This is a genomic window from Accumulibacter sp., assembly GCF_023806635.1.
Taxonomy (GTDB): Bacteria; Pseudomonadota; Gammaproteobacteria; order Burkholderiales; family Rhodocyclaceae; genus Accumulibacter.
The window spans coordinates 1-111669 of the sequence record NZ_JAMTDQ010000044.1 but is presented as its reverse complement, the minus strand read 5'-3'; the positions used below and the strand labels follow the sequence as shown (position 1 = coordinate 111669).

Sequence of the window (111669 nt, the reverse complement as noted above, 5' to 3'; positions counted from 1 at the left end):
TGGCCCACATGCGCAGCGCCTGGAGCACGCTTTCCTCACAGGCATCAATGCGCAGCAAGAGGAGGAACTCGAAGGGTCGATTGCACGGCAACCAGTCGACCGTCGCAGCGCTGTCGGTGACGATCATCTTGCCCAGCACCGATCCATCCTTGGGCGAAGTTTTCCCGGCGACCGCCGCAGCCTCGACTCGCACGCTGACCTGGCTGGCGGTGAGACTGCCTTGATCGCCGAGTCCACCCCAGAGCGCACGTTCGGACGCAAACAGCTTGCTGCTGTCGGGCCTGCCCTCGGCAGTCAAATGCTCCGGGCGATGGCGGTTGAGCAAGCGCCACCAGTACCGCAGTTGTCCCCGGATCGCCGTCGCGCGGATCGGCATGTCGCGATCGACTTCGCCGGGGATGACGCCGCCGCCGTACATCGGCGTCACCAGCCGGCAGGTGTAGCGGCGCCAGGCTTCGCCGTTGTCACGTATTCGGTGCTCGATATCGGCCTGCAACTGCTCCGGGTCCAGATTCGGCGCCGCCTGTTTCGTCTTCATGAACATCCTCCGATCGTCTGTGCGGCCGTCGCTGCCGCATGCGTGGTCATTGCCTTGCCTCGACTTCGTAGGCACCGAAGCCGAACGCCGTCTTGCCGCCGATGTGCACCTGCTGCCCGGCGACCAGCCACGGCAGCGTCTGCGTCATTTCGCCGGTGAAGCGCAGCTCGCCCTGCAGCCCGCCGAAGCGCATCTGCTGCCGCGTCCGCGCCGAGCGCCGGTCGAGCTGCTGCCAGCGGATATCCTCCGCGAGCCGCGTGACCTGGCGTGCCTCGTCGAGCAGTGCGGCGCGGTCGCTCTTGGCGAGCGGCGGCGGGCAGCCGATGACGTGCGCCAGCTGGTCGAGGCGGCCGAACAGCCGGTGCAGGAGCTGGCCGTAATCGGGTGCGTGCCGCAGCAGTTCGCCGCCCTCCTTGAGGTGCAGCGGCGTCAGCAGGCGGACGGCGATCTGCCGCGGCGCCTGGCCGGCCGGCAGCCAGTCGGCGAAGTCGGTCAGCGGCGGCGGCTGCAGCAGGCCGTCGGCGGCGCTGAAGTAGGGCGCTTCGCCGTCGGGCAGCAGGACGCTCGCGCTCTCGAGCTGGAAGCGCCCGGCGGGGTCGATGCCGGCTTCGCCGAGCAGGGCGATCGCCTGCGTGCAGGCGAGCAGGTGCCCGGTGGCTTCGCCGAAGAGACTGAGCCGCAGCGTCAGCAGGTCGCCGGGCGGGAAGCGTTCGCCGGCCGGCGGGCACAGCGCGTAGAGGCGGGTATCGCCCTGGCCGCCGTAGAGCAGCCGGAACGATGCCGGGAAATGCCGTTCGAGCATCCTGCCGAGGCCGCCGTGCCAGAGGCTGCCGGCGAATCCGGGGAAGGCGAGGCCGGCCGAGCGCAGCGTCAGGCGCAGCGGCGCGATCGGCAAGGGGGTCGGGCGCTGGTTCATGAGATCGATCCGGTGCCCGGCGGGAAGAGGGCCCGGCGCAGTTCCTGCAGGCGGCTACGCAGGCGATCTTCGTCGGCAAGCGTTCGTTGGCTCTCGGCGGTGTGCGGCCGGACACCATGCGCGAGGGAGTTGCGCAGGTCGACGAGCTGGCGCAGTTGGGGAGTCGTCTTGCTCGCCGCCTTGTAGGCGTGCTTGCGGTTGCCGAAGCCGTCGGAATCAGCGAGCCCCTGCTGTTTGCAGGCGCGGGTGATGAAGGCTTCGTAGAGGAAGGTGGCGGCGCGCAGGTAGTCGCGCCGCTCGAGGTAGGCGGCGGCGAGCGAGAGTTCCCAGTCTTCACGCTGCGCGCCGCGAAACCAACCGATGCGCTTCTGCAGCGTTTCGCCGAAGAGGGCGCCGAGCCGGCCGCGATGCGCCTCGACCGCTCGAAAGACGCCGCTCAGCGTCTTCTGCGCCGATACCGGATTGCTCGTCCGCTCGAAGTACGCCGCTTGCGCGAGCCGTTCGGCAGTGCCCGCCGCCATGCCGTCGTCCGCGAGCAGCGGCGCGAAGACGCCATAGTCGCCGTCCTTGTCGTAGGTGGCGAGCGCGTCGACCCAGTTGAGCATCGTCAGCAACCCGCGCAGGCGCAGGACCGGCGTTTCGTCGGCGTTGTTGCGCATGTCGTAGGCACCGTAATAGAGTTCCTCGATCTCGACGCCGGCGACGCGCTCGAGGTAGCGCGCGGCGACCAGCGCCAGCATCGGCAGGTGGCGGAAGCCGTGCGTCAGGTCGAGGCACAGCCGTTCGCCGCGGCGAACGACGGCGGCGAGGTCGTGCAGGATGTGCACCTGTTCGGCGGTGTCGCGGGCGTAGCGAATCAGCAGACAGACGACGGGAATGCCGAGTTGCTCGGCGAGGCGCTGCCGCGGCAGGTCGAGCAGATCGTGCGTGACGTCCTCGCGCTCGGTGGCCTCCATCAGGCGGAGGATCTCCTCGTCGTCGTTGCCCTGGCGCTCGAAGAAGGCGTCCCACATGCTGCCGGAGGTGCCGACGAGGATCAGCCGCTGCGGCTTGAGGTGTTCGGCGAGGGCGAGGCCGAACCACGCGACGCTGCGCGCGAAGTCGGCGCTGAAGCGGTAGGTGGTCTGCTGGTAGCCGGTCCGCCGGGCGTCGAGGCGGCCTTTGCCGAGGAAGCTGATGAGGGTGGTCATGGGCGTTCTCCGGTGGTTGCTTCAGTCTTCGGCGCGGGCGGCGGCGTCGATATCGCCGTACCCCACCGCCGACGGCGGCAAGGCGAGGCAGTAGCGGCGTGGCCGCTTGCCGCCGTCGCTGATCAGGTATGGCGTCGCGGCGGCGCCGAGCTGCCGCTCGATGAGGCGCCGCAGTTTGCTGAGATGTCCCGAGAAGTAGTCGCCGTCCATTCCCTTTTTCAACACCGCCTCGGTCTTCTCGTGGTCGCGGAACGGGCCGTCGATCCAGTGCAGCTCGACGCGATAGCGCTTCCTCCATTCGGGGTCCGGGACGTCCTTCGGCGGCGCCGGCAGCGGTGGCTCGCCGCGCAGCGCGCGGCGAGCGAAGACGCTGAGCAACGCGAGTTCTGCGGGCGGCAGCGCGAAGACCTTGCCGGCGGCGCGGATGCGGCGCCCGGCGAGGTCGATCGTCAGTTGTGGCGGTGCCAGCGCCAGGCGCGCGGCGGCGACCGCCTCGCTGTAGCTGGCGCGGCCGGTCAGCAGCGCTTCCGGCAGCCCGTGGCGCAGGCTGACGATCGGCAGGTCGGCGAGGGTGATCTGCGCGCTGGCGGCGTCGGCGAGGCGGCCGCCGGCGAGTTCGATGACCTGGCTGGCCGGCGTCGGGTAGTAGAAGGCGCTGCTCGACTCGAAGGGCGCGGCAACGAGGACGTGTGACAGCCTGTCCTGCGGCCGGCCGTAGAGCGACAGCGCGTAGCCGAGGAAGAAGCCCATCGTCTTGCGGCCGCCGGCGATCGAGACGTGCAGCGCGCAGTCGGGATCGGCGGTGAAGTCGCGCACGAGTTCGGTGATGCCGTCGGCGGCGCAGCGGTTGTCGTCGGGCGAGCGGATGTCTTCGAGCGGATCGCCGGCGGCGTCCGTCAGGACGTGGATCTCCTCGGCCGCGAAGTCGATCGGCGGCAGCGCGTAGTCGCGGCAGAGGCGGTGGAACCAGCCCGGCTCGTCGGAGAGCAGCGCCAGGCGCGCCTTCTCGGCGCCGCTGCGGGTGGTGATGAGGTGGATTTCGCTCGGGACGAAGGCGCTGGCGCCCTGCGCGGGGGCGACGGCGAGCGCATACAGGGTCTCGGTGACGATCTGCGGCGACAGGCCGGTGACGGCGAGGAGGGTTCTTCGCGGGTAGGTGCTGGGGTGTTCGCGGGCGTAGGGCATGTTCGGCGGAGCGGCGACGGGGTGAACCGCATTGTCGCCGTTTTCGCTCGTCAGTAGGGTCTTTGGCAAGCTTGCGATGTCTGCCCTGCAGCCCATCAGCGCGCGCCGTTGCGTGCCGCTGCGCGCGGCGATCGAGCGGCCCGATTCGCCTCCTCCCCGTGGCGATGACGGCGCCGCCTCCCGGCGGCTGCGCTGGACGCCTAGCCGGCACCCGCGTCGGCGCGGAAAGTGCCTGTAGCGCTGCCGCTCCGCTTGCGCGAGACCGCGCTGCCCAGCCGGCAGCCCCGGGCCGACGAGAATGCCGAGTTCGGTCAGCAGGCTGCGCTGGTCGGCGCAATGGCCGTGCCCGAGCCCGAGGACGCTCGTAGTGACCGCCGTCGCGTCGATGGTAGCGAGGCCGTCGGTGGTGAAGCGCGTGCCGTCGATGGCACCGACGCGCTCTGCCCGGTGCAACTGTGCGGAGAAGAACCGCACCCGGTCGGGTTGCGAAGCATGGGGGGGAAGCCGCGGACGTGTGCGCCGAGAGTAGCACGCGTTCTGCCCGGCGCCGGTTGACTGCGGGCGATCAGCGCGCCGACGAAGGCATGGGCCGGCCTTCCCTCGAGCAGGTCGAGCAGCTCGTCGAGAAGCAGCGCGACAGCGTCGGCATCGGGAGCGGCGGCAAGGCGCCCGGCGATCGCCGCCAGCGGCGCCTGCAACGCCGCAGCGGAATCGCCGAGGCGGATGTGCACGCAGTCGCGGTTGCCGACCACTACGTCGAGCAACGCCAGTTGCTGCAGGTCGTCAGCCATGTCTCGTTCCCTTCCGCAAGCGATGAACGCCGCCCAGAACCACGGCGCCGCGTACGGACGGTGGTTTACAACATCAGCATCTTGAATTTACAATCGACCTCCCGTTGGTTTACGACCCAGACGATGGCGAAGCCCTCAAGATTCGAAGATCTGCTCTGGACCGTCACCACGGACGTTGCCGAGCACCCGCGCGACCTCACCCGGCACTACGCCGATCGCCTGGGCGTATCGCGCGTCGCCGCAAACAAGTACATCCAGCGTCTTGAGCGCGAGGGGTGGATCGCTCGCAGCGGGCCCTCGACTCATCCTGTCTTCAGCCCCGGTTACAAGCGAAAAGTCGCGCGGAAATACCTGCTCTCGGGTCTCGAGGAGCATGTTGTCTGGGAGAAGGATTTCCGACCCCACTTCAGCCTGGCCCGAAACATCCAGAGCATCGCGAGCCACGGGTTCACTGAAATGGTCAACAACGCCATTGATCACTCGGCCGGGAAGTCGGTCTTCATCGGCACCAGCCAGGATGAAAGCACGCTTCGAGTGGTCATTTCCGACGACGGCGTCGGAATCTTTGCCAGGATCACCGCAGCACTGGGTCTGCCCGACATGAGACAGGCGCTCTTCGAGCTGGCGAAGGGGAAGCTGACGACGGATCCAGGCAAACACACCGGCGAAGGGGTCTTCTTCACCTCGCGCATGTTTGACTCATTCGAGATCCGTGCGAATGGTCTGCAGTTCAATCACGATGCAAGCTCGCGTCACGACTGGCTGCACGAGGCGCCGGGCGTCTTCGCGAACGGCACGGCGGTCTTCATGCGGATTGCACTCGACTCCAGTCGAACCACCGCGGAAGTCTATGCTCAATTCACCGCTGCTCCTGAAGATTACGACTTCTCGAAGACGATCGTTCCAATGAGGCTTGCGAAATTCGGTGACGAACAGCTGGTGTCACGTTCTCAAGCCAAGCGACTGATCGCCAGGTTTGACCGGTTCCGGACGGTGATTCTTGACTTCTCGGATGTCCAGGAGATTGGGCAGGCTTTCGCCGACGAACTGTTCAGGGTCTATGGGGACAGCCATCGAGGAGTTGAGTTGCTGCCCCAGAACATGACGGAACAAGTCGAGAGGATGTGGCTTCGTGCTGTTGCGCCGCGGAGCAGCTAGCGACGAAATCCAGCGAACCAGGATGGATCGTGCGAAGCCCTTATACGTGCGTGGCCAAGTCGGCCGCGTGCAGGAACTGGGGCTGATCGAGCGTGCCGACGACGGATCGGTCCCGGTTCCCTGCGAGGCGGTCGAAATCGTGCTCCCGCTGGCCCGGGTGGCGTGAGCGTCAGCCGACGCAGCGATTCACGGCGTCCCCAGGAAGAGGTAGAGGTTGTGGAAGCCGCTGCCCGAGCTGGAATAGCCATAGCCCAGGAAGGCTGGTCCGAGCGGCGTCTCGCCACCGAGGTAGAGCGCCGTCGAGTTGATCCATCCCTTGAGCTGGGTCTCGGTGTAGGGCGCGCCGATGCGCGCGGCTTCGAGCAGCAGGCCGGCGCGCAGGTCGCCGCGCAGGCCGAGCGGCAGGCGGCCGATGATGCGCTCGGCGCGCAGGTTGCCGTAGCGCATGTCGTCGCCCTTGAGCTGGCCGACGCCGAAGGCGGTCATGTTGAACATGCCGCCAAGCGAGCCGGCGTCGTAGATCGGCAGTTGCCCGACGGGTGATCCCTGGTAGGTGGCGCGGCCGCTGAGGACCCAGTCACCGATGCTGTGATAGACGCCGGCGCGGGCGTCGAGGCGGCTGTAGCCCTCGGCCGGCGCGTCGAAGTAGCGGGCAGCGGAGAACCAGCCGGCGGTCGGGAAGTAGAGGCGGTCGGTCTGGTCGAGGTCGATCTGGCCGAACCAGCCGCCGTAGATCTTCGATTCCTCGGGCAGGAAAGGCGAACCGATGTTGCGCTTCGGGTCCCAGAGGTTGTGCTCCCAGCCGGCCTGCACCTGCCCGATGGTGCCGAGGTTGATGCCGCCGGCCACCTTGGCGGTGCCGCGCAGGACGCGGTACTGGGCGATCTTCTGGTTGTCCTGGTAGAGGGTGCTGAGCTGGCTGCCGTAGCGCAGGGTGGTCTCGAAGAAGTAGCGCTGCGCCGGGTCGAGCGGCTGGTAGTAGTCGAAACTGAGGTAGTTCGCCGAGCCGATCTCGGCGCCGAAGACGAGTTCGCCACCGAGCGGGTTGATCAGCGTCCGGTGGTAGGCGGCGCGCAGCGTGTAGGTCGAGTCGCTCTGGAAGTTGGTGTCGAGGTTGACGCCGAAACGCAGGTAGTCGGGGCCCCAGCCCTTTTCCTGCGGCGTCACGCGCAGGATGTTGCGATCGCGCAGCGTGGTGATCAGCGAGTAATCGACGTGCTCGTAATGGCCGTCGCCGTAGGCCTTGTTGAGCGAATCGTTGAGCTTTTCGGTGTCGAGGATCTCGCCCGGACCGAGGCGCAGGTGCTTCTCGATCATCACCGGATTCACCCGCTTCAGGCCGGCGATCTCGATGTCGTCGACGCGCGGCAGCGGGCCGCGTGCGACGCGCTTCTGCGCGACCCAGGCGGCGTACGCGGCTTCGCCGACCGACAGCCGGCGGAGTTGTTCGGCGACGGCTTCGGCGGCGGCGACGCCGCGATCGGCGGTCTCCGAGGTGCGCTTGAAGTCGCCGGCGCTGATCCCCGCGAGGTCGGGCTCGATGCGGATGTCGGTGGCTTGCAGTGTCGCCAGCGAGCGGACGACGTTCTGCTCGGTGAGGATGTTGACCATCTGCGCGGTGACGCTCAACAGGCTGCCGATCTCGTCGGCCTTGAGCAGCGGCGAGCCGACGTTGACGGCGATGACGACGTCGGCCTGGCAGCGCTCGCGCGCCTCGCCGATCGGCACGTTGTCGACCAGGCCGCCATCGACCAGCTTCTGGCCGTCGACATCGACCGGCGACATCAGGCCGGGAACCGACATGCTGGCGCGCATCGCCGACGACAGCGAGCCGTTGCGGAAGACGACGCGCTTGCCGTGGACGATGTCGGTGGCGACGATCGACAGCGGCAGCGCGAGGTCTTCGATGCGCCGCAGCCCGCGGTCGTCGCCGACGAGCTGATTGAAGAAGAGCTTGATCTTCTGGCCGGTGACGATGCCGGTCTGGTAGCGCAGCCCCTCTTCGCCGACACCGGTCTCCGACGCCGGCAGGTAGCGCTTGTCCCTCACCTTGTTGCGGAAGCTGCGGTCGGCGAACTGCGGCGCATCCTGGAAGAGGTCGTCCCAGTCGGCCTTCGCCAGCTCGTTGCGCATCTCTGAAGGCGCCATGCCGCTGGCGTAGACGCCGGCGACGAGCGCGCCCATGCTGGTGCCGGCGACGCAGTCGACGGGTACGCGCAGCTTCTCGATGACCTCGAGGACGCCGATGTGCGCCGCGCCGCGGGCGCCGCCGCCGCCGAGGACGAGGCCGACGCGCGGTCGCGTCGGCTGTTCGCCGGCGGCGGCGAGCTGGCTCAGGGCGAGCAGGACGATGAGGATCAGGCGTTGCATGGCGACGCTCCTGTGGTCAGCTGGATGGGTGGTGCGGCGGCAGCGGGCGGTGATCCGCGGCAGCGGCAGGCGGCGGTCCGCGGAAACGTGAGGCACCGCCGCCGGAGGCTCGGCGCGCGCGGGCTCAGTGGCCGGGTTGCGAGCTGAGTATGGTCAACGCGGCGCGCGCGTGTTCGACGGCGTCGCGGCCGAGGCTGGTCAGGTAGCCGCCGTCGACCTGCGTCAGCAGCCCCTTGGCGTGCAGCCGGCGGGTGGCGGCGATGATCGCCGGATCGGCGGTGCTGTGGATCTTGATTCCCTGCTGGGTGCTGTCGAGGTCGAAATGGACCAGGGTGTTGAGTTCGGCGACGAGTTCGGGCGTGAAGGGCATGGCGGATCCTGGGGCGGCAAGAGGACGGGTGCGGCGTGTCGCCGCAATTCTAGCGCGCCTGCAGCCGCTCTTCGCGCTTCAGGAACTGCACGAGAGCATCGAGCAGCCGGCGCGGTGGCGCGCCCAGTCGGGGCGCTTGGCGCTGCAGGCGGCGTGCCCGGGCTGTTCGTCGTAGGGCCGGCGGAGGACTTCGAGGAGTTCACCGATCAGCGTCGGGTCGCCTTCTTCGGCGCGGTCGATCGCCTGCTGCGCGAGGTAGTTGCGCAGGACGAAGCGCGGGTTGGCGGCGTTCATCCGCGCCGCGCGCACTGCGGCGGGCAGCGCGTCGAGCTGCAGCCGGGCGGCGTACCGCTGCAGCCAGCGATCGAGGCGGCCGGCATGGCGTTGCCGCAGGTCGGCGCGATAGAAGGCGTCGGCGAGGACTGCGGCCTGCGGCTGCGCGGGATCGATGTCCGCCAGGGCGCGGAAGAACACGCTCATGTCGATTTCGGCCCGATGCATCAGGTCGAACAGATCCTCGAGCAGTTCGGCATCGTCGTGCCGCCATTCGCGCAAGCCGAGCTTGGCGGCGTAGGCGCTGCAGAATTCACCGGCGTAGGTCTCGTCGTAGCGTTCGATGCCGGCCGCCAGATCGTCGGCTCGCGGCAGCAGCGGTGCCAGCGCGTCGGCGAGGCGCTCAAGGTTCCAGCGCGCGATCGCCGGCTGGCGGGCGAAGCAGTAGCGCCGGCTGGAGGCGTCGGTGGTGTTCGGCGTCCAGCCGGGGTCGAAGTTGTCGACCCAGCCGTAGGGGCCGTAGTCGATCGTCAGGCCGAGGATCGACATGTTGTCGGTGTTCATCACGCCGTGCACGAAGCCGACGCGCATCCAGTGCGCGAGCAGGCGTCCTGTGCGCTCGCAAACCTCGGTGAACCAGCGGACGAGTTCGGCCGGCTTGTCGCTGGCGAAGCCGGCGAAATCGCGGTCGATGGTGAAGGCGACGAGTTGCCGCAGGAGCGCCACATCGTTGCGCGCCGCCGGCAGTTCGAAGTGGCCGAAGCGGGTGAACGACGGGGCGACGCGACAGACGATGGCGCCCGGCTCGGCGACCGGATGGCCATCGTAGAACATGTCGCGGATGACGCTCTCGCCGGTCGCGACGAGGCTCAGGGCGCGCGTCGTCGGCACGCCGAGATGGTGCATCGCCTCGCTGCAGAGGAATTCGCGGATCGACGAGCGCAGCACGGCGCGGCCGTCGGCGCGGCGGGCGTACGGCGTCGGCCCGGCGCCCTTCAGTTGCAGCTCGAAGCGCTCGCCGCGGCGATTGATCAGCTCGCCGATGAGGATCGCGCGGCCGTCGCCGAGCTGTCCGGCCCACTGGCCGAACTGATGCCCGCCGTAACAGCTGGCATAGGCGGCCATGCCGGGCAGCAGGTGGTTGCCGGAGAGGGCGGCGAGCAGCTCGGGCGAGGCCATCGCCGCTTCGTCGAGGTCGAGCGCCGCCGCCACCTCGCGCGAATGGGCGAGCAGCCGCGGCGCCGCGACCGGCGTCGGCGCGACCGGCGACCACAGCGCGGCGAAGACCTGCCGCGGCAACGGATCGTTCACTGCGTCGCCGGGCAGTTCGCGCAGGAAGCGGTTGTCGAAGTTCAGCATCGCTTGTGCGGCTGCGGCGCGCCTGCCGGTGGCTGCCGGCAGGCGCGCAACGGCGTTCAGCCGCGGCGGACGAGGTCGAGGACCTGTGCCGTGTCGAGGCTGCGTGCGCGCGCCTGGATCTCGGGCAGGTAACGCGTCTGCAGGCCCTTGGCCTCGCCGAGGACACGCTCGAAGCTGTCGCGCAGCGTCTGCGTCGAGAGGCTGCGACCACCGGCGTAGTAGCGCCTGGCGACGTGCCCGAGGGCGTAGGTGCTGGCGAAGCTCATTCCCGAACTGACCGCCTGTTTGCCGATGCTGCCGAGCAGCTTGCCGCCGGCCTTGCCGAGCAGGCCGCCGAGCAGCTTGCGGCCGGCCTGCTCGAGATACTGCGAGGTCAGGCCGACACCGAGGGTGGCGAGGAAATCCTTGATGTGGCCGCGATCGAGTTCGAAGCCGTAGGACTTGCCGATGCGATAGACGAGTTTCATCTGCAGCGGGATGATCGCCATCGTGGACAGCGATTCGGGCAGCAGTTCGAGGGCGCCGTTGAGGATCGAGGCGTTGAGGATGGCCTTGTCCATCTCCTCCTCGCTCATCGTCGAGGCGTAGCCGGCAGCAGCGGCCGCCGCCGGTGCCGCAGCGGCAGGCGGCGGCTCGCCGGCGCTGTGGCCCCACGCCACCGGCAGCGCGGCAATCTCTTCCGCCTGCTGCGAGTACGCCGCCGACTGCTGCGCGTCGAGCGCCAGCGCGGCGCGCAGGTCGGCAAGGAACTGCTTTTCGGGCGGCGACTGGACGCCGTCGGCGTCACAGACGCAGACCGCCATCTCGAAGGCGAGCTGGCGCGCTTCGGGGCTCGTCAGCATGGCGACCGCCGCCGGCAGCGAGACCCGCTTGAGCAGCACGTCCTGGTAGAGCGCTGCGAGGTTGATCGATCCTTCGCCGGCGAGCGCATCGGCGATTCGCTTCAGTTCGGCGCGTTCGGACTCATCCTTGCGGCCATCGGCAAAGGCAGCCATCAGGCTGAGGGTGAGGATGGCGCTCTGTTCCTGCTCGTTCATTCGTTGCATCTCCTGTCAATCGGACGGAATTGGGCCCGGCTGCGGGCGGGAAGTTCCTGCGGCCACCGCATCGCGTGCGGCGCGATCGATGCGGCGTTCGGGTTGCTCGAGCGGCGCCGGCCACTGACGCGGCGCGCCGGCTTCGGTTCGCCATCGAGCGCGTCGGGAACTTGCCCGCGCTCGACCCCGGGATGGTTGCCGGCAAGCCACGACATCCCTACGTGGTGCGCGACGAATCGCGGCCGCCTGTCTGCGCCCGAGGCGGAACGCCGAAGGAGAGCCAGGCCAGGACGAGCAACAGGAAGACGATCTGCGGACTGTCATTCGGACTGTTCAGTGCGCCGACCGCAAGCGCTCCGGCCCACGACGCAAGCAGCGCGCCGGCGAACAGTTCGCCGCGCCAGACGCGCCGGGCTATCGCCAGCAGCGAGCCAGCGACGAGTAGGGCGAGACTCAGCAGACCGAACCAGCCCTGCTCGAAGAAGGTGTGCAGCCACAGATTCTCCACGTGCCAGGGCCAGTAATCGTCCACGGTCAGCCACCAGCGCTCGTTCACGCGCTCGAAGTCACCGTTGCGAAGCAGGTTTCGACCGCCGTCGGTGCGCAGATCGAGATTGTCGACGTCGACGACGCCGCCGCCATTGTGCAGTGACAGCTTGACGGGAGCACGCAGCCACAGCGCACGCTCGGAAATCTTCCCGGAGTTGAAGGTCACGCTGAATCGCTGCCAGCCCGCGACCGCGGCATCCGGGCGCAGGAGCGGCGTGACGCAGCGTTGGGACTGGATCAGGCGCTTCTCGCAGATCGACACGAAGGCACGCGCTTCGGCGACCGGCTGCTTGCTGCGGGCGTCGAAAGAGAGCCGGTAGTCGGTCTGCGGCTCAAGGGCGATCGTCTGATCCAGATAGATCCCGCTGCCGTCGCCCAGGCGGACGAAGGTATTGCCGTTCTCGCTTTCGAAGCGGTAGGTCCCCGGCCTGTCGCCATGGGTGCTGCGCCAGTAAAAGGTTAGCGGGAAGCGACCGAGGCCCATGCCGAAGAGGCGGCTCGGCCAGTCGCCGTCGATCATCGCCAGGCTGTTGTGCCAATAGGCGAAGCGAACCCCGGTGTCGGTCTGCGCGTGACTCAGCCGGGACTGCAGGAAAGAGCCCGTGACAACCGGTATCGCTGCCATCAGCGCAACGACGGCGAACGACAGGCCGATGCCGAGGTGCACCGGGCGACCGCCCGGGCGGCGATAGACGTGCCAGGCGAAGGTGAGGACGATGAGCACGACCGTCAGAGCCAGTGCCGCAAGACCGGCTCGTGAGTAGGTCACCAGGACGCCGTAGACCGCTCCGCCAAAGAGCAGCAGACCGGCCAGGCGGAGAAGCGGGTGCTGCCACCTGGCAATCGCATAGGCGAGGAAGGGCAGTGCGAGAACGAGGTAACACTCGAGGACCGAGCCGCCGACATGCAGCACCGAGAAAGGTCCGCTGACCCGGTATTGCTGGTCGAAATCGAGCAGCCCGACGAACGCGCTGCGCTCCCAGGCGATATCGGCGATGGTCCAGGCCATGCCGGCAACCATGCCGAGGGCGAACAGGCGACGCACATCGACTGTCAACGGGACCGAACGGGCGACGAGGAACGGCAGCGTCAGCCCCCAGAGGGCCCCTTTGGCGACGCGCAACGCGTTGTAGTGACTGTAGTAGCTGGCGAAGGCGTTGGCGTCCAGAGCCTGTAGCGGCAGCAGGCCGACGACCAGACTGCTCACCCAGGAGAGGGCGAAGGCGCCCGCTGCCAGGGCGAAGGGCAGATCGAAGGGAAGCGGCGAGCGGCGGCTGCGCGGCAGCAGGAGGACTGCTGCCCAGACGACCAGCAGCAGCAGGTCGAACTCGCTGAGCATCAGCCAGCCGGTCTGCGCGGCGAAGTCGAGCATCGGCACAGCCGCGGCGACGATCACCACGAGTGCCGGCGGATGGCGCCAGACGAGGAAACCGCAGGCGGCGAGCATGAGCCCGAGAAGGGCCGGCTGCAGGGGATGGGACAGGACGCCCCACGCCGCTGCCGCAATGAGCGCCGTGGCCGTGATCCAGGCGGCGGCCGACGGCCTGCGCTGCCCGCTGCGCGTGTCGTCCGCGGCTGCTGCCGCCGCCAGGCCCGATTCCTGCCCGTCACGCCGCGTCGCCGGTTGCCGGTGGCGGCGAGCGAGCCGTTCGTCGTCGCTCGTGGGCAGACGCGGCGCTGTCGGCCCGTCGGCATCGCTTCGCGGCGGCTCGCTGGCTGCGGCCAGGCGTGCCAGCAGGCGGACGCAGACCCAGGCGGACAGGGTCGCCAGCAGCACGTTCGTCGGGTCGGGGTGCGCCGGTCCATTGAACAGCTTTCCCACCTCGATGATCGACGCGGCCAGCGCGGCAACGATGCCGGCGATCCGGGGAGTGAGGTGCGCCACCCAGGCAAGGACACCGATCGGGGCGTAAATGAACGCGACCGACACCAGACTGGTCAGGGCGGCCATCTCGGTGGTGTAGTAGTGGTAGTAGAAGGGCAGGAAGTTGACGTCGGCGAAGCGGCGGGCGGCCTGATCGATCCCTCCCCACGGCCTGTTCAGCCAGCCGTGGACACCGATCAGGGCCAGTGCGTAGAGTCCACACAGCGCGGGCAGGAAACGCCTCAGCAACAGGGCGACGTCGGACAGACGCCAGGGCGAGCGGGACAGCAGGGCGCCCGCCGTGACTCCCGCAGCCCGGGTCAGCACCGATATCCCCTGGCTCACCGACGAATAGATGAACAGCTGTCCCAGCTCGATCAGCAGCCCGATTGCAAGTCCGCTGGCAAGACCCCCGAGCAGCAGCCGTCTGACCGGTGCGGGCGACAGCCAGCGGCCGAGCAGCAAGCCGAGCGGTACGGCCGCCAGCACTTCGACAGCCAGCGTCAGGACGCCCAGCAGGGGGCCGCGCTGGTTGTTCTCCGCCTTGAACCAGGCCGTGCTGCCCGAGGCAAGTTTCGCCTGCAGTTCGGCCGTGGAGACGACAAAATCGTAGGGAAAGCCGCAATACGCCAGATAGGCAAGGGCATAGGCGATCAGCAGGCCCGGCAGCAACCCGGCCCGCCGCTGCGCCAGTGAATCGGCCAGTTGGCGCAAGTGCCGCGCATGGGAATAAGCCAGGAGCGCGCCGATCATGCTGCCGACGGACTCGGCAAGGACGTCGTTGATCGACACGGTACGCGGCGGAAAGAACAGCTGGAGGAACTCGACGCCGACGGCGACGAGGAGACTGAAGGCGAGCGCACCAGCCACGGGAAGGATGCGCCGCCGGGAATGTCTTCCTGCTCCGAGCACCGTTGCCGTCAGGAAGGCGAGCGGCAGGTAGAGGACGCCGTTGGCCACCCAGTCGGCGCGTTGATCGATTCCGAGGTTGAGCATCCGAATGTGCCCAAACTCGGCCAGCGCATCACTCAGCGGCCGCGGGTGGAAGCCGAGCGGGACGAGGCTGCCGTAGACGACGAAAGCGGTATAGACGAGCCAGGCCAGCCACAGGCGGGAGGAACCTTGGGCAGCTGGCGCCCGGGGGGCATCGACCGACATGCTGACTGCTCCTGGCGGGTGGAAAGGGAAGCCAGTCCGACAACGACGGGCGTTGTCGCCCGCCCCGTACGCCCGGCCGCTCACGTCCCGGATCAGCGACGTCGCCGCGGAGCTGGCCCTGGACGCGTGTCCGGCAGCGCGGCCCCGGGACACCACTGGCCGGGGTGCCCAGCCGTGCGGCTGCGCCCGCCAGCCGCAGCGGTGCGGCAAGGTACAGGCGGATTCACCGCCATGTGCCTCGAGGTGGCCTCCAGCCACAGCAGCGTCGCCAGGCAGACCCGGCGCACGGCGCCGGAACACGCGCCCGGACGACGCAGGTCGTCCAGCAGTGCGCCCAGGGTACTCCGCCACCGCTGCCCGCTGTGCCCGCCGGCGCCTGGTGCAGGTCAGGTTGCCTTCTGCCCGGCCATCGACCGGCCCTGCGAACGCGGCGGCTATGCTACCGGACGCACGCTCATCCCGCAACGGCGAACGGCCGCGCGGGCCGCGCGCCTCGTGCCCCAGGGCGCCGCCCGACTCGTCGCGCAAGCCCGCTGTCGAGAAATCCCACCAGCTTGGTCCTCGGCTGGAGAGGTCGCGGCCGACCCGCCGGGTCCAGCGATCCGGCCGGTGTGCTCCTGTCTGTCCCTCCGGTCTGCAGCGGTCGCCAGCGCGTCACCCCGGCTGTGCCGCCGGCAGCCTGACGACGACCCGCAGACCGCCGCCGGCTGCATCCTCGAGGCTCAGCTCGCCGCCACAGCCGGCGGCGATGCGGCGGACGATCGCCAGTCCGAGGCCGCAACTGCCGGCGGTGGCGCGCGCCGGTTCGAGCTGCGCAAAGGGTTCGAGCGCGCGCTGCCGGTCGCCGTCGGCGATTCCCGGTCCGTGGTCGCGCACGCTGAGCAGCGCGGCGCCGTCGGCGGCCACCACCAGTCGCACCTCGACCGGCGGTGCGCCGTGCTGCAGCGCGTTGTCGACGAGGTTGTCGAACAGGCGCCGCAGATTGCCGCTGCCGATCGCGACGCGACAGCCCTCGGCGGACTCGTCGATCGTCAGCGCCAGCGGCCGCCCGAGTTCCTGCTGCCGGCCGGTCTCCTCGCGCAGCAGCGCCGCCAGACAGACGGCGGGTGTGGCTTCCTCGCCGCCCTCGCTGCGCAGGAAGGCGAGGCACTGGCCGACGATGCGCTCCATGTCGTCGACGTCGCGCTCGAGCCCGGCACGCTCGCCGTCGCTGGCGAGCAGCTCGAGCCGCAGGCGCAGGCGGGTGAGCGGCGCGCGCAGGTCGTGCGTCAGGCCGGCGATCATCTCGCGCCGTTCGGCGGCGGCGGCGGCAAGCTGGCCGAGCATGGCATTGTGCCGCTCGGCGAGCTGTCGCACTTCGCGCGGACCCTGTGGGGTCACCGTGCGCGCGCTGCCGTCGCCGGTGGCGGTGACCGCCTCGCCAAGCCGCGCCAGTGGGCCGACGATGCTGCGGACGAAGAGTCCGGCGATCAGCAGGACGGCGACGAGGGTCGCCGCCAGGAACGGCCAGAGCTCGGTCGGCAGCGCCTGCGGTTCGAGACGCGGCGGCGGCAGGACCAGCCACCAGCGCTCGCCGGCGGCGGTGAATCCGACCCACAGGCCGCTGCGTTGCCCGGGTCCGGCGTGGCGCAGCAGGACCGGTTCGGCGAGACGCTGTTCGAGCGCGTCGGCGAGGCGGCGGGCGAACGGGAAGCGCGGGCGATGCGGCGGGACACCCGCGCCATCGGCGCGCAACTGCAGTTCGCCGGCGTCGGCAGCGCCGAGCGCGGCGCGGGCGCCGGCGTCGAGCCCAGGCAGGACGATCTGCAGCAGGCGCACCTGACCGGCGAGGAGATGCACTGTGTGGTTGACGTGCGCACCACGGCGGAAGTGCGCGATGAGCGAGAAGGTGGCGAGCTCGGCGACGGCGATGACGGCGATCACCAGCAGGACGGTGCGGCCGGCGAGCGACGCCGGGAAGACGCGCAGCGTCATGCCGTGCCGTCGCCGGCCGAGTCGGGGACGAAGACGTAGCCGACGCCCCAGACGGTTTGCAGGTAGCGCGGACGCGCCGGATCGACTTCGAGCAACCGGCGCAGGCGGTGGATCTGGACATCGATCGCGCGGTCGAAGGCTTCGCTGCTCTCGCCGCGCGTCAGCTCTATCAGGCGCTCGCGCTTCATCGGCCGGTTGGCGTTCGCCACCAGGGTGTTGAGCAGCGCAAACTCGCCGCTGGTCAGCGGCACGCTCGCCGACCCGCGGGACAACTGTCGCGCGCCCCGGTCGAAGAGCCAGTCGCCGAAGCGGACGATGCCGCCGGCGGGATCGGGCGCCGCCGGCGGCCGCGCGGCGCGGCGCAGCACCGCCTCGATGCGCGCCACCAGTTCGCGCGGGTCGAAAGGCTTGCCGAGGTAGTCGTCGGCACCCATTTCGAGCCCGATGACGCGGTCGACCGGCTCGTCACGCGCGGTCAGCATGATCACCGGCCGCGTTTCGCCGCGCGCGCGCAGGCGGCGGCAGGCGGCCAGGCCGTCCTCGCCCGGCAGCATCAGGTCGAGGACCAGCAGTTGCGGCTGGTAGCGCTCGATGAAGGCGTCGAGCTGGCGCGTGTCGGGCAGCAGCAGCGTGTCGAAGCCATGGCGTCCGAGGTAGGTGGCGAGCAACTGGCGCAGTTCGGCGTCGTCGTCGATCAGCAGGATCTTCTTCATGGGCGTACGCGGGTTGACGATGCTTGCCATTCTATGCCACCCCTGCGGGCGACCTGCGGCGAGGCAACAATTTGCAATCGGCGGCCACTGCCGGCGCAATTCTTTGCAACGGGCGGCGCGGCAGAATGGCTCCATCGCCAGCGGGACGGCAACGACGCCTCCCGCGCAGCGGCGATCGATGATCACCACCCGACGAAAAGGAGTCAGAAAATGAAATCGATGTTCAAATCCCGCGTTGTCGTCGTTGCCCTGTTGTTGTCGCTCGGCGCCGCCGGCGGCGCCCTGGCGGTGCGGCCGGAGTCCTGTGGCGCCGGCGGCCCGCGCATGGAGCAGCGCATGGGCTGGCACCTGCAGGAGATGTCGCGGCTGCATGGCGAACTCAAGCTCGACGCGCGGCAGGAGGCGCTGTGGCAGGAGGCGGAGCAGTTCACGCGCAACGGCATGCGCGAGATGGGCGAGCGGATGCGCCAGCAGCGGGCCGAGGTCCTGGCTCTGGTCAGCAAGCCCGGGGCCGATCTGCGCGCGGTGCTGACGCGCATGGACGATGTCCGCGACGCCGCGCGCCAGCAGCGCGAGGTGGGGCGCGAGCGCTGGCTGGCGGTGTACGACAGTCTCGACGTGACGCAGAAGGAGAAGGCACGGCAGTTCGTCCAGACGCGCCTCGAGCGGATGGGGCAGGGCGGTCGCTTCGGGCCTGGCGGGCCGGGCGGGCCGGGCGGGCCGGGCGGGCCGGGCGCGCCGGCCGTGCGTTAGACGTCCGCAGCCCGGGGCTTGAGCGCCTCCCCGGCGAGCTGGGGGTAGCGGGCGTTCGGGCGGTCAATGGCCGCGGTTCCTGCCGCGAGCAAGCCGTCGTTCGCACAATCCGGCCGGACGTGGCACACTGGCGGCGGGCCCGACACCACGGCCGCGGCCCGGAAAGCAGCCGACGATACCGCGATGACCGTCCGCAACCTCGAATTCCTCTTCCGTCCGGAGTCGGTGGCGATCGTCGCCGAGCCCGACGAGGCGAGCCGCTACGCCGAGGTGGTGCGCTCGAACCTCGCCGGCGGTGGCTTCAGCGGTCCGGTGATGTCGGTCGTCGCCCGCCAGCGCAAGCTGTTCCTGCTGCCTGCAGGGGTGCGTGTCGATCCGCTGGCGGCGGTTCCCGACCTCGCCGTCATCTGCGCCTCGCTCGACAAGGTGCCGTCGATCATCGAACAGCTCGGCAGTCTGGGGACGCGCGCCGTGGTGGTCGGGCCGTGGCTGTGGCACCGCATGCGCAGCAACGAGATCGCCGCCGCGCAGCGGGGCATCCTCGCGGCGGCGCGACCCTTCCTGATGCGCGTGCTCGGACCGGGAAGCGGCGGCCTCGTCGTTCCGGCGCAGCATCTCAACGCGAGTGCGGCGCCGGTGGCGATCGCGGCGGGCAAGATCGCCCTGGTGACGCATTCGACCGCCATGACGGCGGCCATACTCGATCGCGCGTGCAGCAAGGACATCGGCTTCTCGACCGTGCTCCATCTCGGCGCGGGGCTCGATGTCGATCTCGCCGACGTCCTCGACTGGCTCGCCGGCGACGGTGAGACGAAGGCGATCCTGGTGCAGTTCGACAGCGTACCGGCCGGTCGCAAGTTCATGTCGGCGGCGCGCGCTGCCGCCCGCCACAAGCCGGTGGTCGCCATCCGTGGCCGAGCGCTGGCGGGCGATGGCGATTCGGGCTTCCCGCCGGACGAGGTCTACGAAGCGGCGCTGCGGCGCGCCGGCTGGGTGAGCGTGGACACGCTCGGCGGCGTCTTCGAGGCGATCGAGGGCATGGCCCGCATGCGTCCGCTGCGCGGCGAGCGCCTGACGATCCTGGCGAACGGGCATGGTCTCGGGCGCATCGCCGGCGAAACGCTGCTGCGTTGCGGTGGCAGGCTCGGCAAGCTGTCGCGCGAGACGAGCAAGCGTCTCGAGGGACTGCTGCAGACGCGGTCGCCACTGGCCAATCCAATTGCCCTGCCGGCCGACGTGACGGTACGGCAATGGGCGTCGGCGCTGGCCTGCGTGCTTGCCGACAGTGGCACGCAGAATGTGCTGACGGTCTGTTCGCCGTCGCCGTTCGCGCCGGGTCCGCAGGTCGCCGAGGCGATCTGCAAGGTTTCCCGGGAGAGCGAGCGCAACGTGTTCACCTGCTGGGTCGGCGGCAAGTCGATGCTTGCGGCGCAGCGGGTCGCTGCCGAACATGGGGTGATCAGCCACGAATCGCCGGAACGGGCGATCGCGGTCTTCCTCGGCGTTCTCAGCTACCTGCACAACCGCCGCCTGTTGCTGCAGTTGCCGGCGTCACGCGCCGAGGACTTCGCGCCCGATCTCGCCGCTGCGCGCAGCGCCGTCGGCGAGGCGGTCGCTGCGCGTGCCGGCAGGCTGTCTGTGACGCAGGCACGCCGGTTGCTGGCTGCCTACGGCATCGTCCTCGCCGCGCACCCGGTCAGCGGCAGCATCGAGGCGGCGATCCTCGCCGCCGACGAGGTGGGTTACCCGGTCGACCTCGCGCTGGTCGGCAGCGGTGGCGCCGATTGCGCCGCGGCGGCAGTGGACCTGCGGTCGCCGGCCGATATCCGGCTCGCTGCCCGTGGGCTGCGCGGCGCGCTGCGCACGCAGCAGGCGGCGGCACGCGTCAGCGGCTATCGCGTGCGACCGAGCGCCGCGCGCAGCGGCGCTCCGCCGCTGCGCTTCGGCGTCGCCGTCGACGCCGTCTTCGGGCCGCTGATCGTCCTCGGTCCGGCAGCACGCAGCGGCTCGAGCGCCGGTCGCGTCGTCGTCGCCCTGCCACCGCTCAACCTGACACTGGCGCGGGATCTGGTGGCGCGCAGCGGCATTCTCGCGAAGCTGCCGGATGAATCACGCAGCGAACTGCAGACGGCCGCCAGCCAGGCGCTGGTCCGGCTGTCGCAACTGCTGACCGACAACGACGAGGTGGTGGGCGTCGAACTCGATCCACTGCATGTCGAGAGGAACGGTGTCTTCGCGATCGATGCCTGCATCGACGTTGCCGCGCAGACGGCGGCGGTTGGCGGCCATCGCTTCGCCATCCGCCCTTACCCCAAGGATCTCGAGCAGTCGCTGGATTGGCAGGGCCGGCGGCTGTCGATCCGGCCGATTCGCCCGGAGGACGAAGCCTTGCTCGGCGAACTGCTGCATTCGCTCGCACCCGAGGATTCGCGGATGCGCTTCTTCGACGCGATCCGCAGTCTCCCACGCGTCCGCCTGGCGCGCTTTGCGCAGATCGATTACGACCGTGAGATGGCGCTGGTGGCGATCGAGAACGCGGGCGTCGCCGGCGAACGCGTCCTCGGCGAGGTGCGCGCCGTCAGCGAACCGGGCAAGGCGGTTGCCGATTTCGCGATCGTCGTGGCCTCGGAGATCAAGGGCATGGGCCTCGGCGCGGCGTTGCTGCACAGCCTCGTTCGCTACTGTCGCAGCGAGGGCATCGGCGAACTGCGTGGCGAGACCCTCGACGGCAACCTGCGCATGCAGGGGCTGGCGCGCAAACTGGGCTTCGAACAGCGCAGCGGCGCCGATCGCGGGACGGTCGATCTGCGCCTGGCGCTGGGCCGCAGCGCTGCCGCGTGAGCCGCCCGCGAAGGGGGCCTGGCGGGCCGGCGGATTCATCGCTGGCGATCGCGCTCGAGCAGATCGAGTTCGCCCTGCTGCGGCAGGCGCGGAGGGTGGGCAGCGCCAGCGGCCGCGAGTGCCGAGACCCGCACGCCGAGCAGGCGCAGCCGCTGTTCGAGCGGGACGCGGCGCAGGCACTCGCGGCTGGCGCGCAGGATGTCGGCGGCGGCATCGGTCGCCGCGGCCAGCGTCAGGTCGCGCGTGACGATGCGGAAATCGGCGAAACGCAGCTTGACGCCGATCGTGCGGCCGCGGCATCGCTTGCGCTGCAGATCGTCGGCCAGCTTGCGGCAGAGACCGACGAGGACGGCGCTCAGGGTCTCGCGGTCGTCGCGCGGGTGCAGATCGCGCTCGAAGGTGGTCTCGCGACTGACCGATTTCGGCTCCGCGGCCGTGATCAACGGTCGGTCGTCGATGCCGTGCGCGGCGGCCAGCAGCCACGCGCCATAGCCGCGGCCGAAGTGCTGCCGCAGCATGCCGGCGTCGGCTTCGGCCAGCTGGCCGATGCGCTCGATCCCGAGCAGCGACAGCCGCTCGCTCGCCTTCGGGCCGATGCCGTTGATCTTGCGTACCGGCAGCGGCCAGATGCGTTGCCGGAGATCGTCGCCGGCGAGGATCGTCAGCCCGTCGGGCTTGTCGAGATCGGAGGCGATCTTGGCCAGCAGCTTGTTGGGCGCGACGCCGATCGAGCACGACAGTCCGGTCGCCTGGAGCACCGCGTCCTTGATGCGCTGCGCGAGCGGGCGGGAATCGCCGGCCAGCCGGCTGAGATCGAGGTAGATTTCGTCGATGCCGCGATCTTCGCAGTCGGGCGCGATGCCGGCGACCGCCGTCTTGAAGAGTCGCGAGTAATGGCGATAGGCGGGGAAATCGACCGGCAGCAGGATCGCCTCGGGCGCCAGGCGGGCCGCTTTCATGATGCCCATCGCCGACGAGACGCCGAGTGCGCGTGCCTCGTAGGTGGCGGTGGTGACGACGCCACGGCCAGCATAGTCGCTCAGGCAGCCAAAGCGGCGGCTGCCGTCGGCCAGCAGGACGGGTTGCTGCGCACCACTGCCGCCGATCACCACCGGCCGACCGCGCAGTTCCGGGTAGCGCAGCAGGTCGACGGAGGCATAGAAGGCGTCCATGTCGAGGTGCGCGATGCGGCGCGGCGGCATGCTCAAGGGTCCCTCCGTGTCGCGGCTGGCTGGGCTGAATGCCTGCCGCAGCTGATCCATGCGAACCGGCGGGATTATGAACCATTCCGCCGGCCGGCTTCCTGCCGTAGCATGCTGCCGATCACGCCACGGCAATTCGTCCCCGGGTCAGGCGTGCGGATGGAGCCATCATGACCAGTCAGACTTTCCTGCCTGCCGCGCCCGGATGCCCCTGCGCCGACCGGACGGCAGCGATCCTTGTCATCGTTGCCGCCGGCCGTGGTTTGCGGGGTTCGCGATGACGGCGCCGGTGGCCTCCTGGATCTGGCGGTGGCGGCAACTGGTCGACTGCCGTCCGGGCGAGGGCAGGGCGCTGTTCTGGTCGTTCTCCGGCTTTTTCCTGCTGCTGGCAGGCTACTACGTCTTGCGCCCGGTGCGTGAGGAGATGGGGGTGGTGATTGGCCCGGAGAATCTGCAATGGGGCTTCACCCTGGCGCTGGGCGGCATGCTGGTGCTCGTCCCGCTGTACGGCTGGGCCGCTGCCCGCCTGTCACGTCGCCGGCTGCTGCTGGCGGTCTTCGGTTGCACGACGCTGGTCCTGGCGGCCTTCCACGCCTGGATCGCCGGCGGCGTCGCCTTGCCTGCGGCGCTGGCGCTGTTCGTCTGGATCAGCGTCTTCAACCTGCTCGTCGTCTCCCTCTTCTGGACGGTGATGGCCGACAGCTTCGGGCACGCGCAGGCGCGCCGGCTGTTCGGCATGATTGCCGCAGGGGGCAGCACCGGTGCGCTGATCGGGCCGACGATCACCGCCCTGTCAGTCCATGTCGTCGGTGTCCATGGCCTGTTGCTGGTGGCGGCGACGCTGATCCTGGCATCGCTGCTGTGCGTCCTGCGAGTGGCTGACGCGGGCGGGCGCGGCGACCACGGCCAGCCGGTCGGTGGCAGCGTCTTCGCCGGTCTCGCCGAAGTGCTCGGCTCGCCGTACCTGGCGATGATCGCCTTGCTCGCCGTTCTGCAAAGTGTCGTCGGTACCTTCGTCTACTTCGAGCAGGCCCGGCTCGTCAAGGCCGCCGCGCTGACCGCCGAGTCGCGCACGCAGCTCTTCGCGATGCTCGACCTCGGGGTGAATCTGCTTGCACTGGCGCTGCAGGCGCTCGTCGCCGGCCGGCTGATGCAGCGACTGGGGCTCGGCATCACGCTTGCCGCGGTGCCACTGCTGCTGGTGCTGCCGCTGGCGGCACTGGCGGTGCTGCCGGCGCTGGCGACGGTGCTCTGCATCCAGGTGATCGCCCGGGCAGGGGGGCACGGCCTCTTGCGCCCGGCCCGCGAGGCGCTGTTCACGGCGGTCGAGCGCGAGCCGCGGTACAAGGCGAAGAACGTCATCGACACGCTGCTCTCGCGCGCCGGCGATGCCCTCGGCGGCTGGCTGTACGCGATCGCCGGCCTCGCCACGACGGGCGTCGCGCTGGCGGCTGTTCCGGGCGTGCTGGCGCTCGCCTGGCTGGGGTTGCAACTGGGCAAAGGTTACCGGCGGCGGGTGACCGTCCCGGCCGACGAAGGTGGCGCCGGCAGACTGCCCGGCGCGTGACGGCAGACGGTCCAGTAGCGGCGCCAGTGGGAGCCGAGCCAAGGATTCACTTCACGGGGAGGAGATTGCCATGCGTGCTCTGCCGTTGCTTGCCCTTCTGTTGTCCGTTTCGGCACCCGCGTTGGCGGTCGTCAGCCCGCTTCCCGAGCCGGAGTCCCTGAGCCTGCTCGCGCTGGCGGCTGCGGCGATGTGGCTGGCGCGGGGCCGCAAGCCCTGATTCTGGCGCGGTTCGCGGGTGGGCGGGGCGCTGGGGCTTCGCCCCCCGCAGCCCGACGGTCCGCGGTGGCCACGCAGACGTGATGCACCCGGGCAGGCTGCCTGGCGTGTCTCCCCGCGGTTGATCAGTCGGCAGTCGCCCAGTCGCGACTGCGCTCCACCGCGCGCCGCCATCCCGCGAGCAGCGCTGTCCGCTGGTCGGCGGACATGGTGGGCTCGAAACGCCTCTCGGCGTTCCACAACGCAGCCAGTTCCGCCTCGTCGTGCCAGAAGCCGACCGCCAGTCCGGCGAGATAGGCCGCGCCGAGCGCGGTCGTTTCGGTGATGCGCGGGCGCACGACGGGGACGCCGAGCAGGTCGGCCTGGAACTGCAGCAGCAGGTTGTTGGCGGCAGCTCCACCGTCGACCCGCAGCTCACGCAGCGGCTGCCCGCAGTCGAGTTGCATCGCGCTGAGGACCTCGGCGCTCTGGAAGGCGATCGCTTCGAGCGCCGCACGCGCGACGTGGGCGCGGCTGGTACCGCGCGTCATGCCCAGCAATGCGCCGCGCGCATACGGATCCCAGTACGGCGCGCCGAGCCCGGTGTGCGCCGGCACGAGGTAGACGCCCCCGTTGTCGGGAACCGACGAGGCCAGCGCCTCGATCTCGCCGGAGCTGGAAATCATGCCGAGACCGTCGCGCAGCCACTGCACGACGGCGCCGCCCATGAAGACACTGCCTTCGAGGAGGTAGGTCGTCCGCTCGCGCAGCCGCCAGCCGATCGTCGCCAGCATGCGGTGGTGCGAGTCCATCGCCTCGTTGCCGGTATTCAGCAGCAGGAAACAGCCGGTGCCGTAGGTGTTCTTCGCCATGCCGTGCGCGAGGCAGGCCTGACCGAAGGTCGCCGCCTGCTGGTCGCCGGCGATGCCGGCGAGCGGCACCTCGGCGCCGAGGAGGTCGCTGGCGGTCGTCGTGATGAGGCCACTGCTGTCGACCACCTGCGGCAGTACTGCCGGCGGAATGTCGAGCAGCGCGAGCAGTTCCTCATCCCAGCAGCAGCGGCGAATGTCGAAGAGCATGGTACGCGCGGCGTTCGACGGATCGGTGACGTGCGCGCGACCAGCGGACAGCTTCCATGCCAGCCAGCAATCGATCGTGCCAAAGGCGAGCTCGCCGCGCTCGGCGCGGGCGCGGGCACCGGCAATGTTGTCGAGCAGCCACTTCAGCTTGGTGCCTGAAAAATACGCATCGACCACCAGCCCCGTTCGCTGGCGAAAGCGCTCCGCATGACCGGCGGCACGCAGCGCATCACATGCCCGGGCAGTCCGCCGGTCCTGCCAGACGATCGCCCGGTGCAAGGGCTCGCCGCTGGCACGGTCCCAGAGGACGCTGGTCTCGCGCTGGTTGGTGATGCCGACGGCGGCCAACTGGCCGGCGTCGACACCGTGCTCGCGAAGGACCCCGCGGGCGACGGCCAATTGCGTCCGCCAGATGTCGTTGGCGTCGTGTTCGACCCACCCCGGCTGCGGATAGTGCTGTGCGTACTCCTGCTGGGCGACACCGCGAACCGTCCCGTCACGAGCGAAGAGAATCGCCCGCGAGCTGGTCGTACCCTGGTCGAGAGCGAGGATCAACTGCGGGCTGGCACTGGCTTGCGGCATCGGGCGAACTCCGGCAACGAGAAATGGACGGTGGTGTTGTCAGGTGGCGGTGCCAGGCTGTTCCTGGCGCTGACGAACGATCAGTTCGGCGATCCAGCGCTTGAACTCGGCGATGCGCACATCGTAGTTCTCGCAAGCCATCAGACTCTGCCCGAAGACATAGGCGTAGAGGAGCAGGCTGCGGCTCTTCGCAACTTCCTCGGAGCAACCGAGGGCGACGAACAGCTTGCGCGTCGCTTCGAGACGCCAGGTATCGACCTCCGCGACGATCGCCGCCGCCTGCGCATCGCGCCGGGCCCATTCCCGTACGGCCAGTTCGATGGAGATCCCCTTGCGGTTGCGAGTGGCCGAGTAGATGTCGATCAGATGCAGCAGTTGCTGCTCCTCCGCGCCCGGCGTGGCGACGGTCTGCTTTTCGATGTCCTGGATGCGGCCGTCTCGCCAGACTTGCAGAACTGCTTCGACGAGGTCGTTGCGATCCCTGAAATGCCAGTAGAAACTGCCCTTGGTGACGCCAAAGGTCTTCGCCAGGACTTCGACCCGCATGCCGTTGACGCCCTGCTCGGCAAGGTTGTCGATCGCCGCCTGAATCCACTCGTTGCGGCCAAGCGCAGCACGCGGTCTGATGTTCCGGTGCTTCATCGTCATCTGGTCCTTTCCTGAAACGCGCGCGTCAGGCAATATTATCAGCCTGAACCCAAAGCTGCCGACCGCAGTCTTGACAACCAGCACTCCATACGGTACCGTACGCCATGCATACGATACGGTACGGTGTGTGGTATGGCCAGAATTCGGGAGTGTCAGACGTCGCCTGCAGGACGACGCGTGGCATCGCATTGCGTGTAGTGATCAAGGAGAAGAAAGTGAAAGTCCTCGTTCCAGTCAAACGGGTGGTGGATTACAACGTCAAGGTTCGCGTCAAGCCGGATGGCAGCGATGTCGATCTGGCCAACGTCAAGATGTCCATGAATCCCTTCGACGAGATCGCCGTCGAGGAGGCGGTGCGTCTCAAGGAGGCAGGCATCGCGACCGAGGTGGTGGTGGTCTCGGCGGGCGTTGCCAACTGTCAGGAGACCCTGCGCACGGCGATGGCGATTGGTGCCGATCGCGGCATCCTGATCCAGACCGATGTCGAACTGCAGCCGCTGGCTGTCGCCAAGCTGCTGCAGGCGGTGTGCGCCAGGGAGCAGCCGCAGATGGTCGTCTGCGGCAAGCAGGCGATCGACGACGACGCCAACCAGACCGGCCAGATGCTCGCGGGTCTGCTGGGTTGGCCACAGGCGACTTTTGCGTCGAAGGTCGTCGTCTCCGCCCAGACGGCCACCGTGACCCGTGAGATCGACGGCGGTCTGGAGAACATCGAGGTCGTCCTGCCCGCCGTCGTCACCAGCGACCTGCGCCTCAACGAGCCGCGTTACGCGACCCTGCCGAACATCATGAAAGCGAAGAAGAAGCCGCTCGAGACAACCAGTCCGGCCGCTCTCGGGGTTGATGTCACGCCGCGACTGAAGACCGTGAAAGCGGCCGAGCCGCCCAAGCGCTCAGCCGGCATCAAGGTGGCCGATGCCGCCGATCTGGTACTGAAACTCAAGACTGAAGCAAAGGTGATCTGACCATGGCCATTCTCGTTATTGCTGAACACGACAATACCTCGATCAAGGCGGCGACCCTCCATGCCGTGACCGCGGCGACGAAACTCGGTGGCGAGATCCATCTGCTGGTGGCTGGCAGCAACTGCGCCGCCGCCGCTGCAGAAGCGGCGCGGATCAGCGGCGTCGACAAGGTACTGCTGAGCGACGCACCGCATTATGCCGACCAGTCGCCGGAGAACGTCGCGGCACTGCTGGTGAGCATTGCCGCTTCCTACTCGCATCTGCTGGCGGCAGCGACAACCAGCGGCAAGAACTGCATGCCCCGCGTCGCGGCGCTGCTCGATGTGGCACAGATCTCGGAGATCTCGGGAATCGAGTCCGCTGACACCTTCGTCCGCCCGATCTACGCCGGCAACGTCGTCGCCACCGTCCAGTCGATCGATCCCGTGAAGGTCATCACGGTGCGCGCGACGGCTTTCGAGGCGGCAGCAGAGGGCGGCAGCGCGCCCGTCGAGACGCTGCCTGCGGCTGCCGATCTCGGCCTGAGCCGCACGCTGGGGCGCGAACTGACCAAGTCCGAGCGGCCGGAGCTGACGGCGGCCAAGGTGATCGTGGCGGGTGGCCGCGGCATGGGCAACGGCGAGAATTTCCATCGCCTGCTGGAGCCGCTGGCGGACAGGCTCGGGGCAGCGCTCGGCGCTTCGCGCGCGGCGGTCGACGCCGGCTTCGTGCCGAACGACTATCAGGTCGGGCAGACGGGCAAGATCGTCGCCCCGCAACTCTACATTGCCGTCGGCATCTCCGGCGCCATCCAGCATCTCGCCGGAATGAAGGACAGCAAGATCATCGTCGCCATCAACAAGGATGCCGAGGCGCCGATCTTCCAGGTTGCCGATTATGGCCTGGTGGCCGACCTCTTTGAAGTCGTGCCGGTGCTGCAGGCGGAACTCGGCTGAGCGGAGACGGCCAGGGCAGGCAGCATGAACTTGCCGGACGGATTGCTCGACACCGGCTGGACGCTGGTTGCGTGGATGCCCTTCGTCGTTGCGACGGTGATCGCAGCGAGGCAGGCACGATGGCGCGTGCTGCTCGACAGTTCGCGTCTGAATGCCTTCCTCGCGATGATCGTCGCGTTGATCCTGCTCTGGCAGCTGCAGGCCGGGGTCAAGCCCGGCCTGTCCCTCCACCTGCTCGGGGCGACGGTCTTCACTCTCTGCTTTGGCTGGCAGCTTGCCTTTCTTGGCCTGAGCGTGGTTCTGCTCGGTGTCACGCTGAACGGCGCCGCGGGTTGGCAGGCATTCGCTCTCAATGCCGTCCTCATGGCGGGTGTCGGTGTCGGCGTCAGCCACACGGGCCACCGTCTGGTCGACCGCCTGCTGCCGGGCCACCTGTTCGTGTTCATCTTCTGCAAGGGATTCTTCACCGCTGCACTGGCCGTCCTCGCGGTCGGTCTGGTATCGAGCCTGGTGTTCGCGCTTGCGGGTGCCTACAGCGGCCAATACCTGGCGGACGACTACCTGCCGTACTTTTTCCTGCTCGCTTTCTCAGAGGCCTGGCTGTCGGGTATGCTGAGCACGCTGCTGGCTGTATATCGACCGCAGTTGCTGGCAGACGGCAGCGATGCACTCTTTCCTGGAGGCAAATGAGTCCACCGAGAAGCGCCTGGCTGCGCCCGTGCGAGCAGACCTGATGCGTGCCGGCGTGCCGTTCCTCATCCTGCTGCTCGCCGTCGGCGGTTCCCCGAGCCATGCCATCATGCTCGGGGAGCTGCGCAGTTCGGCGCGCGTTGGCCAGGTGCTGCAGGCCGAGATCGAGGTCAACGAGCACCCGGCCGAGCGCTTCGACCCCGCCTGCCTGAAGCTCTTCCGACCGCAGTCGGCCAGCGATGATCTGCCGTGGATCACCGATGCGCGCCTCAGCTATCGGCGCGAGGGTGGGCAGGGCCGCTTGAGCATCGTCTCCCGGGCAGCGATCGCCGACCCGGCCGTGCGGCTGGCGGTTCGCTCGGAATGCGCCTCGACGGCCAGCAGAGAGTACACGATCCTGCTCGCGGACCCGACTGGTGCCTTGGCGGCGGCGCCAGTGCGCAGTCCGGTTGCACCAAAGGCATCAGCGCAGGGCAATGGCACGCTGGGCGCACTCCCGGATGCACCGCGGCCAGCGGACGCTCTTCCGCCGCGGCGATCGCCGGCGACCACCGGCGAGGGCGGGCGCGCCGCTCGCGGGTCGCCAGCGAAGGGAGAAGCCGCCCCACTGGTGTCGAGCGACGAGTTGTCCGAGCCCGTACCGGCGAGCGAACTGGGAAGAGAACTGCTGCGTCTCGAACAACGGGCGCTCGCAATGCTCAACGACCCAGCCGACGACCAGGAGGCGATGAGCAACAAGCTGGCGTGGCTCGAAGCCAACGTCGCCGAGCTGAAGAGAGCGGCAGAGAAACTGCAGGGTGGTGCGGCGGCCCTCCCGGGTGGCGATGCGGCCGGCGAGCCGCGGCCTTCGGGGGCGGTCGCCGGGTCAGCGGGTTCGCCGCCCGGCGCGGCTGCCCAGGGCGCTGCGCCAAGCGCCGCAGCGAACACGCCGGCGTCGGCTGCGTCAGCAACGAACGAGCCGCCGCGCGTCGTGCGGACACAGCCGGCAGCGCCCGCCACTGCCGAAGAAGAACACTGGCTGTTCTACGGCTTGCTGGTACTGGTTCTGCTGGTCGCGCTGTTTCTCTTCCGCCGCCATCGCAATGCGACCGTCGAGCAGCTTGGGGGGGAGAGCGAACAAGCGGCTGCAGGAACGACGAACGACAGACATCAGTTCTCGCTGACGCCGGCGGCGGCAGCGGCTGTTCCCATCGAGGCGCCGCAGCGCCGCACCGCCGTCCCTCTTCCCGCACACGTACCCGCACCCGTACCCCTACCCGCACCCGTACCCGTGGCAGCGACAGTTGCCCCGGCGGTCGCAGAAGGGGGCGACGCAGCACCGCCGACGGTGGCGGCAGCGCTCCTGCCGCCCGATCAAGGCCTGGGGGGCGCCTCACCGGCGATCGAGTTGGCGGAGATCATGCTGTCCTTTGGGCGGGTCAGCGGCGCCGCGAGAACGCTCGAGGAGTATATAGCGGCCCTGCCGCAGGAATCGGCCAGGCCATGGATCCGGCTGCTGCATCTCTACCAGCGCAACGGCATGCGGGAGGAGTTCGAGGCGCTGACGGTCAAGCTCAACCGCAACTTCAACGTCGAGATCCTGGCCTGGGAGAACGAAAAAGTGAGCGGCGAACTGGAGCTGATTCCCCTTGCCGGCGCCGCCGCCAAGGCCCGCACGCTCGAGGACGTCCCGCGCCTGCGTGACGAAATCGTCGCCCTGTGGGGAAAACCCGAGTGCCTCGGCTATCTCGAGAACCTTCTGCGTGACAACCGGCAGGGCAAGCGCAAGGGCTTTCCGTTGCCGGTCGCCGAGGAGATCCTCTTCCTGATCGATCTCGCAGCGGCGCGTGAAGTTTCCCACTGAGCATCCCGGACTGCCCCGACAGAGATTCCGACAACAGCCATGAAAGGAGAAACAGATGAGTGAATACATTGCCCCGGTGCGCGACATGCAATTCGTCCTCAAGGAACTTGCCGGACTCGAGCAGGTAGCGCAACTGCCTGGTTGCGAGGAAGCGACCCCGGACCTCGTCGACGCCATTCTCGAGGAGGCGGCGCGCTTTGCCGAGGAAGTCCTGTCGCCGCTCAACTGGCCGGGTGACCAGGAAGGCGCCCGCTGGCACGACAAGACGGTGACCATGCCTGCCGGCTTCAAGGAGGCCTACCGGCTGTTCGCCGAGAGCGGGTGGACGGCGCTCGGCAGCGAGCCCGAGTGGGGCGGGCAAGGACTGCCGAAGGTGGTTGCGGCTGCGGTCGGCGAGATGTGGAAGTCTGCCAATCATTCCTTTTCGCTCTGCCCGCTGCTGACCAGTGGCGCGATCGAAGCACTGGTCCTCTCCGGCAGCGAAGAACTGAAACGGGTCTACGTCGAGAAGATGGTCAGTGGCGTATGGACCGGAACGATGAACCTGACCGAGCCGAATGCCGGTTCCGACCTCGCCGCCGTCCGCACCCGCGCCGAACCGCAGGCCGACGGCAGCTACCGGATCTGCGGACAGAAGATCTTCATCACCTACGGCGAACACGACCTGGCGGAGAACATCATCCATCTCGTCCTGGCGCGGACGCCGACCGCACCGGAAGGGGTGAAGGGGATATCACTGTTCATCGTACCGAAGTTCATGGTCAACGCGGACGGCAGCCTGGGCGCGCGCAACGACGCGTACTGCGTGTCGATCGAGCACAAGCTCGGAATCCATGCCAGCCCGACGGCGATCATGGCCTTCGGCGACCATTCGGGGGCAGTGGGCTATCTGGTCGGCGAGGAGAATCGCGGCCTCGAGTACATGTTCATCATGATGAATGCCGCCCGTTTCGGCGTCGGGCTGGAGGGTGTCGCGGCTTGCGAGAGGGCCTACCAGCGTGCGCGCGACTACGCTCGCGATCGCATCCAGTGCACCGACATCGGCGTGCGCGGCGGGCCGAAGGTGCCGATCATCCGGCATCCGGATGTGCGCCGCATGTTGATGACCATGAAATCGCGGGCCGAAGCGACGCGGGCGCTGGCGTACGTCGTGGCGGCGGCACACGATGCCGCCGTGCACCATCCGGACGCGGGCGAGCGCAAGCGCAGCCAGGCTTTCGTCGACCTGATGATTCCCGTCGTCAAGGGCTGGAGCACCGAGTCCGGCGTCAGCATGGCTTCGATCGGCGTCCAGGTACACGGCGGCATGGGCTACGTCGAGGAAACCGGGGCGGCGCAGCATCTGCGGGACGCGCAGATCTCGACGATCTACGAGGGAACGACGGGCATCCAGGCCAACGACCTCATCGGCCGCAAGATGGCGCGCGAAGGGGGGGCGACGTTGCACGCGGTCATCGGTCTGATGCGCGGCGTTGCCGGCGAACTCGGCGCTCGTTCGGGCGATGACTTCGCCGCGCTGCAGCGACGTTTTTCGGCGGCGATCGATGCGCTCGCCGCGGCAGGTGAGTGGCTCGTCGCCAATTATGGCAAGGATGTCCGCGCCGCGTCCGCCGGCGCCGTGCCGTTCCTGACCCTGCTCGGTATCGTTGCGGGTGGCTGGCAGATGGCGCGTGCCGCGCTGGTCGCGCAGGCGAAGATCGATGCCGGCGATGCCGACCCGTTCTACCCGGCGAAGATCGGTACCGCCCGCTTCTATGCCGACCACGTGTTGTCGCAGGCCAGTGGTCTCGCCAGCAGCGTGATCGACGGTGCCGCCGGTGTGCTTGCGCTGCCGGAAGACATGTTCTGATAAGTGGCTCCGCCGGCAGCACTCCCGCCGCCAGACCGGCAGAAACGGTGGCGGGAGTGGGCAGGCGACCCTGTGCGGGCGAGACCGCCGCCAACATCCTGGAAAAGACCATGCAGAATCAGAGAAAGCTCGTCCATACCTGCCTGATCCCCATCCGTTGGGGCGACATGGATGCTTACGGGCACGTCAACAACACGGTTTATTTTCGCTACATGGAGCAGGCCCGCGTCGAGTTTCTCGAGCGGCTCGGCTTCCGGATCATGCCGCATGGCTCGGCTCCCGTGATCATCAACGCCAGTTGCACTTTCCAGGTCCCGCTGAACTATCCCGGGGTGGTCGAGGTCAGGATGTACTGCGGACATCCGGGTCGCAGCAGCGTGCCGACGCACTACGAGATCAGCCTGCAGGGATCACCGACGATCCACGCCACCGGCGACTCGAAGATCGTCTGGATGGATGTCGCAAGCGGCAAGTCGGTGCCGATTCCCGAAACGCTGCGGGCCGAGTTGCCGGCCTGAGGGGGAGGAGGGGAGATGGGGCAGGAGACGCCACTCTGGCAGCCGAGCGCCGAGCGGATGGCCACGGCACGGCTCAGCTCCTTCACGGCCGCGGTGAAGCGGCGCTGGCAGGTGGACTGCGCCGATTACCCAGCCCTCTGGCGCTGGTCGCTCAAGCAACCGGAGGCTTTCTGGACTTCGGTCTGGGAAGAGTGTGGCGTGCTTGGCGACGCGGGGGCGACCATCCTGGAAGACGGCAAGCGCATGCCGGGCGCCCGCTGGTTTCCACAGGCCCGACTGAACTATGCCGAAAACCTGTTGCGACGCCGTGATGATGGGGACGCGCTCGTCTTCTGGGGCGAGAACCGGGTCAGCCGCCGGCTCTCGCACGGCGAGCTCCATGCGGCAGTGTCGCGCTGTGCGCAGGCACTGCAGGTCGCTGGCGTAGCCCCTGGGGACCGCGTCGCCGGCTACCTGCCGAACATGCCGGAAGCGTTGGTCGCCATGCTCGCCACCGCTTCGCTTGGCGCCATCTGGTCCTCGGCGTCGCCGGACTTCGGGGTACAGGGGGTACTCGACCGCTTCGGGCAGATCGAGCCCAAGGTCCTGTTCTGCGTCGACGGCTACTGGTACAACGGCAGGCCGGTCGACTGCATGGCGCGAAACATCGAGGTGGTCGGGCAGATGCCGGGCATCACACGAACCGTGGTCGTTCCCTACCTCGACGAGTCGCCGTCAGTGGAGCGGATCCGCAACGGCGTCAGCCATGCCGACTTCGTCGCTCCCTTCGTTGCCGGCGAGATCAGTTTTCAACGACTGCCGTTCGAGCACCCACTGTTCATCATGTTCTCCTCGGGCACCACCGGCGTCCCGAAATGCATCGTCCATTGCCATGGTGGCGCCTTGCTGCAGCACCTCAAGGAACACCAGCTGCACGGTGACGTGCGGCCTGGCGACCGCCTCTTCTATTTCACCACCTGCGGCTGGATGATGTGGAACTGGCTGGTTTCCGGTCTGGCATCGGGCGCGACGCTACTGCTCTACGACGGTTCACCCTTCGCTCGTGGTGCTGACGGTACGGCCGGAACGATTCTCTTCGACTATGCCGACGCCGAGCGCATGACCCACTTCGGAACCTCGGCCAAGTTCATCGATGCGATCGCCAAGAGCGGCCTGCAACCGCGCGGCACGCATTCGTTGCGCGAACTGCGGACGATGTTCTCGACGGGCAGCCCACTGGCGCCCGAGGGTTTCGACTATGTCTACCGCGACATCAAGTCGGATCTGCTTCTCGCCTCGATTTCGGGCGGTACCGACATCCTTTCGTGCTTTGCCCTCGGCAATCCGCTGCTGCCCGTGTACCGTGGCGAGTTGCAGTGTCGCGGTCTCGGAATGGCGGTCGAAGTCTTCGACGACGATGGCCGCCCGCTTGCTGCGGGAAGCGGCGAGCGCGGCGAACTGGTGTGTACCGCGCCGTTTCCCGCCATGCCCGTCGGCTTCTGGAACGACCCCGACGGTGGCAAGTACCACGCGGCGTATTTCGACCGCTTTCCGAATGTCTGGTGTCACGGGGACTACGTGGAGTTGACGGCGCACGAGGGACTGATCATCTACGGCCGTTCCGATGCCGTGCTCAACCCCGGCGGCGTGCGCATCGGTACCGCCGAGATCTACCGCCAGGTGGAGAAGCTGGCGGAAATCGTCGAAGCGCTCGTGATTGCCCAGGATTGGCTGGGCGACGTGCGGATCGTGCTTTTCGTCAGGCTGCGCGACGGTCTCGTTCTCGACGAGGCATTGATCGACCGCGTCAAACAGCAGATTCGCGACAACACCACGCCTCGCCACGTCCCGGCCAAGGTGCTGCAGGTGGCCGACATTCCGCGCACCAAGAGCGGCAAGATCGTCGAGCTTGCCGTTCGCCACGTCGTCCACGGCCGGCCCGTCAAGAATATCGAGGCCTTGGCCAATCCGGATGCGCTCGAGTGTTTTCGCGACCGACCGGAGCTGCAGACCTGAAGCAGCGACAACCGGTCGCTGCGGTCCGCCACATGACCCGAGGGCCTTGTGGGTCACAGGAAGCAGGGCAACGACGGCGCGGCACACGGACGCACGCAAGGACGAAGGGCCTTTCTGCGGACATGGGCTGTAGCCCGTCGTCTCGTAATTTACATAATACAAATTATCGGTACTTTTGGGCGGGGTTGGATGTGCAGTGGCGCCCGGTTGGTTGCGCCGGGCGACAGCTCCCGACGACAACGGCGCAACAGGCCTCGCCAGGCCGTGCCGGGTTCGGAATGGCGGCTCCCGCGGCGGCCATCGGGTTCGCTTCCGATCCAATCGGTGGTAGATTCGCGTTCTGTCGATATCCTAGCCAGTCCCATCTCCGGGACCACTCGCCATGCCCACAGTGACCGCCAACGACCTGCAGATCGAGTACGAGTCCTTCGGTAGCGAGACGGCGCCCGCGATCCTGCTGATCATGGGACTGGGTGCCCAACTCAGCCGGTGGAATGTCGAACTCTGTCAAGCTCTGGTTGAGCGCGGCTATCGCGTGCTGCGCTTCGACAACCGTGACTGTGGTCTGTCGAGCAAGCTCGATGAGGCGGGAGTTCCGGACATCGGCCGTGCTCTACGACGCGGCGTGGCGCCGGAAGCCCCGTATTCGCTCGAGGACATGGCGGCAGACTGCGCCGGCCTGCTGGACGCGCTGGGAATCGAGGCGGCGCACGTGGTCGGCGCATCGATGGGCGGCGCCATCGCTCAGATCGTCGCGGCCCGTTACCCGGAGCGCTGCCTGTCGCTGACCAGCATCATGTCGACCAGCAGCCATCCGGACCTGCCGCCTCCGAGTTCGGAGGCTGCGCAGGCCCTGCTCGCGCCATTGCCGGCGGCACGGGACCGGGAGAGTCTGATCGAGGACGCGATCAGGCGCCAGCTGGCGGTTGCCAGCCCGGAGTATCCGAGTTGCCCGGATCGCCTGCGCAATCAGATTGCCGACGAGCACGAGCGCGCTTTCCATCCGCGCGGCGTCACCCGGCAACTGGCGGCCTTTCTTGCCAGTGGCGACCGCCGCGCACTGCTGGCGACGATCAAGGCGCCCACGCTCGTACTGCACGGTGCAGATGACCCACTGATACCGCTCGCCTGCGGCGAGGACGTGGCAGCTCACATTCCTGGTGCGGAATTGCGCGTCATCGATGGAATGGCGCATGATTTCCCGCTTGCCCTGACCGAAGTCTTCGCCGACGCCATTGCCGCGGTTGCCAACCGCAGCCAGCGCTGAACCTCTGCCGTGATGTCCGTCGATGAGGCGCGGCTTCTCGCGCCGGAGCCTATGGTCTTCGTCGACCTCGAGACCAGCGGTGCCAACTTCGCCAACGACCGAATCATCGAGGTTGGCCTGGTCGAGGTCGACTCGACAGGGGTCCGCGAATGGAGTGTCCTGGTGAATCCCGAGGTGCCGCTGTCGCCGTTCATCACCAGTCTCACCGGCATCAGTGAGGCCATGCTGCGGCCGGCTCCGACCTTCCGCCAGATCGCCCATGAACTGCTCGAGCGATTGCGCGGGCGACTGTTCGTCGCGCACAACGCGCGCTTCGATTACGGTTTCCTGAAAGGAGAATTCGGCCGGATCGGGGTGGACTTTCGCCAGCCGAGCCTGTGTACCGTCAAGCTGTCACGCAAGCTCTACCCCCAGCATCACCGGCACAACCTCGACACCCTCGTTGAACGGCATGGCCTGACTGCCGGCGGCGGGCGCCATCGGGCACTTGCCGACGCCCGGCTGCTCTGGAGCCTTTGGCAATGCTGGCACCGTCAGCTGCCCGCAGCGATGGTCCGCGACGCCGTGGAAGCGATCGTCGGCCGTCCCGAACTGCCACCGCAACTCGATCCGGCGGCGCTCGACGACCTGCCCGAGGCGCCAGGTGCCTACGCGTTCTATGGTGAGGACGGTCGCCTCCTGCTCGCGCGTCGCAGTGACAACCTGCGGCGCCAGGTGCTCGGTCACTTCGCTGCCGGCAGCCGAGACAAGGCGCTCTACCGCGATGCCTGGCGAACTGAGTGGCGCGAGGCAGCCGGCGAGTTGGGCGCGCGTCTGCATGAGTTGCGCTACGCGCGCTCGGCGCCGCCGACCACTTCGGCCAAGGCAACGGGCAGCGGCGGCACCGCGGGGCACCTGCCGCCTGCCAAGGAACTCTGTTCGTGGCAGCTGCACTCGCCCGCATCGGGCGACTGCAGGCTGCGACTGGTGTTCGCCGACGAAATGGATTTCGCCGTCGCCGACGACCTCTTCGGGATGTACACGAACCGCCGCGAAGCGCAGCGCTCGCTGCGCGTGCTGGCCGAGGCGCATCAACTGTGTCAGAAACAGGTCGGCATCGAGCAGGCGGTCGCTGCGTGCAGTGCCTATCGGCAAAAGAACTGCCGCGGCGCCTGCGTCGGCAAGGAGTCGTTGCTGCAGCACGGCGCACGACTGATGAGCGCTCTGGCTCGCCTGAAGATCAGGAGCTGGCCCTACCGCGGCCCGGTCGCTTTGATCGAGCGCGACGATTTCGGCATGCGCCAGGACATCCACGTCGTTGACCGCTGGCGGCTTCTCGGCACGGTGCAGGACGATGCGGGTCTGCAGACGCTGCTGGCTGCCGGACCCAGCCGACAGGACTTCGATCCGGAGGTCTATCGGATCGTCAGTCGCACCCTGAACACGGGCAAGGTGGTCGTCCGGCCCGTAAACGCTCTTTCACCGTGAAGCCGCAGGGTCCGCCGGCGGCGTGCCGGCGCGTCCGCCAGCCTTGCGCAGCAGGTCCGCGATGTCCGTGTTGTCGGACTTGAGCGCCCAGTCGATCGCGGTTGCCCCCCGGTCATTGGCCATGTTGGGATCCGCCTTGTTCTGCAGCAGCAGCTCGACGATCTCGATGTGTCCGAAGCGGGCGGCGAACAGCAACGCTGTCGACCCGTTCGGGGTCGTCGCATTCACTTCCGCTCCCTTGGTGAGAAGGTACTCGGCCACTGCCGTACGGCCGCTGAAAGCGGCGTAGATCAGGGGCGACCAGCCATAGAGGTTGACGTCGGCACCCGCTTCGACGAGACGCTTGACGAAAGGGAGCAGGCCCTTGTAGGCAGCCAGGCTGAGTGCAGTCTCACCGTTACGATTGCGGGTGTTCAGCCGTGCGCGCCGTTTCACGAGATAGTCGAGAAAGTCCAGGTTCTCGCGCTGCACGCACTGCATCAGTAGCGTATTGCCGGCTGCGTCCACCGAATTGACATCCATGCCGCGGTTGATCAGCTGGATGGCCCAAGTCGTATTGCCGGAGATCAGGGCCTCCTCCATGTCTTCATAGGCACCGGCCGCGGCCATGGTGGGAATCCACAACGCAAACAAGAACGCAAGAATCTTCATTGGGCAACCTTCGTGTGGGCTTCAGGAAAGAGATTGAAGAAATTGGCCGTCGTGGCGTCGGCGACCTGTTGATAGCTGAGGCCTCGCAGGCGTGCGACATCTTCCGCGACATGGCGGACGTAGGCAGGCTGGTTCGTCTTGCCACGGTAAGGCACCGGCGCCAGGTAGGGTGAGTCGGTCTCGACCAGCAAACGATCCAGCGGCACGCGCAGCGCAACCTCTCTGACCGTGAGCGCGTTCTTGAACGTGACAATGCCGGAGAGCGAGATGTGGAAGCCGAGGTCGAGTGCTGCCTGGGCAATCGGCCAGCTTTCGGTGAAACAGTGCATGATGCCGCCCACTTCGCCGGCCCCCTCCTCCGCCATGAGCCGCAGCGTGTCCGCTGCAGCTTCCCGGGTATGGATCACCAGCGGCTTGCCGGTCACGCGGGCGGCCCGGATGTGAGTGCGGAAGCGCTCACGCTGCCATTCCGGAGCATCCTTGTGCCAGTAATAGTCAAGCCCGGTCTCGCCGATCGCCACCACTCGCGGATGTGCCGCAAGGCGCACGAGGTCGTCGACCGTTGCCTCGCGGACTCCCGTTTCCTCGGGGTGTACACCAACCGTTGCCAGGAGCATCGGCCACGTATCGGCGAGTTGCAAAACCCTGGCCAGACGTTCCAGGGTGACGCCGATACACAGCGCGCAGCCGACGTCATTGGCACGCATCAGCCCGATGATCTGCTCGATGCGATCGGCCAGCTGCGGAAAGTCGAGATGACAATGCGAGTCAACCAGCATCGGCCGGCCATCAGATGGTGTGCGTTGGGCGGCCCGACTGCATCACGCCGCCCAGCAGACCCTCGATGCGCCGGCGTGCCTCGGCGCCGCTTTCGTCGTTCTTGAACTGCACGCCGATTCCCTGTGCCTTGCTGTTCTGAGCGCCAGCCGGCGTGATCCAGACGACCGTGCCGGCGATCGGCAGCTTGGCGGGATCATCCATCAGCGACAGCAGCATGAAGACATCGTCACCAATCGAGTAGTTGCGGGTGGTTGGAATGAAGATGCCGCCATTGCGCAACAGCGGCATGTAAGCCGCGTAAAGTGCCGACTTCGAGTTGATGTTCAGCGACAGAACGCTGGGGCGCGGCGGCGTCACTGACGCCGCCTTGCCGATGTCGGTCTCTGCCATCTTCACTGGGAAGCGATCGATCGCCCAGTTGAGCGAAGTCCGTTGCGCACTCGCTGATGCCTCACTCGTTCATTGCCCCTGGATCGCGATGATTGCTTCACCACGCTCGGTGGCTTCGGAAAACCCGCACGTAGCCGAGAAAGAAGTCCTCGAGAAACAGTCGATTGTTCACGGGCTGCTCACATTGGGCCTTGCATTGTAGCGCTTTTCGGCTGAATGCCAAGATCCGGCGGGTGTCGGTTTCGCGCGCGAGGTCGTGCAGCAGAGCCGCCTGACGTACAAAATAGCGCGGTGGCTGCTCTTCGGTCGCGAGAAGCAGGTCGAACAACCACTTCTGTGCCCACTCAAGCAATCTGCGCAGCGGCGCCGGGCGCTTCTCGTTCCTGATGGCCCGCTCGAGTGTGGCTGCCGATGCGAGCGGATCCACTCCAGCCCCGCCGCTGACTTCGGCCAGAAGAGCGTCGACCAGGCTCCGCTCGCCGCTGCTGCTCAGGGCGAGCGCCAGGACCGGCGCACCGGCCGCCAGGGCCAACCAGTCGTCAGGATCGGCCACGCCAGCGTCGTCCAGCCAGGCGGTTCCCGCTGCTCGCGACGGCAACGGCACGCTGACGGTCTGGCAGCGGCTTCGGATCGTCGGCAGCAAGCGATGTGGGTTGCTGGAAACCAATATGAACTGGGTATTTGCGATTGGCTCTTCAAGTGACTTGAGAAGAGCATTGGCGGTTGCGCGATTCATCGCCTCGGCCGGGTTGAGGAGCACTACGCGCGCGCCGTGACGATGGGTTCCGACGTGCAGGAAGTCGTCGAGTGCCCGTACCTGATCGATCGTGATCTGCTGACTTAGCTTCTTCGCCTTTGCCGGGTCTTCTTCCTCGCCGGCATCGCCGCCGACCACGGCGAGCGACTGTGGTTGCAGCAGGCGAAGGTCCGGGTGATTGTCCTGGGCCAGCCAGCCGCAGGCCAGGCACTGACCACACGCCTCGCCTGAATCTCGCCGCTCCTCGCAAAGCAGGGAGGCGGCCAAGGCGACGGCAAGGTCGAACTTGCCAAGCCCCTGCCGACCGCACAGCAGGAGCGCGTGCGGCAGTCTGTCACGCCGCATCATGAGTTGCTGCCAGTCTGAAGCGTGCAGATCAATAATCCTCACAAACATAAGGTTGAAATCCTTTCTTCAATCTGCTTCGAGACTCTTTCCGGGGACTGGTCGGCGTCGATGACCGTGATTCGCTGCGGCGCCACCCGCGCCCGCTCGAGGTAGGCGAGGCGGACTCGCTCGTGGAACGTGACGTGCTCCATCTCAAAGCGATCGCGGTCGCGTGCCTGTTCGGCAATGCGCCGGGCCGCAACCGCCGCCGGTAGATCGAAGAGCAGGCTCAGGTCCGGCTGCAGCAGCGGGTGCACCCAGCCTTCGAGTTGCGCGAACTTCACCGGGTCGAGACCGCGACCACCACTCTGATAAGCATAGGTCGCGTCGCTGAAACGGTCGCAGACGACCCAGTCGCCCCGCGCGAGAGCCGGTTCGATGACTCGCGCAATGTGCTCGCGGCGGGCTGCGAACATCAGCAGCGCCTCGGTCTCCAGGTGCATGGTTTCGTGCAGGAGCAGCGCACGCAGTTTCTCGCCAAGCGCGGTACCCCCTGGCTCGCGCGTGCTGACGACGGCGACTCCGCGCCGACGCAGAGACTCGACGATGGTTGCGATGTGGCTGCTCTTGCCAGCGCCGTCGATGCCTTCGCAGGTAATGAAACGGCCGCGCGAACCGGACTGCGCGTGGTTCAAGGTCGGCCCCCTTTCTGGTAACGCCGCACCGCCTGATTGTGGTCTGCCAGCGTCCGCGAGAAGTGGCTGCTGCCGTCGCCGCGAGCGACGAAATAGAGCGCGTCGCTCGCCGCCGGGTGCAGCGCCGCTTGCAGCGAAGCGAGTCCGGGCATGGCGATCGGAGTGGGTGGCAACCCGCGGCGCGTATAGGTATTGTAGGGCGTATCCGCAAGCAGGTCGCGCTTGCGCAGGTCGCCGTCGAAGTCATCGCCGAGTCCGTAGATCACCGTCGGATCAGTCTGCAAGGGCATCCCCAGGCGCAGGCGGTTGATGAACACCGCTGCCACTTGCGCACGATCCTGATCACGGCCGGTTTCCTTCTCGATGATCGAGGCAAGGATCAGAGCCTGATGGGCATCGCGCAGCGGCAGGTGATCAGCCCTCGCCTGCCATTGCTCTTGCAGGTGTCGCTGCATGGCACGCGCCGCGCGCGCCAGCAGGTCGATATCGCTGCTTCGCTTGGCAAAGAGATAGGTATCGGGAAAGAACGCGCCCTCGGCGGGTTGTTCCGGAACACCGAGCAGGCGCATGATCTCGCCGTCACTCAGGTCGCGGGTCTCGTGACGCAGATCCGGATGGCCATCGACGCGCTGGCGCATCTGACGGAAGGTCCAGCCTTCGACGAAGGTCAGCTCGGCCTGCGTGAAGTCTCCTCGCGTCAGTTTGCGCAGCAATTCGAGTGGCGTCGTGCCACGACCGATCTGGTAGCTTCCGGCCTTGATCGAAGCCTCGACGCCCATCAGTCTCGCGAGTGCGATCAGTACCCACGGTTCGACCGCGATCTCGCTGGCGGCGATCTCGCGAGCCGCCGAGCGCAGGCTGCTGCCGGGAGCAAGAGTGAACTCGACCTGGTCACGCGGCAGGCTGATCGGAATCAGAGCAACGTAGACGGCGGCCGCGGCGCCCAGAAGCAGGGCCAGGAAGGAGAAAGAGAGCAGCAGGCGAACGGTCTTGCGCATCGGTCCGGAGCAGCAGTCGGGCTGGCGGGCTGGAGGAGGAATGGGTGGTGGGGCGGGCATCGAGTCGCCCTATAATAGCCGAAACTCGCCCTAGCCAGCGGGGCACCCAAGGCACGGCCAGCCGGCCGCCGCTGCCGGCTGCGCCCCGCGGAGGACCGCCCGCCGGCCCGCCGGCCAACCAGATGGAAAGATGATGAACGCGAACTGGCAGGAGTTGCTGCGTGCTTCAGGTGCACGAATCGATCACAATCAGGTCACGGATTTTGGTGACGCGACGGCCGAGCTGTCTGCCGCTCGCGAGGCGACCGTCGTCGCGCCTCTGGACCACCTCGGCCTGCTCGCGGTGAGTGGCCCGGATGCCGCGAGCTTCCTGCACGGTCAGCTGACGAGCGATGTCAGGCACCTCGCCGAGGGAAGTGCACAGCATTCGGCATGGTGCTCGGCCAAAGGCAGGATGCTCGCCAGCTTCCTTGTCCTTCATTCAGGACCCGACTACTTCCTGCAGCTATCGGTCGACCTGTTGCCGTTCATCCACAGGCGCCTGTCGATGTTCGTCCTGCGCAGCAAGCTGAGCATCGACGACCGCTCCGGCGAGCTCCTGTTGCTCGGCGTGGCAGGGCCGCAGGCCGAGCGCGCACTGTGTGCCGCCAGCCTGCCCGTTCCTGCCACCCCTCTGGGCATCGCCGCCACGAAGACTGCACTGATAGTCCGTCTCGACAGCCGTCGCTTCGAGCTCCTCGTGAAGCTCGAAGCAACCCCGGAGTTGTGGCGGCAACTGCAGACGCAGGCGCGGCCGGTCGGCGCCGCGGCTTGGCAGTGGCTCGACATCGAGGCCGGTGTGCCGCTGATCAGCGAGCCGACCAGGGAGGAATTCGTGCCGCAAATGGCGGGTTTCGAGCAGCTCGGAGCGGTCAGTTTTCGCAAGGGGTGCTATCCCGGACAGGAGATCGTCGCTCGCACACAGTACCTGGGCAAGGTGAAGCGCCACCTCTACCGTGCGCACTGTGGCAGCCCGATGACGGCCGGCCAGGCGATCTACTCGGCGAGCAGTCCGCAGCAGCCCTGCGGCATGATCGCCAACGCGGCGGCAGCACCTGCCGGCGGCCACGATGCCCTGGCCATCATTCAGGAGAGCTTCGCTGCGGTCGGCGGGCTGCAACTGGGCAACCCGGGTGGTGCCGCGATCGACGTCGAGCCGGTCGTGGCGCCGGCGGCAACAGCCTGACCAGGACCGCCGATGTGCCTGATCCTGCTTGCCTGGCAGGCGCACCCGGACTATCCGCTGATCGTCGCCGCCAACCGTGACGAGTTCTTCACGCGCCCTTCGGCTGCCGCCGCGTTCTGGGCAGACGCACCGCAGGTGCTCGCCGGCCGCGATCTGGAAGCTGGCGGCACCTGGCTCGGGGTCAGTCGCGAGCAGCGCTTCGCCGCCCTGACCAACTACCGGGAGGGCGGCGGGCAGCCCCCGGGTGCGCGGTCGCGCGGTGCGCTGGTGGCCGACTTCCTCGTCGGCCGCGAGACGCCGGAGGCGTACCTCGAGGAAGTCGCGGTCCTGGCCGGCGAGTACAACGGCTTCAATCTCTTCATCGGCGACGCCGACCGGCTCGGCTACTGCAGCAACCGCGACGCAGGCCGGGTGCGGTGGCTGGGGCCCGGCATCTACGGGCTGTCGAACCACTTGCTCGACACGCCCTGGCCGAAACTGGCAAGCGCCAGGGCCGCGTTTGCCGCGGCGTTGCAGACACTGCCGCAAGCCGCGCCCTTCTTCAACCTGCTCGCCGACCGCGAGGTGGTTGCGGATTCCCACCTGCCGGAAACCGGTGTTCCGCTCGAGTGGGAACGCATCCTCTCGGCCGTCTTCGTCAGCTCCGAGCACTACGGAACGCGCGCATCGACGCTGCTGACCAGACGCCGCGACGGCCTGGTCACCCTCCACGAACGCAGCTACGGCGCTGGCGCAACGCCGATCGGCGAGGTTTGCACGAGCTTTCAGTCCTCGCTGATGTAAACCGGCGTATAAGGGGACACAAGGTCGAAAAGCTCGACGATGTCGTCATTGCGCATGCGAATGCAGCCGATCGATCCGGGTTGCCCCATCGGCGCACTATCCGGGCTGCCGTGGATGTACACGTAACGGCGCATGGTATCGACATCACCGAGGCGGTTGCGGCCGGGCTCGCAGCCGGACAACCAGAGGATCCGGGTCAGGATCCAGTCACGCTTCGGGAAGCGTTCGGCGAGTTCAGGCGAATAGACTTCACCGCTGGGCCGGCGCCCGATGAACACCGTGTTCGCCGGTTGGTTGGCACCGATCTTGGCGCGGATCAGATGGCGGCCACGCGGCGTGCAGTAACTGCCCTTCCGTTCGCCGACACCGCGGGTCGCGGTCGACACCAGATAGCTGCGGACCGTTTGCCCGCAGTCGCCCACAAGGCTCAGAGCCTGCCTAGCGATCGAGATCTCGATATGCACGTCTGCCCTCCCCTCTGCCTTCGCTGCGGCCACGCCGTTCGGCAAAGAAAGCCGAGAGCAGTTGCCCGCACTCGGCTGCCAGCACGCCGCCGACCACCTCGGTGTGATGATTCAGCCGCTCGACGGCGAACAGGTCGACCACGCTGCCATGGACTCCGGTCTTCGGGTCGCGCGCACCGTAGACCAGACGCGCCAGTCGTGCCTGCAGGACTGCCCCGGCACACATCGCACAGGGCTCGAGCGTGACGAACAGATCGCAGCCGGGCAGCCGATAGTTGCGCAGGTTGCGTGCCGCGTCACGCAAGGCCGTGATCTCCGCATGCGCCGTCGGGTCGTGGTCGCCGATCGGCGAGTTGAAGCCACGGCCGACGATGACCCCCGCCTGCACGACGATCGCGCCGACCGGCACCTCGCCGAGACACTCTGCAGCAAGAGCCAGCGACATCGCCTCGCGCATGAAGAATTCGTCGTCCATCGGCCGCGATTGTACTGCAACGAGCCTGCCGGCTGCCGTTGCCAGCTTCAGGTGAGCCAAGACCACGGTCCTGCCCGGAGGCAGCGGACGCCGCTCTGCGAAAGCGCACCGACGAACGCTTTCCTGGCGCTTGCCGCGTCGTCGATCGGCTAAGATTCAGGTCGCTCGCTTTCTGCTTCCACTCTTCCAGACGACCCGCAATGCGCATTCTCTTCGTACACCAGAACTTCCCCGGCCAGTACCGCCACCTCGCGCCTGCCCTCGCCGATTCACGGGCGAATGAGGTCGTCGCCATCGGCGAGGAGGCGAGCCTCAGACGCATGCAGGGCTTTCATCCGCGCGTGCGTCTGCTTGGTTACCCGCAGCCCCAGGGTGCCTCGCGGCAGACACACCACTACCTTCACAGTAGCGAGGCTGCGGTCCGCCGCGGTCAATCGGTCGCGCGCCTGGCACTCGAACTGCGCCGTCACGGCTTCGTTCCGGACGTCATCTGCGCCCACCCGGCTTGGGGGGAGGCCCTGTTCCTGAAGGATGTCTTCCCCACCGCACCGCTGCTGCTCTATCTCGAGTTCTTCTATCGCGGCAGCGGCTCCGACGTCGGCTTTGACCCCGAGTTTCCGAGTTCCTTCGACGACCGCTGCCGTGTTCGTGCCCGCAACACGGCGCAACTGATCAGCCTCGATGCTGGCGATGCGGGTGTCAGCCCGACGCACTGGCAGCGGGAGCAATACCCGGACGTCTATCGGCCGCGCATCGAGGTGATTCACGACGGCATACGCAGCGATCTCGTCTCCCCGGGACAGGTTGCTGGCTTCGTCCTTCCTGGCGGCAGGGGTACCCTGCGCTCGGGGGACGAGGTGTTGACCTACGTCGCCCGCAATCTCGAACCGTATCGAGGCTTTCACACTTTCATGCGGGCACTGCCTGCGGTTCTTGCTGCGCGGCCTCGCGTGCGGGTTCTGATCGTGGGTGGTGACGAGGTCAGTTACGGCCGCCCGTTGCCCGGTGGCGGTACCTACCGGGAGCATTACCTGCGCGAACTCGGCAGCGAAATCGATCTCGGCCGCGTACACTTCCTCGGCAAGATTCCTTACCCGCGCTTCATCGACGTTCTGCGTTTGTCGACAGCGCACGTGTATCTCACCTACCCTTTCGTCCTGTCGTGGTCACTGCTCGAAGCGATGTCCTGCGGCTGTGCGCTGATCGCCTCCGACACAGCCCCTGTCCGCGAAGTGTTGCGACCGGGACACAATGGACTGCTGGTCGATTTCTTCTCGCCGGACGAGCTGGCGACGACGATCGTCTCCGTCCTCGCTGACCCGCTGGCGACGCAGCCCCTGCGCGCGCAGGCGCGGCGCGACATCGTCGACCACTTCGATCTCGCGACCCGCACCCTGCCTCGCCTGCTGACGCTGGTCAGCGGCCTCGCGGCCAAGGGGCTTGCCGGCCACTGACGTTCGCCGAACGATCTCGCGCGCAGTACCGATGCCGGCACGAGTCGACCGTTCAGTGGCGGACGGAACACCACCGTACGCCGGCAGCCGTGGCGCAGCCCTTCCGTTCCGAGAGCGGTCGCTGCAAAATACGTCTCCGAGCACGGGTGACGGAGAGCACAATGGAAACGGTCCGGTTCCTGCAGGAGCAACCGCTGTTCGGTGGCGTCGGCGATGCGGCAATGCGAGCGATCATGCACTTGATGCGGCCGCAGGAGTTCACAGCCGGTGAAGTGATCGTGCGCGAGGGCGAAGAGGGTGACTCGCTCTTCGTCATCTGCAGCGGAGCGGTCGAGGTTCTCAAGGCGTGCCCGGCAGCAGTCGATCCTCTCGGCAGGGGCATTGCCCTCCTCAGTGTCGGCGACGTCTTCGGCGAAATGGAGTTGATCGACATGCAGTACCGCTCGGCCAGCATCCGCGCGCTCGAGCCCGTTCGGCTCGTGGCGCTTGACAACGGCAGCCTCTTCCAGATCCACGAGGCGGATCTGCCGACCTTCACGCTGATCGTCATGAACCTGGCCCGGGAGCTGAGCCGTCGCCTGCGCCGGATCGATGAACTCGCAGTCGCCGTGCCGGCCGTCGCCGCACCCGTGACGGCGAATTGACCGGCACGCCGTCCGCAACGGGTCGTGGTTGCCTTTCGCGCTGCCGTCAGCGGTCTGCCTGGGCTTCCCACGTCCATCCGCAATCGCCTGTGCGGCGCCGCAGAGCCGTCGTCGGGCGAGCAACTGCCCGATGATGAGCTAGGCGTCGCCGGCAATCCCCCGCAGCAGGCGCGCCTGCCACGCACGCATGGCGAGCGCAAGCCGCCCCGACAGAGTCACGTACTCGCCATAAAGCAGCGCATAAGCCTCGACCGTCTGTCCGGCCATGGCCCGCTCGACCACCTCAGCCGCCATTTGATGGAATTCCGCGTGCAGACGGCGCACTTCGTCGAAGTCCTCGGCCGCACGGTCCTCGGCTGACAGGCGCGGGCCGTACAGCCATTGTCCGAAGTCACAGCGGTCGTCGGCCCGGATCGCTTCCACATCCACGCCCGCCGTGGCGTCGAGGACAGCCTGCCGGAGCTCGGACATCCAGCGCGCGTGGGCGCCTATTGCTTCTTCGATGTCCCGCACCCTGTCCATCCGAACTTCCCCCGAGTACCCACTCCGCCGACCACGAACGCATTCTACCTGAACCGCCTGCCGCACGGCAGCCGCCGGCCACCTCACGAGAGCCGGCATCAGGTACCCCGTGCCGGGCCCGTCGATCCCCGACATCATGTCGCCGGTGACACGACGCAACGCCGGCGGCCGCGCGGCTGACGAGGCGCAGCCTGTGTTCCCCTGCTCACCCCTCGCCGGCCAGCGACCACCTGATCAGGTCGCTCCGCTCGGCGCCGACAGTCAGCGAGCGGCAGATGCCGACGAACTCACGCATGCCCGCAGTCTGGAACTTGCGCCGTTGCTGCAGGAAGTGGAAATGGCGTCGGAGATCGAGTTCCGGTGTCGCGATCGGCACCAGGCTGCGCCGACCGAATGCTTCGCGCAATGCCAGACGCGAAATGCAGCCGATTCCGAGCCCGAACTCGACGGCGCGCTTGATCGCCTCGGTGTGCTCGAGTTCGAGGCGAATCCGCAGCCGCGAGCAATCCTCGCGCAGAGCCCGGTCGAGGGTTTCGCGCGTACCCGAACCGGTTTCGCGCACGATCCAAGGCTGCTCGATCAACTCCGCGATCGTCGCGCTGCCCTTTCGCGCCAGGGGGTAAGTCGGCGAACAGAAGACGACCAACTCGTCCGCCACCCATGGCTCGACAACCAGGTCGGGATGGCGGCAACTCCCCTCGACCAGGCCGAGATCGAGTTCGTGCTGCGCCAGTTGCTCGATGATCGTCGCCGTGTTGTGCACCTTCAACTGCACACCGCTTTCCGGGTGTCGCCGGAGAAAGTCGGCGACGATCAGCGTCGCGAGGTAGTTGCCGATGGTCAGCGTCGCGCCGATGCGCAGCCTGCCGTAGCCCGCCCTGCCCTCGAGAACGCTGTCGATCGCCGCCGCGCGTTCGAGCAGCTCGACCGCCTGCGGCAGCAGCGCCTGCCCGCGCTCGTTCAGCCGCAGGCTCCTGCCGAACCTGTCGAAAAGCTGTGTGTCATAGAGACGTTCGAGTTCGGCGAGTGCCGTGCTCGTCGCCGACTGCGACAGGGACACCTCGCTGGCCGCGCGCGACACATTCTCGTGTCGAGCAACCGCAACGAAGACTGCCATCTGCCGCAAGGTGAATCTCATATCGCTCCAATCGATAACACTTATGTAAATAATCTGTTTTACAAATATATCACGACGGAGCACGATGGCTTCGTCAGGAATCACGATGGGAAACAAGATGAGCACCTACTCCGCACAACGGGTCCTTTCGGTCCGCCACTGGACGGATCGCCTGTTCAGCTTCCGCACCACGCGCGACCCGGCGCTGCGCTTCATCAACGGGCAGTTCGTCATGCTTGGCTTGCCGCAGGAGGGGCGACCGCTGACCCGCGCCTACAGCATCGCCAGCGCCAACCACGACGAGTTCCTCGAGTTCTTCAGCATCAAGGTGCCGGACGGGCCGTTGACCTCCCGGCTGCAGCACCTGGCGGTCGGCGACGAGGTCGTCGTCAGCCGCAAGCCGACCGGCACGCTGGTGCTGCGCGACCTGCGGCCGGGCAAGAACCTCTACCTGCTGGCGACCGGCACCGGGCTGGCACCGTTCATCAGCCTGATCCAGGATCCGGAAACCTACGAGCGCTTCGAGAAAGTCGTGCTGATCCACGGCGTGCGCTGGATCGACGACCTGGCCTACCACCGCTTCATCAGCGAGGAACTGCCGCAGCACGAGTTCTTCGGTGATCTGGTGCGCGACAAGCTGATCTATTACCCTGCCGTCACCCGCGAAGCCTTCCGCCATCAGGGCCGCATCACGAAACTGATCGACAGCGGCCATCTCTTCGCCGACATCGGCCTGCCGCCGCTCGATCCCGCGCGCGACCGGGCGATGGTCTGCGGCAGTCCGGCGATGATCAAGGACTGTTGCGCGCTGCTCGACGTGCGAGGCTTCCGGGTTTCGCCGTACATTGGTGCGCAGGGCGACTACGTGATCGAGCGGGCGTTCGTCGACAAGTGACGCGGCGCGGCTTGCTGCCGCAGGCGCTGCGCCGTCGGGCGTTCAGTGGCTGCCGCTCGCCAACTGCCCCGCTTCAAGGACGCGCAGCAGTGAAGCGGTGTCGCAATGCCTCCAGCCGAACGCCATCAGCGCGTTGAGTTGCTGGCAGACCTGCGCCGAAACCGGTAGCGGCAGCCCCAAACGGTGCGCTTCGGCGATCAACACCGCGTAGTCCTTGTGATGCAGACGCGCCTCGACACCGGCAGCGAAATCGCGCGTGACCATCCGGCCGCCCATCGCCTGCAGCACGCGACTGCCGGCCGAACCCCCTGCCAGGGCGGCGTGGACCCTCGACGGATCGACACCGGCGGCGCGGCTCAGGTACAACGCTTCGGCAACCGCCTGGATCGTCGCCACCATCACCATCTGGTTGCACGCTTTCGCGACCTGCCCGGCGCCATGGTCGCCGACGTGCACGATCGTGCTGCCGAGCAGTTCGAAAAGCGGCCGCACGCGCTCCAGTACCGCCGCCTGGCCGCCGACCATGATCGACAGGCTGGCATCGCTGGCGCCCTGCCCGCCACCGGAGACCGGCGCGTCGAGCATGGCGACACCCAGCCTCGCCAGCCGCCCGGCGATCGAGCGCGCCGCCTGCGGCGCGATGGTGCTCATGTCGACCAGGATCGAGCCGGCGGCGAATCCTTCTGCCAACCCGCCGGCAGCGAAGGCAAGCTGCTCGACGTCGGCGTCTGCGGTGACGACGGTGAACACCACCTCGGCCGCGGACGCCACCGCCGCCGGACTGGCGCAGGCCACCGCGCCCGCCGCCAGCAACGGCTGCGCGGCTTCCGGCCGCCGCGCCCAGAGCGCGAGCCGGTGGCCGCCGCGCAACAGGTTCAGCGCCATCGGCCGCCCCATCACGCCGCAGCCGATGAAACCAAGCCGCATCAGCCTTCACCCCCGGACAAACGCTCGAGGAGCTTGAGAATGGCGATCGAATCCTCCTCGCCAAGCCCCGAGCCGACCATGGCGTTGAACATCTGCGCCGTCGCCGCCGCCACCGGCAGACACAGACCCAGTTCGTGCGCGCTCTGCATGACGATGTTCATGTCCTTCTGGTGCATCCACGACTTGAAGCCAGGCTTGAAGTTCCGGTCGAGCATCCGCTGACCGTGGTTCTCGAGGATTCTCGAGTAGGCGAAGCCACCGAGCAGCGCCTCGCGCACGCGAGCCGGGTCGACGCCGCTCCGCGCGGCGAAGTTCAGCGCCTCGGCAACGGTCAGGACGCCGACGCCGGTGACGATCTGGTTGGCCGCCTTCGCGACCTGGCCGGCACCCGAATCGCCGACGTGGACGATGTTCCGTCCCATGCACGCGAAGGCCGACTGCGCCGTATCGAACGCGGCGCTGCTGCCGCCGACCATGATCGACAGCGTGCCGGCAATCGCGCCGACCTCGCCGCCGGAAACCGGCGCATCGAGGAAATCGATTCCTCCTGCCAGAAGCCTGCCGGCGATGGCGCGGGCGGCCGACGGCCGGATCGTGCTCATGTCGACGGCCACCAGTCCGCTCCGGCCGCCGCTGGCGACGCCGTTCTCGCCCAGCATCACCTGCTCGACATCGGGCGCATCGGCCACCATCGAGATCACCAGTTCGGTCTCCGCGGCCAACGCCGCCGGACTGTCGGCGCCGCTGGCGCCGGCGTCGAGGAGTGGCTGCATCGACTCCAGCCGGCGCGCCCAGACGGTGAGATGGTGCCCACCGCGCAGCAGGTTGAGCGCCATCGGACGCCCCATGATGCCGAGGCCGATGAATCCGATTCTCATTGCGTCCCCTTTCAAGTGTTGGCGGTCGCCGCTGCCGTGCGCCCATACTCAGTCATCCACGCTGAGGGCGAACAGCGGGCGTAGGGGTGTGGCAGATGATCGCTGCTGCCGTTCGCCCGATGCAACCGCCCTGTCGCCTGCGCGCGGACTGCGCGGGAGCCAGTCTAGCAAGAATTCGGCAGGCCCGCTGCCACCAGCGGTCCCGTCAGCCGACGACGGTAACCACCACCCGCCGCCGATGGGCGACCGTCCGGTGCTCCCAGAGATAGATTCCCTGCCACGTTCCGAGGCGCAGCGTGCCGTTGCTCACGGGCACCGTCACCGACACTCCGGCGAGGATGCTGCGTCCGTGTGCCGCCATGTCGTCGTCACCCTCGCAGTCGTGCTGATACGCCGGATCGGCGTCGGGCGCCCAGCGCCCGGCCAGGGTCTCCAGGTCTCGGCGCACCGATGGATCGGCGTTCTCGGTCAGCAGCAGGGAACAACTCGTGTGCAGGACGAAAACGTGCGCGATACCAGCCGCTACTCCCGCAGCGCGTGCAATGCGCCCCACCTCGGCCGTAATCTCGATCGTGCCGCGACCGCGGCTGTGGATGTCGAAGCTATCCTGATAGGCCATGGCCCCTCTCCTGCCGCCGACTGCAAGCGGATACTGTTGTGATGAGGAAATCGATCGCGGCCGCCGTGGACTGCTGACCGGGGACCGCGTTGCGACTCGGCCATTGCGCCGGGCGCATTCCCTCGAACCGGAGGCGCAGAATCCCTGCCCCAGTCATCGGCATCTCCTCTACCCTCCCCTACTGGTCGTCGTTGACCCGCGCGCGCAGCAGTTTCACTGCGCCACGCTGCCGCTTGCCGTCCAGCCGGCGCTTCTGTGAACTGCTGGTCGGCCGCGTCGGCAGGCGCGGCGGCGCGACCGCCGCGGCGCGAGCGATCAGTTCGCGCAGACGGCACAGCGCATCGTCCCGGTTGCGCTCCAGGCTGCGGTGGGCCTGTGCCTTGATGATCACGACGCCGTCGCCACTGATCCGCTGGTCGCGCCAGAGCAGCAAACGCCGTTTGAGCTCATCGGGCAACGACGAGGCGGCGATGGCGAAACGCAGATGGATCGCATTCGAAACCTTGTTGACGTTCTGGCCGCCGGCACCCTGCGCGCGCACGGCAGTGATCTCGACCTCCTCCTCGCGCACTGCGACGCGGAACGGCAACCCGGGCATCGCCAGCCTACTCCTTGGCCGCTCGTGAAACCCCGGCTGCGAGTGCCTGCCAGCCGTCGGCACCAAGCTGCCGCAGCGTTTGCAGGTTGCGCTCATAGATCATCGCCGCTTCGGGAAAAGCCGCCACCGCCCGGTCGAGACTGGCCTCGCGCAGCAGGTGCAGCGTCGGAAACGGCGAGCGATTGGTATGGTTGGTGATGTCATCGACCGTGCTGTCGGCGAAGACGTAGTCGGGATGGAAGCTGGCCACCTGCAGGACACCATGCAGGCGATGGGTCTGCAGGACGACATCGACCAGATCGAGGAAGCGCAGGAAGTCGGCGAAGTCGGTCAACACCCACGGATGGATCAGCAGGGTCGTATCCACCTCGTCGGCAGGGGTAGCGCAGAGCGAGAGCAATTCCAGCTGCAGGTCGTCGAGCAGCGACTCATCGTTCTCTGCCGGGCTCACGACGTAGCGGATCTGTCCCTTGGCGTGGACACCCTTGGCAAAGGGACAGAGGTTGAGCCCGATCACCGCGCGCTCGAGCCAATGCCGCGTACTGGCGATGACCTCGTCGTGGCTCGGGCGGGTTTGGCTGAGCATGGCTGGCGATACGGCGGCGGCCGCCTTGACCGGGATGGGATGATTACCGCCAGTGTAACCACTGATGCCGGCCGAGGCAAAGCCCTGCACGCCCCGTCAGCACCCCAGGCTTCGCTGCCGGCGGCATGTACAATGCGTCCTTTGGCCGTGGAGCGAAGATGGAACGGATTGCCGCAGCGGTCATCGGCGCCGGGGTGATTGGCCTGGCCTGCGCGCGTGCGCTGGCAAGGCGAGGAATCGAAACGCTGATTGTGGAACGGAACGACGGCTTCGGCCGCGAGACCAGTTCGCGCAACAGCGAGGTCATCCACGCCGGGCTCTACTACCCCAGCGGCTCGCTCAAGGCGACTCTGTGCGTCGCTGGCCGGCGCCGGCTGCACGACTTCTGCCGCTCTCATGCCGTCGCTCACCGCAGCTGCGGCAAGCTGATCGTCGCCACCAGTAGCGCCGACGAGGGAAGGCTAGCGGCGCTGCAGGAACAGGGTGAAGCAAATGGCGTCGACGACCTGCGCTGGCTCAGCGCCGCCGAGACTCGCGTTCTCGAGCCCGAACTGGCGTGCACCGCCGCCCTGCTGTCGCCGTCCACCGGCATCATCGACAGCCACGGCCTGATGTTGGCGCTGCTCGGTGATGCCGAGCGCGCCGGGGCAGTGCTTGCCTGCCGCAGCCCACTCCTCGGCGGCGTGATCGAAGCAAGCGGCATCGTGCTCGAATGCGGGGGCAACGACAAGCTGCGGCTGCGCTGCCCGCTGGTGATCAACGCCGCCGGTCTCTGGGCTGCCGACGTGGCCGCGTCACTGGCAGGCTTTCCATCGGTGGCGTTGCCGGCGATGCACTACGCCAAGGGCAATTACTGCGCCCTCACGGGCCGCGCACCGTTCTCGCGACTGGTGTACCCGCTGCCGGAGACTGGCGGACTGGGGATTCATCTGACCCTCGACCTCGCCGGGCAGGCGCGTTTCGGGCCGGACGTCCAGTGGCTGCCCGACCCGCCCGCTGGAGGTGGGCACAGCGCCTTTGACTACAGCGTCAGCCGCGACAGGGCAGCCGCCTTCGAGAAGGAGGTCCGCCGCTACTGGCCCGGGCTGCCGCCAGGCAGCCTGCAACCGGCCTACTCCGGCGTACGGCCGAAGCTCGCTGGCCGGGCTGCGCCGGCTGCCGACTTCCTGATCCAGGGGCCACTACAGCATGGCATCCCTGGCCTGGTGAACCTGTTCGGCATCGAGTCCCCCGGCCTCACCGCCTGTCTCGCGATCGCCGACCATGTCGTCGGCGAACTGCAGCCCTGGTAGGCCATGCGCGCGGTCCTCGACACCAACATCGTTCTCGACCTCCTGCACTTTCGGGATCCGTACCTCTGCAGCCTGCAGGCGGCAATCGACCGCGGCCAGCTGCAGTGCTTCACCGACCGCCACTGCCTTGCTGAACTGCAGCGGGTGAGCAGCTATCCGCGTTTTCGCCTGACCGCCGTCGCTCGGTCAGCTCTGCTCGACGCCTATCGCCGCTTTGCGCTCGCCTGCGAGGACGCAGGCGAGCGGGATGGGGACGATCCCCTGCCAGCGTGCCGTGATGCCGACGACCAAAAGTTCCTCGTCCTCGCCCGGCGCTGTCGCGCGGACCTGCTGCTGACCCGCGACCAGCGCCTGTTGCAGCTGGATCGCCGATGTGGACGGCGCTTGCCGTTCCCGATCCTGACCGCAAGAGCCGCGTGCATCCTGCTGGCCGCTTGCCCGCCGCCAGCGGAAAGCGCGGCTGGCGAGGATCGTTGGCGGGACTCGCCAGCGCGCTAGGCGCTGGTACACAGCACGCGCCCGTGCGGCTGCCAGTTGGCAAGTGGCAGCCGATCCATCAGGTAGCACAGGCAGTCCTGGCGCACCACCTTCTCGTCGAGGGTCAGCATGGCCGGGGTCGCCGGCCGTTGCAGGGTGATGCGGCCATCCTCACAGCTGAAGAACTCACGGGCAACATCGCAGCCACTTTCATCGATGACGCCAATCGGCAACGGCAGCCGGGTGTGGCCGAAGACGGTTCCGGGCTCGAGCGAACGGAAGTTCATGTGGTCCAGTTTCGGGTCAAAGTCGATGTCGGCTCGCGACTCGCCGAAGCCGAAGGAGACCGCTGCGGGAACGCGAACGGTGGCCAGCGTGTGATAGAGGTCGATGTCGTGTTCGTGCACCTCATGGGAAGGAAACTGCGACAGGTGCAGGCACGCTTCGACGAAGCGTGCCGCGTGTTCGGCATTGGCCTCGCTGCCCGGCTTGCCACATTCCACCGTCAGCGCCGGACAGAGCGGCGAAAACGAAGTGGTCTGCGTGCCGGCAAGACCACGGAACCAGACGACCGTGCGCGAGAACAGCAGGGCGAGATGCAGGACTGCCTGCTCCAGCCGGTTGACGACGCAATAGTGCGGGTTGAGGCCGGTGTTGTTGTGAATGTCGATGCTGGCGAAAACGCCGCGTTCGCGCATCAGCCGATGCACTTCGCCCATGCTGGCGGCTTCCGGCGAATCGGAATGCGCGTGCCCTCCGGGCCAGACGCGGTTGTAGTCGGGTTGCCCGTCGAGCCGGCGCAGTCCCTTGCGCGCAGCGGCAACATTGCCGATCAGGATCGACAGCGCGCGCGGCAGCATTCGTCTGCCATTGCGCTGCAGCAGGCGCTGCAAGGCGACGACGCCGCTGTCTTCATTGCCATGCAGCAGCACCGAGACGAACAGTGCGGGCTGCCGGCGGCCGGGCAGGTGGATCAGCGTCGGGCCACTGAAGATCTGATGCAGTTCGCGGGCGGGGGTATCGAGAAAGCGTTCGGGCAGGGTATCGAGGACGGTCAGCATCAAGCTTGCAGTTCAAATCGGCCACTCATGCACCGGCATGAGGTGGCGCTGGTGATCAAGATAGTCGGCGGTCAGCCGGGCAAAGTCGTGGTGCCGCGCGTGGTGGGCCAACTGCCATGCGGCGCCGGTGCGCCGGCTGCGCAGACGGCCGGCGATCACCTCCATGTAACGCGCGACATCGGCAGTGGACAGATCGAGGCGATCAAGTCCGGCACGCGCGAGTGGCAGCAACTGCTGCTCGAGCAGTTCGCCAGCCGACACGCGCTGGCCACCCAACCAGAGCAGCTGTGCATCGAGCCCGTAGCGTGCGGCGCGGTAGAAGTTCTCACGGGCCTCGGCAAAGGAGAGCTGTGCCTCGGGAGCCAGCGGTTGCCGCATCAGCATGAGGACCGTGCCGTAATAGAAGGCGGCGTTGGCAATCATGTCCACGATGCTCGGGCCGGCTGGCATCACCCGCTGCTCGATGCGCAGGTGCGGTCGGCCCCGGTCATCGAAGCCGATCAGCATTCGGTTCCAGCGCCAGATGGTGCCGTTGTGCAGGCGCAGGTGCGCGTAGGACTCAATCGGTCCGGCGATCTCGAAAGGCAGCAGGACGGCATAGCTGGCGAGATTCTCGGCGAAACAGGCGGTCGGGTCGGCGCTCAGGTAGCCGGAACCGAAGGTGACCCGCATGTGCTGTGGGCACCCCGGGTCGCAGCAGTCCACGGCCTGTTCGAAGAGCGGCACACGCGTCTCGTGCCACAGTGCACGCTCGAAGAGGAAAGGTGAATTGGCAGCCAGTGCAACCAATGGCGCTGCCAGGATCAGCGAGGCATTGTAGGCGCGCGCGGCCTCGCCGGCAGGTACCTGCAGATGCACCTGAAAGGACGTCGTCGCCGCTTCCAGCATGACATCGCTGTGGATGGTGGCGAGCGTGTCGATGCCAGCGATGTTGAGGCTCAGCGGGCTGCCGCCACGCAGCCGGAGAATCTGCTCGTTGAGCAGTTCGTAACGTCGCGCCGGCGACATGTTGCTGAGAGACAGATCCTCTTCCCGCAGCGTCGGCAGGGTGCCAATGGCGAGCAGTGCGCTGTCGTCGGCGGCGGCAACGCGCTGACACTGCTCCCAGGTCGCGGCAAGCTCGCCCTCCAGACGTGAAAGTGCGCTTCCGTGCAGCGGTTGCGGTGTACCGTTGAGTTCGACGTTGAAGCGCGACAGCTCCGGAACGACCAGCGGACTGTCCAGGCGCGCCAGGAACGAAACGTTGCGCGGCACGGGCTGGAGATCCTGGCCAACCAGCCAGGCCTCTAGCTCGAAGCCGGCAACCAGCGCGTCGTCGGCGAATGCGCCCCGGAAGTATGCCGAATGCGCATGCCGGGTCTCTTCGTCCAGACGCCGTCGAAAACGCTCGAAGTCGTCTGCCGTGCAGCCCTTCCCTGTCACTTCCTTTCCCATCGGCCACCTCGCCAGGACAGAGTGGGTGGATCAAACCCGGAAGCGGGCGGGCTGGATGCCGGCCAACACCCGCCTAGCCGTCGCCGTAGCACTGCGTTGGGCTCACCGCCACCGGCAGGTAGTGGCTGCACAGTCGCTCGCCAGGCAACCAGTCGTGCAGCAGGTAGGCACCGGGCTCGAGCGTATAGGCCAACGGTCCCTCCTGCAGGGCGATCTGGTGCGCGGGCGACGGCGCGACGAGCGCCGGCCGGCCGGCAAAAGTGGTGCTGACGAAACGATGGACGTGCCCGCACAGCAGCGCCTCGACCTCTTCGTGCCGAGCCAGCCAGGCCGCCAGCGACCGCTCACCGCGGCAGCGAATGCGGTCCATTCCCTCGATGCCGACGCTGAAGGGCGGATGGTGCAGCGCCAGCAGCACCGGTCGACGCCGCGGGCAGGCACTTTCCAGCCAGTCGATCTGTGGCGCCGCCACCTGCCCCCACTCCTCACCGGGAACGATGCAGTCGAGGAGCAGCAGCGTGCCACCGTCGAGGTCGATCCGCTGGCAGCACAGCGGCGGCGGCGTCCAGGCCTGCGCGCAGAACGCTGCGCGCAGGTTGTCGCGATCGTCATGGTTGCCCGGCAGCAGGGCGCTGGGAAACGGTAGCGCGGCGATCCGCGAACGCAGCAAGGCGTACTCCTCGCGACGCCCACCGCTCGCCAGATCGCCGCTGAGCAGCAACAGATCCGGTGCCGGCCCCGCGCTCAGACGCTGCAACGCCATATCGAGAGCGCCCAGCGTATCGACCACGCCGTACAGCGGCTGGCTGCTCAGGTGGAGATCGGAGAGCTGGGCGATGCGCATCGCCGAAGCTTACCAAAAAAATGGGCCACTCAGCCGCCTTGGTCGTCTGCTTCGGGCGCTGGATCGACGGCTGCCGGCAACTCGACCCAGAAGCGGATGCGGCCGGCGGCATGCTCGACTCCCGCGGCACCGCCATGAGGTGCCGCCAGCGTGCGTACGAAGTACAGCCCGAGTCCGGATCCAGAGCCCTTCTGCATCGCGTCGGTGCGGCTCAAGCGCTGGAGCATCCGCTGGCACGGCTTGTCGTTCGCCGCGACGCCCTCATTGTCGCCCCAGAAGCGGAGTCTGCGGAGTCTGCCGACACCCGGCCGCTGCACTCCGATGCCGACCTCGCCGCCTGCCCGAGCGTGCCGCAACACGTTGTCGAGCAGGTTGATGGCGCCCCGCTCGCTCACCTCGAAGTCACCAACGACCCACAGGGGCTCGTCCGGCTTGATGCCGCGTCGGCGCCGCCGGCTCGATCATGCTCCTGCGCTCGTCACCGCCGCAGCCGCGTTCAATCGTGCCGGGACGCCCGATGGACGTAGAAGCGCACCGGAGCAGCGACCAGCAGCGCCTTGCCAGCCCGGTCGACGACTGCCACCTCGAGCGTATGCTCGACCGCGTCGCGAGCCGCCATCTGCCATTCGTCGGTCGTGAGATCGAACTGCAGTGTCGTGCGCCTGTCGGGCAACACGGTCCCGTCGAGGCGGACTGCGATGGCATCCCCCCTGCCGGGTTGCAGCGGCGGATCGAGGATCAGCGCAATGGAAAACTGACCGGTATTCGAATGGACCGTACCACCGTCCTCGGGCTCCGTGATCTGCACGCGGGCGTATGCGGCAGCCGCCGGCGGCGACGCCGGCGACGCCGCTGCCGCCGGCGCATCGATCACGTTGACCGGTGGCAGGTGCACCTCGCGGGAGCCCTGGCTCGGCATATCCGAAAAGACCGGACCAGCCCGGTCACGGCTTTCGTAGACCGGCTGTGCGGTGGCCAGCGTCACGAAGAACAGCAAGCCGCTCAGCACGAAGTGACTCCCGCGCCATGTCCTCCCCCTTGGCTGCCACCACATCTGATTCAGCCTTCGCCTGCAGCCGGCGTCTGCACCTTGTCCAGGACGGCCTGCAGTTTCGCTTCCTCCTCATGGGTCAATGAAGTCTTGATGACCTTGCCGCCAGTGCCCTGCAGTTCTTCCAGAACCTTGTCCGGAGTCGCCTTGCGGACGAGGACGAAGAGCACCGAACTGCCGTTGCCGAAGGTTGCTGCCAGATCCTTCATGAAATCATTGTTGATCCCGACGTCGGTCAGTGCTCCACCGACGGCACCGGCGCCTGCGCCGACCGCCAGGCCAAGCAGGGGATTCATGAAGATGAGGCCGATCAACGTTCCCCAGAAGCCACCGCTGAGGGCGCCGCTCGCCGTCAGGTTGTACATCTGGTGCAGCTTGACCTTGCCCTTCTCGTCCTTCACTGCGACGACAGCATCCTCGAGGTCGATCAGGTAGTCCTGCTGCAACTTGCGCAGCTTGGTGCGGACTTCCTCTGCCCGGAACTGGTCCTCGTAAGCAACTACGATCAGATTGCTCATCAGCCTTCTCTCCTTTTTGTCCAGTATGGTCCAAAAACTTGTCGGCAGCCTCCAGCCGGTTGCTGCAAAGTCGCTTCCATTGCCAGTGGGCAATGGCTAGTTGCCGTGATGCCTGTGCCCCTCATGCCCGTGCCCGTTGTGCCCGTTGTGCCCGTTGTGCCCGGCGTGAGCGTCCGCTGCGCTGTCGGCGCTGCGCCGGTGATGCTCGCCAGAATCGCCGTGCGGGACGTCCAGGGCCAGCATTTCCGCCACATCCGGCTCGTCCTCGGCGAGATCCGCGAGCAGGCCTTCGTCCGACAGATCCAGCGGCCGCGAATTGTGCCAGTCCTGGTTGACCACCTCCCCGAGGCGCCTGACGACCACCTCGTCGCGCACATCGATGGCGAGTTCGCGGCGGCTGTCGAAGCTGCCCGGTGCCAGGTTGATCGAGCCGATGATCGCCCGCTTGCCGTCGGCGAGCATCATCTTCGCATGCAGCTTGAGTCCCTTGAGACGGTGCACCTTGGCACCCAGGTCTTCGAGGATGCGCAGTCCCTCGACGCCTTCGACCAGCTTCCCCGCCTTGAGGAAGTGCATCGGCCGCGCCAGCACGTGCAGCTTGACGCCGCGGCGGGTGGCGCGCACCAGTCGCTCGATGATCACCTCGTCCTGATAGCGCTCGTTCTGCAGGAAGAGTGATTCGCTGGCCGCGTCGATGAAACGCGCGATGCGATTGCGGCCGTTGATGTTGCACCAGATCAGGTGCGACTCCTCGCCCGGATCGAATTTCTCGCGCGACCAGTCGGCATCGAAGCACTGGACGATCTCGTCCACTTCGTGTCGGTGCGACGTGACCACCGCATAATCGCGCGTCACGGTGAGGTTCTTCGTTTCCCAGTTGAGCGAGTGCACGAAGGCCGTTTCTTCGTCGACGACCAGCGACTTCTCATGCGTGATGTCGAAGGCTGGATTGCTGTCGGCAACCTCGACGCCGCCCTCCTCGAGCATCCGGCGGCTCGACTTGTTCTCGGCCTCGCCACTGCGGCGCGCCGGGTTCAGCATCACCCGCACCCTGACCCCACGTTGCCGCGCCGCGATCACCGCTGCCAGCAGCGACGGGTCGGAGAAGAGGAACATCTTGATTCGAATCGAGCGTTGCGCCGCGTTGATCGCGTCGACGATCGGTTGGCCCGTATCATCGGGCAGGACGATGAGCGAACGATGCATCTGAGGTGGGCTCCGCAGGCTGTGCGCCACCCGGTTGGCGAGACTTGGTTCCTGATCCCGGGAGACGGCAGTTTAGCCGCATGCGGCTCCGTCGCCAAGCGCCGCGACTGTGCCGTCACCATCCGCGACGGCCAGGGGCAGCGCGGTTGCCCGCACTTGCGGGGGCCAGGCGACGCCGTCAGCGCTGCGGGAAGGCACGTGCGACGATGCGTTCGGCTGCTCCTCGCGGCGGCTCGATCAGCGAAACAACGCCATGCCGCGTAGCTCGCTGCGGCATGCGCAGCCGCTGGCTGACCACTGCCTCAGCCGTTGCGGAGCCGGCCACACCAATCGTGACCGGACCGCCCGGCAGCGCGTGGCGGACGGCGTTCGACAGCAGTTTACCGATCGCACGCCGCAGCATCAGCCTGTTGCCACAGACGATGGCCGACCCACATGCATCCAGATGCAGCCCGCTGTCCGCGGACAGGGCCTCGCACGAGTCGCATCTTCACCTCGTCCTCGACGATCAGGATCCTCATGGCGCCGACTCAAGGAAAGGCGCAGGCTGCGTCCCGCGCGACGAAGTGGAAGTCGGCGAAGCCGGCACGCGCAGACTCGCCCGTGTTGTCCGTATCGCTGGCGATCGCCAGCCCGCTCAGTCGCGCCGGCAGGTCGCCGAAAGCACGGTGAAGATCGCTGCTCACGTCGCGCCTCTCGTTGACCCAGCGGCCAGCCCTCCCGGCGCCGCTTTCGAGCACCAGGATCTGGGCACGATCCGTATAGGCGTTGGCCCTCAATGTGCCGATGGGGTATTTGTTGTCCCAGACGTAGTTGATCGCCGCGTCGGGAAGCGAGGCACCCCAGAGGCTGCGCGCAATCGCCAGCTTGCTGCGGGTTGCCAGGCCGAGCGAGGCCGGAGGGACGCTGAAGCTCAGGTAGACGCGCGCCGCGTAGTCGTCGCCAGCCTTGCTGTCGAGATCGGCGGTGAGCAATGGCGCATCGATACGCCATCGCCAGCAAAGAACCGGCGTGATCTCAAGATCGACCTCCAGCGGCCGGACGAGCAGCGCCATGCTCCTGACCGCCGTCGCCTCGACGGCGGCAACGCCATCCCACAAGCGCTGGCGGTATTCGGTCGCCGTGAAGCGGGGGTTCAGGTGCTCGACCGTCCAGCCAGCGGGCAGACCACCGGCACTGCCATCGAAGCGGCCGACCCACAGCGGCGGCGCGGCGAAGGCACTGCCGACGAGCGGCAGCATGGCGACGATCGCCGACAGGCGCAGCCAGGCTGCCGGCGGCGAAACGGGCGGCAGGCCGGCAGACGCCGCTGGCAGCCGCTGTTCACCCATCCCCGTCGCCTGGCAGCGGCAGGGTCGCTGCCCGCCAACTGCCGTCGAGGTCATCGCAGGCGACGCCGACCAGGTCGCCGTCGAGAACGCCCTGGCGAACGAAGTCGTCGAGGAAACGCGGGATCTCTTCGGCCTGCTGCCGGCCGCGATACGGTCGCTCCTGCGCCAGCGCCTGAAACACGTCGGCAACGGCAACGATCCGCGCCTCGGTCGACAGCCTCCCGGCGTCACGCCGGAACGGGTAGCCGTGGCCGTTCAACGCCTCGTGATGGAAGGCCGCCCACTCAGCGACCTGCTCCAGGCCGGGGATATGGCGAAGGATCTGGTAGGTCTCGAAGGCGTGCCTTTCCATGACAGAGAACTCGAGTGGGGTCAGGCTGCCCGGCTTGTCGACGATCTCGTCCGGCACGCAGAGTTTGCCGACATCGTGCATCAGGCCCGCGACCTCGATCTTCGCCAGCGCATCGTCGTCGAAGCCGACCCGCTCGCCGAGGTGGCGTGCGAGTCGGGCGACGCCGATTGAGTGGGCGGCGGTGAAGGGGCTCTTGGCATCGACGATGCTCGAGATCAACCGCGCGACATGGCTGAACTGCGGGAAGTCGATGCTCATCTGCCACTCGCCGAGCGCCAGGTCGGCGAGATAGCGCAGGACATGGCGCGGTGCCAGCGCGATCCAGAACGCCTCGCGCTCGGCTGCCGCGGCAAAGGCGCGCGCGGCCTCCGGTGACAGAACGCTGCCGGCAAGAGCCGTGATCGCCTCGACGATGCCGATCCTGTTGAAGAGCGGGTTGTCGAGACCTCGCTGCAACAGCATGCCGTCCACCCGGTCGGCGAGCTGGATCAGGTTGCTGTCGAGCGCATCCGGCTCGCCGAGCGCCAGCGGGATTTCGCACCACGGTGTATGGTGGTGGCGCACGGCGTTGGCGAGCAGCGACAGGTGGGCAAAGGGCCGCAGCAGGCGGTAGCCGGTCTCGCAATGTGCGTTGCGGTCGTGCCAGTCGGTCTGGCGCAGCAGGCGCCGATGAACGGCCGTGGAAGAGACGCCAACATCGTGCAACAGGCCAGCACAGACGATGCGGTCGAGCCGCTGTTCCGGCAGGCCCAGTACGCGCGCCGTCTCGCGCGCGATCATCGCCACCCGCTTGCCATGCTGGAAATCATTCACTCCGACCAGGTCGAGCGCGTCGGAGAGCGCCAGAATGGCGCTCCTCAGGTCGAACATCAGCGTCATGGCGGGCACGCAAGTCGTCGGCGCAAACGGAAGACGCCCCGCGCGGCGCCGCGGCTGCAGAAACGCAGCCTGACGTCGCGCGGGGCGTCCGCTCCGCTCACTTCCGCTCCCCCCGTCAGAGGAGTCGGCTGGCGGAACTCAGGCGCCGCGCTCGCGCATCCAGCCGGCCACCTTTGGTGCCAGCACCTTCTGCGCCAGACCGCCGGTGTAGATGCCGATATGCCCGGTATTGATGGCAAACTCGCTGTAGTCCTGGCTGCCGACATGCTTGCCGAGGGCCACCGTGCACGGCGGCGGCACGATATGGTCCTTCTCGGCAAAGATGTTGAGGATCGGCATCGTCAGATTCTTCAGGTCCACCTTGCGACCGCCGACCTCCAGCGTTCCCTTGACAAGCTTGTTGCCTTTCAGGAAGTCGCGAATGAACTCCTTGAAGGTCTGGCCGACGGCGTCGGGGCCACCGAACAGCCACTTTTCCATGCGCAGGAAGTTCTGCAGGGCCGGCCGGTCATCCAGGATGTCGATCACGTCCGCATACTTGCCGTAGTTGAGGATGAACGGCGAAGCCATCATGAACGACTCGTTCAGCACCGAAGCAGGTACGTTGCCATGCACGGCAACCATCTTCTCGACATCGGCGTCGGCACCCATGGTGAACATCAAGCCTTCGTGCGGCTTGTGGTTCGCCTTGTAGGCGTCGAAGTCGATCGGCGAGACGGTCAGCGTCAGGTGGCTGATCTTGTCCGGATTGAGCGACGAATAGGTGGTGGACATCGTCCCTCCCTGGCAGATGCCGAAGAGGGAAATCTTGTCCACACCATGGTGCCGGCGGATGAAATCGACCGTTTCATCGAGGTAGCCGTTGATGTAATCGTCGACGGTGCGGTACTTGTCCACCTGGCGCGGGTAGCCCCAGTCGTTGAGGTAGACGTCGAGGCCCTCGTTCAGCAGGTTGCGGACCACTGAACGATCGGGCTGCAGGTCGGCCACCTCGTAGCCGTTGATCAGCGGCGGCACGATCAGCAGCGGCGTCTTCATGATCTTCGCCTGATCGACCAGCGGGTGGTAGTGATAGACCTTGATGCCGTCCTGCGCGAAGACGACGTCCTTCGGCGTGCTGCCGATGTCGATGTCGTCGTCAGTCAGGTTGGTGAGATTGTTGATGCCCTTGGCGAGCTTCGCGTTCAAGGCTGCGGTTTCCTCCGCCACGTCGGCGGGGAGAATCTGGATCGGGAAAGAAAACATCGATAGCACCCTCCTAAAGGTCTATTGGCTTGTCAGCCGGCAAATGAGGTTCAGCCTTCCGGCTCATTCGCTCTTGGCACGCGCTGCCGCAGCCTTGCGCGGCGCAGTGACGGCCTTGGTCGCTGCCGCCGTTGCTGCCGGCAGCAATGCCTTCTTGAGAGCCCGGACCTCCATCTTGAGTTCGTGGATCACCTGATAGGCCTCATCCAGTTCGCTGCGCGTCGGCATGTCCAGACCACGGAAGACGTCCTCGACGACCGCCCGCTGGGCGAGCTTGAATTGCTGTTGCGACCTGGTGAAGGCGTTCTGCTTGTCGAGGAACTCCTGCGTATTGAAGGTCACCAGCAATGACTTGTCGGCCGTGCGGTACCAGAGGCCCATCACCTGGCGCACCGAGCTGATCTTCTCGCCCTTCGCGGCGACCTTGGCGAGTTCCTCGACGGTCGCTTCGACTGCTCTCGACAGTGCCTCGGCGAAGGCAGTGTGGAAGGTCAGGCTGTCCTTGCGCAGATCAACGACCGCGTCGACGAGACGCAACAGCTTCGCATTCTTCTCGCGCGACGCGCCAAACAGGGGAATCTCGCCGACCCCTGCGAGTGCGCTGCCCTCTCCTTCCATCGACAGCAGGCGATTGAGTCCGGCTGTGCCGCCAATCATCGCTTCGCCGACGTGGCCGGCAGAAGCGGCCTGCATCAGGAAGGACAGCCAGGGTCCGAAGGCCTCGGGCAGGTCCTTGTTCAGCGTTCCGCCGAGGGCGCCAAGGTGCGAAGCGAGGCCGGAACTGCGCTCGAGCATGGCCGTCGACTCCTTGGCCCACTGCTCGGCAAAGCCCTTGAGGTCGGGCCGCCAGTCCTTGCCGGCATCCATGTTCGGCGCGACGACCTTCATCGACTTGAAGAAGAAATCCATCACGCGGTTCATCGCCGTCTGGCTGCTGTTCATGCGATCCATCAGCATGCGGGCAGCCTCGTTCGTGCCCGTGGTCGCGGCAACCACCCCCTTCTTGACGGCCTCGGCAGGACCACCTTCAACGCCAGGGAGATTCTGCAGCAGCGAGGCCCAGTCGCCCCACATCCGCTTCTGCATGTCAGCCCAAGCGTTGACGACGCCCTTGATTTGGTCATTCGGATTCTTGTTTTCCACTCCTGTGATCTCCTTTCAGTGTGCCGGGCACACCTGCCGGCACGGCAGGCGGATACCCGACGGTAGACTGAGTGCACTCTACAACCAAACTGCGGCCGTCTGACGACGGCCGCGATCATGCAGATGTCTTGGCCCTGGGGGTATCAGGTCAGGGCCACCACTGCATCTGCCTTGTGCTTCGCCTCACCCTGCTCATTGGCGCAGGTCAACTCGAGACGAACACATTTCTCACCGGCCTGCTCCAGCTTCTCGACCACCTTGCCGGTGCACACGAGGCGCTCACCAACCTGCGTGATGGCCGTGAAACGAACGCCGAAGCTGCGAATCGCCGCCTGCGGCACCCATTGCGTCAACAGTCGGCCGAGATAGGCCATGCCGAGCATGCCGTGCGCGAAAACGTCCGGAATCCCCTTCGAGCGCACGTAATCCTGATCGAGGTGCAGCGGATGGTGGTCACCGGAACCCGTGGCGTAGAGCGCCAGCGTCAGCCGCGACACCGGCTCGGTGGTGAACGACGGGATCGCATCGCCAACGTTCAGCGCATCAAAATTCGGTTTCGTCATCGACCTTCCCCTATGCCCGAATGACCATCACGGAGTGCACGTCGCACACCAGTTCGCCCTGGCGCAGCACCTTGACATCCTTGACGACGAACTGCAGAGCGCCGTTCTTCTTGTCGTAGATGTCGGTGATGACGCCATCGAAATCCAGCTTCTCACCCGAATGGACCGGTTGGTGATAGACGAATGACTGCTCACCATGCAGCATCTTGCCGAGGTCGCAGCCCATCGTCTCGAGGTAGTCGAAAGGATGGTCCTTGTCCATGTCCATGCAGAAGAAGAAGGTCGGCGGCACCAGCACGCCGGGCAGGCCGGCCTGCGCAGCGGCCGCCTCGTCGAAGTAGATCGGGTTCGTCTCCCCGGTCGCCTTCGCAAACCACTTGAGTTGCCACGCCGTCGGGGTCACCGAGTGTGGCGGCACTTTCATGCCGATATGTTTCTTGTCGATCAACATCGGATTCACTCCTGGCCCACCCCGCCATGCGGGGTGGGTGCATGGGTTGGCGACTGGCTCAGAGGACTTCGATGGCGATGGCGGTTGCCTCGCCACCACCGGCGCACAGTCCGGCAATGCCACGCTTGAGGCCGCGCGCCTTCAGCGCATAGAGCAGCGTCACCAGAATCCGCGAACCGGTGGCGCCGATCGGATGGCCGAGCGCACACGCGCCGCCATTGACGTTCACCTTGTCGTGCGGCAGGTCGAGGTCACGCATCGAGGCCATCGTCACCGCTGCGAAGGCCTCGTTGATCTCCCATAGGTCGACGTCGCTGGTCTGCCAGCCGGCCTTCTGCAGCAGCTTCTGGAAGGCATAGACCGGTGCCGTCGTAAACCAGGCCGGATCATGGGCGAAGGTGGCATGACCGACGATCCGGGCCAGCGGCTTGATACCCGCCTTGGTGGCGTCGGATTCGCGCATCAGGACGAAGGCGGCTGCGCCGTCGGAGATCGATGACGAATTGGCCGGCGTCACCGCACCGTCCTTCTTGAAGGCCGGCTTCAGCTTGCTGATCTTCGACGCGTCGCATTTCATCGGCGTCTCGTCGAGAGAGATCACTTCCTCGCCCTTGCGCGTGGTGATCGTGACCGGAGCGATCTCGGCCGCGAAGACGCCAGCGGTCACCGCCTTCTGCGCCCGCGTCACCGACTCGACGGCAAAGGCGTCCATCGCCTCACGCGAGAAGCTGTACTTGTCGACACACAGTTCGGCAAAGGCGCCCATCAGCTTGCCCTGCTCATAGGCATCCTCGAGGCCGTCGAGGAACATGTGGTCGTGCAGGACGCCGTTGCCCAGCCGGTAACCCGAACGGGCGGTCGTCAGGACGTGCGGTGCATTCGTCATCGACTCCATGCCGCCGGCGACGGCGACGTTGATCGAACCCGCCAACAACTCGTCGTGGGCGATCATGACCGATTTCTGCGCCGAACTGCACATCTTGGTCAGCGTGGTGCATGGCACCGACTTCGGCAGACCCGCTCCGAGCACGGCCTGCCGTGCCGGCGCCTGCCGCACACCGGCCATCAGGCAGCAGCCCATCAGCGCTTCATCGATATCCTCTCCCTTGACTCCCGCCTGTTCGACGGCAGCCTTGATTGCAACGGCCGCGAGCTGCGGCGCGCTCAGCGCGGCGAACTGGCCCTGAAAGGAACCCACCGGCGTCCGCTTGGCGCCGACAATGACAACAGACTCACTCATGAGACACTCCTTGCAAATGGGCGGGCAACGCCCGCCTGGTTGATCTCCAGCCCGTCCGCGAATTACTTGGCGGCCATGCGGATGGCGCCGTCGAGGCGGATGACCTCACCGTTGAGGTAGCCGTTCTCGCAGATGTGGCGCACCAGCGCCGCGTACTCGGCCGGCTTGCCAAGGCGCGACGGGAACGGCACCATCTTGCCGAGGGAATCCTGCGCCGCCTGCGGCAGGCCCTTGAGCATCGGCGTCTCGAAGATGCCGGGGGCGATCGTGACGACGCGGATGCCATGCGCCGCAAGTTCGCGCGCCACCGGCAGCGTCAGTCCAACGACCCCCGCTTTCGACGAGGCATAGGCGGCTTGCCCGATCTGCCCATCGTAAGCAGCCACCGAAGCCGTGTTGACGATCACGCCGCGCTCGCCCCCTGCGTTCGGTTCGTTGCGCGCCATGGCCTCGGCAGCCAGGCGAATCATGTTGAAAGTACCGACGAGATTGATGTTGACCACCCGCGCGAAGGTCGCCAGGTCGTGCGGACCTTCGCGGCCCAGGACCTTCTTCGGTGGAGCAACGCCGGCGCACTGGACCAGTCCGTGCACACCGCCGAATTCGCTGACGGCGAGGTCGATGGCGGCGCGTGCGCTCGCCTCGTCGGTGACGTCAGTCTTGGCAAACCGCGCATTGGCGCCCAGCGCGGCGGCCTGCGCCTCGCCGGCACCGGCGTCCACGTCGACGATCACCACCTTGCCACCCGCGCTGACCAGGCCGCTCGCCGTTTCTGCTCCGAGACCCGAACCTGCGCCCGTTACCACAAACACACTGCCATTGATTTGCATGTCAACCCCCAAAAAAATACCGCGACATCACACGATGCCGCGCTCCTGGCCTGCGCCGACCACCGCTCCGAGGAGTCTCGAAACCGTCGTCGTCACAGGAAATTGCGTGCCGCGTCTGCGTGCCTGATTCGCCTGTCCCGCCATCCTTTGCGTGGCCCGGCGCCGCGGCGACAAGAAGTCGCCTGAAGATGCTGCCCCGCAGCAGCAAGCCCGGTGTCGCATGCCCCGGATCTCCCCTCAGCAGCGACCCCGGCGGACGTTGCTGCTGCCAGTACGAGCAATCCCGGCATTGTCGACCGTTGAGCACCGTTGAGTCAAGCATCAGGCGCACTGCAACACAGCCGCCAGACCGAAGGGCACATCGAACAGCGGCGAGCCGTCGCAACCAACGGCGGCAGCCCGCGCCGGGACCTGCGGCGGCGAGCGGCTCGCGTCGCAGCGGCAGCAGTTGACCTGGATCAGGACGGCACTCCGGCGATGCCTTAGGATAGCCTCACACGCGCGCACCGGTGCGCACGATGGACGCCTGTCACAGAGCACAACGGAGAGCCCCCCATGGTCCAGACTGTTGAACAAGTTCCGCCCGGCGACGCGGCAGGAGCAGATCCCGGCACATCACCCGTCGCGTCGGCGAAGCGACGCAGCCGCTCGACTGCGGGCAGTCGCAGGAAGAACGTGGCAGCGCCGGCGATCCCGGCTGCCGACGCGGCGCCCGCAGCAACGGCGCAGGCGGCGCCCGCCCCCGAACCCCTGCCCGCTGCGGCGGCCGCAGCGCCGCGGACGGCCCAGGGCGACCTCTCGCGGCGGCTGGGTGACCGCCACCTGCTGGACTCGGACGCCCTGGAAAACATCGACCGCATGACGAACATCGCGCTCGGCCAGATGAGTGGCGGCATCTCGCCGGCATCGCTGGCGATGGCCTATCTTGACTGGACGGTGCATCTCGCATCCTCACCCGGCAAGCAGTTCCAGCTTGGCGCCAAGGCGCTGCGCAAGGCGATGCGTCTGGGCGCCTACGCGCTCTCGTCCGCCGTCACCGGCAAGGCGGAACCATGCATCAAGCCGCTCCCCGGCGACCATCGCTTCGACCATCCGGGGTGGGAACGCTATCCCTACAACGTGGTGTCACAGGGCTTCCTGCTCAACCAGCAGTGGTGGCACAACGCGACGACGGGGATTCGTGGCGTCTCCAAGCATGCCGAAGCGGCCGTCTGGTTCACTGCCAAGCAGATCCTCGACATGACCGCCCCCTGCAACATCCCCTTCCTCAATCCGGAGATCGCCGAGACGACCATCCAGGAGCGCGGCGCCAATCTCGCGCGCGGTGCCGAGTTCTATCGGGAAGACATGCGCCGCTCGCTGCGTGACGAGAAGCCTGCCGGCATCGAGGCCTTCCGCGTCGGCGAGAACCTCGCCATCACTCCCGGCAAGGTCGTTTATCGCAACCTGCTGATGGAACTGATCCAGTATTCGCCGACCACCGAAACCGTGCAGCGCGAACCGGTCCTGATGCAGTCGGCGTGGATGATGAAGTACTACATCCTCGACCTGTCGCCACACAACTCCTTGGTCAAGTACCTGGTCGACCGCGGGCACACGGTGTTCATGATCTCCTGGATGAACCCACGCGCCGAGCACCGCAACCTTGGCATGGAGGACTATCGCAAGCTCGGCACGATGGCCGCCATCGACGCCATCTCGGAGATTCTCCCGGGTCGCAGGATCCATACCGTCGGCTATTGCCTCGGCGGCATCCTGCTGACCATCGCCGCCGCCGCGATGGCCCGTGAGGGCGACGACCGCCTGGCGAGCATCACGCTGTTCACCACCATGACCGACTTCACCGACGTCGGCGAGATCAACGTCTTCATGGACGCCAGCGAAGTCACGCTGCTCGAGGACATGATGTGGGAAAAGGGCTATCTCGGCCACAAGCAGGTCTCCGGCGGCTTCCAGCTCCTCAAGTCAGCCGACCTGATCTGGTCCAAGATGGTACGCGAGTATTACCTCGGGCACCGGGAACCGATGTTCGACCTGATGGCCTGGAACGCCGACGGCACGCGCATGCCGTATCGCCAGCATTCAGAGGTCCTGCGCCGCCTGTACGTCGACAATGAGCTCTTCGAAGGCAAGTACATGGTCGGCGGCCGCGCCATCTCGATCAGCAGCATCCACGTGCCGATCTTTGCCGTCGCCGCGGTTGCCGACCATGTCGCCCCCTGGCGCTCGGTGTACAAGCTGCACCTGCAAAGCGACGCCACCGAACTAACCTTCGTCCTCACCAGCGGCGGGCATAACGTCGGCATCGTCAACGAACCCGGCCGCCCGCGCCGCTCCTACCAGCTCAGCGTCTGCCGCGAAGGCGAACGCTTCCTTGACGCTGCCACCTGGAAGGAGACGACGCCGAGCTACCAGGGGTCGTGGTGGCCGGCGTGGCAGAAGTGGCTCGTCGATCACTCGACCGGCAGCGAGCGGGCGCCGACGATGGGCGCCCCGGAGCACGGCTATGCGGCCCTCTGTGACGCACCCGGAACCTACGTCCTGCAGCAATAGCACCCACCCACCCCGGCCGCCGTCGGTGGCAGCGGCCGGGAGCACGGTGTCCGGCCACGTGAGCGGGGCGGCGCATCCTGTCGGCGGCCTGTCGGCGTGGCTCGTGTGGCATGGCACCACGCAGCCGTGCTGGAAACTCGGCCGGCGCGGACGTCGAGTTCCAGAACGGGGTGTCGCCACCGGACTGCTGAATCAGGATCGCATCTTGGCGGAGAGAGCGGGATTCGAACCCGCGTTAGGAGATTATCCTAAACACGCTTTCCAGGCGTGCGACTTAAACCACTCATCCATCTCTCCGGAAGGCTGGGGATTCTAGCAGAAGGCTGGGGGAACACCAAACCGGGCGTGTGCGCCGACTGCATGCAACCTGGTGCGGTGAGGCCCTGGTTGGGCAGCAGATCCCGACCGACCGGGAACCTGCGAAAAGGACCACACATGCCCAAGAATGCCAGCGCCCATGAGTCCGAGGCTGCCGCCCGCCTCGCCGAACTCACCGCCGAAGCGATGTACAGCCGCGACGCAGCCAGCCGGTTGATCGGCCTGCAGATCATCAGCGTTCGCCCGGGCCACTCGCGAATGTCGATGGTCGTTCGACCGGACATGGTCAATGGCCACCACATCTGCCACGGCGGCTACCTGTTCACCCTTGCCGACTCGGCTTTTGCCTATGCCTGCAACGCCTACAACCGCAACACCGTCGCCTCGGCGTGCCACATCGATTTCCTGGCGCCGGCAGCCGAAGGCGAGGTGCTCGAGGCCGAATGCGAGGAGCGTTCGCGGGCGGGGCGCACCGGCGTTTACGACACGACGATCCGCAACCACAACGGCAAGGTGATCGCCCTCTTCCGCGGCAAGTCCTATCGCATCGCCGGTGAAGTGATCGCCGGCCTCGAGGCCGAGGACGCACGTCCGGCATCCGCCGCGGCATCGGTCAGCCGGGTCGAGGGCAATCCACAGTGAGGCACAGGGGCGCGGCAGACGGTCAGAGCAGGAAGCGGGTCAGCCATTCCGCAGCCTGACCGGTAGCCGTCGCCCAGTCCGCGGCCGGCATCAGGTGTGGCGCTGCCGCCAGTTCGACGTAACGCAGCCGCTCGGGCTGCCGGCTGTAGCGGTCGGCGAGCAGCGCGTGCAGTTGCCGCGCCGCGGCGGGTGGTACCACGCTGTCGCAGGCAGCGGTGATCGACAGCAGCGCCGTCGGGTGGAAGGCGTCGAGCCAGGCTGCCTCGTCATCGCTCCGCACCCATTCCGGCGAGCCGAGCAGCGCCACGGCGGCGGCGTAGCGGTCATCGGCGGCGATGGCGCCATAGACGATGCAACCGCCCATCGAGACCCCGGCGATCGCGAGCCGGCCGGGTACGCAGCGGCCCAGTTCGAGCAGCTGGTCGACGAGCCGCGGCAGGCCGGCAACGGTCTCGCCGACGATCCGGCGGAACATCGCTGCATTCTCGCGCGGCGATCCACTGAACCGGCCCGGCAGACCGGCAGGGCGACGCGCGCCGTGGCCGACGGCATCGATGCCGATGGCCTGCAACCCGCGGTCGGCAAGACGATGGAGTTCCGCCAGGTGCGTCTCCTTGCTGGCGCCGTAACCGTGCACCCACAACACGGTCGGCAACGCCCGGGCGCCACCGGTGCGCCGCACGATCAGCAGCGGCACCCCGGCCAGCAGCGATTCCTCGACCTCAGCCATCGGCGGTCGCCACTCCTGCCGGCAGCCATTCCGGCGGCAGCGTCGCGGCCCACTGCAGCCGCTCGACGAGGTGCAGGAACTCGCCGGTCAGCGGCGCGACGACCCGCAGCGGCACGCCGCTGACCGGGTGGGCGAAGCGCAGCTCGGTACACATGAGCAACATTCTCGCGCAGCCCAGCAGCGCGCGAAAGACGTGGTTGTGCGCCGCCTTGCCATGGGTCGTGTCGCCAATGATCGGATGCGCGATGTGCTTCAGGTGGCGACGCAGCTGGTGACGGCGGCCACTCAGCGGCGTCAGCTCAAGCAGCGCATAGCGGCTCTGCGGGTAGGGGTCGACGGCGTACGGAAGCTCGATCGAGGCGAGCCGGCGGTAGTGGGTGACCGCCTGCTGCATCGTCGGCACGGCCGCCTCGCTGCTGTTCTCGTCGTCGCCGAAGCAGCGGCGCAGCGGATGGTCGATCTCGCCCTGCAGCGGCGGATGGCCGCGGACGACCGCGAGATAGCGCTTGACGACGCGGCGCTCGGCGAACATGGCGCCCAGCGACTGCGCCACCTCACTGCTGCGGGCGAACAGGAGAACACCCGAGGTGCCGCGGTCGAGGCGGTGGACGGCGTAGACGTGGCAGCCAATCTGGTCGCGCAACATCTGCAGGGCAAAGCGGCGTTCGTGCCTGTCGAGAGCCGTGCGATGCACCAGCAGTCCCGCCGGCTTGTCGATCGCCACCAAGTGTTCGTCACGGAACAGGATCGGCAGCAGCGCCCGCTCGCCTGGCACGGCTGGCCGTCCTAAGCGCCGACGGCTGGAAACGCGCCGTCCAGCCAATACCGGCGACCGCCCCCGCGGCCGCCATCTGCCCGGGTTGGACCGGCCACCATCTTCATCTTCATCCTGCGCCACCACAGCCCCCGCGAAGCGGCGAAGGATGCCACAACCGACCCGCCGGCGCCAGGGAAACCGGGCGCCACCATGGCGGCAAGACGCCGCTCGCGGGTCGCCGATGCCCGTTGCGACTGGTCGCCTGCTGCCGCAAAAAACACTCTCTGCTACAATCCAATGCTTGTTTCCCGGCGGTCGGCGGAGCGTCGCGGAAGCACCAACCCGGCTTTCCCTTTTCCGAGACAGAGGCTACCATGCAACCCACAGTCAAACCCCGCAATCCCAATTTCTCCTCGGGACCGTGCAGCAAACGCCCGGGCTACGATGTCCGCGCGCTGCAGCTCGACACGCTGGGCCGCTCGCATCGCTCGGCCCTAGGCAAGAAGGCTCTGGCGCTGGCCTGCAGCGAGACGGCCCGCCTTCTGGGGCTGCCGGAGGGCTACCGGGTGGGCGTCGTGCCGGGTTCGGATACGGGTGCCGTCGAAATGGCACTGTGGTCGCTGCTCGGTGCGCGTGGCGTCGACGTCCTGGCCTGGGAGTCCTTCGGCTCGGGCTGGGCAACCGATGTCGTCAGGCAGCTGAAGCTCCCCGGCGCGCGCGTCCTCAAGGCCGAATACGGTGACATTGTCGACCTGTCGCAGGTCGACTTCGACAACGATGTCGTCTTCACCTGGAACGGGACGACTTCGGGCGTCAAGGTACCGAATGGCGACTGGATTGCCGCCGATCGCGGCGGGCTGACGATCTGCGACGCGACCTCGGCCGTCTTCGCGATGGACTTGCCGTGGGAGAAACTCGACGTCGTCACTTTCTCCTGGCAGAAGGTACTCGGTGGCGAAGGAGCGCACGGCATGCTCATCCTGGGGCCGCGCGCAGTCGCCCGGCTCGAGAGCCATACGCCGCCATGGCCGCTGCCAAAGGTCTTCCGGCTGACCTCCGGCGGCAAGCTGAGCGAGGGAATCTTCCGCGGCGAGACGATCAACACGCCGTCGATGCTCTGTGTTGCCGATTATCTCGACGCCCTGCAGTGGATCGAGAGCATCGGCGGGGTCAAGGCCGCGATCGCCCGCAGTGAGGCCAACCTCGGCGTCATCGCCGGGTTCGTCGCCGCCAACGACTGGATCTCCTTCCTCGCCCGCGACCCGGCGACACGTTCCAACACCAGTGTCTGCCTGAGTGTCACGCTGGCCGCCGAGCAGGTGAAGAAGATGGTCAAGCTGCTCGAGAGCGAAGGTGTCGCCTACGACATCGGTTCCTACAAGGACGCACCGGCAGGGATCCGCATCTGGTGTGGCGCGACGATCGACACGGCCGACCTGCAGGCGCTGATGCCCTGGCTGGCCTGGGCCTATGCGCAAGCCGCTGCGTGATGCCACCTGTCGTCACCAGCAATCGCCCCGAAAACCACTTATGGATCGCCTAGCCATGTTCAAGGTCAGAACCTACAACCAAATTTCAATCAGAGGGTTGGAGCGTTTTCCTCGCAAGACATATGAAGTCGGAAGCGACATCGCCCATCCCGACGCCTTCCTCCTGCGCAGCCAGAAGCTGCAGGGCATCGAGGTTCCCGCAACCCTGCTGGCAGTCGCCCGCGCCGGCGCCGGCGTGAACAACGTACCCGTCGCCGAGTATGGCAAGCAGGGCATCGTCGTCTTCAACACCCCCGGTGCCAATGCCAACGCCGTCAAGGAGCTGGTGATGGCCGGCATGCTGCTCAGCGCGCGTGGCATCATCGACGGCATGAACTACGTCCAGTCGCTGTCGGCGATCAAGGATGCGGCCGAGATGTCGCCGCTGGTGGAAAAGGCGAAGTCGCGTTTCGCCGGCACCGAGTTGCGCGGCAAGACGCTCGGCATCGTCGGCCTTGGCGCCATCGGCTCGATGGTGGCCGACATGGCTCTGGCGATGGGCATGACGGTCGTCGGCTTCGACCCGGTGCTGTCGATCGACGCCGCCTGGCGGCTGTCGAACGAGGTCGGACGGATGGAGAACCTGCAGTCGCTCCTCGCCCGTTCCGACTACGTCTCGCTGCATGTCCCGGCGGTGGACACGACGCGGCACATGATCAACGACGATACGCTGGCGGTGATCAAGTCAGGGGCCGTCCTGCTCAACTTCGCCCGTGACGCGATCGTCGATGCCGCAGCCGTGCTGCGCAGCCTCGAAGCCGGCCGGCTCGGCCGTTATGTCTGCGACTTCCCGGAACCGGCCCTGCTCGGCCACCCGAAAATCATCGCCATGCCGCACATCGGTGCCAGTACCGAGGAATCCGAGGAAAACTGCGCGGTGATGGCCGCCAACCAGCTGGTGGACTATCTCGAGAACGGCAACATCACCAACTCGGTGAATTACCCGCGCATTGCCATGGAGCGCAGCCCGGGAACCGTGCGCATCACCTTCGCCAACGCGAACGTCCCGGGTGTCCTCGGACATGTCCTGTCGATCCTGGCGGACCACAAGGTCAACGTCGTCGACATGGTGAACAAGAGCCGCGGCGAACTCGCGTTCAACCTCATGGACGTCGAAAGCGAGCCTGATGCGGCGGTGATCGACGCCATCCGCGGGGTGGCGCAGGTCATCCGAGTGCGGGTGATCTGAAGCGATGCCTTGAAGCGGCGGTGGCGCCTCAGTCGTCGCGGCTGATGAGCACCACCGCTTCCGCGGCGATCCCCTCGCCGCGGCCGACGAAGCCGAGTCGCTCGGCCGTCTTCGCCTTGACATTGACGCAGTCGGTCGGCAGTTGCAGATCGGCAGCGATGTGCTCGACCATCTGCGGCAGGTAGGACGCCAGGCGCGGCTGCTGCGCGCTGATCGTCGCGTCAACGTTGCCGACGCGCCAGCCGGCCTGCGCCAGCAGCGCCGCCGTCGCGCGCAGCAGTTGCCGGCTGTCGGCGCCACGATGACGCTCGTCGCTGTCCGGGAAGTGGCGACCGATGTCGCCGAGCGCCGCGGCACCGAGCAGCGCATCGGTGATCGCGTGCAGCAGCACGTCGGCGTCGGAGTGGCCGAGCAGCCCGCGTGGATGGTCGATCTCGACGCCGCCGAGCAGCAGCCGGCGACCGGGCACCAGCGCGTGGATGTCGCAGCCCTGGCCGACGCGGATCATTCGCCCCACCTCGCCTGCGCCTGCAGGATCATCTCCGCCAGCCGCAGGTCGCCCGGGAAGGTCACTTTCAGGTTGCTGGCGTCGCCGCGCACCAGTCGTGGTCGCAGGCCGGCCGCTTCGACCGCCGACGCCTCGTCGGTGCCGCCCGGATGCTCGGCGAGGACACGGGTCAGCAGTCCGTAGCGGAACATCTGCGGCGTCTGCGCCTGCCAGAGGCCGTCGCGCGGCTCGCTGCGGGCAACGCGCTGGCCGCTGTCGGCCCGCTTCAGCGTGTCGGCCACCGGCACCGCCAGCAGGCCACCGACGGCGTCTTCGGCCAGCTCGTCGCACAGCGCGGCGAGCATCGCCGGCGACAGGCACGGGCGCGCCGCATCATGCACCAGCACCCAGTCGTCGTCGAGCGCGACGGTGGCGGCGGCGCGCAGGCCATTGGCAACGCTCTCGGCCCGCGTCGTGCCACCGCAGAACACGGTCTCCAGCTTGTGGCCGAGACTCGTCCAGTCGTGCCGGCGCCAGCAGCCGTCGTCGGGCGCGAGGACGACCCAGACGCGTTCGATCGCGCGACAGCGGCAGAGCGTCGCGAGACTGTGATGCAGCAGCGGCCGCCCGGCAAGCAGCTGATACTGCTTCGGCGCCTCGCCACCGAGGCGGGAACCGCTGCCGGCAGCGGGAACGATTGCGTAGAGGGCTGACATGGGCTAATTTTAAGTCAAGGTGCCGAGCAGGCGCAGCCCGACCCGTGCAGGAGGACCAAAGTGATGGAACTGACACCGCATACCCGCCCGGCAGCCGTCGCCGGCATGTTCTATCCGGGATCGGCGAACGTCCTCGCGCGCGACCTGCGGCAGATGCTGGCTGACCGCGCGGCGCCGGCGGCGACGCCCGGCCGGCGCGTCAAGGCGATCATCGCCCCGCATGCCGGCTACGTCTATTCCGGGCCGATCGCCGCCAGCGTCTACGCACCGCTGGCGGAACTGGCGGCAGACATCCGGCGGGTCGTCGTGCTCGGACCGACCCACCGCGTCGCGGTGAACGGTCTGGCACTGCCGGCCGCCGGGGCCTTTGCCACCCCGCTCGGCGTCGTCGCCGTGGACCAGCAGGCGGTGGCGGCGATCGCGCACCTGCCGCAGGTCGTCGTCAGCGACGCGGCACACGCCGCCGAGCACTCGCTGGAAGTGCAACTGCCATTCCTGCAGACTGTCCTCGGCGACTTCGCACTGCTGCCGCTCGCCGTCGGCCGCGCCTCGCCGGCAGAGGTGGCGGAGGTGCTCGAGTGTCTCTGGGGCGGAGACGAGACGCTGATCGTCATCAGCTCGGACCTGTCGCACTACCTGCCCTACCAGACAGCGCGCGCGACCGACGGCGAGACCGCCCGCCACATCGTCGCCCTCGACGCCCATCTCGACCATCAGCAGGCTTGCGGCGCGACACCGGTCAATGGCCTGCTGCTGGCTGCGCGGCGGCACGGGCTGCGGGCGCAACTGATCGACCTGCGCAACTCCGGCGACACCGCCGGCGATCGCTCGCGCGTCGTCGGCTACGGCGCCTTCTCGTTCAGCGAGGAGGCCGCCAGTGTCCGGTGATCCCGCCGACCGCCTCGGCGAGGCCCTGCTGACCATCGCCCGCAACGCGATTGCCCACCGCTTCGGCGTGCCGACGCGCGCGCCCGACGAACTGCCCGAACTGGCCGAACCGGGCGCTACCTTCGTCACGCTGACCCGCGATGGCCAGTTGCGCGGCTGCATCGGCAGCCTCGAGGCGCAGCGGCCACTGCTCGTCGACGTCGGCGAGAACGCACTCGCCGCCGCCTTCCGCGACCACCGCTTTGCGCCACTGACCGCCGACGAGTTTGCCACGACGCGCGTCGAGGTCTCGCTGCTGACGCCCGCCGAAGCCTTCCCGGTGGTCGACGAGGCCGACGCCATCGCCCGTCTGCAGCCGCTGGTCGATGGCCTCGTCCTGGCTCATCGCCAGCGGCGCGCCACCTTCCTGCCGCAGGTCTGGGAGTCTCTCCCCGACCCACGCCAGTTCCTCGCGCAACTGAAGCTCAAGGCGGGGCTGCCGGCCGACTTCTGGCATCCGGAGATCCGCCTCGCGCGCTACGGAGTACGCAAATGGAAAGAGAGCTGACGCACTCGCCGAAGGTACCCGAATCGGCGCACCCCGGCCGCTGGTGGCACGCCATCGACGATGAGCGCATCCAGTGCGACCTCTGCCCGCGCGACTGCCGGCTGCACGCCGGCCAGCGCGGCGCCTGTTTCGTCCGCCAGAACGTCGACGGCCGGATGATCCTGACGACCTACGGCCGTTCGTCCGGCTTCTGCATCGACCCGATCGAGAAAAAGCCACTCAACCACTTCCATCCCGGCTCGGCGATCCTCTCCTTCGGCACTGCCGGTTGCAATCTGGCGTGCAAGTTCTGTCAGAACTGGGATATCTCGAAATCGAAGGACATGGACCGGCTGCTCGACGCCGCCAGCCCCGATGCCATCGCTCGCGCGGCAGTTGCCTACGGTGCGCAGTCGGTCGCCTTCACCTACAACGACCCGGTGATCTTTGCCGAGTACGCGATCGATACCGCCCTCGCCTGTCACGAGCGCGGCATCCGCACCGTCGCCGTCACCGCCGGCTACATCCATCCGCAGCCGGCACGCGAGTTCTTCGCCGTCATGGACGCCGCCAACGTCGACCTGAAGGCCTTCAGCGACGACTTCTACTTCCGCCTCTGCGGCGGCCACCTGCAGCCGGTGCTCGACATCCTCGCCTGCATCCACCACGAGACCGACTGCTGGCTCGAGATCACGACGCTGCTGATCCCGGGCAGGAACGATTCGCCGACCGAGATCAAGGCCCTCGCCGATTGGGTGGCGCGCGAACTCGGGCCGCAGGTGCCGCTGCACTTCACCGCCTTCCATCCCGACTGGAAGATGGATAACCTGCCGGCAACGCCGGCGTCCACCCTGACGCAGGCACGCCGGATCGCCATCGAAGCCGGCCTGCACTACGTCTATACCGGCAACGTCCATGACAGCGAGGGCGGCACCACCTTCTGCCCGGGATGCCAGGCGGCGCTGATCGAGCGCGACTGGTACCACATCCGGCATGACGACCTGCCCGCCGACGGCCGCTGCCCGCACTGCGGAACGCGGATCGCCGGCCACTTTGCCCGTTTCGGCAAGCCTTTCGGGCCGCGCCGGGTGCCGGTCCGGTTGCAGCGCCCTTGACCGGCGCCCTCGCCTGCCCGGGCCAGACGCCGATTGCGCTCGCCGCCGGTCAGGCGACGTTGCACGGGCTGCTGACACTGCCGCAGCGGCTGCTGGCGCTGGTCGTGCTGACGCACGCAGGGCCGGCGCCGGCAGCGCGTGACGACGCGCTCGCCGTCATCCTGCAGCACGCCGGCATCGGCACGCTGACGCTCGACCTGCTGACGCCGGCCGAAGAACGCTTTGCCGACCTGCAGCACAACGTCTCGCTCCTCGCGAGGCGGCTGCTCGACGGCCTTGGCCTGCTCAAGCAACGGATGCTGCTCGGCGAACTGCCACCGCTGCCGATCGGCCTCTGTGCCGCCGGGGACTGCTCGCCGGTGGTGCTGCGCGTCGCCGCGCTGCGCGACCAGGACATCTACGCGCTCGTCTGCCGCGGCGGGCTGATCGATCTCGCCGGCGTCCTCTACCTGCGCTCGCTGGCATCGCCGCTGCTGCTCCTCGTCGATGAGGACGACGAGTGCGGCACGCTGAGCAACCGCCGCGCGTTGCGCGAGCTGGCCTGCCCACACGAACTGCGGCCGCTCGCCGCGAAAGCCGAGGCGCCGGATTCGGCGGCGGCTTTCGAGGCCATCGCGCGCGCCACCGGGCTCTGGTTCATCGACCACCTGCCGGCCGCCCCACTGGCGACCACTCGCACAGTTTGACCGGCGGCCGGCTAGTCTGGCGGCAACGCCGGATCCGGCGGCACCGCGTCGGGTGAAAGGACTGCCGAGCCACCGGATTCGTCGGGCGAGAGCGCCCGGTCGGGACGCACCGCGCCCGGCGACCACACCGGCCCGGGGTCGGTCTGGTCGGGTGCCAGAGCCTTGTCGGGACGGACTGCGCCCGGCGACAGCGCCGGCGCGCCGACGCTGTCGTCGGGCGACAGCACCGGGTCCGGGCGCACCGAGCCATCACTGCGATATTCCTGCGCCTGCAACGGCGGCAGAGCGGCGACCACGATGGCCGCCCCCAGCAGGACGTGCGACGGGATGCGACGATTCAGGCGCATGTTCCTCCTCCTTTGTTCACCAGCCCTACGGAACGCCGTTTTCGGCAAGGAACGAGCCGATTCGGGCGAGGACCTCGTCTTCCCGCTCGCGATGGGGAACGTGTCCACACGCAGCGAGAATCTCCAATCTCGCCGGCCCGGCGACACCCTCCACGATGCGACGAGGGAACGCACAGGAGCCGAATTCATCCGTGTCCCCGTGCATCGCGAGCACAGGGCAATGCACCCGGCCCAGGTAGGGATCCAGCGACCAGCCGCGAAATCGGGCAGACAGCCAGACCTCGGTCCAGGCATCCAATACCCACCTGGCTCGCTCACCGTGCCACCGCGCGATCCTTGAAAACTGGGCTTCGTCGGCGAAGGAACTCCTCGCCTCCCGGATAGCGGACAGGGTTCGATCCTCGACGAACGCCTGGGCGGATTCCGTGATCACCGCCAGACAGCGATCGCCGGCGACAGCGGCAGCGGCCAACGCCATTCCGCCACCGACACTGTGCCCGAGCAGGACGTACTGGCCGAGCCCAAGAGCGCCGGCAATGGCGGGCCAATAGACCCGCGCCTCGTCATCGATGAACCCCGGCTCCGCCGGCGTCGTCCGCCGGCTGGACTGGCCAAATCCGAGGCGGTCATAGGCCATGACGGGGCGACCAGTCCGGACTGCCAGAGTCTCCGGGAAGCCGCGCCACTGTTCCACGGATCCCAGGGAGTCGTGCAGCAGGACGATCGGCGCGTTCGCGGCGCCAGCCGGCTGCCAGCGGCGGACGAAGACACGGCCACCGGGCACTTCGACAAACACGTCACTCAGTGCGACCGCCATCCCGACTCTTCTCCCCGCAGTTCAGCCGATGCGCAGATCAATGTTGGCAGCACCCCAGGCTCGCAAGGTGTGCCGCGACTCAGGCCTGAACCGTCGGCTTGACAAGCTTGATCACTGGCGCAGAAGAAAAACCGATACGCTCCGACACGGAATCAGGATTCTGCCTGCTCGCGGATTCTACCAAGATCCTCAGCCGCCCGGCGCGTGCCATCGACCTCCGCCGACCGGGGTTCGCAGACAGCTGCCGCAGCCCAGACATCGACCCTGTCGGACGAAGGCCGCGAGGCACAGGGTTTCGCGCATGCCCGCCAGTCGCACGGCGAAGCGTTCCGGAACCGGTGGGCACGCGCTGACGGCAACGCGCACGCCACTGGCTTCGACACGCACGCCCCTGGCTTCAGCGCGCACGCCCCTGGCTTCAGCGCGCACGCCCCTGGCTTCAGCGCGCACGTCCCTGGCTTCAGCTCGCACGCGCCTGGCTTCAGCGCGCACGCCTCTGGCTTCAACTCGCACGCCCCTGGCTTCAGCGCGCACGCCTCTGGCTTCAACTCGCACGTCCCTGGCTTCAGCTCGCACGCGCCTCAACCGGGCTCGCACCTTGCCGGCAAAGTCGTGCGCGTGGCAGCCGGCCGCGGCGCTACCGCTACCGGGAAGCGGCAAAATGGTTTATATTGCGCCGCAACAGACGCGCCCGTCGCAGCACCGGCGGCTTGCCACCAGGCCTGCTGCAGCCCGCAGGTCGGCGTTGCGTCTCACCCCGGCCATCGCTACCATGCGCGCGCCTGCGGCATCCCGACCCGCCCGTCGTCAGCCGGGCGACACCGGAGCCGCCCGGCAGCGACGGCAAGGCGGTGACCGGACCCGAGAACACCCGCCCGCGCCCACCAGCGCGGCAGACACCAGGAAAGATCCATGAAAGCAGCCAACCCATCCCTGTTGAGCAGAATCTCGATTGCCTTCGGCACCTTCTTCGCCATACTTGGCGACGGCGATCTCGCTGCCCGTATCCAGGCCTTGCGCAGCGGCGAGGAGCGCCGCGAACCAGCGGCGCCGACGGCCCCGCCTGCCGCCGCGGCCCGGCCGGCGCCACCGCCGCTGCTCGCCGCGGCGCCCGACGGAGCGCTGCAGCTCCTCGGGCTACTGCAACGCGAGGCGCGCTTCGTCGATTTCATCGAGGAGGATGTCGCCGCCTACGGCGACGCCGACATCGGTGCCGCCGCGCGCGTCGTCCATGAGGGTTGCCGCAAGGTGCTGCGCGAGAATTTCCGCATCGAACCGGTGCGCGACGAGCCCGAAGGGAGCCGCCTGACGCTGCCGGCCGGCTTCGACGCAGCGGCGATCCGCGTCACCGGCAACGTCGTCGGCCAGCCGCCATTCACCGGCAACCTGACGCATCGCGGCTGGCGGGTGCGCGAGACGCTCCTGCCGCAACTGGCGATGGGCCACGACCTGTGCATCGTTGCCGCGGCGGAGGTGGAACTGTGAGCGAGCCCAGATTCTCGATCGGCATCGACCTCGGAACGACCCACTGCGCGCTCTCCTTCGTCGAGATCGCCGCCTGCGACGGCGAGCAGGTCAGCCAGCAGGTGCTGCCGATTCCCCAGCTCACCGCACCCGGTGCGGTCGAGTCGCGCGGACTGCTGCCGTCTTTCATCTACCTGCCGCACGCCAGCGAACTCGCCAGCGGTGATCTCCACCTGCCATGGACGGCCGAACAGGACTTCGCAGTCGGTGAAATGGCGCGCAGCCGCGGTGCGGCGACGCCGATCCGGCTGGTATCGAGCGCCAAGAGCTGGCTGTGCCACGCCGGCGTCGACCGCCGGGCAGCGATCCTGCCCAACGATGCGCCGCCGGAAGTCGCCCGGCTGTCGCCGCTCGAAGCGTCGCTGCGCTACCTCGCGCATCTGCGCGCCGCCTGGGACCTGGCACAACCGGAGGCGCCCTTCGTCGACCAGGAAGTCGTCGTCACCATCCCGGCCTCCTTCGATCCGGCGGCGCGCGAGCTGACTGCCGAGGCGGCGCGCGCCGCCGGCTGCGCGCGGATGATCCTGCTCGAAGAGCCGCAGGCGGCGCTCTACAGCTGGATCCAGAAGAGCGGTGGTGGCTGGCGCAAGCAGGTGCAGCCGGGCGACATCATCCTCGTCGTCGACGTCGGCGGTGGCACCAGCGACTTCTCGCTGATCGCTGTCCTCGAGCGAGACGGGAACCTCGAGCTGCACCGCGTCGCCGTCGGCGAGCACATCCTGCTCGGTGGCGACAACATGGATCTGGCACTCGCCTACGCCGTTGCCGGCAAGCTCTCGGCGCAGGGCAGCAAGCTCGACGCCTGGCAGTTGCGCGCGCTGACGCACGCCTGCCGGTCGGCCAAGGAAGCGCTGCTCGGCGATCCCGACCTGGCGTCCGTGCCGCTGGTCATCGCCAGCCGCGGCGCGCGGCTGATCGGCGCTTCGCTGCGCAGCGAACTGACGCGCGAGGAACTCGGCGCGACGCTGATCGACGGCTTCTTCCCGCCGGCGGCGATCGGCGACCGGCCGCAGGGCCGCGGCCGCGCCGGCCTGACGCAGCTCGGCCTGCCCTACGCGCAGGATGCCGCCATCACCCGCCATCTCGCCGCCTTCCTCGCCCGCCAGGTGGCGGCGACCGCCGACCTCGAGGGCTTCAGCAGCCGGCTGCCGGACGGCGCCAGCTTCCTGCATCCGACCGCCGTCCTCTTCAATGGCGGCGTTTTCAAGTCCGAGCTGCTCGCCGAACGCACGCTGGCGATCATCAACTCCTGGCTCGCCGCCGAAGGCGCCGCGCCGGCGCGGCTGCTCGAAGGCGCCGACCTCGACCTCGCCGTCGCCCGGGGCGCCGCCTACTACGGTTACGTCCGGCGCGGCCAGGGCGTGCGCATCCGCGGCGGTACGGCGCGCGCCTACTATGTCGCCGTCGAATCGGTGATGCCTGCCGTTCCCGGCATGCAGCCGCCGGTGCAGGCACTGTGCCTGGCGCCTTTCGGCATGGAGGAAGGGAGCGACGCGGCGTTGCCGGCAATGGAGTTCGGTCTGGTCGTCGGCGAGCAGGTACGCTTCCGCTTCTTCGGCTCGTCGGTGCGCCGCCAGGACGAGGTCGGCACGCTGCTCGAGGAATGGCAGCCCGACGAACTGCAGGAGCTCGACGAGATCCAGACGACGCTGCCGGCCGATGGTCGCGCCGTCGGCGAAGTCGTGCGCGTCCGGCTGCACGCGCGCGTCACCGAAGCCGGCACGCTCGAACTCGAGGCCCTGCCGCACGACGGTCCGCAGCGCTGGAAGGTCGAGTTCGACGTGCGCGCCGGCGCCGGCGACTGATCTTCGGGTGCACGATTCGACGCCCGTTGCCGGGCGACTGGAGATGTCGATGACTCTGAGCGACTTGCTCGGATGCCTCACCGTAGCCGAGCTGAAGGATCTGGTGGGCTACCTGCCGAGTGGCGCCGCGAGCCCGCGCAAGGACGATCTGATCGAACGGATCGTCGTCGCCATGTGCGGCCCCGAGCTGAAGGCAGTCTGGACTCTGCTGGACGAGATGCAGCAGACTGCAGTCGCCGAAGCGGCGCATCACCCGCTCGGCGAGTACTCCGATCGGCGATTTCGCGCCAGGTACCAGCGCGCACCGGCCTTCCACATCGCCCCGGCGAGGTCGTACAGCCATTCCGCAGGCAAGAGGACTGCCTTGTGCCTGTTCATCCTGTACTCGCCGACTGAAGGCTGCTACGTCGTGCCGACCGACCTCCGGCCCCGGCTGCAGGCCTTCGTTCCGCCTCCCGCACCGCCAGGCATCGCGACCTTGGCAGAGCTGGCCGCAGACCCGCTCCAGGTCGTCCGCCTGACCGAACGCGAAGCCTTGCAGGAAGTGCTCGTCATGCTGCGTACCGTCGAGCAGGAGCGGGTGCAGGTCAGCGACAAGACGGCGCTGCCGGGCGCCGCCAGCCAGCGCTTGCTGAGCGACAGGCTGGCGGGTGGCGACCATTACCCGCATGCGGTGCAGCAGCACCGGTGGAGCCAGGAAATCGGCCCGATCAAGGCCTTCGCCTGGCCGCTGCTGCTGCAGGCCGGCGGCCTCGCGTCGGTCGTGTCCGGCCGCCTGCAACTCAGCCCGGGCGGCGTCAGGGCCCTCACCACACCGCCGGCACAGGTGCTGCGCGGACTCTGGCAGAAGTGGCTGAAAAGCACCCTGTGCGACGAGTTCAGCCGCGTCGAGGCGATCAAGGGACAGAACGCCAAGGGACGGGTGATGACCGCCGTCGCTCCGCGGCGAGCGGCCATCGAGGCGACGTTGCAGGCCTGTCCGGTCGGTCAGTGGATCGCCGTCGATGACTTCTCGCGCTTCATGCGGGCGACCGACCGGGTCTTTGCCGTGACTCACGATGCCTGGAAGCTCTACCTCGGCGACCGCCAGTATGGCAGCCTTGGCCATGCCGGATGGGGCGGCTGGAACATCCTGCAGGATCGCTACATCCTCGCTTTCCTGTTCGAGTACGCGGCAACGCTCGGCGTGGTCGATGTCGCCTACGTCCATCCGGCGCAGGCGCGCTCGGACTTCCGTGATCTTTGGGGTACCGACGACCTGTCGTTCCTGAGCCGCTACGACGGCCTCAGGGCCTTTCGTCTGACGCTGCTCGGAGCGTACATCCTGGGTCGTGAGTCTGCCTACCAGCCACCCGCCATCGCCAGCAGCGTCGCCCTGTCATTCTCCCCGGGACTGCAGATCGAGGTCGTGCGCGGCGCCCTGGCGGGCGAGGAAGCGCTGCTGCTCGACACCTGGGCAGTCCCGTCGCAGCCGGGAAGCTGGCTCCTCGACCGCGAAAGGTCGCTGTCGGCGATCGAGAAAGGCCACGCCATCAGCGAACTGAAGGCCTTTCTCGAAAGCGCCGGTGGCCAGCCGTTGCCGGCGCCGTTCGCATCGTTCATCGCGCTCTGCGAGCACAATGGCCAGGCGCTGAAGATGCTCGGCAACGCCGTGCTGATCGAGTGCCGCGATCCGGAAACCGCCGCCCAGATCGCCGGCCGGCCGGAAACGTCCACGCTGTGTCTGCGCGCCGGGCCAAGGACGCTGGTGGTGCGCAGCAACCAGCTGGCCCGGTTTCGCGAGCGGCTTCGCTCGCTGGGCTTCGGGATGGCATCCTGAAGCCGTCGCCGCAGCGAGCCGCGCAACGCTACGACTGCCCGGCGCGCAGCTTCGCGAGGCGCTCGGCAACCAGCAGCGACCACTTGTCGAAGGCATCCTTGGCATAGGTCCATGCCTGGAAGGAGCTGAGGTAACCATTGGCCCAGGTCTGCGCCGCGCCGACCGCAGAGGAATTGACATCGACCGCGTACTTGCGGCCGATCTCGGTGTCGCGGCACTCGCCGAGAATCCGGCCCGAGGCGCCGTCGCGGAACTGCATCTCCATGCCCGTCTCGCCCATGTACGGGGTCGATCCCGCCGGCCGGCCGGTGGCGACACCGGAACCCGCCTCGGCGACGAAGCCGTAGGGAATCAGCGTCCCCGCGACACTGTCGCTGACCTTGGTCGGCACGAGATCGGTAAGTGCCACGCGCAGGACGACGACCCCCGGTCCCGGCTGGGTGACGATCTGCATCTGCGGCCGCAGCGCCTTGACGAGCGCGTGATGGAAGTAGTCGGTGAGCGTCGCGATGTCCTTCGGATCGAAGGTCTGCGGTGCGCCATCGCGCGACCTGAGCGAGACGTCGATGCGCGACACCAGGACCGCGTTGTAGCGCGTGGCATCGAGTGCCGGATCCCGCCAGCACTCGATCCCATGTCCCCAGGCGGTCGCTCGCAGGCGTGCGTAGTCCGAGAGAAAGCCGCTGCGCGTCAGCCGGGCGGTGTCCGAGGCGACGGTCGTCGTCCCGCTGCCCAGCACGCTGCCGTCTCCGGCGCAACCGGCGAGGAGTGCGCACCCGGCGACGGCGAGGGCCTGCAGGCTGCGGCGGCTGGCCGCCAGGTGAAGAACTCTTGTTCGCTGCATCGTCCAACCCCTCCAGGAAGAAAAAGACGCCGGCGATGGTAGCACATGGGCTGTCTGACGGGCGCATTGACACGCCTCGGGGCGCCGCCGACAATCGCCGTCCAGGACGGCCCGCGACAGCCGTGGCGTCGTTGCCGACCGTCGCCTTTCATGGCCGATGTCGGGCAGGCGGTGCGGATTCTGCAGACGAAGGTGGCGCATGAGGATTCGGGAAGGTGCCGTCAGCGACGGCGGCGACGTATCGTCGGCGGGCAGCGGCAACCGCCGGCGATCCGGGCGACATGCTGCTCGTGATCAAGCCGATCGCCGATTCAGGCGGCTCGGCAGCCGCCTTCTGCTGGCGCTGCCGCTCGTCTGGATCCTGCCGGCACCAGCCTGCGAGCCGCATGTCGAAACGCTGCGCGACCCGGCGCACGCCGTGCTGCGCGCCGACCGCTCGGCCTTTTCGCGCTGCACGCTGAGCGAGGCAGACTACCGGCGGGTCGTCGGCGAATGGCTGGCGAGCCGCGGCGACGACGCCCCGCCGCTGGCCTCGCTGGCCCTCGGCCGCGCCGTCGGGCATCCGTGGATTGCGCGCCACCTGCTCGAGGCGGCTGCCCGGAGCAGCGAATGGACGCCACGGCTGGCGCGTGCCACCGCTGCCGAACAAAACCGCTTCGTCGCCCGGCTGCTCGCGGCGCCGGAATTCCTGCTGCGCCTCGATGCACCCTTCGCGGCCACCGCCTACCGGGTCGACGGCGTGCTCGTCGAGAAGGTGCTGCTCGGCCCGCCTGTCGCCAGCGCGCCGGCGACTGCTGACAGGCGCCACACACTGCCGTACGATGCGCAACTCTGGCTGCGGCTGGTCCGCGGTCGAGCGGCGGGCGGTGACGGTGCAAGCGGGTCGCCGCCGTCGGCTGGCAAGCCACGGCACCGTGGCCCCGCCGGCAAGCCACCGAATGTCGTGCCGGCGCGGTCAGCGCGCCGCTTTTCATCCAGGTTCCGGAAGGAGTCGATCCATTGTCGATGCGTGCCCAGGTGGAGTTCGTTTCCGCCGACTTCCCGCCCTACCCCGGCGAGGACCAACAGCTCAACCCCGGCCGTTACGGCATCCGTCTGGCGGAGTTCCTGGCACAGGAACTGCCGGCGCACGGCTTTCCGGTCGAGTCGCTGACGGTCGAGATGTGGGGCGTCCGCGTCGGGCTGCAGCACGCCGATTATCCGCTGTGGGTCGGTTGTGGCAACTACGAAGCCCATGCGAATGGCTTTCTCTGCTTCATCGAACCGGCAAAGCCAACCGTCCGCAAATGGTTCCGCAAGCTGCCGAACGCGCCGACGGTCGAGCGGCTGGCGACGGCGATCGAGTCGATCCTGCTGGGCAGCGGCAAGGTGTCGCAACTCCGCTGGTGGTCGGAAAACGAACTGCGCCGCCCCTGAGCCAGCGGCCTGGCGGCGACGGCAATCGGCGTTTGACGGGTGGCCGGACATCGCGGATACTCGGCGGCCACTTCCGATCCACCACGACCTGAGGAGTTGCACGCCGCCATGCGCACCCGTCGCGTCTTCCTGAATCGCCTCGATCCGATCCGCGAACCGGTTGACGCGGTGGTGGTGATCGACGTCCTGCGCTCCTTCAGCACCGCTGCCTACGCCTACGTGGCTGGCGCCGGAACGATCTACGCGGTGGAGACGATCGCCGCAGCCTTCCGCCTGCAACGCCAGCTCCCGGAGGCGGTGACGACCGGCGCCGTCGGCGGCGGCGACCCGATACCCGGCTTCGATTTCGGCAACTCGCCCGCCCAACTGCAGCACGTCCACCTGGCGGGCCGGCCACTGATCCAGACCACGGCTGCCGGCGTGCGCGGACTGACGCGCTTCCGCCACGCGCGGGCGCTGTTCGCCGGCAGCCTGGTGCTGGCGCGCGCCACGGCCAGCGCACTGCTCGAACTGCAGCCGGCTGAAGTGTGTTTCGTCATCACCGGCGAGTGGGTCGACCGCGATGGAGACGAGGATGTCGCCTGCGCCGACTACATCGATGCGCTGCTGCAGGGCGAGCAGCCCGATCCCGAACACTACGCGACGCGGGTTCGCGAATCGGATTTCGGACGCCGTTTCCTGGCCGACGACAACCCCAATCTGCCGGCGCGCGATCTCGACCTCTGTGCGCAGGCCGACCGTTTCGACTTCGCCCTGACGGCGGCGCACGTCGATGGCCATCTGCAGATTCGCCGCCTGCGCTCCGGGGTCGCCGGACACCCGCTGGCGGCCGCCGGCGAAGTGCGCAATGCGCTGCGTCTGCCCGATACCCGGGGCACGCTGCCGGCAGCGCGGACGGACGCCTGCTGAAGCGATCGTCGCCGCCGGCAACGATCGCCTGTCCGCTCACTTGCCCGCGAGTTGCGCCAGCGGTGCATAGGGAGCGACGCTGCCGTGGCCGCCGGCAAAGCGCTCGGGGTCGATGCCGTAGCGTGCCACCGCCGCCACCAGCGCTGCCTGGCCGGCGTTGACGCGTTCGCCGAGCGGCTCGCGACCGGGGCTCCAGAGATCGGTGACGAAGCCGAGCCGGGCATCGGGAACATAGCCGACGAGCATCGCGCTGGCGTGCGGATTGTCGACCTCGAGCACCAGAACCTCGCGCCCACCGTCGCTGATCCGCAGGCGATCGCTCACCTCGATGATGCGCGGCTCGCCGACGGCGCCCGGCAGCAGCGGGTTGCGGCGATGCGGGACGAGCGCCATCCGCCGGTAGTGATCGGCCGCGCCGGCGCCGACGACCAGCGTCGCGCCGGTGGCGATGAAGCTGCGTGCGCCGGCGATATGGTCGTGGTGGTGATGCGTCAGCACCAGATGACGGACGCGCTTGTGCGGGAACCTCTGGCGCAGCGCGTCGAGCGTCCACTGCGCCTGCGCGTCGTTGATCGGCGCGTCGAAGACGACGAGCGAGTCCGCCAGCTCGACGACCATGCTGTTGTGCGAGCCGCCCTGGACGAGCAGCACGCCGGGAGCGATCTCCTGCAAGGCCAGGCCGCGGGCGGCGCCCGCATCCCAGCCGAGCATGTCGGAATCGAGGAAGACACCGATGTACTGGCGGCGCAGCACCCACTGGTAGGCGGGGATGCCCGACCCACCCGCGAGCGCTGCCGGCCGCCGCCCGGCCGGCAGGTCGAACTGTCCGGCGACCGCTGGCGGGTCGATCGTCACTTCGCTGAGGACCGTGTCGGCGACGACCTCTCCCGCCAGTTCGTAGACCTGCCGGTGCGCGACCATGATGCCGCCGACCGGCCGCCAGTCGGAGAGGACCAGGTCGAAATCGAGGTCGCCGCGGACGAAATCGTAATCGAGGCTGCGCACGCGGGCCGGCAGGCCGCTCTCCGGGTCGAAGAGGACGATGAAGTCGCGCCCGGCAACGGCGTAGCGCACGGCCGGCAGGCTCCGCCCGCCGACCCTGAGCGGCGGCAGCGCCTGCGTCCGCGGCGCTGCGCGCTGCATGTCGAGCGCCAGCATCGGCGAACTGCGTGCCAGCTCGCGCAGCGCCGCCTGCAGCCGGACGCCGGACATCGCATGGCCGGGCGGATCGGCCGCCCGGCTCTGGCTCGTCCGAGCGCTGCTGTCGATGCCGTAGACATGACCGCCATCGCTCGTCATCACTTCGCTGAAGCGATACTCGCGCGCCCCCGGGTAAGCCAGCCGGCGCTGCCAGTCGATGCGTGCGGCGCCGCTGTCGAAGTCGCGCGTCAGGGTGAACGCCGACTCGCCGGCGAAGCGTTTCTCGCCGCCCGGGACGCGCGACTGCTCGGGCTCCCAGTGCTTCACCGTGCCGCGGATCTGCAGGCTGCGGATGGCAGCCAGCGCGTCGCGGCCGCCGAGCGCCCGCACCGCCCGATCGACGTCGGCATCGCCGAACACGCGGCCGCTGCCGAGCAGCGCCGCGATGCCCATCCACATCAGAATGAATTGCCTCATGTCTCCTCCATTCGGCGCCAGGCGCCGCGACGATCTCGCCGGCAACGGCAGGGCGCCGCCACCTGCAACAATGGACCCGGCGCGACGACGGATCGTTCCGGTCGCGCGAGCGGCTGCCGCTTGCGCGTCGACTGCCGGCAACGCGGGTGACTCAGCCGGCCGGCCCGTCGCGCGGTGAACGCACGAGTTGGCGGGCAAGCCGCCAGGCCATCCCGGCAAGCAGGCCGACAGCGAGCAGCAGGCTCGCCCAGAGCCCCCAGACCCGCCAGTCGATGAGCACGCGTCCGGCGCCCTCACCAGCCAGCGTATGCACGGCCCCCGTCGTCGCGCGGCCGATCCCGAGTCCGGCGGCGCTGGCCGCACCGACGACCGGCTGCCCGTCGTCGCCGACGCTGAACCCGGGCACCAGGGTGGTGATCGGGTAGGCCGTCGGCTGCGCGCTGTGGCTGCCGAAGGCGAGCTGGAACGGTGCCGGCCCGCGCGCGGCAAACACCAGGCCCCGGGTCAGCCAGCCGGCGGCCAGTTCGGGAACGCCCGCACCCAGACCGCCGCCGCGCTGATCGACGCGCAGCAACCAATGGCGGTCGCCGTTCGCGGCGATGACGATCTCGGGACTGACGACTTCCTGCCCGGCAGCACCGAGCCGGTAGACCGTCGCCGTCGCCACCTGCCGCCACGGATCCGGGTCGCGCGCCCGTGACAGCAGCTCGACGGCGGCAACGCTGTTCGGCTGCGGCAGCAGCAGACGCAGACGGTCGGCCGGGAACTGGCCGGCAAGGTCGAAGCGGTAGCTGCCGGCCTCGTCCGGCACGGTGCGGCCCGCCACCTGCCGCCACTGCCGCGGCAGTTCGACGACGCTGGCGGCCGGCTCGCCGCCGACGGCCGACAGTTGCAGCGGCGCGGCATTGGCTGCCCAGCGCAGACGGAAGTACTTCGCACGCCGCGGCGCAAAATCGATCCGCAGGCGATCGAGCCGTTGCCCGCCTGCCGCCAGGCGAAGGACCGGCGCATCGCCCACCAGCGTGGTCCATCGAGCGAGATCGTCACTCGCCTCGACCCGGACGCGCGTGAAGATGTCTTCGGCCTTCGCCGGTAGTTCGAGCGCCAGGGCCTGCAGCGGCTGCCCGACGGCGCTGGCGTCGACGAGGTAGCCGAGCAGCATCGCCGGCGCGCTCGCCCCTGCCCGCCCGTCCATGCGCAACACCGCCCTGCCGCCCTGTCGCTCGATGCGGACTTCGACGCCCTCGACGCCGGCGGTCGCGTCGCCGCGCAGCGCGAACACCGGCAGTGGCAGCAGCGGCGGCCGGGAACGCGGCGCCGTTGGCTGCGGCAGCCAGGCGTACGGCACCGCTTCGCCGGCAGCGTTGAACACCCGCAGGTCGCCGAGATCGGGGCGGCGGACGCCGGCATGGACGGCCGCCGGCAGGTCGACGCGCAGGAGTGGCTGTGGTCCGTCCGCCTGCAGCAGCATGCCGAAAGCGAAGTCGCCGGGCGCTTCCGCCAGCGCCAGGACCGACCACAGCGACCACAGCCAGCCGGCAAGGATCCTCTTCATGGTGCGTCCCCCTTCGGCGGCGCCGGCGCGAGGTAGCCGATCACGAGCATCAGCAGGCCGACACCGAGGAACGAGACGATCCGTTCGATGGTGCCGGCATTCGACAGATCGACGAGCAGGAGCTTGCCGACGACGACCGCCATCAGTCCCGCGCCAGCCAGCCACAGCGCTCGCCAGAGACGCCGTGTCGCGAGCAGCATCACCGCCAGGGCGAGCAGCGTCCAGAAGAGCGACAGCGACGCCTGTACGAGCTCCGAGCGCAGCATCACCGCCAGGCTCAGCGGTATCCCGGCCCAGTGATGCAGCGCCCGTAGAAGGACGGCATTGGCCCAGAGGAAGGCGGCGACGCCAAGGACTCCCCAGGCCAGCGGCAGTGAAGCCGTGGCATACGGCGGCAGACGCAGGCGACGCGCCTCGCCGAACCAGGTGGCGAGCAGCAGGACGACGCCCGCCTGCGCCAGGTCGAGCGGATTGAACAGCGGCAGGTACGGCAAGGGCCGTGGATCGCCGTCGGAAAGGACGTTGCCGGCGAGGAACCAGAGGCCGAGGAAGATCGCCAGCGGCGTGCCGCCGCGGACGAAATACGCTGCTCGGTGGGCAGCCACCGGCCAGCGCAGGCGCTCGCCACGCAGCGCCAGCGCGGCGAGCAGCGCTCCCGGCCACAGCGCCCAGCCGAGCAGCGTCCAGGAGGCTCGCCCGTCGACCCAGCGATCGATGTTCCACGCCAGCTCGCAGGCGCCGATCGCCGCCAGCAGCCACAACCCGGCTCCATGCAGCCAGTCCATGGGCCACGATCGGTCGGCCTCGTACCGGTACAGGAGGCGGAAATGGGCGGCGAAGGCGAGCGGCCAGGCGAGGTAACCCAGGTCGGCAAAGGGATGTGTCGTGTGCCCGGCGGCGACCCCTGCGAGCAGAAACAGCAGCGGCAACAGGGCGAGCGCCGCGTGTCGTGCTGCCGGCCAGCCGAGACGCCGGTCGAGCGCGGAGAAGAGCAGACACGAAGCGGTGAAGAAGAGAATCGCGGCGTTGACCCGCAGCGGCGGTGGCAGGAAACGGTCGATCTCGTGCAGGCCGCTGCCGCTCCACCAGGCGACACCCCAGAGGAAGAGCAGCGGCGCCAGCACGCGCTCGGCGGTCCGCAGTTGCCGCGGCTCCCGCTGCCACTCGCGCTGCAGCAGCCAGGCGCAGAACAGCCCGGCCAGCGTCAGCAACACGCCGCCGAGGAAGGCGCTGTTGAGCAGCGGCCACGCGCCGGGGTGGTCCGGCAACTCGCCGAGCTGGAACAGGCCGGCAAGCAGCTGCAGCAGGATGCCGAACAGCCGTGCCGGCAGCCGCTGCTGGCGGACGCCGACCCAGACCAGAGCGGCTCCCTCGATTGCCCAGGCGGCGGCGGTCCACCGCCCGTCGAAGGCGAGCGGGATTGCCAGCGTCGTGAAGCCGACGCCGAGAGCGAGGAAGGCTTCGACCAGCAGCCGCTGCTCCTCGCCGAGACGCGACCACAGGGCCCGCGCGAGGAGCAGGTAGAAGGCGCCGAGGGCCAGGGCACTGCATGCCGAACCGTAGGCAAACTCGCGCACCAGCGCGACCTGCAGTCCGAACGCGATCAGCGGCAAGGCAAAGACCAGCGTCGTGTCGAGGCGGTTCGCGCGCGGTCCGCCAGCGCGCAGGGCGAACAGCACCGGCATCGCGGCGTAGATCAGGAAGAAGAGGATCAGGAAGGGCTCGCTGGAAGCGAAGTGCTCCGGCCGGTAGCGCAGCGCACCCCAGAAAGTGGCGATGGCGAAGGTGAAGACGAAGCCGACCAGGTTGAGCAGCCGCCACGCCTTGAAGACGGCGATCGCCAGGATGCCGATGTTGAGCACGCCGTAGTAGGCGAACAAGGTCACGTGGCTGCCGACCCCCGTCGCGGCGATGATCGGTGCGAGGAAACCGCCGACCGCACCGAGCACCGCCAGGACCACGGCGTCCTGCAGCACCGCCAGCATCGCTGCCAGCGCAGCGACGGCCAGCAGCATGACGAAGGCCGGCGCCGCATCGAGCAGCCCGAACAGCCGCAGCGCACCAAAGATCGTCAGGTAGAGGAGGCCGATGGCACCGCCCTGCAGCGCCAGAGCGTAGGCCTCGCGGGTCGCTCGCAGGCGCCAGCCGAGCAGCAGCAGGACCACCGCCGCCAGCGCGACACCGGTCAGTCGCAGCTCGATCGGTACCTGCAGGTGCTGGTAACCGTACTTGAGCAGGAAAGCGACGCCGAAGAAGAGGACGATGACCCCGGCGCGAGCCATCAGGTTGCCGCGCAGCAACCGGTCGACGCTGGCCGCCGCCCAGCCCGTCGTCGACACCGGCGTTGCACTGGCTGCTCCCTGCACCGCCGGGCCTGTCGGCGGCACCGCTTCTGCCGAAGGGGCTGCGGCCTGTCGCGCGGCAGCGAGGGCTGCCGCTGCCGGTGGCGGCGACGTGAGCGTCGCCGCGGCGAGAGACGGCTCGCCGGCGACCGCTCCGACGTCACCGGCGCAGCGCGTCTGGTCGACTGCCGCCGCCGGAGCCGCAGCGGCTGGTGCCGCGGCTGCCGACGGCTGGATGTCTGCCGCCAACGATGGCGGCGACCGCGACAGGAGCGCGACGCTGCCCTCGAGCGCCTGCAGGCGCTCCTCCAGCAGGCGGAAGCGCTCCTCCTGCCGCTGCCGCGCGCGACTGCCGAGCGACCAGCCGAGAACGCCACCGAGGATCGCACCCACCAGCCAGAGCCCGGAATCGAGCTTGCCGGCCAGCAACGCACCGAGTACTGCCCCAAGAAACCACATCTGCGCCTCCGCACCTCTGCGCGCCGGCCTCGTGCCCTCGCCTGCCAGCCCGCCCGGCAGCAGGATGCGGCCGGGGCCGCGCGCGGACCCTAGTCTAGAGCCATTCGATCGGCAGGTGTGGAAGCCGGGCGAGCGATGGCGAAAGCCGTGCCCCGCCTGGCACCCGCATGGTGCACAATGACGCTGCCGGGCGGCCGCTGGCCGTCACTGCACGGCCGCGACGCGCGCCGCCCGCTGCATCTCGCGACGCGCAGCACCTTCCGGAGTTTCGCCTTGCTCACGACCATCCGCCACTGGCTCGACCGCAACATCCTCGAACTCGGCCGCGAGATGCGGCTTTCCTTCCTGCCGCCACTGATGGTCTACGTCGCTGCCGGGGTATCCGGACTGACCGGCATCGTCGGCACCTTCTTCGTCAAGGAGTACCTCGGGCTGTCGGCCACCTTCCTCGCCGCCCTCGGCTTCTGGGCGGGAATCCCGTGGGCACTGAAGATGCCCATCGGCCATCTGGTCGACCTCATCTGGCGCTACAAGGCGGCACTGGTGTGGCTCGGTGCGGCGCTGATCGCCGGCAGCCTGCTGATCATGTACGCGCTGGTCACCGAACCGCTGCGCATGGGAACCATCATGTCGCTCGAAGCATGGTTCGTGATCTCCGCCCTGCTGTCGCCGGTCGGCTACGTCATCCAGGACGTCGTCGCCGATGCGATGACCGTCGAGGCTGTGCCGCGCGTCGACGAGCACGGGCAGGCGCTGCCTCCGGAGACGCGACGACTGCTGAACACGACGCTGCAGACCCTCGGCCGGGTGGCGATCATCGGCGGCGGCGTGCTCGTGTCGCTGATCAACGTCCTCATGTTCCAGGGCGTCGAGGCGCTGCCGCAGACGGCGAAGGTCGCGGTCTATGCCCGGGTCTATGGCATGGCGCTGCTGATCCCACTGGTTTCGGTGGTCGGCGTGCTGCTCGCCTCGCTGCTCCGTCGGCGCGACGAGCGACGGCTGCGCGCGCGCGGCCTCGACGAGGCGCGCCTGCGCGCGTTGCTCGCACCGCCGCGCGAGCGGCCACGACCGAACTGGTGGATCCTCGGTGGCAGTGCGATCTTCGTCGCCTTCAGCCTGGGCGTCGGTCTGGCGCAGATCGACTTCGGCCAGGAGATCATCTTCGTCGGCTCCTTCGCCATCATCGGCTTCCTGATGGCGAGGCTGCTGCGCGAACTCGACGAGGAATCGCGCCGGACGCTGCTCGGGACGGCGATCATCATCTTCGTCTTCCGCGCCATTCCCGGCCCTGGTGCCGGATCGACCTGGTGGATGATCGACGTTCTCGGCTTCGACCAGTCGTTCCTCGCCAGGCTGTCGCTGCTCTCCAGCGTGCTGACGCTGTGCGGGCTCTTCCTGTTCCGCCGCTTCATGGGCGAACGTTCGATCGCCCACATCGTCGCCTTCCTCACGCTCGCCGGAACGCTGCTCAGCCTGCCGACGCTGGGGATGTACCACGGCCTGCACGAATGGACCGCTCTGCACACCGGCGGCATCGTCGACGCGCGCTTCATCGCCCTGATCGATACCGCCCTCGAATCCCCTCTCGGACAGATCGCGATGGTGCCGATGCTGGCATGGATCGCCAATTCGGCGCCAGCCGGACTCAAGGCGACCTACTTCGCGGTGATGGCCTCGTTCACCAACCTGGCGCTGTCGGCCTCGCAGCTCGGCACCAAGTATCTCAACCAGATATTCCACGTCAGCCGCGAGGTACGCGACCCGGCGACCCAGGCGATCAAGGTGGCAGCCGACTACGGCGAACTCGGCCTCCTCTTCCTGGCCTCCATCGTTCTCGGACTGGTCCTGCCTCTCACCGCCATCTGGCTGACCCGCCTGTGCCGCCTGCGCAGTGCGTGAACGCCAGCCGGCGAGCACAACGGTCCGGCTGTTGCTGCCAGAACCGGCGCCAGAGGCCACCGGGCGAGCGCTGCGGCGGCGGCAGGCCCCGGAGATGCGCGTGGCGGCCGATGGCTGGCGCCGCCGCACGCCGTGGCGCAGCCACGCCCAACGCGACCGGCACATGGTTTATGCTTGCAGGGGTGATGCTCGCTGCCACTTGCTGGCGCACTGGTCGCAGAGCCTTGCCGGCTCGCCGCGAGAAGCGACCGTGAGCCGTCCTGCGCGCCGAATGCGAAGACCAGACCACCAAACCCGGAGGAATCCCGCATGTACCCTTCCCGCAGACACTTGTCCCTGGCCGCCGCGCTGGGCAGCCTGTTCCTGATCACCGCTTGGGACTCCGGTCCGCAGTACGACCAGTACGATCGCCCCTACGACGGCTACTCCTACGGGCGCCAGCCGTCGTACGGGCAGCCGTCGTACGATGCGCGCGATGCCTACGATCGCGGCTACCGTGACGGGCAACGGCAGCAGGGCTACAACCGCTACGGCGGCCAGGACTACGAGCGCGGCTACGAGCGCGGCCGCCAGGAGGCGGAGCGAGAAGCCAAGCGTGCCGCCCGCGAGGAACGCCGCGAGCGTGAGGCGCGGGACGAGTGGCGCCGCAACCAGGACCAGCGCCGTGCCTACGACTACCGTCGCTCGCCCGATGTGCGGCCGCCGGTCAGCCCGCCGCAGTTGCCCGGATCACCGCCACCAGCGCCGGGAACCTGGGGTGTCAACGACGGCTGACGGAGGCAGCGCGCAGCGATCGTCGCCGCCCGACGCTCAGGCCGACAGCAGCGGCGTCCGCTGGGCGTCGATCACCTGCAGCAACTGGGCGAAGACCTTCGGCGTGCCGGCGACCACGTTGCCCGTCTGCAGGTAGCTTTCGTTGCCCACCAGATCGCCGATCAGGCCACCGGCTTCGCTGATCAGCAGCGCGCCGCCGGCGATGTCCCACGGCGACAGTCCGAACTCCCAGAATCCGTCGAAGCGACCACAGGCGACGTAGGCGAGATCGAGCGACGCGGCGCCCGGCCGCCGGATTCCTGCCGACCTGCGCGCCAGATCCTTGAAGATGGCGAGATAGGTGTCGATGTGCTCATACACGCGATAGGGGAATCCGGTTCCGATCAGGGCATCCTCGAGGCGCAGACACTTGCTGACCCGGATGCGGCGATCGTTGAGGAAGGCACCACCACCCTTGCTGGCGGTGAACATCTCGTTGCGCAGCGTGTCGTAAACCAACGCCTGCGTCACCTGTCCGCGATGCGCCAGGGCGATCGAAATGGCATACTGCGGGAAGCCGTGGATGAAGTTGGTCGTGCCATCCAGCGGATCGATGATCCACTGGTACTCGCTGCCCGCAGCCCTGCCGGCGACCTGACCGGACTCTTCTGCTAGAATCCCGTAGTCCGGATAGGCCTCGCGCAGGATGTCGATGATCGCCGCCTCGGCCGCCTTGTCCACCTCGGTGACGAAGTCGTTCTGGCGCTTGCTGGTGACCTGCAGGTGCTCGATGTCCAGCGCGGCACGATTGATGATCTGGCTGGCGCGGCGCGCCGCCTTGATGAGGATGTTCAGAGCTGGATGCATGTCTGCTGACGAACCTGACGGGCGGCTGCTGTCGCCCGGTTGGTGTGGAGGAGCCCCGATTCTAATATGAACCGCGCCGCCGGGGCCGATCCATCGCACCTGCCGCTCGACCGTGTCCGCATCGTCCTCTCGCACACCAGCCACCCCGGCAACATCGGCGCCGCTGCCCGTGCCATGAAGACGATGGGGCTGACGCGCCTGCTGCTGGTCAACCCGAAGCGCTTCCCGGACGCGGAAGCAATCGCCCGCGCGGCGGGCGCCGACGATCTGCTCGCGGCCGCACGGGTGTGCCGCAGCGTCGACGAGGCCCTCGCGGACACCCGGTTCGCCTGCGCCGTGACGGCGCGCCAGCGAAATCTCGGGCCGCCGCCGCTGGCGGCTCGCGCCGCCGCGGCCGAGATCGTGGCGAGAACCGGCGATGGCGAGGTGGCACTGCTTTTTGGCAACGAGAGCGCGGGCCTGTCGAACGTCGAGGTGCAACGCTGCCAGCGCACGGTGTTCATCCCGGCGAATCCCGACTATGGCTCGCTCAACCTTGCGGCGGCGGTGCAGGTCCTCGCCTATGAGTTGCGCCTCGCAGCCTTCGACAATGATCCGCCGCCGTGCAGCCGAACCGTCGCCTTTGCGTCGCCACCGGCGAGCCTGCAGGACATCGAGCGCTTCTACCAGCATCTCGAACGGGTGATGGTCTGCAGCGGATTCCTCGACCCGCAACGTCCACGCCGCCTGCTGCCCAAGTTGCGGCGCCTGTTCGGACGCGCCGCACTGGAAAGCGACGAGATCAACATCCTGCGCGGCCTGCTCGATGCCGTGGAACGTCAGAGCCACGGCAGGCGCGTCGATCGCGGCCACGAAGGCATAGATGACTAAATTGGTCGGCTATTGTACAATCGCGCCAGGCTTTCCCGTTGCCCCGCTCAAGGACCTCCACCTCATGTTCAGCCACCTGCGCGAAGACATCCAGTCGGTATTCGACCGCGATCCCGCTGCCCGGACCTTCTGGGAGGTGCTGACCTGTTACCCGGGCGTCCATGCCATGGCCTCGCATCGCCTAGCGCACTGGCTGTGGACTCACCGCCTGCGCTGGTTCGGCCGCCTGGTGTCGCATTTCGGGCGCTTCCTCACCGGCGTCGAGATTCACCCCGGGGCGAAGATTGGCCGCCGCCTGTTCATCGATCACGGCATGGGTGTCGTCATCGGCGAGACAGCGGTGATCGGCGACGACGTCACCCTCTACCACGGGGTGACGCTCGGCGGTACCTCGTGGAACAAGGGCAGACGGCACCCGACCCTGGAAAGCGGCGTCGTCATCGGCGCCGGCGCCAAGGTGCTCGGTCCGATCACGGTCGGAGCATCGGCCAAGGTGGGCTCGAATGCGGTGGTCGTCAAGAATGTCCCCGCGGGCGCCACCGCCGTCGGCAACCCTGCCCGTGTCATCGACCCGGCGCAGGCGCAGAAGCGGGAGCAGATGGCCGGGAAGCTCGGCTTTTCGGCCTATGCTCTGGCGGCGGATCAGGACGATCCGCTGGCGAAGGCGATTCACGGGCTGCTTGACCACGCCGTCGAGGTAGACCGCCGTTTTGCCCTGTTGCTGAAGCGGGTCGAGGCAGCCGGAGTCGAGGTTGACGGCGAACTCCTGCGAAGTGACCCGTTCGACCCGCAATACCTGAGCAAAATAGTTGACTAATCGCCGCCGTTGCACTATTCTTCGGGTGTCCGAACAACCGCTCTACAAGGAGGAGCCATGCGACTGACAACAAAAGGACGTTTTGCCGTCACTGCGATGATTGACCTGGCGCTGCGCTGCAGCGACGGTCCGGTTTCTCTGGCCGGCATCAGCGACCGCCAGAAGATCTCCCTTTCCTATCTCGAGCAGTTGTTCGGCAAATTGCGCCGCTACGGCCTGGTCGAGAGCGTGCGCGGCCCCGGCGGTGGTTACTGCCTGGCCCGCCCGACCAGCCAGATGACGGTCACAGACATCATTCGCGCCGTCGATGAACCACTCGATGCGACACAGTGTGGTGGCCGGGAGAACTGTCACGACGACGAGCGCTGCATGACGCACGAACTGTGGGCCACGCTGAACGACAAGATGTACGAGTATCTCAGCTCGGTCAGCCTGTCTGAACTCGTCGAACAGCAGATCCGCAAGAACGGCCACGTCGCGATCCTGCAGGATGCACGGCGCAGCCGGCAGAAGCCTCGCAACGCCAAGACCATGGCGGTCGGCGGCTGAAAAGTCGCGAAGGAATCGAGTCGGTCGATCGACGACCGCTGAACTTGGGGAGCTTCATGTTCGCGCCCGTCTACTTCGACCACAACGCAACGACGCCGGTCGACCCGGAAGTGGTCGAGGCGATGATGCCCTACTTGTCGCAGCAGTTCGGCAATGCCTCGAGCCGGCACGAGTACGGCCGGGCGGCGCGACGGGCGATCGACGAAGCGCGCGCGCAAGTGGCGGCGGCGGCCGGCGCCCATGCCAGCGAAGTCGTCTTCACCAGCGGCGGTTCCGAAGCCAACAACCTGCTGCTCAAGGGCGCCGCCGCCTGCCTCGGGCCGGGCCTGCTGGCGGTCGGTGCGGCCGATCACCCTTGCGTCCTCAGACCGGCCGAGCAACTCGCCCGGCGGGGCTGGAGCCTGGAGAAGCTGCCGACGGACACTGCCGGACGGATCGATCGCGAGGCCTATGCGGCGGTGATCGCGCGCCGGCCGAAGATCGTCTCGCTCCTGCTCGCCAACAACGAAACCGGCGTCATCGAGGACATCGAGCCGCTGGCGGCGAGCGCACGGGCCGCCGGCGCCTGCTTTCACAGCGACGCGGTGCAGGCCTTCGGCAGGCTGCCGGTCGATTTCCGCCGCCTCAACAGTGCCGGCGTGCACGCTCTGACGCTGTCGGCGCACAAGATGGGCGGACCGAAGGGCGCAGCGGCGCTGATCCTCGACAAGCGCGTCGAGCTCGAACCGCTGATTGCCGGCGGGGGCCATGAGCGCGGCCTGCGTTCGGGGACCGAGAATGTCGCCGCCATCGTCGGTTTCGGCGTTGCCTGTCAGCTCGCGGTCGAGCGACGGGCGGCGCTGGCCGTCCAGCTCAACCGGCTGCGAACGCAACTCGAGCAAGGGCTGGTCGCGCTTGGTGGCAGGCTCTTCGGGCACAGCGCGGAACGTTTGCCGAACACCGTCTATTTCGCCTTCGCCGGCGTCGACGGCGAGACACTGGTCGGCCAGCTCGACCGGGCCGGCTACGCCGTGGCGAGCGGTGCCGCCTGTTCGAGCGCCAACCCCGAACCCTCACACGTGCTGCGGGCGATGGGTGTCGACGACGGACTGGCGCGCGGCGCGGTACGGGTCAGCCTCGGGCGCGGCAACAGCGAGGAGCAGGTGGCAGGTTTTCTCGCCACCCTGCGATCGACCGTCGACCGGCTGCAACGAATGACGGCGATGGCTGTCTGAGCGGCGGGTGAGTGGGCCGACCCCCGCCGGCCAGGCGGGAGCGGCCACGAGCCTGACGCCGATTTCCACAACCCGGAGCAAGAGCAATGTTGAAGCTGCCCATCTACCTCGACTACTCGGCGACCACGCCGGTCGATCCGCGAGTGGCGGAGAGGATGATCCCCTATCTCGTCGAGAGGTTCGGCAACCCCGCGTCGCGCTCGCATTCCTTCGGCTGGGAAGCCGAGGCGGCCGTCGAGGAGGCGCGCGAAGAAGTGGCGAAGCTGGTCCGTGCCGATCCGAAGGAGATCGTCTGGACCTCCGGTGCGACCGAGTCGAACAATCTGGCTCTGAAAGGAGCGGCGCAGTTCTATTCCGGCAAGGGCAAGCACCTGGTGACGGTCAAGACCGAACACAAGGCGGTCCTCGACACCTGTCGCGAACTCGAGCGGCAGGGCTTCAGCGTCACCTACCTCGATGTCCAGGAGAACGGCCTGGTCGACCTCGAAGCCTTCACCGCGGCCCTGCGACCGGACACGACCCTCGCCTCGGTGATGTTCGTCAACAACGAGATCGGCGTCATCCAGCCGATCGCCGAGATGGGTGAAATCTGCCGCAGTCGCGGCGTCCTGCTGCATGTCGACGCGGCGCAGGCGACGGGCAAGGTGACGATCGATCTGCAGACGCTGCAGGTCGACCTGATGAGCTTTTCCGCCCACAAGACCTATGGTCCGAAGGGAGTCGGTGCCCTCTACGTGCGGCGCAAGCCGCGTGTCCGCCTGAACGCGCAGATGCATGGCGGCGGGCACGAGCGTGGTTTTCGTTCCGGCACCTTGCCGACGCACCAGATCGTCGGCATGGGCGAGGCATTCCGCCTGGCGCGGCTGGAAATGGGTGCCGAGAACGAACGCATCCGCATGCTGCGCGACCGCCTGCTGCGCGGCCTGTCGGACATCGAGGAAGTCTATGTCAACGGGGACATGGAGCATCGCGTGCCGCACAACCTCAACCTCAGCTTCGCCTATGTCGAGGGTGAGTCGTTGCTGATGGCCATCAAGGATCTGGCGGTGTCGTCGGGATCGGCCTGCACCTCGGCGTCGCTCGAACCTTCCTATGTCCTGCGCGCCCTCGGGCGCAACGACGAACTGGCGCACAGTTCGATCCGCTTCACCCTCGGCCGCTTCACGACCGAGGAGGAAGTGGACCACGCGGTCCGGCTCCTGCACGACAAGATCAGCCGCCTGCGCGAGCTGTCGCCGCTCTGGGAAATGGTCCAGGATGGCGTCGATCTGAACACGGTCCAGTGGGCCGCTCATTGATGGATTACTGAAGGAGTAGGAAGATGGCATACAGTGTCAAGGTTCTGGATCATTACGAGAACCCGCGCAACGTCGGTTCCTTCGCCAAGGACGAGGAAGGCGTGGCGACGGGAATGGTGGGTGCCCCCGCCTGCGGCGACGTGATGAAGCTGCAGATCAAGGTCGGCAAGGGCGGCGTCATCGAGGACGCAAAGTTCAAGACCTACGGCTGCGGCTCGGCGATCGCATCGTCGTCGCTGGTCACCGAGTGGGTCAAGGGGCGGACGATCGACCAGGCGATGGACATCCGCAACACGCAGATCGCCGAGGAACTGGCGCTGCCGCCGGTGAAGATCCATTGCTCGATCCTTGCCGAGGACGCGATCAAGGCGGCGGTGGCCGATTACCGGAAGAAACACGGCGAGCAGGCCTGAGAGGTCGTGACAGGTACGAAAGGAGTGGGCTTTCATGGCAGTGACGCTTTCTGAGCGGGCAGCGACGCACGTCGCTCGCTACATCGTCAAACGGGGCAAGGGAATCGGTCTGCGCCTTGGCGTACGCACCAGTGGTTGCTCGGGAATGGCTTACAAGCTCGAGTTCGCCGATGCCGCGCAGCCCGACGACATCGAGTTCGAGTCGCATGGCGTCAGGGTCCTGATCGACCCCAAGAGCCTGCCCTACCTCGACGGCACCGAACTCGACTACGCGCGCGAGGGGCTGAACGAAGGCTTCCGCTTCAACAATCCGAACGTCAAGGACGCCTGCGGCTGCGGCGAGAGCTTCAACGTATGAGGCCGGCGGCTTGCCGCTGCAGCCCGCGCTTCGCCGGCAGATGCCACGCGAGCGTGTCCTCGGCTGCTTGCCGGCACGCCTGACGCGCACGCCGATGGATTTCGCCGCCGACCACTTTTCCCTCTTCGGTCTGCCGGCCGCATTCCGCCTCGATCCGCTGCTGCTCGACCAGCGCTACATCGAGCTGCAGACGCAGGTGCACCCCGATCGCTTCGCCAGCGCCGGCGAGGGTGCGAGACGCCTGTCGCAGCAGTGGGCGACGCGGGTCAACGAGGCGTACCAGACGCTGCGCAAGCCGCTGCCGCGCGCCAGGTACCTGCTCGAGCTGGCACGGCACGATGTCGGCAGCGAGAACAACAGCGCGATGCCGACCGATTTTCTCGTCGAACAGATGGAGTGGCGTGAAGCCGTTGCCGAAGCACGCGCCGCCGGCGACCACCACGAACTCGAGCGCCTGCATCACCGCCTGCAGCGTGAGCTGGCCGCACGCCAGGAGGAGATCGCTGCGCTGCTCGACGAGCAGCGCGATCTTGAACAGGCCGCCGATCGCGTGCGACGACTGATGTTCCAGGAGAAGCTGCTGTCGGAGATCGACGACGCGATCGCTGCCGGCGAAGAGTGACCGCCGCCCGGCCGGCAACTGCCGGCGCCCGCAACCAGCCTCAGGACCTCGTTTCTTCATGGCACTGCTACAGATAGCTGAACCCGGCGAGTCGACCCCGCCACACCAGCACCGGCTGGCCGTCGGCATCGACCTCGGCACCACCAACTCACTCGTCGCGACCGTCCGCAGCGGATTGGCCGTGGTCCTCAGCGACGATCTCGGCCGGCCCCTGCTGCCTTCGGTGGTCCGTTACCTGCCTGCGGGGCAGGTCGAGGTCGGCTACGACGCGCAGGCGAGACAGGCGGAGGATCCGCGCAACACCATCGTCTCGGTCAAGCGCTTCATGGGCCGCGGACTGCGCGACATCGTCAATCATGAGGGGTTGCCCTACCACTTCGACGACCGGCCGGGCATGCTGCGCCTGCACACCGTCGCCGGGATCAGGAGCCCGGTCGAAGTCTCCGCCGACATCCTGCGCGTCCTGCGGCAACGCGCCGAAACCTCCCTTGGCGGCGCGCTGGCCGCCGCCGTGATCACCGTTCCCGCCTACTTCGACGACGCGCAACGGCAGGCAACGAAGGATGCCGCCCGACTCGCCGGACTGCCACTGATCCGGCTGCTCAACGAGCCGACCGCGGCGGCGATCGCCTACGGGCTGGACAACGCAGCCGAAGGCATCTACGCCGTGTACGATCTCGGCGGCGGCACCTTCGACATCTCGATCCTCAGACTGACGCGCGGCGTTTTCGAGGTGCTCGCCACCGGCGGCGACTCGGCACTCGGCGGCGATGATTTCGACCACCGCATCTTCTGCTGGATTCTCGAGACGGCGGCCCTGCGACCGCTCGCGGTCGAGGATGCCCGCATGCTGCTGACGCTGGCGCGTGAAGCCAAGGAATACCTGACCCAGCATGGCATGGCGCCGATCAACGCGCGCCTGAACAGTGGCGAAGTGGTCGATCTGACGCTGAGCACCGAAACCTTTGCCGAGATCACCCGCACGCTGCTCGCCAAGACCATGCAGCCGGTGAAAAAGGCGCTGCGTGACGCCGCCCTGTCGATCGGCGACGTCAAGGGCGTCGTGATGGTCGGCGGCGCCACGCGCATGCCGCAGGTGCAGCGGGCAGTCGGCGATTTCTTCCGCCAGGAACCGCTGAACAACCTCGATCCCGACAAGGTGGTCGCCATCGGCGCCGCCATGCAGGCCAACCTGCTCGCCGGCAACGGCCGCTCGGGCGACGACTGGCTGCTGCTCGACGTCATCCCGTTGTCGCTCGGGATCGAGACGATGGGCGGGCTGGTCGAAAAGATCATTCCGCGCAACTCGACCATCCCGACCGCCCGCGCACAGGACTTCACGACCTTTCGCGACGGTCAGACCGCGCTCTCCGTACACGTCGTCCAGGGCGAGCGCGAACTGGTCAGCGACTGCCGTTCGCTGGCGCGTTTCGAGCTGCATGGCATCCCGCCGCTGGTTGCCGGCGCGGCGCGCATTCGCGTCAGCTTCCAGGTGGACGCCGACGGGCTGCTGGCGGTCAGTGCGCGCGAGCAGACCGCCGGCGCCGAGGCGAGCATCGTCGTCAAGCCCTCCTACGGACTGACCGACGACGAGATCGCACTGATGCTCAAGGACTCGCTGCTGCACGTACGCGAAGACGCCGCCGCGCGCGCACTGAAGGAATCGCAGGTCGATGCGCAGCGCCTCCTGGAGGCCGTGCGGACCGCGCTGGCGAGCGACGGCGACCTGCTGTCGGTGGACGAGCGGGCGCGCGTCGAAGCGGACCTGCTGCGCCTCGACGACGCCGCCGGCGGCGACAACCGGCGGCAGATCATGCTGGCGATGGACGACCTGGAAGCCGACACCAGGGATTTCGCTGCGCGCCGGATGGACAAGTCGATCCGGCAGGCCTTTGCCGGGCGCAAGATCAGCGAGATCGAGGGCGTCGCCCAACCGGCACGCAGCGAGGAGGCGCCATGACCCGGATCATCGTCTTGCCGCATGTCGACCTCTGCCCCGACGGCGCGCTGTTCGACGCCCGGGCGGGCGAGTCGATCTGCCAGAACCTGCTCGAGAACGGCATCGCCATCGAGCACGCCTGCGAGATGTCGTGCGCCTGTACGACCTGCCACGTCATCGTTCGCGAAGGCTTTGCCTCGCTCGAGCCATCCGACGAGGTCGAGGACGACCTGCTCGACAAGGCATGGGGACTCGAGCCCAACTCCCGCCTCTCGTGCCAGGCGATCGTCGAACAGACCCCGCTGGTCATCGAGATCCCGCGTTACTCGATCAACATGGTCAAGGAGGGCAAGCGATGAGATGGACCGACATCAACGAAGTGGCGGTGGAACTGGCCGAAGCACATCCCGGGGTCGACCCGCTGCGCATCAATTTCGTCGACCTGATGAACTGGGTCCTCGCCCTGCCCGGTTTCGAAGACGATTCCCGGCACTGTGGCGAGAAGATCCTCGAGGCGATCCAGCAGGCCTGGATCGACGAACTGGCATGAAGCCCGACGACTTCGGCGGCAGGCAGCGCAACGTCCTCGGCGGCATCCTCGGCTCCTGCAGCGAGCAGCCGATGACCGGTTTCTTCCGCGATGGCTGCTGCAACACCAGTGACGAAGACCTCGGCAGCCACACCGTCTGCGTCGTGCTGACCGCCGACTTCCTGGAATTCTCGAAACGGCGCGGCAACGACCTGTCGACCCCGCGCCCGGAGTTCGCGTTCCCCGGCCTCAAGCCGGGCGACCGCTGGTGCCTCTGCGCCGCGCGCTGGCGCGAAGCGCTGCAGGCTGGCAAGGCACCGCGCGTCGTCCTCAACGCGACCAACGAGGCGTGCCTGCTGATCGTCGGCCTCGACGACCTGAAACGGCACGCGATCGACCTCAACTGAGAGGTTGTGAAGAAATCGTCGCGAGCAGGCCGAGATGCAAGGCGCGATGGAGCGAACGACGAGACATATCAAGTGGATAGGCGAGGAGTGAGCGGCTGAGCAACGCAGCAGATCGGTCGCGCAGTAGATTTCTTCACAACCTCGGAGCCTTCAACACGGCCGCCGCCGGCAGGAGTTGCCGGCAACCGGGACCGGCCGCGACGGCTCAGCTGATCATCAGCGACGTCTGCGCGCTGGCAGTGGCGTAATAGAGGCGAACGCCAACCCGATGCAGGCGCCCGGCCTGCAGCACCCGGTCGATGCGCGCATTGGCGTCGGCTCCGCTGTCGTCATCGGCGGCGATCTGCACGTTGCCGGCCGGCGTCACCTCGAACAGCACCATGACGGTGTCCGATCTGCCGCTGGTCTGCAGCCGGTAACTGCGCGTCGCCGGTGGCAGGAAATCGAAGACGCGGGTCTCGCCGCTGCCCAGCGTCAGGTTCTGCGCCACGCCGACCGTCAGCGTCGGCGCCGCCGGCTGGACAGCCGCGCCGGGATAGGTCTGCCGGATCCAGTCCCGGTCGGCGGCAGACAGCCCGCCCTTCGGCTGCAGGCCGGCGCGATAGGCGGCCGGCTCGATGATCAGGCCGGCACCAAAGGCATACTCCATGACCGAATCGGGATCCCAGGTGCTGCCCTTGACCTCCGCCGGGCTGATCTTGCGCAGGATGTTGAAGTCGATGTAGCGGTCGTCCCACTTGTTCGGCGGACCCCGGAAGTAGCGCCGCACCGCATCGACATCCCAGGTGATGCCGGCAAACGGGTTCTGGTGCTCATGCTCGAGGCCGAGCGCGTGGCCGATCTCGTGCATTGCCGTGTCGCGGCCGTAGGGCGTATCGAGCGGCCAGCCGAAGTTCATCGTCCGCTGCCGCGGATCGCGAATCGTCAGATTGTCGCGGCCGACGTAGGACCACGATCCGCCAGCCTGATCGAAGCCGATCCGCAGGCGGGCGTCGGCCGGCTGCGCGACCTCGCGGAAGCTGATGCCGATTCCCAGTCCGAACCAGGCGGCGAAGGACTGGCGGACGGCTTCGATGTCGATCGCCCTGCCCTTCCAGGCATCGGGCACGTCGTCGCCAGCCTGGAAGCAATGGTAGGTCAGTTGTGTGCCGTTGACCCACTTCTTGCCGCCGGCGACGATCGCCCGCGCCCGTTCGGGCGCCACCGCCGGATCGAACTGGCGCGCTTCGACGATCGGCTGGCAGCAATAACGCAGACCGCCTGCGCCGTCACCAGCGACAGCCACTTCTTCATTCCGGGGATCTTCCGCCATCTGATTCTCCTCTGCAGCGCAAGTGATGATCACGGTGCCGGGAAGTTGCCGCCGGCAGCAGCCGTGCGCCAGGCTCGACTCCCGAGCGGCTGTCAGCATGCCGCCTGGCGTGCCCGGGGTCAACGGGTGTTGCCGACCGCTCGCTGCAGAGCACCGGAAAGCGCCGGAAAGCGCCCGCAGCGCATTGACCCTGCTCGGGGCAGCTTGTAGAATGCCGCCTTCCTCGGGGCGTAGCGCAGCCTGGTAGCGCATCTGCTTTGGGAGCAGAGGGTCGTGAGTTCGAATCCCACCGCCCCGACCAGTTGGACAGGCAGCAGTCGCCAGGAAAAGCAGGATGCGATACCCAGCGGAAAAGCAGTGCCCTGCAGGTGTCGCGCTCGCGCCCGTAGCTCAACCGGATAGAGCACCGGCCTTCTAAGCCGGGGGTCGTGAGTTCGAGTCTCGCCGGGCGCGCCAGAATGACGGCGGTGTTAGCTCAGTTGGTAGAGCACTGGATTGTGATTCCAGTGGTCACGGGTTCGAATCCCGTACATCGCCCCAGTATCCTGCGACGTATCGCGAGCGGCGCGACATCGGCATAACAGGCGGGTCCCGAGCGCGATCGCCCCCCCCCCCCCCCCCCCCCCCCCCCCCTCTCCCCCCCCCCCCCCCCCCCCCCCCCCCCCCCCCCCCCCCCCCCCCCCCCCCCC

107 protein-coding genes and 4 tRNA genes (1 of these 111 only partly in view) are annotated in these 111669 nt (G+C 67.8%); 52 read left to right on the top strand and 59 right to left on the bottom strand.

The annotated features are described in order from the left end of the window. The 4 genes in view from NFW30_RS08965 to csm6 are tightly spaced (at most 46 nt apart) and all read right to left on the bottom strand, a layout consistent with a single transcriptional unit that may run on beyond the window. Positions 1-538: the 5' end (the start) of an RAMP superfamily CRISPR-associated protein gene (locus NFW30_RS08965; RefSeq protein ID WP_295351058.1), read on the bottom strand. 749 nt of this gene lie to the left of the window's left edge; 538 of the gene's 1287 nt are visible here — the first part of the coding sequence; it begins with the start codon at positions 536-538; the stop codon falls past the left edge of the window. Between the two features lie 46 nt (positions 539-584). Next, positions 585-1454, bottom strand: coding sequence for a CRISPR system precrRNA processing endoribonuclease RAMP protein Cas6 (gene cas6, locus NFW30_RS08960; RefSeq protein ID WP_295351061.1), 870 nt, complete (start codon positions 1452-1454; stop codon positions 585-587). Then, positions 1451-2644 carry a TIGR02221 family CRISPR-associated protein gene (gene csx2, locus NFW30_RS08955; RefSeq protein ID WP_295351064.1) on the bottom strand — a complete coding sequence of 398 codons (1194 nt, stop codon included), beginning with the start codon at positions 2642-2644 and terminating at the stop codon, positions 1451-1453. The genes cas6 and csx2 overlap by 4 nt, the downstream gene beginning before the upstream one ends. 21 nt (positions 2645-2665) lie before the next feature. After that, on the bottom strand, positions 2666-4303 hold the full coding sequence (csm6, locus tag NFW30_RS08950) for a CRISPR-associated ring nuclease Csm6 (protein WP_363322085.1): 1638 nt from the start codon (positions 4301-4303) through the stop codon (positions 2666-2668). A 77-nt stretch (positions 4304-4380) separates the two neighbouring features. On the opposite strand from csm6, the gene NFW30_RS08945 reads away from it, so the two are divergent. Together NFW30_RS08945 and NFW30_RS08940 are read left to right on the top strand one after the other, a co-directional pair. Then, positions 4381-5778: a DUF4325 domain-containing protein gene (locus NFW30_RS08945; protein WP_295351067.1), complete on the top strand. Its 1398-nt coding sequence runs from the start codon at positions 4381-4383 to the stop codon at positions 5776-5778. Positions 5779-5800: 22 nt separating this feature from the next. Then, positions 5801-5944: a hypothetical protein gene (locus NFW30_RS08940; protein WP_295351070.1), complete on the top strand. Its 144-nt coding sequence runs from the start codon at positions 5801-5803 to the stop codon at positions 5942-5944. 20 nt (positions 5945-5964) lie between these two features. On the opposite strand, the gene NFW30_RS08935 is transcribed toward NFW30_RS08940, so the two are convergent. The 7 genes from NFW30_RS08935 to NFW30_RS08905 all read right to left on the bottom strand — a co-directional run bounded on the left by NFW30_RS08935 (position 5965) and on the right by NFW30_RS08905 (position 17475). Next, positions 5965-8148 carry a patatin-like phospholipase family protein gene (locus NFW30_RS08935; RefSeq protein WP_295351073.1) on the bottom strand — a complete coding sequence of 728 codons (2184 nt, stop codon included), beginning with the start codon at positions 8146-8148 and terminating at the stop codon, positions 5965-5967. Positions 8149-8272: 124 nt separating this feature from the next. After that, a complete protein-coding gene (locus tag NFW30_RS08930) occupies positions 8273-8518 on the bottom strand; it encodes a TIGR02647 family protein (RefSeq protein WP_034934093.1) in 246 nt (81 codons plus the stop codon). A gap of 78 nt (positions 8519-8596) precedes the next feature. Beyond that, positions 8597-10150, bottom strand: a complete 1554-nt coding sequence (locus tag NFW30_RS08925) for a protein adenylyltransferase SelO (protein WP_295351080.1) — start codon at positions 10148-10150, stop codon at positions 8597-8599. A gap of 56 nt (positions 10151-10206) precedes the next feature. Further along, entirely contained in the window at positions 10207-11187 is a 981-nt protein-coding gene (locus NFW30_RS08920; RefSeq protein WP_295351083.1) for a DUF533 domain-containing protein, read from the bottom strand. Positions 11188-11404: 217 nt separating this feature from the next. Next, entirely contained in the window at positions 11405-14758 is a 3354-nt protein-coding gene (locus tag NFW30_RS08915) for a VanZ family protein (RefSeq protein ID WP_295351086.1), read from the bottom strand. A gap of 654 nt (positions 14759-15412) precedes the next feature. Further along, positions 15413-16732, bottom strand: coding sequence for an ATP-binding protein (locus NFW30_RS08910; protein ID WP_295351089.1), 1320 nt, complete (start codon positions 16730-16732; stop codon positions 15413-15415). Then, a complete protein-coding gene (locus NFW30_RS08905; protein ID WP_295351092.1) occupies positions 16729-17475 on the bottom strand; it encodes a response regulator in 747 nt (248 codons plus the stop codon). Before NFW30_RS08905 ends, NFW30_RS08910 begins: the two co-directional genes overlap by 4 nt. A gap of 180 nt (positions 17476-17655) precedes the next feature. On the opposite strand from NFW30_RS08905, the gene NFW30_RS08900 reads away from it, so the two are divergent. Together NFW30_RS08900 and NFW30_RS08895 are read left to right on the top strand one after the other, a co-directional pair. Then, a complete protein-coding gene (locus tag NFW30_RS08900) occupies positions 17656-18198 on the top strand; it encodes a periplasmic heavy metal sensor (protein WP_295351095.1) in 543 nt (180 codons plus the stop codon). Between the two features lie 183 nt (positions 18199-18381). Further along, positions 18382-21039, top strand: coding sequence for a GNAT family N-acetyltransferase (locus NFW30_RS08895; RefSeq protein ID WP_295351097.1), 2658 nt, complete (start codon positions 18382-18384; stop codon positions 21037-21039). Positions 21040-21074: 35 nt separating this feature from the next. Here NFW30_RS08895 and dinB read toward each other — a convergent pair whose 3' ends face one another. Further along, positions 21075-22247, bottom strand: a complete 1173-nt coding sequence (dinB, locus tag NFW30_RS08890) for a DNA polymerase IV (RefSeq protein ID WP_295351101.1) — start codon at positions 22245-22247, stop codon at positions 21075-21077. A 283-nt stretch (positions 22248-22530) separates the two neighbouring features. Between dinB and NFW30_RS08885 the strand changes: the two genes are divergently transcribed. Both NFW30_RS08885 and NFW30_RS08880 read left to right on the top strand, forming a co-directional pair. After that, the gene (locus NFW30_RS08885; protein WP_295351104.1) at positions 22531-23808 is read left to right on the top strand and encodes an MFS transporter; all 1278 of its coding nucleotides are present in this window, start codon (positions 22531-22533) and stop codon (positions 23806-23808) included. Between the two features lie 70 nt (positions 23809-23878). Continuing rightward, on the top strand, positions 23879-24025 hold the full coding sequence (locus NFW30_RS08880; protein ID WP_295351105.1) for a PEP-CTERM sorting domain-containing protein: 147 nt from the start codon (positions 23879-23881) through the stop codon (positions 24023-24025). Between the two features lie 124 nt (positions 24026-24149). On the opposite strand, the gene glpK is transcribed toward NFW30_RS08880, so the two are convergent. Together glpK and NFW30_RS08870 are read right to left on the bottom strand one after the other, a co-directional pair. Further along, a complete protein-coding gene (gene glpK / locus NFW30_RS08875; protein ID WP_295351108.1) occupies positions 24150-25664 on the bottom strand; it encodes a glycerol kinase GlpK in 1515 nt (504 codons plus the stop codon). A gap of 39 nt (positions 25665-25703) precedes the next feature. After that, a complete protein-coding gene (locus NFW30_RS08870; RefSeq protein WP_295351381.1) occupies positions 25704-26306 on the bottom strand; it encodes a TetR/AcrR family transcriptional regulator in 603 nt (200 codons plus the stop codon). Between the two features lie 221 nt (positions 26307-26527). Here NFW30_RS08870 and NFW30_RS08865 point away from each other — a divergent pair, with 221 nt between their 5' ends. The 9 genes from NFW30_RS08865 to NFW30_RS08825 all read left to right on the top strand — a co-directional run bounded on the left by NFW30_RS08865 (position 26528) and on the right by NFW30_RS08825 (position 37841). Continuing rightward, positions 26528-27277: an electron transfer flavoprotein subunit beta/FixA family protein gene (locus NFW30_RS08865; RefSeq protein ID WP_295351110.1), complete on the top strand. Its 750-nt coding sequence runs from the start codon at positions 26528-26530 to the stop codon at positions 27275-27277. 2 nt (positions 27278-27279) lie between these two features. Continuing rightward, the gene (locus NFW30_RS08860) at positions 27280-28212 is read left to right on the top strand and encodes an FAD-binding protein (RefSeq protein ID WP_295351112.1); all 933 of its coding nucleotides are present in this window, start codon (positions 27280-27282) and stop codon (positions 28210-28212) included. Between the two features lie 24 nt (positions 28213-28236). Continuing rightward, positions 28237-28902, top strand: coding sequence for an energy-coupling factor ABC transporter permease (locus NFW30_RS08855; RefSeq protein ID WP_295351115.1), 666 nt, complete (start codon positions 28237-28239; stop codon positions 28900-28902). Beyond that, complete coding sequence (locus NFW30_RS08850; RefSeq protein ID WP_295351118.1) at positions 28877-30745, top strand: hypothetical protein; 1869 nt, start codon at positions 28877-28879, stop codon at positions 30743-30745. Before NFW30_RS08855 ends, NFW30_RS08850 begins: the two co-directional genes overlap by 26 nt. A 55-nt stretch (positions 30746-30800) precedes the next feature. Next, complete coding sequence (locus NFW30_RS08845) at positions 30801-32594, top strand: acyl-CoA dehydrogenase (protein WP_295351121.1); 1794 nt, start codon at positions 30801-30803, stop codon at positions 32592-32594. 110 nt (positions 32595-32704) lie between these two features. Further along, on the top strand, positions 32705-33112 hold the full coding sequence (locus NFW30_RS08840) for a thioesterase family protein (protein ID WP_295351124.1): 408 nt from the start codon (positions 32705-32707) through the stop codon (positions 33110-33112). Between the two features lie 15 nt (positions 33113-33127). After that, complete coding sequence (locus NFW30_RS08835) at positions 33128-35107, top strand: acetoacetate--CoA ligase (protein WP_295351126.1); 1980 nt, start codon at positions 33128-33130, stop codon at positions 35105-35107. A gap of 382 nt (positions 35108-35489) precedes the next feature. Then, positions 35490-36374 (top strand): alpha/beta hydrolase, encoded by an 885-nt coding sequence (locus NFW30_RS08830; RefSeq protein ID WP_295351129.1) that lies wholly within the window; start codon positions 35490-35492, stop codon positions 36372-36374. A 12-nt stretch (positions 36375-36386) separates the two neighbouring features. Continuing rightward, positions 36387-37841 carry a 3'-5' exonuclease family protein gene (locus tag NFW30_RS08825; RefSeq protein ID WP_295351384.1) on the top strand — a complete coding sequence of 485 codons (1455 nt, stop codon included), beginning with the start codon at positions 36387-36389 and terminating at the stop codon, positions 37839-37841. Here the strand turns inward: NFW30_RS08825 and NFW30_RS08820 are convergent. From NFW30_RS08820 to mltG, 6 genes are all read right to left on the bottom strand, one after another. After that, positions 37833-38492 (bottom strand): ankyrin repeat domain-containing protein, encoded by a 660-nt coding sequence (locus tag NFW30_RS08820; protein ID WP_295351132.1) that lies wholly within the window; start codon positions 38490-38492, stop codon positions 37833-37835. The genes NFW30_RS08825 and NFW30_RS08820 overlap by 9 nt on opposite strands. Further along, the gene (locus NFW30_RS08815; RefSeq protein WP_295351135.1) at positions 38489-39271 is read right to left on the bottom strand and encodes a TatD family hydrolase; all 783 of its coding nucleotides are present in this window, start codon (positions 39269-39271) and stop codon (positions 38489-38491) included. The genes NFW30_RS08820 and NFW30_RS08815 overlap by 4 nt, the downstream gene beginning before the upstream one ends. Before the next feature lie 10 nt (positions 39272-39281). Next, positions 39282-39662, bottom strand: a complete 381-nt coding sequence (locus NFW30_RS08810; protein WP_295351387.1) for a PilZ domain-containing protein — start codon at positions 39660-39662, stop codon at positions 39282-39284. Between the two features lie 97 nt (positions 39663-39759). Then, positions 39760-40767 (bottom strand): DNA polymerase III subunit delta', encoded by a 1008-nt coding sequence (holB, locus tag NFW30_RS08805; RefSeq protein ID WP_295372005.1) that lies wholly within the window; start codon positions 40765-40767, stop codon positions 39760-39762. A gap of 38 nt (positions 40768-40805) precedes the next feature. Next, positions 40806-41441, bottom strand: coding sequence for a dTMP kinase (gene tmk / locus NFW30_RS08800; protein WP_295351140.1), 636 nt, complete (start codon positions 41439-41441; stop codon positions 40806-40808). After that, positions 41438-42439: an endolytic transglycosylase MltG gene (gene mltG / locus NFW30_RS08795; RefSeq protein ID WP_295351143.1), complete on the bottom strand. Its 1002-nt coding sequence runs from the start codon at positions 42437-42439 to the stop codon at positions 41438-41440. The genes tmk and mltG overlap by 4 nt, the downstream gene beginning before the upstream one ends. Before the next feature lie 193 nt (positions 42440-42632). On the opposite strand from mltG, the gene NFW30_RS08790 reads away from it, so the two are divergent. Then, on the top strand, positions 42633-43664 hold the full coding sequence (locus NFW30_RS08790) for a folate-binding protein (RefSeq protein WP_295372003.1): 1032 nt from the start codon (positions 42633-42635) through the stop codon (positions 43662-43664). Positions 43665-43676: 12 nt separating this feature from the next. Continuing rightward, a complete protein-coding gene (locus tag NFW30_RS08785; protein ID WP_295351148.1) occupies positions 43677-44447 on the top strand; it encodes an NRDE family protein in 771 nt (256 codons plus the stop codon). On the opposite strand, the gene NFW30_RS08780 is transcribed toward NFW30_RS08785, so the two are convergent. Together NFW30_RS08780 and tadA are read right to left on the bottom strand one after the other, a co-directional pair. Then, the gene (locus tag NFW30_RS08780) at positions 44429-44911 is read right to left on the bottom strand and encodes a L,D-transpeptidase (RefSeq protein WP_295351151.1); all 483 of its coding nucleotides are present in this window, start codon (positions 44909-44911) and stop codon (positions 44429-44431) included. The genes NFW30_RS08785 and NFW30_RS08780 overlap by 19 nt on opposite strands. Next, the gene (gene tadA / locus NFW30_RS08775; protein ID WP_295351153.1) at positions 44886-45386 is read right to left on the bottom strand and encodes a tRNA adenosine(34) deaminase TadA; all 501 of its coding nucleotides are present in this window, start codon (positions 45384-45386) and stop codon (positions 44886-44888) included. Before tadA ends, NFW30_RS08780 begins: the two co-directional genes overlap by 26 nt. 200 nt (positions 45387-45586) lie before the next feature. Here tadA and NFW30_RS08770 point away from each other — a divergent pair, with 200 nt between their 5' ends. Both NFW30_RS08770 and NFW30_RS08765 read left to right on the top strand, forming a co-directional pair. Next, the gene (locus NFW30_RS08770) at positions 45587-46840 is read left to right on the top strand and encodes a glycosyltransferase family 4 protein (protein ID WP_295351156.1); all 1254 of its coding nucleotides are present in this window, start codon (positions 45587-45589) and stop codon (positions 46838-46840) included. 161 nt (positions 46841-47001) lie between these two features. Then, positions 47002-47484, top strand: a complete 483-nt coding sequence (locus NFW30_RS08765; protein WP_295372000.1) for a cyclic nucleotide-binding domain-containing protein — start codon at positions 47002-47004, stop codon at positions 47482-47484. 138 nt (positions 47485-47622) lie between these two features. Here NFW30_RS08765 and NFW30_RS08760 read toward each other — a convergent pair whose 3' ends face one another. After that, positions 47623-48006: a CZB domain-containing protein gene (locus NFW30_RS08760; protein ID WP_295351161.1), complete on the bottom strand. Its 384-nt coding sequence runs from the start codon at positions 48004-48006 to the stop codon at positions 47623-47625. A gap of 205 nt (positions 48007-48211) precedes the next feature. Beyond that, complete coding sequence (locus tag NFW30_RS08755) at positions 48212-49144, bottom strand: LysR substrate-binding domain-containing protein (RefSeq protein WP_295351164.1); 933 nt, start codon at positions 49142-49144, stop codon at positions 48212-48214. Between the two features lie 97 nt (positions 49145-49241). Between NFW30_RS08755 and NFW30_RS08750 the strand changes: the two genes are divergently transcribed. Next, the gene (locus NFW30_RS08750) at positions 49242-50018 is read left to right on the top strand and encodes a ferredoxin--NADP reductase (protein WP_295351167.1); all 777 of its coding nucleotides are present in this window, start codon (positions 49242-49244) and stop codon (positions 50016-50018) included. A gap of 42 nt (positions 50019-50060) precedes the next feature. Here NFW30_RS08750 and NFW30_RS08745 read toward each other — a convergent pair whose 3' ends face one another. The 5 genes from NFW30_RS08745 to NFW30_RS08725 all read right to left on the bottom strand — a co-directional run bounded on the left by NFW30_RS08745 (position 50061) and on the right by NFW30_RS08725 (position 53626). Next, complete coding sequence (locus NFW30_RS08745; protein ID WP_295351170.1) at positions 50061-50945, bottom strand: NAD(P)-binding domain-containing protein; 885 nt, start codon at positions 50943-50945, stop codon at positions 50061-50063. Next, the gene (locus NFW30_RS08740) at positions 50945-51823 is read right to left on the bottom strand and encodes an NAD(P)-binding domain-containing protein (RefSeq protein WP_295351172.1); all 879 of its coding nucleotides are present in this window, start codon (positions 51821-51823) and stop codon (positions 50945-50947) included. The genes NFW30_RS08745 and NFW30_RS08740 overlap by 1 nt, the downstream gene beginning before the upstream one ends. 205 nt (positions 51824-52028) lie before the next feature. Then, the gene (locus tag NFW30_RS08735; protein WP_295351175.1) at positions 52029-52442 is read right to left on the bottom strand and encodes a secondary thiamine-phosphate synthase enzyme YjbQ; all 414 of its coding nucleotides are present in this window, start codon (positions 52440-52442) and stop codon (positions 52029-52031) included. Positions 52443-52620: 178 nt separating this feature from the next. After that, positions 52621-53040, bottom strand: coding sequence for an alternative ribosome rescue aminoacyl-tRNA hydrolase ArfB (arfB, locus tag NFW30_RS08730; protein WP_295351178.1), 420 nt, complete (start codon positions 53038-53040; stop codon positions 52621-52623). A 7-nt stretch (positions 53041-53047) separates the two neighbouring features. Further along, positions 53048-53626, bottom strand: coding sequence for a DUF1415 domain-containing protein (locus NFW30_RS08725; protein WP_295351180.1), 579 nt, complete (start codon positions 53624-53626; stop codon positions 53048-53050). A 158-nt stretch (positions 53627-53784) separates the two neighbouring features. Between NFW30_RS08725 and NFW30_RS08720 the strand changes: the two genes are divergently transcribed. Together NFW30_RS08720 and NFW30_RS08715 are read left to right on the top strand one after the other, a co-directional pair. Then, the gene (locus NFW30_RS08720) at positions 53785-54918 is read left to right on the top strand and encodes an NAD(P)/FAD-dependent oxidoreductase (protein WP_295351182.1); all 1134 of its coding nucleotides are present in this window, start codon (positions 53785-53787) and stop codon (positions 54916-54918) included. Positions 54919-54921: 3 nt separating this feature from the next. Further along, positions 54922-55416 carry a putative toxin-antitoxin system toxin component, PIN family gene (locus tag NFW30_RS08715; RefSeq protein WP_295351183.1) on the top strand — a complete coding sequence of 165 codons (495 nt, stop codon included), beginning with the start codon at positions 54922-54924 and terminating at the stop codon, positions 55414-55416. Here the strand turns inward: NFW30_RS08715 and NFW30_RS08710 are convergent. The 16 genes from NFW30_RS08710 to NFW30_RS08635 form a co-directional block, all read right to left on the bottom strand. Further along, positions 55413-56456 carry a M14 family metallopeptidase gene (locus NFW30_RS08710; protein ID WP_295351390.1) on the bottom strand — a complete coding sequence of 348 codons (1044 nt, stop codon included), beginning with the start codon at positions 56454-56456 and terminating at the stop codon, positions 55413-55415. The two genes, NFW30_RS08715 and NFW30_RS08710, sit on opposite strands and share 4 nt — an antisense overlap. Before the next feature lie 12 nt (positions 56457-56468). Further along, positions 56469-57890: a glutamate-cysteine ligase family protein gene (locus NFW30_RS08705; protein ID WP_295351185.1), complete on the bottom strand. Its 1422-nt coding sequence runs from the start codon at positions 57888-57890 to the stop codon at positions 56469-56471. Positions 57891-57963: 73 nt separating this feature from the next. After that, positions 57964-58734: a phosphodiesterase gene (locus NFW30_RS08700; protein ID WP_295351187.1), complete on the bottom strand. Its 771-nt coding sequence runs from the start codon at positions 58732-58734 to the stop codon at positions 57964-57966. A gap of 29 nt (positions 58735-58763) precedes the next feature. Beyond that, positions 58764-59129 (bottom strand): ATP-binding protein, encoded by a 366-nt coding sequence (locus tag NFW30_RS08695; RefSeq protein WP_295351189.1) that lies wholly within the window; start codon positions 59127-59129, stop codon positions 58764-58766. A gap of 101 nt (positions 59130-59230) precedes the next feature. Beyond that, the gene (locus NFW30_RS08690; RefSeq protein ID WP_295351191.1) at positions 59231-59743 is read right to left on the bottom strand and encodes a hypothetical protein; all 513 of its coding nucleotides are present in this window, start codon (positions 59741-59743) and stop codon (positions 59231-59233) included. A gap of 50 nt (positions 59744-59793) precedes the next feature. Further along, on the bottom strand, positions 59794-60303 hold the full coding sequence (locus NFW30_RS08685) for a DUF1269 domain-containing protein (RefSeq protein WP_295351193.1): 510 nt from the start codon (positions 60301-60303) through the stop codon (positions 59794-59796). Positions 60304-60399: 96 nt separating this feature from the next. Beyond that, positions 60400-61509: a phospholipase D-like domain-containing protein gene (locus tag NFW30_RS08680; protein ID WP_295351195.1), complete on the bottom strand. Its 1110-nt coding sequence runs from the start codon at positions 61507-61509 to the stop codon at positions 60400-60402. 178 nt (positions 61510-61687) lie between these two features. Continuing rightward, the gene (locus NFW30_RS08675; protein ID WP_295351197.1) at positions 61688-61912 is read right to left on the bottom strand and encodes a hypothetical protein; all 225 of its coding nucleotides are present in this window, start codon (positions 61910-61912) and stop codon (positions 61688-61690) included. A gap of 127 nt (positions 61913-62039) precedes the next feature. Next, on the bottom strand, positions 62040-62840 hold the full coding sequence (locus NFW30_RS08670) for a DUF3047 domain-containing protein (protein WP_295351199.1): 801 nt from the start codon (positions 62838-62840) through the stop codon (positions 62040-62042). After that, a complete protein-coding gene (locus tag NFW30_RS08665) occupies positions 62833-64071 on the bottom strand; it encodes an HD domain-containing phosphohydrolase (RefSeq protein WP_295351201.1) in 1239 nt (412 codons plus the stop codon). Before NFW30_RS08665 ends, NFW30_RS08670 begins: the two co-directional genes overlap by 8 nt. A 138-nt stretch (positions 64072-64209) precedes the next feature. Next, positions 64210-65316, bottom strand: a complete 1107-nt coding sequence (gene phaC, locus NFW30_RS08660) for a class III poly(R)-hydroxyalkanoic acid synthase subunit PhaC (RefSeq protein ID WP_295351202.1) — start codon at positions 65314-65316, stop codon at positions 64210-64212. Between the two features lie 63 nt (positions 65317-65379). Continuing rightward, positions 65380-66459: a poly(R)-hydroxyalkanoic acid synthase subunit PhaE gene (locus tag NFW30_RS08655; RefSeq protein WP_295351204.1), complete on the bottom strand. Its 1080-nt coding sequence runs from the start codon at positions 66457-66459 to the stop codon at positions 65380-65382. A 143-nt stretch (positions 66460-66602) separates the two neighbouring features. After that, positions 66603-67022 carry a MaoC/PaaZ C-terminal domain-containing protein gene (locus NFW30_RS08650; protein ID WP_034934006.1) on the bottom strand — a complete coding sequence of 140 codons (420 nt, stop codon included), beginning with the start codon at positions 67020-67022 and terminating at the stop codon, positions 66603-66605. Between the two features lie 10 nt (positions 67023-67032). Next, complete coding sequence (locus NFW30_RS08645; protein WP_295351206.1) at positions 67033-67473, bottom strand: MaoC family dehydratase N-terminal domain-containing protein; 441 nt, start codon at positions 67471-67473, stop codon at positions 67033-67035. A gap of 58 nt (positions 67474-67531) precedes the next feature. After that, positions 67532-68713, bottom strand: a complete 1182-nt coding sequence (locus NFW30_RS08640) for an acetyl-CoA C-acyltransferase (RefSeq protein WP_295351208.1) — start codon at positions 68711-68713, stop codon at positions 67532-67534. A 62-nt stretch (positions 68714-68775) separates the two neighbouring features. Next, positions 68776-69543 (bottom strand): 3-hydroxyacyl-CoA dehydrogenase, encoded by a 768-nt coding sequence (locus NFW30_RS08635; protein WP_295351210.1) that lies wholly within the window; start codon positions 69541-69543, stop codon positions 68776-68778. 675 nt (positions 69544-70218) lie between these two features. On the opposite strand from NFW30_RS08635, the gene NFW30_RS08630 reads away from it, so the two are divergent. Then, entirely contained in the window at positions 70219-72096 is a 1878-nt protein-coding gene (locus NFW30_RS08630) for an alpha/beta fold hydrolase (RefSeq protein WP_295351213.1), read from the top strand. A 206-nt stretch (positions 72097-72302) separates the two neighbouring features. Here NFW30_RS08630 and NFW30_RS08625 read toward each other — a convergent pair. Then, a tRNA-Ser gene (locus NFW30_RS08625) sits at positions 72303-72393 on the bottom strand. Positions 72394-72531: 138 nt separating this feature from the next. Between NFW30_RS08625 and paaI the strand changes: the two genes are divergently transcribed. Further along, the gene (paaI, locus tag NFW30_RS08620; RefSeq protein WP_295351216.1) at positions 72532-73056 is read left to right on the top strand and encodes a hydroxyphenylacetyl-CoA thioesterase PaaI; all 525 of its coding nucleotides are present in this window, start codon (positions 72532-72534) and stop codon (positions 73054-73056) included. Between the two features lie 22 nt (positions 73057-73078). On the opposite strand, the gene NFW30_RS08615 is transcribed toward paaI, so the two are convergent. Next, positions 73079-73786, bottom strand: a complete 708-nt coding sequence (locus NFW30_RS08615) for an alpha/beta fold hydrolase (protein ID WP_295351218.1) — start codon at positions 73784-73786, stop codon at positions 73079-73081. Further along, positions 73779-74543 carry a pseudouridine synthase gene (locus tag NFW30_RS08610; protein ID WP_295351393.1) on the bottom strand — a complete coding sequence of 255 codons (765 nt, stop codon included), beginning with the start codon at positions 74541-74543 and terminating at the stop codon, positions 73779-73781. Before NFW30_RS08610 ends, NFW30_RS08615 begins: the two co-directional genes overlap by 8 nt. A 374-nt stretch (positions 74544-74917) precedes the next feature. Here NFW30_RS08610 and NFW30_RS08605 point away from each other — a divergent pair, with 374 nt between their 5' ends. Beyond that, positions 74918-76033, top strand: coding sequence for a phosphoserine transaminase (locus NFW30_RS08605; RefSeq protein WP_295351220.1), 1116 nt, complete (start codon positions 74918-74920; stop codon positions 76031-76033). A gap of 55 nt (positions 76034-76088) precedes the next feature. Beyond that, positions 76089-77261, top strand: a complete 1173-nt coding sequence (locus tag NFW30_RS08600) for a phosphoglycerate dehydrogenase (protein WP_295351223.1) — start codon at positions 76089-76091, stop codon at positions 77259-77261. Between the two features lie 28 nt (positions 77262-77289). On the opposite strand, the gene ispF is transcribed toward NFW30_RS08600, so the two are convergent. Both ispF and ispD read right to left on the bottom strand, forming a co-directional pair. Further along, entirely contained in the window at positions 77290-77769 is a 480-nt protein-coding gene (gene ispF, locus NFW30_RS08595; protein WP_295351226.1) for a 2-C-methyl-D-erythritol 2,4-cyclodiphosphate synthase, read from the bottom strand. Further along, positions 77766-78464, bottom strand: coding sequence for a 2-C-methyl-D-erythritol 4-phosphate cytidylyltransferase (ispD, locus tag NFW30_RS08590; RefSeq protein WP_295351229.1), 699 nt, complete (start codon positions 78462-78464; stop codon positions 77766-77768). The genes ispF and ispD overlap by 4 nt, the downstream gene beginning before the upstream one ends. A 63-nt stretch (positions 78465-78527) precedes the next feature. Here ispD and amrB point away from each other — a divergent pair, with 63 nt between their 5' ends. From amrB to NFW30_RS08570, 4 genes are read left to right on the top strand one after another with little or no spacing between them, the layout of a single operon-like run. Further along, a complete protein-coding gene (gene amrB / locus NFW30_RS08585) occupies positions 78528-79352 on the top strand; it encodes an AmmeMemoRadiSam system protein B (protein ID WP_295351231.1) in 825 nt (274 codons plus the stop codon). Next, the gene (amrA, locus tag NFW30_RS08580; RefSeq protein ID WP_295351234.1) at positions 79342-79899 is read left to right on the top strand and encodes an AmmeMemoRadiSam system protein A; all 558 of its coding nucleotides are present in this window, start codon (positions 79342-79344) and stop codon (positions 79897-79899) included. The genes amrB and amrA overlap by 11 nt, the downstream gene beginning before the upstream one ends. After that, positions 79884-80993, top strand: a complete 1110-nt coding sequence (gene amrS / locus NFW30_RS08575) for an AmmeMemoRadiSam system radical SAM enzyme (protein ID WP_295351237.1) — start codon at positions 79884-79886, stop codon at positions 80991-80993. Before amrA ends, amrS begins: the two co-directional genes overlap by 16 nt. After that, on the top strand, positions 80990-81679 hold the full coding sequence (locus NFW30_RS08570) for a hypothetical protein (RefSeq protein ID WP_295351239.1): 690 nt from the start codon (positions 80990-80992) through the stop codon (positions 81677-81679). The genes amrS and NFW30_RS08570 overlap by 4 nt, the downstream gene beginning before the upstream one ends. A gap of 11 nt (positions 81680-81690) precedes the next feature. On the opposite strand, the gene NFW30_RS08565 is transcribed toward NFW30_RS08570, so the two are convergent. Both NFW30_RS08565 and NFW30_RS08560 read right to left on the bottom strand, forming a co-directional pair. Beyond that, positions 81691-82026 carry a hypothetical protein gene (locus NFW30_RS08565; RefSeq protein WP_295351242.1) on the bottom strand — a complete coding sequence of 112 codons (336 nt, stop codon included), beginning with the start codon at positions 82024-82026 and terminating at the stop codon, positions 81691-81693. A 25-nt stretch (positions 82027-82051) separates the two neighbouring features. Beyond that, entirely contained in the window at positions 82052-82843 is a 792-nt protein-coding gene (locus NFW30_RS08560) for an alpha/beta hydrolase (RefSeq protein ID WP_295351243.1), read from the bottom strand. A 912-nt stretch (positions 82844-83755) separates the two neighbouring features. On the opposite strand from NFW30_RS08560, the gene NFW30_RS08555 reads away from it, so the two are divergent. From NFW30_RS08555 to NFW30_RS08545, 3 genes are read left to right on the top strand one after another with little or no spacing between them, the layout of a single operon-like run. Beyond that, positions 83756-84328, top strand: coding sequence for a DUF2760 domain-containing protein (locus NFW30_RS08555; RefSeq protein ID WP_295351246.1), 573 nt, complete (start codon positions 83756-83758; stop codon positions 84326-84328). Then, positions 84325-86172, top strand: a complete 1848-nt coding sequence (locus NFW30_RS08550; RefSeq protein WP_295351249.1) for an Hsp70 family protein — start codon at positions 84325-84327, stop codon at positions 86170-86172. Before NFW30_RS08555 ends, NFW30_RS08550 begins: the two co-directional genes overlap by 4 nt. Positions 86173-86221: 49 nt before the next feature. Next, the gene (locus NFW30_RS08545) at positions 86222-87991 is read left to right on the top strand and encodes a hypothetical protein (protein ID WP_295351251.1); all 1770 of its coding nucleotides are present in this window, start codon (positions 86222-86224) and stop codon (positions 87989-87991) included. 28 nt (positions 87992-88019) lie between these two features. Here the strand turns inward: NFW30_RS08545 and NFW30_RS08540 are convergent, their stop codons facing one another. Then, positions 88020-88835, bottom strand: a complete 816-nt coding sequence (locus tag NFW30_RS08540; protein ID WP_295351253.1) for a DUF3313 domain-containing protein — start codon at positions 88833-88835, stop codon at positions 88020-88022. Between the two features lie 148 nt (positions 88836-88983). Then, on the bottom strand, positions 88984-89664 hold the full coding sequence (locus NFW30_RS08535) for a hypothetical protein (RefSeq protein WP_295351255.1): 681 nt from the start codon (positions 89662-89664) through the stop codon (positions 88984-88986). 170 nt (positions 89665-89834) lie between these two features. On the opposite strand from NFW30_RS08535, the gene NFW30_RS08530 reads away from it, so the two are divergent. Together NFW30_RS08530 and NFW30_RS08525 are read left to right on the top strand one after the other, a co-directional pair. After that, a complete protein-coding gene (locus NFW30_RS08530; protein ID WP_295351257.1) occupies positions 89835-90251 on the top strand; it encodes a hypothetical protein in 417 nt (138 codons plus the stop codon). A 108-nt stretch (positions 90252-90359) separates the two neighbouring features. Beyond that, positions 90360-91160 carry a 2-phosphosulfolactate phosphatase gene (locus NFW30_RS08525; RefSeq protein ID WP_295351260.1) on the top strand — a complete coding sequence of 267 codons (801 nt, stop codon included), beginning with the start codon at positions 90360-90362 and terminating at the stop codon, positions 91158-91160. 36 nt (positions 91161-91196) lie between these two features. On the opposite strand, the gene NFW30_RS08520 is transcribed toward NFW30_RS08525, so the two are convergent. The 3 genes from NFW30_RS08520 to NFW30_RS08510 form a co-directional block, all read right to left on the bottom strand. Next, positions 91197-92777: an MBL fold metallo-hydrolase gene (locus NFW30_RS08520; protein WP_295351263.1), complete on the bottom strand. Its 1581-nt coding sequence runs from the start codon at positions 92775-92777 to the stop codon at positions 91197-91199. Positions 92778-92928: 151 nt separating this feature from the next. Beyond that, positions 92929-94332 carry a DUF3999 domain-containing protein gene (locus tag NFW30_RS08515; protein WP_295351266.1) on the bottom strand — a complete coding sequence of 468 codons (1404 nt, stop codon included), beginning with the start codon at positions 94330-94332 and terminating at the stop codon, positions 92929-92931. After that, the gene (locus NFW30_RS08510; protein WP_295351268.1) at positions 94329-97133 is read right to left on the bottom strand and encodes a DUF2339 domain-containing protein; all 2805 of its coding nucleotides are present in this window, start codon (positions 97131-97133) and stop codon (positions 94329-94331) included. Before NFW30_RS08510 ends, NFW30_RS08515 begins: the two co-directional genes overlap by 4 nt. 330 nt (positions 97134-97463) lie before the next feature. Here NFW30_RS08510 and NFW30_RS08505 point away from each other — a divergent pair, with 330 nt between their 5' ends. Beyond that, positions 97464-99032: a hypothetical protein gene (locus tag NFW30_RS08505; protein WP_295351395.1), complete on the top strand. Its 1569-nt coding sequence runs from the start codon at positions 97464-97466 to the stop codon at positions 99030-99032. 309 nt (positions 99033-99341) lie between these two features. Next, positions 99342-99806: a hypothetical protein gene (locus tag NFW30_RS08500; protein ID WP_295371996.1), complete on the top strand. Its 465-nt coding sequence runs from the start codon at positions 99342-99344 to the stop codon at positions 99804-99806. A gap of 36 nt (positions 99807-99842) precedes the next feature. On the opposite strand, the gene NFW30_RS08495 is transcribed toward NFW30_RS08500, so the two are convergent. Next, entirely contained in the window at positions 99843-100652 is an 810-nt protein-coding gene (locus NFW30_RS08495) for an inositol monophosphatase family protein (RefSeq protein ID WP_295351274.1), read from the bottom strand. Positions 100653-100718: 66 nt separating this feature from the next. Here NFW30_RS08495 and NFW30_RS08490 point away from each other — a divergent pair, with 66 nt between their 5' ends. The 12 genes from NFW30_RS08490 to NFW30_RS08435 all read left to right on the top strand — a co-directional run bounded on the left by NFW30_RS08490 (position 100719) and on the right by NFW30_RS08435 (position 109668). Then, a complete protein-coding gene (locus NFW30_RS08490) occupies positions 100719-101522 on the top strand; it encodes an RNA methyltransferase (RefSeq protein ID WP_295351276.1) in 804 nt (267 codons plus the stop codon). Between the two features lie 64 nt (positions 101523-101586). After that, positions 101587-102339, top strand: coding sequence for a serine O-acetyltransferase (gene cysE, locus NFW30_RS08485; RefSeq protein ID WP_295351279.1), 753 nt, complete (start codon positions 101587-101589; stop codon positions 102337-102339). A 57-nt stretch (positions 102340-102396) separates the two neighbouring features. Beyond that, the gene (iscR, locus tag NFW30_RS08480) at positions 102397-102888 is read left to right on the top strand and encodes a Fe-S cluster assembly transcriptional regulator IscR (protein WP_295351282.1); all 492 of its coding nucleotides are present in this window, start codon (positions 102397-102399) and stop codon (positions 102886-102888) included. Positions 102889-102944: 56 nt separating this feature from the next. Next, the gene (locus NFW30_RS08475) at positions 102945-104102 is read left to right on the top strand and encodes a cysteine desulfurase family protein (protein WP_295351284.1); all 1158 of its coding nucleotides are present in this window, start codon (positions 102945-102947) and stop codon (positions 104100-104102) included. A gap of 86 nt (positions 104103-104188) precedes the next feature. After that, entirely contained in the window at positions 104189-105400 is a 1212-nt protein-coding gene (locus NFW30_RS08470; RefSeq protein ID WP_295351287.1) for an IscS subfamily cysteine desulfurase, read from the top strand. Between the two features lie 23 nt (positions 105401-105423). Further along, the gene (iscU, locus tag NFW30_RS08465) at positions 105424-105813 is read left to right on the top strand and encodes a Fe-S cluster assembly scaffold IscU (protein WP_034933954.1); all 390 of its coding nucleotides are present in this window, start codon (positions 105424-105426) and stop codon (positions 105811-105813) included. Positions 105814-105847: 34 nt separating this feature from the next. Next, positions 105848-106171, top strand: coding sequence for an iron-sulfur cluster assembly protein IscA (iscA, locus tag NFW30_RS08460; protein ID WP_295351292.1), 324 nt, complete (start codon positions 105848-105850; stop codon positions 106169-106171). A gap of 94 nt (positions 106172-106265) precedes the next feature. Beyond that, a complete protein-coding gene (hscB, locus tag NFW30_RS08455; protein WP_295351398.1) occupies positions 106266-106793 on the top strand; it encodes a Fe-S protein assembly co-chaperone HscB in 528 nt (175 codons plus the stop codon). A 58-nt stretch (positions 106794-106851) separates the two neighbouring features. Beyond that, positions 106852-108753, top strand: a complete 1902-nt coding sequence (gene hscA, locus NFW30_RS08450; protein WP_295351295.1) for a Fe-S protein assembly chaperone HscA — start codon at positions 106852-106854, stop codon at positions 108751-108753. After that, positions 108750-109091, top strand: coding sequence for an ISC system 2Fe-2S type ferredoxin (fdx, locus tag NFW30_RS08445; protein ID WP_295351298.1), 342 nt, complete (start codon positions 108750-108752; stop codon positions 109089-109091). Before hscA ends, fdx begins: the two co-directional genes overlap by 4 nt. Then, on the top strand, positions 109088-109282 hold the full coding sequence (iscX, locus tag NFW30_RS08440) for a Fe-S cluster assembly protein IscX (protein ID WP_295351301.1): 195 nt from the start codon (positions 109088-109090) through the stop codon (positions 109280-109282). Before fdx ends, iscX begins: the two co-directional genes overlap by 4 nt. Further along, the gene (locus NFW30_RS08435; RefSeq protein WP_295351304.1) at positions 109279-109668 is read left to right on the top strand and encodes a DUF2237 domain-containing protein; all 390 of its coding nucleotides are present in this window, start codon (positions 109279-109281) and stop codon (positions 109666-109668) included. Before iscX ends, NFW30_RS08435 begins: the two co-directional genes overlap by 4 nt. Before the next feature lie 205 nt (positions 109669-109873). On the opposite strand, the gene NFW30_RS08430 is transcribed toward NFW30_RS08435, so the two are convergent. After that, on the bottom strand, positions 109874-110980 hold the full coding sequence (locus NFW30_RS08430; protein WP_295351307.1) for a M12 family metallopeptidase: 1107 nt from the start codon (positions 110978-110980) through the stop codon (positions 109874-109876). Between the two features lie 224 nt (positions 110981-111204). Between NFW30_RS08430 and NFW30_RS08425 the strand changes: the two genes are divergently transcribed. The 3 genes from NFW30_RS08425 (at position 111205) to NFW30_RS08415 (ending at position 111520) form a co-directional block, all read left to right on the top strand. Beyond that, positions 111205-111281, top strand: a tRNA-Pro gene (locus NFW30_RS08425). Positions 111282-111359: 78 nt separating this feature from the next. Beyond that, a tRNA-Arg gene (locus NFW30_RS08420) sits at positions 111360-111436 on the top strand. 8 nt (positions 111437-111444) lie between these two features. Next, positions 111445-111520, top strand: a tRNA-His gene (locus NFW30_RS08415). The last annotated feature ends 149 nt before the right edge of the window (positions 111521-111669 follow it).

What these genes read in the sequence shown, in the direction of transcription:
- NFW30_RS08915 (WP_295351086.1), bottom strand. Translation starts at nt 14,758, where the DNA reads ATGTCGGTCGATGCCCCCCGGGCGCCAGCTGCCCAAGGTTCCTCCCGC.
- NFW30_RS08940 (WP_295351070.1), top strand. Translation starts at nt 5,801, where the DNA reads ATGGATCGTGCGAAGCCCTTATACGTGCGTGGCCAAGTCGGCCGCGTG.
- NFW30_RS08700 (WP_295351187.1), bottom strand. Translation starts at nt 58,734, where the DNA reads ATGCGCATCGCCCAGCTCTCCGATCTCCACCTGAGCAGCCAGCCGCTG.
- NFW30_RS08635 (WP_295351210.1), bottom strand. Translation starts at nt 69,543, where the DNA reads ATGCAAATCAATGGCAGTGTGTTTGTGGTAACGGGCGCAGGTTCGGGT.
- ispD (WP_295351229.1), bottom strand. Translation starts at nt 78,464, where the DNA reads ATGTCAGCCCTCTACGCAATCGTTCCCGCTGCCGGCAGCGGTTCCCGC.
- cas6 (WP_295351061.1), bottom strand. Translation starts at nt 1,454, where the DNA reads ATGAACCAGCGCCCGACCCCCTTGCCGATCGCGCCGCTGCGCCTGACG.
- amrS (WP_295351237.1), top strand. Translation starts at nt 79,884, where the DNA reads ATGGAAAGAGAGCTGACGCACTCGCCGAAGGTACCCGAATCGGCGCAC.
- NFW30_RS08565 (WP_295351242.1), bottom strand. Translation starts at nt 82,026, where the DNA reads ATGCGCCTGAATCGTCGCATCCCGTCGCACGTCCTGCTGGGGGCGGCC.
- NFW30_RS08490 (WP_295351276.1), top strand. Translation starts at nt 100,719, where the DNA reads ATGAACCGCGCCGCCGGGGCCGATCCATCGCACCTGCCGCTCGACCGT.
- paaI (WP_295351216.1), top strand. Translation starts at nt 72,532, where the DNA reads ATGCCCAAGAATGCCAGCGCCCATGAGTCCGAGGCTGCCGCCCGCCTC.
- NFW30_RS08750 (WP_295351167.1), top strand. Translation starts at nt 49,242, where the DNA reads ATGAGCACCTACTCCGCACAACGGGTCCTTTCGGTCCGCCACTGGACG.
- NFW30_RS08510 (WP_295351268.1), bottom strand. Translation starts at nt 97,133, where the DNA reads ATGTGGTTTCTTGGGGCAGTACTCGGTGCGTTGCTGGCCGGCAAGCTC.
- NFW30_RS08760 (WP_295351161.1), bottom strand. Translation starts at nt 48,006, where the DNA reads ATGGACAGGGTGCGGGACATCGAAGAAGCAATAGGCGCCCACGCGCGC.
- hscA (WP_295351295.1), top strand. Translation starts at nt 106,852, where the DNA reads ATGGCACTGCTACAGATAGCTGAACCCGGCGAGTCGACCCCGCCACAC.
- NFW30_RS08665 (WP_295351201.1), bottom strand. Translation starts at nt 64,071, where the DNA reads ATGACGCTGATGTTCGACCTGAGGAGCGCCATTCTGGCGCTCTCCGAC.
- NFW30_RS08845 (WP_295351121.1), top strand. Translation starts at nt 30,801, where the DNA reads ATGAGTGAATACATTGCCCCGGTGCGCGACATGCAATTCGTCCTCAAG.
- NFW30_RS08830 (WP_295351129.1), top strand. Translation starts at nt 35,490, where the DNA reads ATGCCCACAGTGACCGCCAACGACCTGCAGATCGAGTACGAGTCCTTC.
- NFW30_RS08545 (WP_295351251.1), top strand. Translation starts at nt 86,222, where the DNA reads ATGACTCTGAGCGACTTGCTCGGATGCCTCACCGTAGCCGAGCTGAAG.
- NFW30_RS08745 (WP_295351170.1), bottom strand. Translation starts at nt 50,945, where the DNA reads ATGCGGCTTGGTTTCATCGGCTGCGGCGTGATGGGGCGGCCGATGGCG.
- NFW30_RS08515 (WP_295351266.1), bottom strand. Translation starts at nt 94,332, where the DNA reads ATGAAGAGGATCCTTGCCGGCTGGCTGTGGTCGCTGTGGTCGGTCCTG.
- NFW30_RS08520 (WP_295351263.1), bottom strand. Translation starts at nt 92,777, where the DNA reads ATGAGGCAATTCATTCTGATGTGGATGGGCATCGCGGCGCTGCTCGGC.
- NFW30_RS08790 (WP_295372003.1), top strand. Translation starts at nt 42,633, where the DNA reads ATGAACGCGAACTGGCAGGAGTTGCTGCGTGCTTCAGGTGCACGAATC.
- NFW30_RS08560 (WP_295351243.1), bottom strand. Translation starts at nt 82,843, where the DNA reads ATGGCGGTCGCACTGAGTGACGTGTTTGTCGAAGTGCCCGGTGGCCGT.
- NFW30_RS08900 (WP_295351095.1), top strand. Translation starts at nt 17,656, where the DNA reads ATGAAATCGATGTTCAAATCCCGCGTTGTCGTCGTTGCCCTGTTGTTG.
- NFW30_RS08435 (WP_295351304.1), top strand. Translation starts at nt 109,279, where the DNA reads ATGAAGCCCGACGACTTCGGCGGCAGGCAGCGCAACGTCCTCGGCGGC.
- NFW30_RS08505 (WP_295351395.1), top strand. Translation starts at nt 97,464, where the DNA reads ATGCGGCTTTCCTTCCTGCCGCCACTGATGGTCTACGTCGCTGCCGGG.
- NFW30_RS08650 (WP_034934006.1), bottom strand. Translation starts at nt 67,022, where the DNA reads ATGACGAAACCGAATTTTGATGCGCTGAACGTTGGCGATGCGATCCCG.
- NFW30_RS08835 (WP_295351126.1), top strand. Translation starts at nt 33,128, where the DNA reads ATGGGGCAGGAGACGCCACTCTGGCAGCCGAGCGCCGAGCGGATGGCC.
- NFW30_RS08860 (WP_295351112.1), top strand. Translation starts at nt 27,280, where the DNA reads ATGGCCATTCTCGTTATTGCTGAACACGACAATACCTCGATCAAGGCG.
- NFW30_RS08895 (WP_295351097.1), top strand. Translation starts at nt 18,382, where the DNA reads ATGACCGTCCGCAACCTCGAATTCCTCTTCCGTCCGGAGTCGGTGGCG.
- NFW30_RS08600 (WP_295351223.1), top strand. Translation starts at nt 76,089, where the DNA reads ATGTTCAAGGTCAGAACCTACAACCAAATTTCAATCAGAGGGTTGGAG.
- csx2 (WP_295351064.1), bottom strand. Translation starts at nt 2,644, where the DNA reads ATGACCACCCTCATCAGCTTCCTCGGCAAAGGCCGCCTCGACGCCCGG.
- NFW30_RS08820 (WP_295351132.1), bottom strand. Translation starts at nt 38,492, where the DNA reads ATGAAGATTCTTGCGTTCTTGTTTGCGTTGTGGATTCCCACCATGGCC.
- NFW30_RS08615 (WP_295351218.1), bottom strand. Translation starts at nt 73,786, where the DNA reads ATGGCTGAGGTCGAGGAATCGCTGCTGGCCGGGGTGCCGCTGCTGATC.
- iscU (WP_034933954.1), top strand. Translation starts at nt 105,424, where the DNA reads ATGGCATACAGTGTCAAGGTTCTGGATCATTACGAGAACCCGCGCAAC.
- NFW30_RS08755 (WP_295351164.1), bottom strand. Translation starts at nt 49,144, where the DNA reads ATGAGATTCACCTTGCGGCAGATGGCAGTCTTCGTTGCGGTTGCTCGA.
- NFW30_RS08880 (WP_295351105.1), top strand. Translation starts at nt 23,879, where the DNA reads ATGCGTGCTCTGCCGTTGCTTGCCCTTCTGTTGTCCGTTTCGGCACCC.
- NFW30_RS08710 (WP_295351390.1), bottom strand. Translation starts at nt 56,456, where the DNA reads ATGCTGACCGTCCTCGATACCCTGCCCGAACGCTTTCTCGATACCCCC.
- NFW30_RS08810 (WP_295351387.1), bottom strand. Translation starts at nt 39,662, where the DNA reads ATGGCAGAGACCGACATCGGCAAGGCGGCGTCAGTGACGCCGCCGCGC.
- NFW30_RS08910 (WP_295351089.1), bottom strand. Translation starts at nt 16,732, where the DNA reads ATGACGCTGCGCGTCTTCCCGGCGTCGCTCGCCGGCCGCACCGTCCTG.
- NFW30_RS08850 (WP_295351118.1), top strand. Translation starts at nt 28,877, where the DNA reads ATGCACTCTTTCCTGGAGGCAAATGAGTCCACCGAGAAGCGCCTGGCT.
- NFW30_RS08540 (WP_295351253.1), bottom strand. Translation starts at nt 88,835, where the DNA reads ATGCAGCGAACAAGAGTTCTTCACCTGGCGGCCAGCCGCCGCAGCCTG.
- NFW30_RS08770 (WP_295351156.1), top strand. Translation starts at nt 45,587, where the DNA reads ATGCGCATTCTCTTCGTACACCAGAACTTCCCCGGCCAGTACCGCCAC.
- mltG (WP_295351143.1), bottom strand. Translation starts at nt 42,439, where the DNA reads ATGCGCAAGACCGTTCGCCTGCTGCTCTCTTTCTCCTTCCTGGCCCTG.
- NFW30_RS08670 (WP_295351199.1), bottom strand. Translation starts at nt 62,840, where the DNA reads ATGGGTGAACAGCGGCTGCCAGCGGCGTCTGCCGGCCTGCCGCCCGTT.
- NFW30_RS08720 (WP_295351182.1), top strand. Translation starts at nt 53,785, where the DNA reads ATGGAACGGATTGCCGCAGCGGTCATCGGCGCCGGGGTGATTGGCCTG.
- NFW30_RS08680 (WP_295351195.1), bottom strand. Translation starts at nt 61,509, where the DNA reads ATGCATCGTTCGCTCATCGTCCTGCCCGATGATACGGGCCAACCGATC.
- NFW30_RS08640 (WP_295351208.1), bottom strand. Translation starts at nt 68,713, where the DNA reads ATGAGTGAGTCTGTTGTCATTGTCGGCGCCAAGCGGACGCCGGTGGGT.
- NFW30_RS08785 (WP_295351148.1), top strand. Translation starts at nt 43,677, where the DNA reads ATGTGCCTGATCCTGCTTGCCTGGCAGGCGCACCCGGACTATCCGCTG.
- NFW30_RS08855 (WP_295351115.1), top strand. Translation starts at nt 28,237, where the DNA reads ATGAACTTGCCGGACGGATTGCTCGACACCGGCTGGACGCTGGTTGCG.
- NFW30_RS08495 (WP_295351274.1), bottom strand. Translation starts at nt 100,652, where the DNA reads ATGCATCCAGCTCTGAACATCCTCATCAAGGCGGCGCGCCGCGCCAGC.
- NFW30_RS08870 (WP_295351381.1), bottom strand. Translation starts at nt 26,306, where the DNA reads ATGAAGCACCGGAACATCAGACCGCGTGCTGCGCTTGGCCGCAACGAG.
- iscR (WP_295351282.1), top strand. Translation starts at nt 102,397, where the DNA reads ATGCGACTGACAACAAAAGGACGTTTTGCCGTCACTGCGATGATTGAC.
- NFW30_RS08735 (WP_295351175.1), bottom strand. Translation starts at nt 52,442, where the DNA reads ATGGCCTATCAGGATAGCTTCGACATCCACAGCCGCGGTCGCGGCACG.
- NFW30_RS08675 (WP_295351197.1), bottom strand. Translation starts at nt 61,912, where the DNA reads ATGCTGCGGCGTGCGATCGGTAAACTGCTGTCGAACGCCGTCCGCCAC.
- amrB (WP_295351231.1), top strand. Translation starts at nt 78,528, where the DNA reads ATGGAACTGACACCGCATACCCGCCCGGCAGCCGTCGCCGGCATGTTC.
- NFW30_RS08725 (WP_295351180.1), bottom strand. Translation starts at nt 53,626, where the DNA reads ATGCTCAGCCAAACCCGCCCGAGCCACGACGAGGTCATCGCCAGTACG.
- NFW30_RS08925 (WP_295351080.1), bottom strand. Translation starts at nt 10,150, where the DNA reads ATGCTGAACTTCGACAACCGCTTCCTGCGCGAACTGCCCGGCGACGCA.
- NFW30_RS08605 (WP_295351220.1), top strand. Translation starts at nt 74,918, where the DNA reads ATGCAACCCACAGTCAAACCCCGCAATCCCAATTTCTCCTCGGGACCG.
- NFW30_RS08840 (WP_295351124.1), top strand. Translation starts at nt 32,705, where the DNA reads ATGCAGAATCAGAGAAAGCTCGTCCATACCTGCCTGATCCCCATCCGT.
- NFW30_RS08430 (WP_295351307.1), bottom strand. Translation starts at nt 110,980, where the DNA reads ATGGCGGAAGATCCCCGGAATGAAGAAGTGGCTGTCGCTGGTGACGGC.
- hscB (WP_295351398.1), top strand. Translation starts at nt 106,266, where the DNA reads ATGGATTTCGCCGCCGACCACTTTTCCCTCTTCGGTCTGCCGGCCGCA.
- NFW30_RS08715 (WP_295351183.1), top strand. Translation starts at nt 54,922, where the DNA reads ATGCGCGCGGTCCTCGACACCAACATCGTTCTCGACCTCCTGCACTTT.
- NFW30_RS08685 (WP_295351193.1), bottom strand. Translation starts at nt 60,303, where the DNA reads ATGAGCAATCTGATCGTAGTTGCTTACGAGGACCAGTTCCGGGCAGAG.
- NFW30_RS08815 (WP_295351135.1), bottom strand. Translation starts at nt 39,271, where the DNA reads ATGCTGGTTGACTCGCATTGTCATCTCGACTTTCCGCAGCTGGCCGAT.
- NFW30_RS08645 (WP_295351206.1), bottom strand. Translation starts at nt 67,473, where the DNA reads ATGTTGATCGACAAGAAACATATCGGCATGAAAGTGCCGCCACACTCG.
- iscX (WP_295351301.1), top strand. Translation starts at nt 109,088, where the DNA reads ATGAGATGGACCGACATCAACGAAGTGGCGGTGGAACTGGCCGAAGCA.
- NFW30_RS08470 (WP_295351287.1), top strand. Translation starts at nt 104,189, where the DNA reads ATGTTGAAGCTGCCCATCTACCTCGACTACTCGGCGACCACGCCGGTC.
- NFW30_RS08765 (WP_295372000.1), top strand. Translation starts at nt 47,002, where the DNA reads ATGGAAACGGTCCGGTTCCTGCAGGAGCAACCGCTGTTCGGTGGCGTC.
- iscA (WP_295351292.1), top strand. Translation starts at nt 105,848, where the DNA reads ATGGCAGTGACGCTTTCTGAGCGGGCAGCGACGCACGTCGCTCGCTAC.
- NFW30_RS08905 (WP_295351092.1), bottom strand. Translation starts at nt 17,475, where the DNA reads ATGGCAAGCATCGTCAACCCGCGTACGCCCATGAAGAAGATCCTGCTG.
- glpK (WP_295351108.1), bottom strand. Translation starts at nt 25,664, where the DNA reads ATGCCGCAAGCCAGTGCCAGCCCGCAGTTGATCCTCGCTCTCGACCAG.
- arfB (WP_295351178.1), bottom strand. Translation starts at nt 53,040, where the DNA reads ATGCCCGGGTTGCCGTTCCGCGTCGCAGTGCGCGAGGAGGAGGTCGAG.
- NFW30_RS08920 (WP_295351083.1), bottom strand. Translation starts at nt 11,187, where the DNA reads ATGAACGAGCAGGAACAGAGCGCCATCCTCACCCTCAGCCTGATGGCT.
- NFW30_RS08825 (WP_295351384.1), top strand. Translation starts at nt 36,387, where the DNA reads ATGTCCGTCGATGAGGCGCGGCTTCTCGCGCCGGAGCCTATGGTCTTC.
- NFW30_RS08930 (WP_034934093.1), bottom strand. Translation starts at nt 8,518, where the DNA reads ATGCCCTTCACGCCCGAACTCGTCGCCGAACTCAACACCCTGGTCCAT.
- NFW30_RS08475 (WP_295351284.1), top strand. Translation starts at nt 102,945, where the DNA reads ATGTTCGCGCCCGTCTACTTCGACCACAACGCAACGACGCCGGTCGAC.
- fdx (WP_295351298.1), top strand. Translation starts at nt 108,750, where the DNA reads ATGACCCGGATCATCGTCTTGCCGCATGTCGACCTCTGCCCCGACGGC.
- NFW30_RS08740 (WP_295351172.1), bottom strand. Translation starts at nt 51,823, where the DNA reads ATGAGAATCGGATTCATCGGCCTCGGCATCATGGGGCGTCCGATGGCG.
- holB (WP_295372005.1), bottom strand. Translation starts at nt 40,767, where the DNA reads ATGATGCGGCGTGACAGACTGCCGCACGCGCTCCTGCTGTGCGGTCGG.
- NFW30_RS08555 (WP_295351246.1), top strand. Translation starts at nt 83,756, where the DNA reads ATGAAAGCAGCCAACCCATCCCTGTTGAGCAGAATCTCGATTGCCTTC.
- cysE (WP_295351279.1), top strand. Translation starts at nt 101,587, where the DNA reads ATGTTCAGCCACCTGCGCGAAGACATCCAGTCGGTATTCGACCGCGAT.
- NFW30_RS08525 (WP_295351260.1), top strand. Translation starts at nt 90,360, where the DNA reads ATGCGCACCCGTCGCGTCTTCCTGAATCGCCTCGATCCGATCCGCGAA.
- NFW30_RS08935 (WP_295351073.1), bottom strand. Translation starts at nt 8,148, where the DNA reads ATGCAACGCCTGATCCTCATCGTCCTGCTCGCCCTGAGCCAGCTCGCC.
- phaC (WP_295351202.1), bottom strand. Translation starts at nt 65,316, where the DNA reads ATGTTTTCTTTCCCGATCCAGATTCTCCCCGCCGACGTGGCGGAGGAA.
- ispF (WP_295351226.1), bottom strand. Translation starts at nt 77,769, where the DNA reads ATGATCCGCGTCGGCCAGGGCTGCGACATCCACGCGCTGGTGCCCGGT.
- NFW30_RS08705 (WP_295351185.1), bottom strand. Translation starts at nt 57,890, where the DNA reads ATGGGAAAGGAAGTGACAGGGAAGGGCTGCACGGCAGACGACTTCGAG.
- NFW30_RS08500 (WP_295371996.1), top strand. Translation starts at nt 99,342, where the DNA reads ATGTACCCTTCCCGCAGACACTTGTCCCTGGCCGCCGCGCTGGGCAGC.
- tadA (WP_295351153.1), bottom strand. Translation starts at nt 45,386, where the DNA reads ATGGACGACGAATTCTTCATGCGCGAGGCGATGTCGCTGGCTCTTGCT.